This is a genomic window from Limnohabitans sp. Bal53, from assembly GCF_003063355.1.
Classification (GTDB): Bacteria; Pseudomonadota; Gammaproteobacteria; order Burkholderiales; family Burkholderiaceae_C; genus Limnohabitans_A.
In genome coordinates, this window is the sequence record NZ_NESH01000001.1 from 630,159 (window position 1) to 739,706 (window position 109,548).

At 60.5% G+C, this 109,548-nt stretch carries 115 protein-coding genes, 1 other RNA gene and 1 pseudogene (2 of these 117 running past the window's edge); 54 read left to right on the forward strand and 63 right to left on the reverse strand.

What is annotated here, in order from left to right:
- Positions 1–244, reverse strand: partial view of a diaminopimelate epimerase gene (gene dapF / locus B9Z50_RS02960; RefSeq protein ID WP_108362152.1) — the 5' portion only. It extends 626 nt beyond the left edge of the window; the window shows 244 of its 870 coding nt (coding positions 1–244); it begins with the start codon at positions 242–244; its stop codon lies off the left edge, out of view.
- Positions 245–295: 51 nt separating this feature from the next.
- On the opposite strand from dapF, the gene B9Z50_RS02965 reads away from it, so the two are divergent.
- The 3 genes from B9Z50_RS02965 (at position 296) to B9Z50_RS02975 (ending at position 3,372) form a co-directional block, all read left to right on the forward strand.
- Positions 296–1,942: an MBL fold metallo-hydrolase gene (locus B9Z50_RS02965; protein WP_108362153.1), complete on the forward strand. Its 1,647-nt coding sequence runs from the start codon at positions 296–298 to the stop codon at positions 1,940–1,942.
- Positions 1,943–1,970: 28 nt separating this feature from the next.
- Entirely contained in the window at positions 1,971–2,666 is a 696-nt protein-coding gene (locus B9Z50_RS02970) for a S4 domain-containing protein (RefSeq protein ID WP_108362154.1), read from the forward strand.
- Positions 2,667–2,850: 184 nt separating this feature from the next.
- Positions 2,851–3,372: an Rrf2 family transcriptional regulator gene (locus B9Z50_RS02975; protein ID WP_108362155.1), complete on the forward strand. Its 522-nt coding sequence runs from the start codon at positions 2,851–2,853 to the stop codon at positions 3,370–3,372.
- A 76-nt stretch (positions 3,373–3,448) separates the two neighbouring features.
- On the opposite strand, the gene rnpB is transcribed toward B9Z50_RS02975, so the two are convergent.
- Positions 3,449–3,801, reverse strand: an RNA gene (gene rnpB, locus B9Z50_RS02980) — RNase P RNA component class A.
- 155 nt (positions 3,802–3,956) lie between these two features.
- On the opposite strand from rnpB, the gene cysK reads away from it, so the two are divergent.
- Entirely contained in the window at positions 3,957–4,877 is a 921-nt protein-coding gene (cysK, locus tag B9Z50_RS02985) for a cysteine synthase A (RefSeq protein ID WP_108362156.1), read from the forward strand.
- A gap of 42 nt (positions 4,878–4,919) precedes the next feature.
- The gene (locus tag B9Z50_RS02990) at positions 4,920–6,737 is read left to right on the forward strand and encodes an NAD(P)/FAD-dependent oxidoreductase (RefSeq protein ID WP_108362157.1); all 1,818 of its coding nucleotides are present in this window, start codon (positions 4,920–4,922) and stop codon (positions 6,735–6,737) included.
- Between the two features lie 257 nt (positions 6,738–6,994).
- On the opposite strand, the gene B9Z50_RS02995 is transcribed toward B9Z50_RS02990, so the two are convergent.
- From B9Z50_RS02995 to B9Z50_RS18140, 3 genes are all read right to left on the reverse strand, one after another.
- Positions 6,995–7,288 (reverse strand): hypothetical protein, encoded by a 294-nt coding sequence (locus B9Z50_RS02995; RefSeq protein WP_108362158.1) that lies wholly within the window; start codon positions 7,286–7,288, stop codon positions 6,995–6,997.
- Between the two features lie 63 nt (positions 7,289–7,351).
- Positions 7,352–7,987, reverse strand: coding sequence for a LuxR C-terminal-related transcriptional regulator (locus B9Z50_RS03000; RefSeq protein ID WP_108362159.1), 636 nt, complete (start codon positions 7,985–7,987; stop codon positions 7,352–7,354).
- Positions 7,988–8,050: 63 nt separating this feature from the next.
- A complete protein-coding gene (locus tag B9Z50_RS18140; protein WP_199221653.1) occupies positions 8,051–8,383 on the reverse strand; it encodes a hypothetical protein in 333 nt (110 codons plus the stop codon).
- On the opposite strand from B9Z50_RS18140, the gene B9Z50_RS03010 reads away from it, so the two are divergent.
- Complete coding sequence (locus B9Z50_RS03010; RefSeq protein ID WP_108362540.1) at positions 8,378–8,680, forward strand: VF530 family DNA-binding protein; 303 nt, start codon at positions 8,378–8,380, stop codon at positions 8,678–8,680. The two genes, B9Z50_RS18140 and B9Z50_RS03010, sit on opposite strands and share 6 nt — an antisense overlap.
- Positions 8,681–8,698: 18 nt before the next feature.
- Here the strand turns inward: B9Z50_RS03010 and B9Z50_RS03015 are convergent, their stop codons facing one another.
- The 3 genes from B9Z50_RS03015 to glmS form a co-directional block, all read right to left on the reverse strand.
- Positions 8,699–9,163: an SET domain-containing protein gene (locus B9Z50_RS03015; protein WP_108362160.1), complete on the reverse strand. Its 465-nt coding sequence runs from the start codon at positions 9,161–9,163 to the stop codon at positions 8,699–8,701.
- A gap of 16 nt (positions 9,164–9,179) precedes the next feature.
- On the reverse strand, positions 9,180–10,280 hold the full coding sequence (locus tag B9Z50_RS03020) for a calcium/sodium antiporter (protein ID WP_108362541.1): 1,101 nt from the start codon (positions 10,278–10,280) through the stop codon (positions 9,180–9,182).
- A 95-nt stretch (positions 10,281–10,375) separates the two neighbouring features.
- Positions 10,376–12,238 (reverse strand): glutamine--fructose-6-phosphate transaminase (isomerizing), encoded by a 1,863-nt coding sequence (glmS, locus tag B9Z50_RS03025; RefSeq protein ID WP_108362161.1) that lies wholly within the window; start codon positions 12,236–12,238, stop codon positions 10,376–10,378.
- Between the two features lie 147 nt (positions 12,239–12,385).
- Between glmS and B9Z50_RS03030 the strand changes: the two genes are divergently transcribed.
- Positions 12,386–12,871 carry an Lrp/AsnC family transcriptional regulator gene (locus B9Z50_RS03030; RefSeq protein WP_108362162.1) on the forward strand — a complete coding sequence of 162 codons (486 nt, stop codon included), beginning with the start codon at positions 12,386–12,388 and terminating at the stop codon, positions 12,869–12,871.
- Positions 12,872–12,903: 32 nt separating this feature from the next.
- On the opposite strand, the gene glmU is transcribed toward B9Z50_RS03030, so the two are convergent.
- Positions 12,904–14,310 (reverse strand): bifunctional UDP-N-acetylglucosamine diphosphorylase/glucosamine-1-phosphate N-acetyltransferase GlmU, encoded by a 1,407-nt coding sequence (gene glmU, locus B9Z50_RS03035; protein ID WP_108362163.1) that lies wholly within the window; start codon positions 14,308–14,310, stop codon positions 12,904–12,906.
- Between the two features lie 223 nt (positions 14,311–14,533).
- On the opposite strand from glmU, the gene B9Z50_RS17390 reads away from it, so the two are divergent.
- Together B9Z50_RS17390 and B9Z50_RS03040 are read left to right on the forward strand one after the other, a co-directional pair.
- Positions 14,534–15,046, forward strand: a complete 513-nt coding sequence (locus B9Z50_RS17390; RefSeq protein WP_146183148.1) for a hypothetical protein — start codon at positions 14,534–14,536, stop codon at positions 15,044–15,046.
- The gene (locus B9Z50_RS03040) at positions 15,043–15,903 is read left to right on the forward strand and encodes a DUF6279 family lipoprotein (RefSeq protein WP_108362164.1); all 861 of its coding nucleotides are present in this window, start codon (positions 15,043–15,045) and stop codon (positions 15,901–15,903) included. The genes B9Z50_RS17390 and B9Z50_RS03040 overlap by 4 nt, the downstream gene beginning before the upstream one ends.
- A 119-nt stretch (positions 15,904–16,022) precedes the next feature.
- Here the strand turns inward: B9Z50_RS03040 and B9Z50_RS03045 are convergent, their stop codons facing one another.
- From B9Z50_RS03045 to B9Z50_RS03055, 3 genes are all read right to left on the reverse strand, one after another.
- A complete protein-coding gene (locus tag B9Z50_RS03045; protein WP_108362165.1) occupies positions 16,023–17,036 on the reverse strand; it encodes an MBL fold metallo-hydrolase in 1,014 nt (337 codons plus the stop codon).
- A 77-nt stretch (positions 17,037–17,113) separates the two neighbouring features.
- A complete protein-coding gene (locus B9Z50_RS03050) occupies positions 17,114–17,743 on the reverse strand; it encodes a TetR/AcrR family transcriptional regulator (protein WP_108362166.1) in 630 nt (209 codons plus the stop codon).
- A 12-nt stretch (positions 17,744–17,755) separates the two neighbouring features.
- A complete protein-coding gene (locus B9Z50_RS03055; protein WP_062402518.1) occupies positions 17,756–18,340 on the reverse strand; it encodes a 5-formyltetrahydrofolate cyclo-ligase in 585 nt (194 codons plus the stop codon).
- Positions 18,341–18,349: 9 nt separating this feature from the next.
- On the opposite strand from B9Z50_RS03055, the gene B9Z50_RS03060 reads away from it, so the two are divergent.
- Complete coding sequence (locus tag B9Z50_RS03060; protein WP_108362167.1) at positions 18,350–20,326, forward strand: lytic transglycosylase domain-containing protein; 1,977 nt, start codon at positions 18,350–18,352, stop codon at positions 20,324–20,326.
- A 19-nt stretch (positions 20,327–20,345) separates the two neighbouring features.
- Here the strand turns inward: B9Z50_RS03060 and B9Z50_RS03065 are convergent, their stop codons facing one another.
- Positions 20,346–20,642: a polyhydroxyalkanoic acid system family protein gene (locus B9Z50_RS03065; protein ID WP_108362168.1), complete on the reverse strand. Its 297-nt coding sequence runs from the start codon at positions 20,640–20,642 to the stop codon at positions 20,346–20,348.
- The gene (locus B9Z50_RS03070; protein ID WP_108362542.1) at positions 20,635–22,725 is read right to left on the reverse strand and encodes a molybdopterin-dependent oxidoreductase; all 2,091 of its coding nucleotides are present in this window, start codon (positions 22,723–22,725) and stop codon (positions 20,635–20,637) included. The genes B9Z50_RS03065 and B9Z50_RS03070 overlap by 8 nt, the downstream gene beginning before the upstream one ends.
- A gap of 145 nt (positions 22,726–22,870) precedes the next feature.
- On the opposite strand from B9Z50_RS03070, the gene B9Z50_RS03075 reads away from it, so the two are divergent.
- From B9Z50_RS03075 to B9Z50_RS03100, 6 genes are all read left to right on the forward strand, one after another.
- On the forward strand, positions 22,871–24,082 hold the full coding sequence (locus tag B9Z50_RS03075) for a M20 aminoacylase family protein (protein WP_108362169.1): 1,212 nt from the start codon (positions 22,871–22,873) through the stop codon (positions 24,080–24,082).
- A 12-nt stretch (positions 24,083–24,094) separates the two neighbouring features.
- The gene (locus tag B9Z50_RS03080) at positions 24,095–25,183 is read left to right on the forward strand and encodes a M14 family metallopeptidase (protein WP_108362170.1); all 1,089 of its coding nucleotides are present in this window, start codon (positions 24,095–24,097) and stop codon (positions 25,181–25,183) included.
- Entirely contained in the window at positions 25,180–26,139 is a 960-nt protein-coding gene (locus B9Z50_RS03085; protein WP_108362171.1) for a complex I NDUFA9 subunit family protein, read from the forward strand. The genes B9Z50_RS03080 and B9Z50_RS03085 overlap by 4 nt, the downstream gene beginning before the upstream one ends.
- A 333-nt stretch (positions 26,140–26,472) precedes the next feature.
- Complete coding sequence (locus B9Z50_RS03090; protein ID WP_108362172.1) at positions 26,473–27,156, forward strand: glutathione S-transferase family protein; 684 nt, start codon at positions 26,473–26,475, stop codon at positions 27,154–27,156.
- Positions 27,157–27,170: 14 nt separating this feature from the next.
- Positions 27,171–28,433 carry a multifunctional CCA addition/repair protein gene (locus tag B9Z50_RS03095; protein ID WP_108362173.1) on the forward strand — a complete coding sequence of 421 codons (1,263 nt, stop codon included), beginning with the start codon at positions 27,171–27,173 and terminating at the stop codon, positions 28,431–28,433.
- Positions 28,430–28,714: a hypothetical protein gene (locus B9Z50_RS03100; protein ID WP_108362174.1), complete on the forward strand. Its 285-nt coding sequence runs from the start codon at positions 28,430–28,432 to the stop codon at positions 28,712–28,714. The genes B9Z50_RS03095 and B9Z50_RS03100 overlap by 4 nt, the downstream gene beginning before the upstream one ends.
- Before the next feature lie 46 nt (positions 28,715–28,760).
- Here B9Z50_RS03100 and trxC read toward each other — a convergent pair whose 3' ends face one another.
- The 5 genes from trxC to B9Z50_RS03125 form a co-directional block, all read right to left on the reverse strand.
- Positions 28,761–29,207: a thioredoxin TrxC gene (gene trxC, locus B9Z50_RS03105; protein WP_108362175.1), complete on the reverse strand. Its 447-nt coding sequence runs from the start codon at positions 29,205–29,207 to the stop codon at positions 28,761–28,763.
- Positions 29,208–29,302: 95 nt separating this feature from the next.
- Complete coding sequence (gene infA / locus B9Z50_RS03110) at positions 29,303–29,563, reverse strand: translation initiation factor IF-1 (protein WP_019426546.1); 261 nt, start codon at positions 29,561–29,563, stop codon at positions 29,303–29,305.
- Positions 29,564–29,577: 14 nt separating this feature from the next.
- Positions 29,578–29,793, reverse strand: coding sequence for a hypothetical protein (locus tag B9Z50_RS03115; protein ID WP_228763367.1), 216 nt, complete (start codon positions 29,791–29,793; stop codon positions 29,578–29,580).
- Between the two features lie 375 nt (positions 29,794–30,168).
- On the reverse strand, positions 30,169–30,363 hold the full coding sequence (locus B9Z50_RS03120) for a DUF2905 domain-containing protein (protein WP_108362176.1): 195 nt from the start codon (positions 30,361–30,363) through the stop codon (positions 30,169–30,171).
- An 18-nt stretch (positions 30,364–30,381) separates the two neighbouring features.
- Positions 30,382–31,485: a class I SAM-dependent methyltransferase gene (locus tag B9Z50_RS03125; protein ID WP_108362177.1), complete on the reverse strand. Its 1,104-nt coding sequence runs from the start codon at positions 31,483–31,485 to the stop codon at positions 30,382–30,384.
- Positions 31,486–31,712: 227 nt separating this feature from the next.
- On the opposite strand from B9Z50_RS03125, the gene B9Z50_RS03130 reads away from it, so the two are divergent.
- Genes B9Z50_RS03130 through B9Z50_RS03155 form a run of 6 tightly spaced genes read left to right on the forward strand, consistent with a single transcriptional unit; the run spans position 31,713 to position 35,507 of the window.
- Positions 31,713–32,486 carry an SDR family oxidoreductase gene (locus B9Z50_RS03130; protein WP_108362178.1) on the forward strand — a complete coding sequence of 258 codons (774 nt, stop codon included), beginning with the start codon at positions 31,713–31,715 and terminating at the stop codon, positions 32,484–32,486.
- Positions 32,483–32,878 (forward strand): dihydroneopterin aldolase, encoded by a 396-nt coding sequence (locus tag B9Z50_RS03135; protein WP_108362179.1) that lies wholly within the window; start codon positions 32,483–32,485, stop codon positions 32,876–32,878. The genes B9Z50_RS03130 and B9Z50_RS03135 overlap by 4 nt, the downstream gene beginning before the upstream one ends.
- The gene (locus tag B9Z50_RS03140; protein WP_100173549.1) at positions 32,875–33,246 is read left to right on the forward strand and encodes a dihydroneopterin aldolase; all 372 of its coding nucleotides are present in this window, start codon (positions 32,875–32,877) and stop codon (positions 33,244–33,246) included. The genes B9Z50_RS03135 and B9Z50_RS03140 overlap by 4 nt, the downstream gene beginning before the upstream one ends.
- Before the next feature lie 5 nt (positions 33,247–33,251).
- Positions 33,252–34,190, forward strand: a complete 939-nt coding sequence (gene ttcA, locus B9Z50_RS03145) for a tRNA 2-thiocytidine(32) synthetase TtcA (protein ID WP_108362543.1) — start codon at positions 33,252–33,254, stop codon at positions 34,188–34,190.
- A gap of 18 nt (positions 34,191–34,208) precedes the next feature.
- Entirely contained in the window at positions 34,209–34,850 is a 642-nt protein-coding gene (locus tag B9Z50_RS03150; protein ID WP_108362180.1) for a DUF4136 domain-containing protein, read from the forward strand.
- Positions 34,851–34,862: 12 nt separating this feature from the next.
- Complete coding sequence (locus B9Z50_RS03155) at positions 34,863–35,507, forward strand: histidine phosphatase family protein (protein ID WP_108362181.1); 645 nt, start codon at positions 34,863–34,865, stop codon at positions 35,505–35,507.
- On the opposite strand, the gene htpX is transcribed toward B9Z50_RS03155, so the two are convergent.
- From htpX to ruvA, 10 genes are all read right to left on the reverse strand, one after another.
- Positions 35,502–36,377 carry a protease HtpX gene (htpX, locus tag B9Z50_RS03160; protein ID WP_108362544.1) on the reverse strand — a complete coding sequence of 292 codons (876 nt, stop codon included), beginning with the start codon at positions 36,375–36,377 and terminating at the stop codon, positions 35,502–35,504. The genes B9Z50_RS03155 and htpX overlap by 6 nt on opposite strands.
- 69 nt (positions 36,378–36,446) lie before the next feature.
- Positions 36,447–37,223, reverse strand: a complete 777-nt coding sequence (locus B9Z50_RS03165; RefSeq protein WP_108362545.1) for a DUF3025 domain-containing protein — start codon at positions 37,221–37,223, stop codon at positions 36,447–36,449.
- Positions 37,224–37,270: 47 nt separating this feature from the next.
- A complete protein-coding gene (pyrC, locus tag B9Z50_RS03170; protein ID WP_108362182.1) occupies positions 37,271–38,308 on the reverse strand; it encodes a dihydroorotase in 1,038 nt (345 codons plus the stop codon).
- A gap of 563 nt (positions 38,309–38,871) precedes the next feature.
- A complete protein-coding gene (locus B9Z50_RS03175; RefSeq protein ID WP_108362183.1) occupies positions 38,872–39,627 on the reverse strand; it encodes an amino acid ABC transporter ATP-binding protein in 756 nt (251 codons plus the stop codon).
- 14 nt (positions 39,628–39,641) lie between these two features.
- Positions 39,642–40,742 (reverse strand): amino acid ABC transporter permease, encoded by a 1,101-nt coding sequence (locus B9Z50_RS03180; protein ID WP_233249727.1) that lies wholly within the window; start codon positions 40,740–40,742, stop codon positions 39,642–39,644.
- A 1-nt stretch (position 40,743) separates the two neighbouring features.
- A complete protein-coding gene (locus tag B9Z50_RS03185; protein ID WP_233249728.1) occupies positions 40,744–41,943 on the reverse strand; it encodes an amino acid ABC transporter permease in 1,200 nt (399 codons plus the stop codon).
- Positions 41,944–42,026: 83 nt separating this feature from the next.
- Entirely contained in the window at positions 42,027–43,055 is a 1,029-nt protein-coding gene (locus tag B9Z50_RS03190) for an amino acid ABC transporter substrate-binding protein (RefSeq protein WP_108362184.1), read from the reverse strand.
- 291 nt (positions 43,056–43,346) lie between these two features.
- The gene (locus B9Z50_RS03195; protein WP_108362185.1) at positions 43,347–44,291 is read right to left on the reverse strand and encodes a LysR substrate-binding domain-containing protein; all 945 of its coding nucleotides are present in this window, start codon (positions 44,289–44,291) and stop codon (positions 43,347–43,349) included.
- Positions 44,292–44,363: 72 nt separating this feature from the next.
- Positions 44,364–45,416: a Holliday junction branch migration DNA helicase RuvB gene (gene ruvB, locus B9Z50_RS03200; protein ID WP_108362186.1), complete on the reverse strand. Its 1,053-nt coding sequence runs from the start codon at positions 45,414–45,416 to the stop codon at positions 44,364–44,366.
- 12 nt (positions 45,417–45,428) lie between these two features.
- Complete coding sequence (gene ruvA, locus B9Z50_RS03205; RefSeq protein WP_108362187.1) at positions 45,429–46,004, reverse strand: Holliday junction branch migration protein RuvA; 576 nt, start codon at positions 46,002–46,004, stop codon at positions 45,429–45,431.
- 93 nt (positions 46,005–46,097) lie between these two features.
- Between ruvA and B9Z50_RS03210 the strand changes: the two genes are divergently transcribed.
- Together B9Z50_RS03210 and ybeY are read left to right on the forward strand one after the other, a co-directional pair.
- On the forward strand, positions 46,098–47,078 hold the full coding sequence (locus B9Z50_RS03210) for a PhoH family protein (protein ID WP_108362188.1): 981 nt from the start codon (positions 46,098–46,100) through the stop codon (positions 47,076–47,078).
- A gap of 20 nt (positions 47,079–47,098) precedes the next feature.
- Complete coding sequence (gene ybeY / locus B9Z50_RS03215; protein ID WP_108362189.1) at positions 47,099–47,554, forward strand: rRNA maturation RNase YbeY; 456 nt, start codon at positions 47,099–47,101, stop codon at positions 47,552–47,554.
- A gap of 385 nt (positions 47,555–47,939) precedes the next feature.
- Here the strand turns inward: ybeY and dbpA are convergent, their stop codons facing one another.
- The 4 genes from dbpA to tyrS form a co-directional block, all read right to left on the reverse strand.
- Complete coding sequence (dbpA, locus tag B9Z50_RS03220; RefSeq protein ID WP_108362190.1) at positions 47,940–49,349, reverse strand: ATP-dependent RNA helicase DbpA; 1,410 nt, start codon at positions 49,347–49,349, stop codon at positions 47,940–47,942.
- Between the two features lie 88 nt (positions 49,350–49,437).
- Complete coding sequence (gene dtd, locus B9Z50_RS03225; protein ID WP_108362191.1) at positions 49,438–49,881, reverse strand: D-aminoacyl-tRNA deacylase; 444 nt, start codon at positions 49,879–49,881, stop codon at positions 49,438–49,440.
- Entirely contained in the window at positions 49,878–50,804 is a 927-nt protein-coding gene (locus B9Z50_RS03230) for a cation diffusion facilitator family transporter (protein ID WP_108362192.1), read from the reverse strand. The genes dtd and B9Z50_RS03230 overlap by 4 nt, the downstream gene beginning before the upstream one ends.
- A 49-nt stretch (positions 50,805–50,853) precedes the next feature.
- Entirely contained in the window at positions 50,854–52,086 is a 1,233-nt protein-coding gene (gene tyrS / locus B9Z50_RS03235) for a tyrosine--tRNA ligase (protein ID WP_108362193.1), read from the reverse strand.
- Between the two features lie 142 nt (positions 52,087–52,228).
- Here tyrS and B9Z50_RS03240 point away from each other — a divergent pair, with 142 nt between their 5' ends.
- Positions 52,229–53,695, forward strand: coding sequence for a M23 family metallopeptidase (locus B9Z50_RS03240; RefSeq protein WP_108362194.1), 1,467 nt, complete (start codon positions 52,229–52,231; stop codon positions 53,693–53,695).
- An 80-nt stretch (positions 53,696–53,775) separates the two neighbouring features.
- The gene (locus B9Z50_RS03245; protein ID WP_108362195.1) at positions 53,776–54,915 is read left to right on the forward strand and encodes an anhydro-N-acetylmuramic acid kinase; all 1,140 of its coding nucleotides are present in this window, start codon (positions 53,776–53,778) and stop codon (positions 54,913–54,915) included.
- Between the two features lie 33 nt (positions 54,916–54,948).
- Here the strand turns inward: B9Z50_RS03245 and erpA are convergent, their stop codons facing one another.
- The 3 genes from erpA to rplM all read right to left on the reverse strand — a co-directional run bounded on the left by erpA (position 54,949) and on the right by rplM (position 56,316).
- A complete protein-coding gene (gene erpA, locus B9Z50_RS03250; RefSeq protein ID WP_108362196.1) occupies positions 54,949–55,314 on the reverse strand; it encodes an iron-sulfur cluster insertion protein ErpA in 366 nt (121 codons plus the stop codon).
- Positions 55,315–55,480: 166 nt separating this feature from the next.
- Positions 55,481–55,873, reverse strand: coding sequence for a 30S ribosomal protein S9 (rpsI, locus tag B9Z50_RS03255; RefSeq protein ID WP_019426472.1), 393 nt, complete (start codon positions 55,871–55,873; stop codon positions 55,481–55,483).
- Positions 55,874–55,884: 11 nt separating this feature from the next.
- Entirely contained in the window at positions 55,885–56,316 is a 432-nt protein-coding gene (gene rplM / locus B9Z50_RS03260; RefSeq protein WP_053172306.1) for a 50S ribosomal protein L13, read from the reverse strand.
- A gap of 197 nt (positions 56,317–56,513) precedes the next feature.
- On the opposite strand from rplM, the gene B9Z50_RS03265 reads away from it, so the two are divergent.
- The 6 genes from B9Z50_RS03265 to B9Z50_RS03290 all read left to right on the forward strand — a co-directional run bounded on the left by B9Z50_RS03265 (position 56,514) and on the right by B9Z50_RS03290 (position 61,556).
- Positions 56,514–57,401, forward strand: coding sequence for a 23S rRNA (adenine(2030)-N(6))-methyltransferase RlmJ (locus B9Z50_RS03265; protein ID WP_108362197.1), 888 nt, complete (start codon positions 56,514–56,516; stop codon positions 57,399–57,401).
- A gap of 169 nt (positions 57,402–57,570) precedes the next feature.
- On the forward strand, positions 57,571–58,602 hold the full coding sequence (gene paaA, locus B9Z50_RS03270) for a 1,2-phenylacetyl-CoA epoxidase subunit PaaA (protein ID WP_108362198.1): 1,032 nt from the start codon (positions 57,571–57,573) through the stop codon (positions 58,600–58,602).
- Positions 58,599–58,895, forward strand: coding sequence for a 1,2-phenylacetyl-CoA epoxidase subunit PaaB (gene paaB, locus B9Z50_RS03275; RefSeq protein WP_108362199.1), 297 nt, complete (start codon positions 58,599–58,601; stop codon positions 58,893–58,895). The genes paaA and paaB overlap by 4 nt, the downstream gene beginning before the upstream one ends.
- A gap of 20 nt (positions 58,896–58,915) precedes the next feature.
- The gene (gene paaC / locus B9Z50_RS03280; RefSeq protein WP_108362200.1) at positions 58,916–59,698 is read left to right on the forward strand and encodes a 1,2-phenylacetyl-CoA epoxidase subunit PaaC; all 783 of its coding nucleotides are present in this window, start codon (positions 58,916–58,918) and stop codon (positions 59,696–59,698) included.
- Between the two features lie 175 nt (positions 59,699–59,873).
- The gene (gene paaD / locus B9Z50_RS03285; protein WP_108362201.1) at positions 59,874–60,428 is read left to right on the forward strand and encodes a 1,2-phenylacetyl-CoA epoxidase subunit PaaD; all 555 of its coding nucleotides are present in this window, start codon (positions 59,874–59,876) and stop codon (positions 60,426–60,428) included.
- 24 nt (positions 60,429–60,452) lie between these two features.
- Positions 60,453–61,556 (forward strand): 2Fe-2S iron-sulfur cluster-binding protein, encoded by a 1,104-nt coding sequence (locus B9Z50_RS03290; RefSeq protein ID WP_108362202.1) that lies wholly within the window; start codon positions 60,453–60,455, stop codon positions 61,554–61,556.
- A gap of 11 nt (positions 61,557–61,567) precedes the next feature.
- Here B9Z50_RS03290 and B9Z50_RS03295 read toward each other — a convergent pair whose 3' ends face one another.
- Complete coding sequence (locus B9Z50_RS03295) at positions 61,568–63,412, reverse strand: ABC transporter ATP-binding protein/permease (protein WP_108362203.1); 1,845 nt, start codon at positions 63,410–63,412, stop codon at positions 61,568–61,570.
- Between the two features lie 41 nt (positions 63,413–63,453).
- On the opposite strand from B9Z50_RS03295, the gene B9Z50_RS03300 reads away from it, so the two are divergent.
- The gene (locus B9Z50_RS03300) at positions 63,454–63,864 is read left to right on the forward strand and encodes an acyl-CoA thioesterase (protein WP_108362204.1); all 411 of its coding nucleotides are present in this window, start codon (positions 63,454–63,456) and stop codon (positions 63,862–63,864) included.
- 15 nt (positions 63,865–63,879) lie between these two features.
- Here B9Z50_RS03300 and B9Z50_RS03305 read toward each other — a convergent pair whose 3' ends face one another.
- The 10 genes from B9Z50_RS03305 to B9Z50_RS03350 all read right to left on the reverse strand — a co-directional run bounded on the left by B9Z50_RS03305 (position 63,880) and on the right by B9Z50_RS03350 (position 73,193).
- Positions 63,880–64,359, reverse strand: a complete 480-nt coding sequence (locus tag B9Z50_RS03305) for a thioesterase family protein (protein ID WP_108362205.1) — start codon at positions 64,357–64,359, stop codon at positions 63,880–63,882.
- Between the two features lie 199 nt (positions 64,360–64,558).
- A complete protein-coding gene (locus tag B9Z50_RS03310) occupies positions 64,559–65,323 on the reverse strand; it encodes an enoyl-CoA hydratase (protein WP_108362206.1) in 765 nt (254 codons plus the stop codon).
- Positions 65,324–65,359: 36 nt separating this feature from the next.
- A complete protein-coding gene (locus B9Z50_RS03315) occupies positions 65,360–65,803 on the reverse strand; it encodes a DUF2147 domain-containing protein (RefSeq protein WP_108362207.1) in 444 nt (147 codons plus the stop codon).
- Positions 65,804–65,830: 27 nt separating this feature from the next.
- On the reverse strand, positions 65,831–67,642 hold the full coding sequence (locus B9Z50_RS03320) for an acyl-CoA dehydrogenase C-terminal domain-containing protein (protein ID WP_108362208.1): 1,812 nt from the start codon (positions 67,640–67,642) through the stop codon (positions 65,831–65,833).
- 44 nt (positions 67,643–67,686) lie between these two features.
- Positions 67,687–68,445 carry a TetR/AcrR family transcriptional regulator gene (locus B9Z50_RS03325; protein WP_108362209.1) on the reverse strand — a complete coding sequence of 253 codons (759 nt, stop codon included), beginning with the start codon at positions 68,443–68,445 and terminating at the stop codon, positions 67,687–67,689.
- Between the two features lie 143 nt (positions 68,446–68,588).
- On the reverse strand, positions 68,589–69,128 hold the full coding sequence (locus B9Z50_RS03330) for a shikimate kinase (RefSeq protein WP_108362210.1): 540 nt from the start codon (positions 69,126–69,128) through the stop codon (positions 68,589–68,591).
- 153 nt (positions 69,129–69,281) lie between these two features.
- Positions 69,282–70,742: a type IV pilus secretin PilQ gene (locus tag B9Z50_RS03335; protein WP_233249729.1), complete on the reverse strand. Its 1,461-nt coding sequence runs from the start codon at positions 70,740–70,742 to the stop codon at positions 69,282–69,284.
- Complete coding sequence (locus B9Z50_RS03340) at positions 70,739–71,824, reverse strand: hypothetical protein (protein WP_146183149.1); 1,086 nt, start codon at positions 71,822–71,824, stop codon at positions 70,739–70,741. The genes B9Z50_RS03335 and B9Z50_RS03340 overlap by 4 nt, the downstream gene beginning before the upstream one ends.
- Positions 71,821–72,459, reverse strand: coding sequence for a hypothetical protein (locus B9Z50_RS03345; RefSeq protein ID WP_108362213.1), 639 nt, complete (start codon positions 72,457–72,459; stop codon positions 71,821–71,823). The genes B9Z50_RS03340 and B9Z50_RS03345 overlap by 4 nt, the downstream gene beginning before the upstream one ends.
- Complete coding sequence (locus B9Z50_RS03350; protein WP_108362214.1) at positions 72,459–73,193, reverse strand: hypothetical protein; 735 nt, start codon at positions 73,191–73,193, stop codon at positions 72,459–72,461. Before B9Z50_RS03350 ends, B9Z50_RS03345 begins: the two co-directional genes overlap by 1 nt.
- 185 nt (positions 73,194–73,378) lie before the next feature.
- Between B9Z50_RS03350 and B9Z50_RS03355 the strand changes: the two genes are divergently transcribed.
- The gene (locus B9Z50_RS03355) at positions 73,379–75,760 is read left to right on the forward strand and encodes a penicillin-binding protein 1A (protein ID WP_108362215.1); all 2,382 of its coding nucleotides are present in this window, start codon (positions 73,379–73,381) and stop codon (positions 75,758–75,760) included.
- 39 nt (positions 75,761–75,799) lie between these two features.
- On the opposite strand, the gene cyaY is transcribed toward B9Z50_RS03355, so the two are convergent.
- The gene (gene cyaY, locus B9Z50_RS03360) at positions 75,800–76,129 is read right to left on the reverse strand and encodes an iron donor protein CyaY (RefSeq protein WP_108362216.1); all 330 of its coding nucleotides are present in this window, start codon (positions 76,127–76,129) and stop codon (positions 75,800–75,802) included.
- Between the two features lie 39 nt (positions 76,130–76,168).
- Here cyaY and B9Z50_RS03365 point away from each other — a divergent pair, with 39 nt between their 5' ends.
- Together B9Z50_RS03365 and lysA are read left to right on the forward strand one after the other, a co-directional pair.
- Complete coding sequence (locus B9Z50_RS03365; protein WP_233249730.1) at positions 76,169–76,381, forward strand: lipoprotein; 213 nt, start codon at positions 76,169–76,171, stop codon at positions 76,379–76,381.
- 79 nt (positions 76,382–76,460) lie between these two features.
- Positions 76,461–77,738: a diaminopimelate decarboxylase gene (gene lysA, locus B9Z50_RS03370; RefSeq protein ID WP_108362218.1), complete on the forward strand. Its 1,278-nt coding sequence runs from the start codon at positions 76,461–76,463 to the stop codon at positions 77,736–77,738.
- A gap of 48 nt (positions 77,739–77,786) precedes the next feature.
- On the opposite strand, the gene B9Z50_RS03375 is transcribed toward lysA, so the two are convergent.
- Genes B9Z50_RS03375 through B9Z50_RS17540 form a run of 3 tightly spaced genes read right to left on the reverse strand, consistent with a single transcriptional unit; the run spans position 77,787 to position 79,619 of the window.
- On the reverse strand, positions 77,787–78,386 hold the full coding sequence (locus tag B9Z50_RS03375; protein WP_108362219.1) for a sulfite oxidase heme-binding subunit YedZ: 600 nt from the start codon (positions 78,384–78,386) through the stop codon (positions 77,787–77,789).
- A gap of 28 nt (positions 78,387–78,414) precedes the next feature.
- A complete protein-coding gene (gene msrP, locus B9Z50_RS03380) occupies positions 78,415–79,410 on the reverse strand; it encodes a protein-methionine-sulfoxide reductase catalytic subunit MsrP (RefSeq protein ID WP_108362220.1) in 996 nt (331 codons plus the stop codon).
- 50 nt (positions 79,411–79,460) lie between these two features.
- Positions 79,461–79,619: a hypothetical protein gene (locus B9Z50_RS17540; protein WP_158270618.1), complete on the reverse strand. Its 159-nt coding sequence runs from the start codon at positions 79,617–79,619 to the stop codon at positions 79,461–79,463.
- A gap of 18 nt (positions 79,620–79,637) precedes the next feature.
- Here B9Z50_RS17540 and B9Z50_RS03385 point away from each other — a divergent pair, with 18 nt between their 5' ends.
- A complete protein-coding gene (locus tag B9Z50_RS03385; RefSeq protein ID WP_158270619.1) occupies positions 79,638–80,024 on the forward strand; it encodes a response regulator transcription factor in 387 nt (128 codons plus the stop codon).
- 43 nt (positions 80,025–80,067) lie between these two features.
- Here the strand turns inward: B9Z50_RS03385 and ccsB are convergent, their stop codons facing one another.
- The 3 genes from ccsB to B9Z50_RS03400 form a co-directional block, all read right to left on the reverse strand.
- A complete protein-coding gene (gene ccsB, locus B9Z50_RS03390; RefSeq protein ID WP_108362222.1) occupies positions 80,068–81,378 on the reverse strand; it encodes a c-type cytochrome biogenesis protein CcsB in 1,311 nt (436 codons plus the stop codon).
- Complete coding sequence (locus B9Z50_RS03395; RefSeq protein ID WP_108362223.1) at positions 81,375–83,501, reverse strand: cytochrome c biogenesis protein ResB; 2,127 nt, start codon at positions 83,499–83,501, stop codon at positions 81,375–81,377. The genes ccsB and B9Z50_RS03395 overlap by 4 nt, the downstream gene beginning before the upstream one ends.
- Positions 83,502–83,698: 197 nt before the next feature.
- Complete coding sequence (locus tag B9Z50_RS03400) at positions 83,699–84,331, reverse strand: cytochrome c (RefSeq protein WP_108362224.1); 633 nt, start codon at positions 84,329–84,331, stop codon at positions 83,699–83,701.
- Positions 84,332–84,532: 201 nt separating this feature from the next.
- On the opposite strand from B9Z50_RS03400, the gene yihA reads away from it, so the two are divergent.
- Both yihA and B9Z50_RS03410 read left to right on the forward strand, forming a co-directional pair.
- The gene (yihA, locus tag B9Z50_RS03405) at positions 84,533–85,204 is read left to right on the forward strand and encodes a ribosome biogenesis GTP-binding protein YihA/YsxC (protein ID WP_108362548.1); all 672 of its coding nucleotides are present in this window, start codon (positions 84,533–84,535) and stop codon (positions 85,202–85,204) included.
- Positions 85,205–85,255: 51 nt separating this feature from the next.
- Positions 85,256–86,233: an alpha/beta fold hydrolase gene (locus B9Z50_RS03410; RefSeq protein WP_108362225.1), complete on the forward strand. Its 978-nt coding sequence runs from the start codon at positions 85,256–85,258 to the stop codon at positions 86,231–86,233.
- Here B9Z50_RS03410 and B9Z50_RS03415 read toward each other — a convergent pair.
- Entirely contained in the window at positions 86,227–87,087 is an 861-nt protein-coding gene (locus B9Z50_RS03415; RefSeq protein WP_233249731.1) for a lipid A biosynthesis acyltransferase, read from the reverse strand. The two genes, B9Z50_RS03410 and B9Z50_RS03415, sit on opposite strands and share 7 nt — an antisense overlap.
- Positions 87,087–87,917: a lysophospholipid acyltransferase family protein gene (locus B9Z50_RS03420; RefSeq protein WP_108362226.1), complete on the reverse strand. Its 831-nt coding sequence runs from the start codon at positions 87,915–87,917 to the stop codon at positions 87,087–87,089. Before B9Z50_RS03420 ends, B9Z50_RS03415 begins: the two co-directional genes overlap by 1 nt.
- Before the next feature lie 195 nt (positions 87,918–88,112).
- On the opposite strand from B9Z50_RS03420, the gene B9Z50_RS03425 reads away from it, so the two are divergent.
- The 3 genes from B9Z50_RS03425 to groL all read left to right on the forward strand — a co-directional run bounded on the left by B9Z50_RS03425 (position 88,113) and on the right by groL (position 90,871).
- Complete coding sequence (locus B9Z50_RS03425) at positions 88,113–88,694, forward strand: helix-turn-helix domain-containing protein (protein WP_108362227.1); 582 nt, start codon at positions 88,113–88,115, stop codon at positions 88,692–88,694.
- Between the two features lie 155 nt (positions 88,695–88,849).
- Positions 88,850–89,137 (forward strand): co-chaperone GroES, encoded by a 288-nt coding sequence (gene groES / locus B9Z50_RS03430; RefSeq protein ID WP_019426307.1) that lies wholly within the window; start codon positions 88,850–88,852, stop codon positions 89,135–89,137.
- Positions 89,138–89,218: 81 nt separating this feature from the next.
- Positions 89,219–90,871 (forward strand): chaperonin GroEL, encoded by a 1,653-nt coding sequence (gene groL, locus B9Z50_RS03435; protein WP_108362228.1) that lies wholly within the window; start codon positions 89,219–89,221, stop codon positions 90,869–90,871.
- An 89-nt stretch (positions 90,872–90,960) separates the two neighbouring features.
- Here the strand turns inward: groL and B9Z50_RS03440 are convergent, their stop codons facing one another.
- From B9Z50_RS03440 to tal, 4 genes are all read right to left on the reverse strand, one after another.
- The gene (locus tag B9Z50_RS03440; RefSeq protein WP_108362229.1) at positions 90,961–91,302 is read right to left on the reverse strand and encodes a J domain-containing protein; all 342 of its coding nucleotides are present in this window, start codon (positions 91,300–91,302) and stop codon (positions 90,961–90,963) included.
- A 109-nt stretch (positions 91,303–91,411) separates the two neighbouring features.
- Positions 91,412–92,953 carry a glucose-6-phosphate isomerase gene (pgi, locus tag B9Z50_RS03445; RefSeq protein ID WP_108362230.1) on the reverse strand — a complete coding sequence of 514 codons (1,542 nt, stop codon included), beginning with the start codon at positions 92,951–92,953 and terminating at the stop codon, positions 91,412–91,414.
- A complete protein-coding gene (locus B9Z50_RS17395) occupies positions 92,943–93,239 on the reverse strand; it encodes a hypothetical protein (protein ID WP_146183150.1) in 297 nt (98 codons plus the stop codon). Before B9Z50_RS17395 ends, pgi begins: the two co-directional genes overlap by 11 nt.
- Positions 93,236–94,183 (reverse strand): transaldolase, encoded by a 948-nt coding sequence (gene tal, locus B9Z50_RS03450; RefSeq protein ID WP_108362231.1) that lies wholly within the window; start codon positions 94,181–94,183, stop codon positions 93,236–93,238. Before tal ends, B9Z50_RS17395 begins: the two co-directional genes overlap by 4 nt.
- Positions 94,184–94,264: 81 nt before the next feature.
- On the opposite strand from tal, the gene zwf reads away from it, so the two are divergent.
- Both zwf and B9Z50_RS03460 read left to right on the forward strand, forming a co-directional pair.
- On the forward strand, positions 94,265–95,728 hold the full coding sequence (zwf, locus tag B9Z50_RS03455; RefSeq protein ID WP_108362232.1) for a glucose-6-phosphate dehydrogenase: 1,464 nt from the start codon (positions 94,265–94,267) through the stop codon (positions 95,726–95,728).
- A 236-nt stretch (positions 95,729–95,964) separates the two neighbouring features.
- Positions 95,965–96,810: a MurR/RpiR family transcriptional regulator gene (locus B9Z50_RS03460; RefSeq protein WP_108362233.1), complete on the forward strand. Its 846-nt coding sequence runs from the start codon at positions 95,965–95,967 to the stop codon at positions 96,808–96,810.
- Between the two features lie 24 nt (positions 96,811–96,834).
- On the opposite strand, the gene B9Z50_RS03465 is transcribed toward B9Z50_RS03460, so the two are convergent.
- Both B9Z50_RS03465 and B9Z50_RS03470 read right to left on the reverse strand, forming a co-directional pair.
- Positions 96,835–98,277: a sensor histidine kinase gene (locus B9Z50_RS03465; RefSeq protein ID WP_233249732.1), complete on the reverse strand. Its 1,443-nt coding sequence runs from the start codon at positions 98,275–98,277 to the stop codon at positions 96,835–96,837.
- Positions 98,278–98,284: 7 nt separating this feature from the next.
- Positions 98,285–99,004, reverse strand: coding sequence for a response regulator transcription factor (locus B9Z50_RS03470; RefSeq protein ID WP_233249733.1), 720 nt, complete (start codon positions 99,002–99,004; stop codon positions 98,285–98,287).
- 116 nt (positions 99,005–99,120) lie between these two features.
- Here B9Z50_RS03470 and B9Z50_RS03475 point away from each other — a divergent pair, with 116 nt between their 5' ends.
- The 9 genes and pseudogenes from B9Z50_RS03475 (at position 99,121) to B9Z50_RS03515 (ending at position 107,186) form a co-directional block, all read left to right on the forward strand.
- Positions 99,121–100,095: a tripartite tricarboxylate transporter substrate binding protein gene (locus tag B9Z50_RS03475; protein WP_108362551.1), complete on the forward strand. Its 975-nt coding sequence runs from the start codon at positions 99,121–99,123 to the stop codon at positions 100,093–100,095.
- Positions 100,092–100,556 (forward strand): tripartite tricarboxylate transporter TctB family protein, encoded by a 465-nt coding sequence (locus tag B9Z50_RS03480; RefSeq protein ID WP_108362234.1) that lies wholly within the window; start codon positions 100,092–100,094, stop codon positions 100,554–100,556. The genes B9Z50_RS03475 and B9Z50_RS03480 overlap by 4 nt, the downstream gene beginning before the upstream one ends.
- A gap of 49 nt (positions 100,557–100,605) precedes the next feature.
- Positions 100,606–102,102 carry a tripartite tricarboxylate transporter permease gene (locus B9Z50_RS03485; RefSeq protein ID WP_108362235.1) on the forward strand — a complete coding sequence of 499 codons (1,497 nt, stop codon included), beginning with the start codon at positions 100,606–100,608 and terminating at the stop codon, positions 102,100–102,102.
- Between the two features lie 461 nt (positions 102,103–102,563).
- A pseudogene (locus B9Z50_RS17880) lies at positions 102,564–103,047 on the forward strand (Bug family tripartite tricarboxylate transporter substrate binding protein).
- 370 nt (positions 103,048–103,417) lie between these two features.
- On the forward strand, positions 103,418–103,654 hold the full coding sequence (locus B9Z50_RS03495) for a hypothetical protein (protein ID WP_108362236.1): 237 nt from the start codon (positions 103,418–103,420) through the stop codon (positions 103,652–103,654).
- A gap of 48 nt (positions 103,655–103,702) precedes the next feature.
- Positions 103,703–105,025 (forward strand): phosphoethanolamine transferase, encoded by a 1,323-nt coding sequence (locus B9Z50_RS03500; RefSeq protein WP_108362237.1) that lies wholly within the window; start codon positions 103,703–103,705, stop codon positions 105,023–105,025.
- Between the two features lie 102 nt (positions 105,026–105,127).
- Positions 105,128–105,934, forward strand: coding sequence for a hypothetical protein (locus tag B9Z50_RS03505; protein WP_158270620.1), 807 nt, complete (start codon positions 105,128–105,130; stop codon positions 105,932–105,934).
- 20 nt (positions 105,935–105,954) lie between these two features.
- The gene (locus tag B9Z50_RS03510) at positions 105,955–106,626 is read left to right on the forward strand and encodes an acyloxyacyl hydrolase (protein WP_108362239.1); all 672 of its coding nucleotides are present in this window, start codon (positions 105,955–105,957) and stop codon (positions 106,624–106,626) included.
- Positions 106,627–106,757: 131 nt separating this feature from the next.
- Positions 106,758–107,186 (forward strand): hypothetical protein, encoded by a 429-nt coding sequence (locus tag B9Z50_RS03515; RefSeq protein ID WP_158270621.1) that lies wholly within the window; start codon positions 106,758–106,760, stop codon positions 107,184–107,186.
- A gap of 80 nt (positions 107,187–107,266) precedes the next feature.
- Here the strand turns inward: B9Z50_RS03515 and B9Z50_RS03520 are convergent, their stop codons facing one another.
- Positions 107,267–108,241 carry a tripartite tricarboxylate transporter substrate binding protein gene (locus B9Z50_RS03520; protein WP_108362241.1) on the reverse strand — a complete coding sequence of 325 codons (975 nt, stop codon included), beginning with the start codon at positions 108,239–108,241 and terminating at the stop codon, positions 107,267–107,269.
- A 222-nt stretch (positions 108,242–108,463) separates the two neighbouring features.
- Between B9Z50_RS03520 and B9Z50_RS03525 the strand changes: the two genes are divergently transcribed.
- Positions 108,464–109,548: the 5' portion of an ABC transporter substrate-binding protein gene (locus tag B9Z50_RS03525; protein ID WP_370463057.1), read on the forward strand. 514 nt of this gene lie beyond the right edge of the window; 1,085 of the gene's 1,599 nt are visible here — the first part of the coding sequence; its start codon is at positions 108,464–108,466; the stop codon falls past the right edge of the window.

Sequence of the window (109,548 nt, forward strand, 5' to 3'; positions counted from 1 at the left end):
AACAGCGGGCCCCGTTGCCGCAATGCTCCACCTCACCGCCATCGGCGTTGTGGATCACGTATTCGAAGTCCAGCCCGGGCGCGGGCGATGGCCGCACCGTCAGGATTTGGTCGGCGCCCACGCCAAAGTGGCGGTCGGCCAAAAAGCGGTATTGGGCCGTGGTCAGGCCCAATCGGCCTTGCGTCTCGTCGAGCACGACAAAATCGTTGCCGGCTCCTTGCATCTTGGTAAAGCGAATGTGCATGGCCGCGATTATGGCCCGGTCGGTAGGGCCTCAGCCGCCTGATAATGGGGCATGGCACGCACCTCCCAACTCCTCTACCCCCAACGTGAACCCGCGCCCCTGCGCCCAGCCGCCACCGTGCTGCTGCTGCGCGATGGTCCCAACGGCGTCGAAGTCTTGATGACCCGCCGCGCCATGACGGCCAGTTTCGCGCCCGGTGCTTATGTGTTTCCCGGCGGCATGATTGACGCCGCCGATGCCCAGGCGCACAGCTTGGCGCAGCGCCGCCCCAGCCAAAGCGACCTGCACCTGACGCAAGCGATTGCCGCCATCCGCGAGAGCTTTGAAGAGCTGGGCATTTTGTTCGCCCGCCATGCCGATGGGCGCTGGGCTGACGCGAGTGACATTGCAGCGATCGACCGAAAAGGCCCTTTTGCTGACCAATGCCAGACCAAAGGCTTGCGCCTCGCCGCCGAGCAAGTCTTTGTGCTGGCCCACTGGATCACCGACCGCGACCTGCCACGCCGCTTTGATGTGCCCTTTTTGGTGGCCCGCATGCCCGAAGGCCAAACCCCGGTGGCCGATGAGGCTGAGCAGTTTGAGCCCGTCTGGATGCGCCCATCTGACGCGCTGACCCGCCACGAAGCGGGTGATTTCTTCATGGTCTACCCGACCATCCGCACACTCGATCGCCTCAAAGCCTTTGCCCATGTGGATGCCATCTTGCAAGCCTGCGCCGTCAACGACGAGCCGCTGTGGACCAGCTGCCCCCGCGCAGGTTGGCTGGCGGGCAACGAAGCGCGATATATGGAGCACGAAGCGCCCTTTGGCGAATTGGCCTTGGTCACGCCCGACGGGCAAATCCACCACCACCTGGACTGGAAGACCGACCAAGCCGTGCCGCTACTGCAGAACGTGCAGCGCCTCACCGCCCCCAACCCCGGCGTGATGACAGGCCCCGGCACCAACAGTTATTTGGTGGGCGACCCGAACACGGGCTACATCGCCATCGACCCCGGCCCGGCCGACAACGACCACCTGCAACGCATCTGGCGTGCGGCGGGCGGGCAAATCAAAGCCATCGTCTGCACCCACTCCCACCCGGACCATTCACCCGGCGCGGCCCCGCTGCAGGCACTTTGCACGAACAAGCCCCCGATCCTGGGCCTGGCCTCCCAACCGACCGCCCGCGCCAACAGCCGCTTCACCCCGGAGCGCGAGCTGGCCGATGGCGAAAAACTGGTGCTGCAAGGCATCGGCGTGGATGGCGAGATCACCCACACCCTGCGCGTGGTGCACACCCCCGGTCACGCGGCCAACCACCTGTGCCTGGTGCTCGAAGAAGACGGCCTGCTGTTTTCAGGTGACCATGTGCTCAACGGCAGCACCACCGTGATCGACCCGCCCGACGGCCACATGGGCGACTATTTGGATTCACTGGACAAACTGGCTGCGGCGTGCGAAGCCGGAGGCATTGAATTCATCTTGCCCGCGCACGGCCATGTGCTGGGTTTTGCCCACCAAGCCATCACGCATCTGAAGGCCCACCGCTTGAAGCGCGAAGCCAAAATAGCCGCCACCATGCAGGCCCTGCCCCAGGGCAGCTTGCAAGAGTGGGTGGAAAAAGCCTACGACGACGTGCCGTCTCGCTTGTGGCCCGTGGCGGCACGTTCGCTGCAAGCGCATGTGGACCACATCCGCGAACAAGCGTTGTCTTGATTCGCTTTGAGCATTTTTGAAAGCATCGATGATTTCCTCTGAAGAAGGCATTCGCCTGGCCAAACGCGTGGCCGCCGAGCAAAACTGCTCTCGCCGCGAAGCCGAAGCCCTGATCGTGGCCGGTGGCGTGCAGGTGGCGGGCAAAGTGGTCACCGACCCGGCACGCCGTGTGCGGCCCGAGCAAACCGTTCAAGTCAACCGCCTGGTCTCCATGGCGGCGCTGGCCCCCATGACGCTGGTGCTGTTCAAACCCGCGCACCGGGTGGCCAATCTGGCCTGGCTGCAGGACACCGTGGGCCTCAAAGCCCCCCAGCCCGGCCTGTGGGGCCCCGAGCGCCTGGCCAAAATGCAAATGCCCCTGCCACTGGCCAAACCGGCCAGCGGGCTGTGCATCTTCACCGACGATGTGGGTGTGCTGCGCCACCTGGAAGACCGCCGCAGCCCTATGGAGCAAGAATGGATGGCCACCCTGAGCGGCGAAGTGCCCGAAGGCCTGATCAAGGCCCTGAACGGCCCGGGCATCCGCGCCAGCATCAACCGCCAGACCGACCAACTCACGGTGCTGCGCATCGCGGGCAAAGACATCGATGGACTGGACCTGGGCCGCTGGCTGGACGAACAATGCCCCCTTCAGGACCTGCGCCGCCAACGCGTGGGCCGCATCGGTTTGGCCCCCTTGGAGCCGGGGCAATGGCGGCAGACGGAAAGCCATGAACGGTTTTAATCTGTTTTTAATCTGCCAAAAGGGTTAAAAAAGGCGGATTTACCCTTGAATAAGCCCGGTTTATCACCACCTGACACTACAGTCTGAGAAAATGACCGTTCAGTCACCCCTGCACACAATGCAGTCTTGACCCCACAGGATGGCCTGCTTTTGCAGGTCACCAAAACGCAGAAAGGAGCCCACCATGCGTTTGAGCACCAAAAGCCGATTTGCCGTCACCGCCATGATCGATGTGGCGTTGCGCGAAGACCGTGGACCCGTTTCGCTGGCCGCCATCAGCACGCGCCACCAAATTTCCCTGTCCTACCTGGAACAGCTCTTCAGCAAACTCCGCCAGCATGGCCTGGTCGAGAGCACCCGTGGCCCCGGCGGCGGTTATTCGCTGTCGCGCAATGCTGAAAAAATCACCATGGCCGACATCGTGGGTGCGGTCGACGCCCCTACAGAAGAAGAAGCCGCGGCCGAAGGCGGCTGGATGAACAGCGAGCTGTGGGCCAGCCTGAACGAAAAAATGCTGACCCACCTGCAGTCGATCACCTTGCGCCAACTGGTGGCCGAGCAACGCACCAAAGGCGTGACCGTCGAGCCTGCACCGCAACCAGCCGTCAAGCGCGGCGTGTTTGCCAAGCCCAAAAGCACTTTGAAGATCACTGCGCCCAACTCGGTGTTTGCTCTGGCAGGCAGTCTCATGCCTTCTCGCGGCTGAGCTACTGACGGTTTAATGCCCCCATTAAAAAACCCGCTTCGGCGGGTTTTTTAATGGGCTGCGCCCTGAGAAAAAAGTGTGAAGCCCGCCGATAAGCCGGATTCTGTGCACAACGGTTGCCCGCTGTGTGACCGCCATTACTCTGGGCCGGGGGTCGCCCACCCGGCTCGGTGCTACCTACCCGCCAACTCACCCCGCGGAACCACAGGGAGAAAGAATGCGGCGAACCGCGCCCCTTCAGGAAGGCCTACTTGGTATTGCTGCGCGTAGAGATTGCCCGTTTCACCCGAACTCAATCGGCTCGTCTCTGTTGCTCTGATCCTCACCTCACGGTGGAGAGGTGTTACCTCCTACGCTGTCCTGTGCAGTCCGGACGTTCCTCCAGTGCCTCCTTTCGGAGATTGCACCAGCGACGGTCTGGCGTGCTTCACCGGGTGATTATCGCCTGAGCGCAGGGCGCGGGCCCCGGGGTGTTTTCAGCGGGCGCTTGGTGCCACGTTCATGCCCAGTTTGTGCCGCACAAGACATTCAAGCCAAGCCCCCTCGCGCACAATGCAAGCCTCCCGCCACCCCTTGGAAAACACATGAAAGTCCACTCCATTCTCGACACCATCGGCCACACGCCCCATGTGCGCATCCAGCGCCTGTTTGGCACGGGTGCCCATGTCTGGATCAAATCCGAACGCAGCAACCCCGGCGGCTCGATCAAGGACCGCATCGCACTGGCCATGGTCGAAGCGGCAGAACAATCAGGTGCTTTGCAGCCAGGAGGCACCATCGTGGAGCCCACTTCGGGCAACACCGGCATCGGTTTGGCCATGGTGGCCGCCGTCAAGGGCTACAAGCTGGTGCTGGTCATGCCCGACAGCATGAGCATCGAGCGACGCCGCCTGATGCTGGCCTATGGCGCGAGCTTTGACCTGACACCCCGCGCCGAAGGCATGAAAGGGGCGATTGCCCGGGCCCAAGCCTTGGTGGCCAGCACGCCCGGCGCGTGGATGCCCCAGCAGTTTGAAAACCCGGCCAATATCGATGTCCATGTGCGCACCACGGCGCAAGAAATCCTGGCCGACTTTCCGGATGGCATTGACGCCCTCATCACGGGGGTGGGCACGGGCGGCCACCTGACGGGCACAGCCCGCTTGCTCAAGGCCAAGTTCCCGAATCTCCAAGTATTTGCGGTCGAGCCTGCAGCCTCACCTGTGATTTCGGGCGGCGCGCCTGCACCCCACCCTATTCAAGGTATTGGCGCGGGCTTCATACCCAAAAACCTGGACACCCGCCTGCTCGACGGCGTGATCCAAGTCGACGCCGAAGCGGCCCGCGAATACGCCCGCCGCTCAGCCCGCGAAGAAGGCATGCTGGTTGGCATCTCATCGGGCGCCACGCTGGCGGCCATTGCCCAAAAACTGCCCGACTTGCCTGCCGGCGCCACGGTGCTGGGCTTCAACTACGACACGGGTGAGCGGTATTTGTCGGTCGATGGCTTCCTGCCTCAAGGATAATCACCGCTTCTTGCTTGATAACCACAAGCCACAGAGGTTGCCATGATCCGGATTTCAGAACTCAAACTCCCCTTGTCGGCCCTGCCGATTGAATCGCGCCGCGCTGCCGACGCGCCGTCCGAAACCGACGAAGACCGCCTGCCCACACCGCACCCCATCGCGGCCTTGCGCCAACTGGCGGCCCAAGCCTTGGGCATCAACGCCACCGACATCGCCACGTTGCACGTCTTCAAACGCAGCTTTGACGCCCGCAAGGCCGACTTGCTGGCGGTCTACATCGTGGACCTGTCGCTGGCCGATGAGCAGACCGAAGCTGCCTTGCTGCACCAGTTCGAGAAAAACCCACACATCCAGCCCACACCCGACATGGCGTGGCACGCGCCCTGCCAGGCCCCGGCCAGTTTCGGCGCGCAAGAAGGCGAGCGCCCGGTGGTGGTGGGCTTTGGCCCTTGCGGCATGTTCGCGGCCCTGGCGCTGGCGCAAATGGGTTTTAAGCCCATCGTGCTGGAGCGCGGCAAACCCGTGCGCGAACGCACCAAAGACACCTGGGGCCTGTGGCGCAAAAAGGTGCTCAACCCCGAAAGCAATGTGCAGTTTGGTGAAGGCGGCGCAGGCACCTTCAGTGACGGCAAGCTCTACAGCCAAATCAAGGACCCGCGCCACCTGGGCCGCAAGGTGATGGACGAATTCGTCAAAGCTGGCGCGCCTGCAGACATCCTGTACGCCGCACACCCGCACATCGGCACCTTCAAGTTGGTCAAGGTGGTGGAGCACATCCGCGAGCAAATCATTGCGCTGGGCGGTGAAATCCGTTTTGAGCAGCGCGTGAGCGATGTGCTGCTCGCCCCCACCGCAGACGGCCAACAACTCACCGGGCTGCAGGTGCAAGACCTGCGCACGGGCGAAAACCAAACCCTGCACACCCGCCATGCCGTTGTGGCCCTGGGCCACAGCTCGCGCGACACCTTCGTCATGCTGCACCGTCGGGGCGTGGCCATGCAGGCCAAAGCGTTTTCGATCGGCGTGCGCATCGAGCACCCGCAAAGCGTGATCGACCAAGCCCGCTGGGGCCGCCACGCGGGTCACCCGCTGCTGGGCGCGGCCGACTACAAACTGGTTCACCACGCGCAAAACGGCCGCGCGGTCTACAGCTTTTGCATGTGCCCCGGCGGCACCGTGGTGGCAGCCACCAGCGAGCCGGGCCGTGTGGTGACCAACGGCATGAGCCAGTACTCGCGCAATGAGCGCAACGCCAACGCGGGCATGGTGGTGGCGATTGACCCGCCCGACTACCCGCTGGACACAGCCGCCTGGCAAGCCGCCTTTGGCGAGCAAGATGGCGCCCAACTGGCTCAAGAAGCACACGCCTTAGCAGCGCAACAGCCCCCTGTGCCACACCCGCTGGCCGGCATCGTGTTGCAGCGGCAACTCGAAACACGCGCCTTTGAAGTGGGCGGCAGCAACTACGAAGCACCCGGTCAACTGGTGGGCGACTTTTTGGCGCAGCGCCCCTCGACCACCTGGGGCAGCGTGCTGCCGTCTTACAAACCCGGCGTGAAATTGGTTGACTTGGCCGAGGTGTTGCCGGACTACGCAGTGGCCGCCATGCGCGAAGCGCTGCCGGTGTTTGGCCGCAAGATCAAGGGCTACGACATGGCGGATGCAGTAATGACCGGGGTGGAGACGCGCACCTCTTCGCCCCTGCGAATTCCACGCGGCGACGACCACCAAAGCACCAACACCCGAGGCCTGTATCCGGCCGGTGAAGGCGCCAGTTACGCGGGCGGCATTTTGTCGGCGGGCGTGGACGGCATCAAGGTGGCCGAGTCGATGGCGCGGGCTCTGACGTCGCCCACTTGAGCCTGTGGGTGCCATCAAGCACCATAGACAGAAATGCCCAGCGCGTGCAGCAGCAGTGCATGGCGGACGACCACAGGCCTTCGTCCCTGCAGCGCTCAGATCTCATCAATTTCAAGCATCAGCGCCATGCCAGCCACGTGTCGCGCCATACAGAGCGCATCCACTGACAGCACCACTTGCCAAGCCAGTTTAAAAAGAATCGTGCGCCGTCACTGTTCGATTCAGCACACAGACGGTCACAAGGGCACGTGGCTCACTCATTGAACCCCTGAGGGCACAAAGGGGGTACGCAGTTGGCCATGCACGGGCCGCACCGCATCGATGCGCTCGGCAATGCCCAAGGCTTCTTTCAGGTGCTCGTGCGCATTGAAGCTGTGGTGCTTGGACAGTTTGGCGTGGTGCAAAGCAGCTTTGAAGGCACCGGATTGGTGATGACGCGCGGCTTCCTTGTTGCGCTGGTAGGCGTACAACAACTCCTCCGACGCACGCCGAAAATGGTCGCTCATGTGCTCCACATAGGCCGTTTCGATGAGTTGGTTTTCGTCGCTCATGGGTTCTCCTTCTTGCGTTGATGGCGATTTCTCAAAGGGGCTTTTTGCAGTCTTTGTGGGCGATCACGTCAAACCGTTTTCCTGCATGTAGCGCTGCAGCGACATGCGGCCCGGGCAGTTGAGATTTTGGTAGATGTGGTGCAGGTGCAGCTTGGCCGTGCCTTCGCTGATAAAGAGCTTGCTGGCAATCTTCTTGTTGGGCCAGCCTTCGGTGACCATGCGGGCCACCGTCATTTCGCGCGGAGTCAACAGGCTCGATGCCTTGGCGCTTTTCTTTTGCTGCTCCAGCAAAAAGGACATGGTTTTCATGGTCAGGTCGCGATCAAGCCACTTGTCACCCTGGTGCACCGTGTGAATGCAACGCGCCAGCACTTGCCTGGACTTGTCTTTGGACACGAGACCGGGCACGCCCATGTCGATGACGCGCATGACCTCGCCAATGGGCGCCCCCGTGAACACCACGGGCTTGGTGGGCAACTGGTGGTGCTGCATTTCTTCAATCAAAGACAGTCCGCTGCGTTGGGTGAGCGACAAGTCCATCACCAAGATATCGGGCTGGTATTTACGTACCGCCGCCAAAACATCGTTGCCATTGCTCACACAGGCTTTGACCGAAAAGTCGGGCGACTGTTGAAAGTCATGCGCAAGGCCGTCCAGCATCACTGGATGGGGGTCGGCCAAAACCATTTCAATGCTCATGGGGTGTGTTCTTTCTGCAGTGGAAACAACTGCCCCACCGCCCCAACTTGGGTGGCTCGGCAATCATGAAAAAAACCTTCTGCACCACGATAGGCCTGCGAGCGCAAGTCTGAAATCCCCGTAAACAGTGAAGTCCTTACTGCCAAACGAGTAAACGGCGTACGAGGCCGAATCACCTTCGACTTCGCCATGCTTCGTCTCAAACACCACCGCCGCGTTCATCGACAAGGGGGCGATGTGCGCAAACAAGGCGGCCAGGCAACTGTGCAGGATCACCCCCTTGTTAAGGATGGGGCCGCGCTTGATGTTGAGCAAGCACCCGTCAGCCGCGAACGAGCGCGCTGCTGCCCGATCCAGAGCTGCGGTCTGTTTTACATGGACAATCAGGCCATGCAAGACGACCGCCCCTCTGTGCCCACGCCCCCCAATCCTCCAACAGAGCCCGCCACCACCGCGCGTGCGGTCCAACCGCGCAACCCGCTGCACGGCCTCACGCTGGAGGCCATCGTCACGCAACTGGCCGACTTTTACGGTTGGGACGATCTGGGCCAGCGCATCCCGATTCGCTGCTTCACGCACGAACCCAGCGTGGGCTCCAGCCTGAAGTTCTTGCGTAAAACCCCTTGGGCACGTGAGAAAGTGGAAAGCCTGTACCTGTTCATGCTGCGCGATCAAAAGCGCCAAGGCTTTTAACCGCCTGCGCCAAGCTCTTCAAAGAGCCAGCATCGTGCCCCGGCACTTTTTGGCCCCGCATCGACAGGCATAACGGGCCTTCAAGGCAACACTCATGGGCTCGTCACTCACCAAGCCGTAATCGAAGGTCAGCTCCTCGCCCTTGAACACGGGCCTGCGCGTCAAGATGAAGATGCGGCCCCGGTCCTCGTCGGGCACACAATTGGGGCGGCATGAGTGGTTGATCCATTTGGAAGCGTTGCCACCGTGCAGCGCATCGATCACCCGCCCATCGTCCAGGTGAAAGTAGAAGGTATGGTCGGGGTTGGCCGCATCGTGCGGGTGGCGGGCAATGGCCTCGGCCATGCTGATGACCTCGCCCACATACTCAATGAGCCGCTCGCCTGCGGCCAGGTGCCGCGCAGCGAACACACCTTGGCCATGCACGCCAGACCGCTCCACACGGATCGGGCTGTCAACAGAGTCGGCCAAGAGTGGCTTCATGCCCAATCAAGCCCCATCATGCCCGCCTGCGTACCACCGACACCACGAGCGTGATGACGGTGAGCGGCACCACAAAACTCAGCATCACGCTGCTGAAAGCGCCCAAAGCATCGTGCTGCTGCGCCGCCAAAATCAAATAAGACACATAGGCCACGTAATAGCCGGCGAAGACGCTGCCTTCCCAGCGGGCGATCTCGCCCCCGGTGATAAACATGGGCAGGCAAGCCAGCGCCACGGCCAGCATCACCCAGATGTCGAAAGCCAGCAAAGATGGTGCCACCACCAGGCCCGCGCCGCCTGCCACCACGCCACTGATGCCCAAACAACCCAAAATGTTGAAGATGTTGCTGCCCACCACATTGCCCACGGCGATGTCGCGCTCCCCCTTGAGGGCCGCCGCAATCGAAGTGGCCACCTCCGGCATGGACGTGCCTGCCGCCACGATGGTCAACGCAATCACCACATCACTCACACCCAGGGCCTTGGCAAACACCACCGCCGCGTTCACCAGCCAGTCCGAGCCCAGCACCAGCAAAGCCAAACCCACTGCCATGAGTGCCAATTGCGCAGGCAGCTTGGCATCCCACGCGCCCGGGGGCGAGGCCTGCAGCTCGGCTTCGAACTCATCCGAACCCGATGCCGAAGCCTGGGCTGCGGCCCTGTCTGCTGCGGTTTCGCGGCGCGACTGCACCACCAAAAAACTGGTGTAAGCCACCAACAAGGCCACCAGCAAACCGCCCTCCCAAGGCGTCAGCTGGCCATCCATCGCCATCAAGACCATGAGCAAGGTCACGCCAAACATGATGGGCACTTCCTGCCGAATCAGCTGGCGGTGCACCACCAGCGGCACGATCAAAGCACTCAAACCCAAGATGAACAAAACGTTGAAGATGTTGCTGCCCACCACGTTGCCAATCGCCATGTCGGTCTTACCCTCCAGCACAGAAGCCACCGACACCGCGATCTCGGGCGCACTGGTGCCCAGCGCCACAATGGTCAGCCCCACCACCAAAGGCGAAATGCCAAAAGACAGCGCCAGCTTGCTCGCACCACGCACCAACACATTGGCTCCCAGCACCAAGCTCACCAGCCCAGCGACGAACAAGAACAAGTGGATCATGGGAACTTCACACTGAAAGAAATGAGGGTGTGAGCATAACCAGCTTGGGCATGACTCATGGATGAAGGGATGGAAGACGTGAGGTCAAAATTTCACTCCACGGTGACAGACTTCGCCAAATTTCTCGGCTTGTCCACATCCGTTCCCCTTGCACAAGCCGTGTGGTAACTGAGCAGCTGCAGCGGCACCACATGCAAGATGGGTGACAGCACGCCGTAGTGTTCGGGCATGCGGATCACGTTCACGCCTTCGCTGCTTTCGATTTTCGTGTCGCCATCAGCCAGCACATAGAGCACGCCGCCGCGGGCGCGCACTTCTTGCATATTGCTCTTGAGTTTTTCAAGCAGCTGGTCGTTGGGGGCCACGGTGACCACGGGCATGGCGCTGGTCACCAGGGCCAGCGGGCCGTGTTTGAGTTCGCCCGCTGCATAAGCTTCGGCGTGGATGTAGGTGATTTCTTTGAGCTTCAATGCGCCTTCCAGCGCGATGGGGTAGTGCGTGCCGCGGCCCAAGAACAGGGCATTTTCTTTGCTGGCGAATTCTTCGGCCCAGGCGATGATTTGCGGCTCCAGCGCCAGCACGGCTTGCAGCGCGGCGGGCAGGTGGCGCATGTCCTTGATGTGCATGGCTTCGTCGGCATCGCTCAAGCGGCCTTTGGTCTGCGCCAAGGCCAGCGTCAGCAAAAACAAACCGGCCAACTGCGTGGTGAAGGCCTTGGTGGACGCCACACCGATCTCAGCACCGGCGCGGGTCACGTAGGCGTGTTTGCACTCGCGCACCATGGCGCTGGTGGACACGTTGCAGATGGTCAGCGTGTGCAGTTGCCCCAAGCTCTGCGCGTGGCGCAGCGCGGCCAGGGTGTCGGCGGTCTCACCGCTTTGGGTGATGGTGACGATCAGCGTGTTGGGGTTGGGCACCGATTCGCGGTAGCGGTATTCGCTGGCGATCTCGACTTGGCAGGGCACTTTGGCGATCGCCTCGATCCAGTACTTGGCCACGCAACCGCTGTAGAAGCTGGTGCCGCAGGCCAAGATCAACACATTGTCGATGGCCTTGAAGGTGCTGTACGCGCCGTCGCCGAACAGCTCGGGCGTGATGCCCTCCACGCCTTCGAGCGTGTCGGCAATGGCTCGCGGTTGCTCGAAGATTTCCTTTTGCATGTAGTGGCGGTAGGGCCCGAGTTCGGCCGCGCCGCTGTGGGCGTGCACGGTTTTCACGGCTCGGGTCACGGCCTTGTGCTCGCGGTCCACCACCCAGTATTTGCCAAGCTGGATGTCGACCACGTCGCCCTCTTCCAGGTAAACGATTTGGTCGGTCACACCGGCCAGTGCCATCGCGTCGCTGGCGAGGAAGGTTTCGCCTGGGCCCACACCCAGAATGAGTGGTGAACCGGCGCGAGCGCCGATGACGCGCTGCGGCTCGTCTTTGTGGAACACGGCAATCGCGTAGGCACCGTGCAGTTGGCGGATGGCGGTTTTGACGGCTTCAAAAATATCGCCGTCGTACACGCTGTCCACCAGGTGCGAGATGACCTCGGTGTCGGTCTGGCTCAAAAACACATAGCCCTTGGCTTGCAGGGCGGCGCGCAGCTCGTCGTGGTTTTCGATGATGCCGTTGTGCACCAACGCAACCTTGCCAGGCTTGCCATCGGCCGCACCCGTGCCGTGGCTGAAGTGCGGGTGCGCGTTGTGCACGGCGGGGGCGCCGTGTGTGGCCCAGCGCGTGTGGGCGATGCCGGTGCCGCCTTCGATGTGGTCGGCGCTCACCTGGTCCATCAGCTCCGCCACACGGGCGGTGCTGCGCGCGCGCTGCAAGCCGCCCGTGCCGCCGCTCAGGCTGGCCGCGTGCACGGCCACGCCACAAGAGTCATAACCCCGGTATTCCAGCCGCTGTAGGCCTTGCACCAAGATGGGAACGATGTTGCGGGAAGAAACGGCGCCGACGATGCCACACATGTTGAAGCTCCTGAATGGGGTGTTTTCACAAATTGGTGCGATGTTAGGCCTGCCAATCTAAAATTTCAGATCAATATTTAAGGTTTTATGATTTAAAAATTTCATATAAATCGACTATTGAAATTAAATTTCATTAAAATAAAAATTATGGAATACAACGAACTTGATGCCATTGACCTGCAATTGCTGGACGCCCTGCAACGCGATGCGAGCATCAGCAATGTGGCGCTGGCCGAGCGGGTGAATGTTTCACCGCCCACCTGCCTGCGCCGTGTCAAACGGCTGACCGAGGGCGGCTGGATTGAGCGGCAGGTGGCCGTGCTCAGCACCGACCGCCTTGCCGCCACACTGGGCCATGGTCTAACGGCCTTGGTCGAAGTGTCTTTGGACAAGCAAGGCAGCGAGCACCTGGCCACCTTCGAAACCCGCGCCGTGGCGCACGATGCGGTGCAGCAGTGCTGGCGCGTGTCACCTGGCCCCGACTTCATGCTGGTCGTGCAGGCCCGCGACATGCCCCACTACTTGACCATCAGCCAAACCCTGTTCACACAAGACGCCAATGTGCGCAATGTGAAGGCTTTTTTTGCGACCAAACGGGCCAAGTTCACCACCACCTGGCCGGTTTTTTCATAGATTGACAGGTCAGGCCGACATGCCCGACTGGGTCAAACCTTCGGCTTTTTCTCTGGCCGCTTCCAGTTCGCGATGCTGACTTGCTTGCCCCGTGCCACGCTCAAGCTGCCCGGCTCGGTGCTCTTGGTGATGGTGGAGCCGCCGCCCACCGTACCGCCTGCACCAATGGTGACCGGAGCCACCAAGACGCAGTTGCTGCCGATGTGCACATCGGCTTCGATCACGGTGCGGTGCTTGTTGGCACCGTCGTAGTTGGCGGTGATGCTGCCCGCGCCATAGTTCACCCGCTCGCCGACCGTGGCGTCGCCTAAGTAAGCCAAGTGATTGGCTTTGGCGCCCTGGGCCAGGGTGGAATTTTTCACTTCCACAAAGTTGCCGATGTGCACTTCGGCGGCCAACTGCGCACCCGGGCGCAGTCGGGCAAAGGGGCCAATCAGTGCGCCCTCGCCGACCGACACGCCGAGTTTTTCGCCGTCGATGTGGGTAAAGGGGTGGATGACCGCGCCCGCTGCGATGGTGCAGTTGGCGATCACGCAGTTCGCGCCCACCTTCACGCCTTCGCCCAAAGACACCCGGCCTTCAAAAACGCAGTTCACGTCGATTTCAACGTCTTGCGCACAGTCGAGTTGGCCGCGCAGGTCGAAGCGGGCGGGGTCTTTCAGGCGCACGCCTTGTTCCATCAGGCGATGCGCTTGGCGCAGCTGGTGGGCACGTTCCAGCTCGGCCAGTTGAACCGGGCTGTTGACGCCAGCCACTTGCACCGGGTCTGTGATTTTGTGCGCCACCACAGCCACACCATCGGCCACGGCGAGCTTGACCACGTCGGTCAGGTAGTACTCGCCTTGCACGTTCTGGTTGTCGATGCGGCCCAGCCAGCCTTTGAACAACCGAGCAGGCACGGCCATGATGCCGCTGTAGACCTCTTGGATCTGTCGCTGCGCCTGGCTGGCGTCTTTGTGTTCAACGATGGCCTGCACCTGGGCGCCTTCTCGCACGATGCGGCCGTAACCAGTGGGGTCGGCCATGTCGAGGGTGAGCAGCGCCAGCTGATGGCCACCGCATTGGGCGATCAGCGCTTGCAGGGTGTCCGCCTGGGTCAAAGGCACATCACCCGACAAGACCACCACCACACCGTCGTCGGCCAGCACCGGCACAGCCTGCTGCACGGCGTGACCTGTCCCCAACTGCGGCTCCTGGCGCACACACTGCACCGCCAAGGCCTGGCCCGGGGCCAACAGCACCGGCTCCACCTGTTCGGCACCGTGCCCGGTGATGACAACAGCCGAACGGGCGTTCAGCTGCGCGGCCGTGTTCAGCACATGCTGCACCAGTGGCACGCCCGCCAGACGCTGCAGCACTTTGGGCAGGCGGCTTTTCATGCGGGTGCCTTTGCCGGCGGCCATGATGACAACGTCGATGGGATAGGGGGAAGAACTCATGCGGGGCTTTCTGTCGTGCGATGAATGTGCAAAAAATGGCCTTGTGTACAGGCCGCGTTCGCCAGTTGCCATTATCGCCAGACGTTTTGGCTGTTTTTCACGCGCGAACCTGCCCGCTTGGCCTTGGGCTGAGGGCCAATCGGACATTGGGAGACAATCGGTCCTCACGGGTCACCCAACCCGAACCACAACCGATGCGCGTCATGAACCTGCGGAGCTTTGGATGAGAACCCGTTTACGAACAGCAGCTTGCTTGTTGGTCGCCTTTTTGCTGACCGCTTGTGGCGGGGGAAGCCCCTACACAGCAAGCATCCATGAAAGCTGCAAAATCTCACTTTTATACGCCAACGGATTTGCAACGGGTACCGGCACCCCCATCAGAACCACCCTGACTGAATCAGCGCCACGTCACTTCAACCCCTGCCCACTTCAAAACATCACTTCCGCTTCCGTGGCTTTGTGTCTTGACCATCCTCAAATTTCAGATCTCACAGCCCAATTGCGCTTGCCCGACAACAGCACACTGAGCTTGACCTTGCCAACAACTGTTTCTGGACCGGCCTGCTTGACCGGTGGAACTCTTTTCAACGTGCCTTTGCCGGCAAATCGCTTGCCTCTCCCCCACAGCGGTAGCGGAAATTGGACGGTCGGCGTCACCGAAACGGACGAAACTTACGAGTCGAATCCGCGAGGTTTTTTGGTGGGCTGGTCCATGCAAGTAGAAGGTCTCAAATGATCCGAACTTTTCTCACACTGGTGACCTTGCTGGTATTACAAGGATGCAGCGCCATCAAGCTCGGTTACCAGCAATTGCCCACACTGTCTTATTGGTGGCTCGACAACACGGTCTCGTTCAGCGGCAACCAGACGCCTGCGGCCAAGGAAGCGATTGACCAGCTTTTCCAATGGCACCGCCGCGAAGAGCTGCCCGGTTATGCTGCGCTGCTGCAACGCACCGCCGATCTGAGTGCAGGGCCCGTGCAGCCGGAGCAACTGTGCCGCGTGGTCGAGGAAGTGCAAGCCCGGCTTGACACCCTGATGCGCCAAGCGGTGACACAGGCCGCACCCGTGGCCATGGCGCTGGGGCCGCGCCAGCTCAGCCACATGGCGCGCCACTGGGAGCAACAAAACGAAGAATGGGAAAAAGAGTGGCTGCAGGGCGACGCCGATGCCCGCATGGCACGCCGCCTGGACAAGGCCCTGGGCCGCTACAACTCGTTTTACGGTGATTTGAACGCAGCACAAACCGCCCTGATCAAGACGCAATTGGCGCAATCCCCCTGGACGGCCGAATGGGGCCGACGCGACCGCCAGCGCCGCCAGCGCCGCCAGCAGGATTTGCTCTCGACGCTGCAACGCATCACACAAGGCAACCTGACGCAGGCGCAGACCGAAGCGCAGTTGTGGGGTGTTTGGCAGCGTTGGCTTCAACCGCCCGATGCGGGGCAGCGCGCCGTGGCCCAAAGCCTGTCGCAACTCGCTTGCGAGAATCTGGCGCAGCTGCACAACACCGCCACGCCCGAGCAGCGCGTGCGCGTGGCGCGGCGCTTGCGTGCCTACGAACGGGATCTGCTGGACCTGAACCGACCCTGATGTCCTGTCGTGATCATCTGCCCTGAAAACCTCGCCTGAAAATCAGCGCGTTTGGACAGCGTCCACAAAAAACCCGCCATAACGAGGCGGGTTTTTTAGTGGGTGCCTCCCAACAGGGCTCAGCTTTGCAAGGCTTTCCACATCTCCATGTCGCGCTCGGCCGTCCAGATGCGGGGGTTCTTGATGCCGCTGGCTTCGTCATAAGCGCGTGTCACGTCAAAAGGCAGGCAGTGCTCATAAATGAACACATGGCCAAACACCGGGTCCATGCTCTTGCGGGCGTGAGCCATCGCAGCTTTGAGGTCCATCTTGGCGGCCACGGCTTCCTTGCCGGCCTGGAACAAGGTGGTCACCCAGCGCTGGGTGTAGTCCAACGCCTTGTTCACGTTGGCATTGCCCTTCATGGCTTCGCCACGACCGGGCACGATGAACTCGGCGTTCAGGGCACGCAGTGCTTCCAGCGTGGCGGGCCACTCCTCGAGTTGCGCGTCGCCCGTGTACACACCGGCTTCGTACTCGACCAGGTCGCCCGAGAACAGCACTTTCTCTTCTTCCACCCAGGCAATCGTGTCGCCACGGGTGTGGCCCGGGCCCGGGTGCCAGATTTGCACCACCACGCCGCCCAGGTTGATGCTCAGCTTGCCGGGGACCTCGCCTTTTGTCGGGTTACCGCCGCCGACCACAATGGTGGGCCAAGTCAGGCCCGGGATGCTGTCTGCGCCACGGAACAGGCGCGGAAAGCGCTCCATCTCGCTTTTCATGTCTTGTGCGCCGCGCTCTTTGATCAGGTCCAAAGTGCCTTCGCTGGCGATGATCTCGGTCGCGCCCTCAGCCGCGTAGGCATAGGCGCCCAGCACACGCACCGCGTGGTAGTGGGTCAACAGCACATATTTGATGGGCAGGTCGCTGACGGTGCGGATCTTCTTGATCAGGTCTTGCGCCATGGCCGGGGTGGCGGTGGCGTCGCTGACCATGATGAAACGGTCCCCGATGATCACGCCGGAATTGGGGTCGCCCTCGGCGGTGTAGGCCCAGCAGTGCTCGCTGAGTTGCTCGAAAGTGATCTTCTTTTCGGTCAGATCGGCCTGGCTGGCAAAGGCTTTGACTGGGGCCTGGGGGGCTGCTTTGGACATCGAAATTTCTCCGGTCTGTGAAGGGCGTGATTTTACCTAAACGAAATGCATTACGGATTGTTGAATTCCATGCACATTCAACCCAAACCCTTTTCCAGCATCCCGATCACCTCATCGGCGAAGGCCGCATAACTGATCGGACCACCCGGGCGCAGCCAGGTGAAGGTCCAGTTGATCATCCCCAAGAGCATCATGGTCAGGGCCGTCTGGTTGGTGGGGGTCAGGCGCTCGGGGTAGGCGCGCTTCATGAAGCGGGTCATGGCGGCCACGATGTCGCGCTGGCGGTTCAAGATCAGCTCACGCGGTGACACAGATGCCCCGCCCAGGACCGGGTCGGGTGCGTCACTCAAAAACTGGGTGTCATTGAGCAAGGCCGCGTGCCGGGTGGCTGAGCTTTCGTATTCCTGCAAAAACGCCCGCACCAGCTCGTGCAAGGTGGCCCGCTCGTTCAGGTCCTTGCGCTGGGCAGTGGCCTCGGTCTGCGCAATCACCCCCAGCAGCCGCTGGGTGTGGCGGTCCAGCAGGTCAAACAAAATGGCTTCTTTGCTGTCGTAATAGTGGTAGAGCCGCGCCTTGGAGGTGCCGCAAGCCGCAGCGATCTCGTTCATGCTGGCGGCCGGATAACTGCGCTGGGCAAAGCATTGCGCCGCAATGTCGAGGATCGCGTCGCGTTTGATGTCGTGGGTTGCGGATTTGGGTCTGGCCATGACGCATGGGCCTCAAACGGGCCACACCACCCCGTTGTCGTTCAAGATCGCGTCGAGTGGCTCATCGTGGTCTTCGGGCTCCAGATCGTCCAAAAAACCGTGGGTGTAGCCCAGGCCCACCGTGAAGGGCTTGGGCTGCAAAGTGGCCAGGGTGCGGTCGTAAAAGCCGCCGCCGTAGCCCAGGCGGTAGCCGCCAATGCCGTAGCCCACACAGGGCACAAACAACAAGGTGGGCACGATGACTTCGGTGTCCTTGGGCTTGGGAATGCCGTAGGCGTCTTCTTCCATCGGGCAGCCGGGGTACCAGGTGTGGAAGGTCAGGGTTTTGTGCTGCTTGTTGACCACGGGCAAGCCAATTTGGCGTCGCTGCGGCTCACCGTGCAGTTCGCCGTCTTCTTTCCAGCGGTGCAGCGCGGGCAGAGGGTCAAACTCGCCCTTGATGGGCCAGTAAGCGCCGATCACCGTGTCGGGGCGGTCAAACAACCAGATGCGCATGACGCGCTGCAAGGCTTCGGCCCGCGCCAGGCGATCCGGCAGGTTCAACCTTTCTTCCACCAAGGCTTTTCTCAAGGCGCGTTTTGCTTCGGCTTTGTCCATAATCAACCCATGAAATTCAGACGCATTTTGACACTGCTGAGCGCCATGGCCGTGACAGGCTTGTGGGGCTGGCCTGCCCAGGCCCAAAACCGGGGCGACGAGGTGCTGCTGGAGATGCAGCAAGCCTTTCGCAAAAATGATGCCAAAAGGCTCTCGACCCTGCTGCCCCAAGCCCGTGGCCATGTGCTGGAGCCCCTGGCCGCCTATTGGGACATGCGCACCCGGCTGGACACTGCGCCCACCTCAGAAATCCGCAGCTTTTTGAACACCTACGCGGGCAGCTACTACGAAGACCGTTTGCGCAACGATTGGCTGCAACAGCTGGGCAAACGCCGCGATTGGGCCACCTTCACCGCCGAATACCCCCGCTTTCGCATGCGTGATGACCGCGAAGTGCGCTGCTACGCCCTGGCCACCGAGGCCATGAACAGCAAGGCCGACGTGGCCGAAGAAGCCCTGCGCCTTTGGTATTCGCAGCGCGAAGCCGACGACGGCTGCGCCTATGTGGCCGAACACCTGCACTCGGTCCGCCAGATTCAGGCGCTGGACCTGTGGCGCAAGGCACGCATCGCCATGGACGCCAACCGCCCACGCGCTGCGCAAACAGCGGTGGACATCGAGGCACCCCGCCTGTCCGAACAGGTGGCCCTGATCCACGCCGACCCGGCCAAGTACCTGGACAAGCGCATCCTGGCCATCACCCGCAGCCGCAAAGAGCTGGCCGTGCTGGCCTTGATCCGACTGGCGGCCAAAGACCCAGACCAAGCAGCGGATTTGCTCACTCGCCGCTGGTCCATTCAACTGAGCCCAGAGGAGCGAAACTGGACCTGGGCCGTGATCGGCAAACAAGCCGCCCAAAAACTGCAAGACAACGCCGCCAGCCACTTTGCCAAGGTGCAAAAAGACAGTGACCTGAACGACGACTTGCTGGCCTGGAAAGTGCGTGCCGCCTTGCGTCAAGGCCAATGGCCTCAGGTGCTGAGCGCCACCCAGGCCATGAGCGCAGAAGCCCGCAAAGACTCGACCTGGGTCTATTGGCGTGCGCGCGCCCTGCTGAGCACGGCCCACAGCGACGCCCAACGCATCGAAGCCCAAAGTCTGCTGCGCCAGATCGCCAGCGTGCGGGGCTTTTATGAGCAACTGGCACTGGAAGACCTGGGCCAGGCCATCACCGTGCCAGAACGCCCAACAGCCCTGACGCCACAAGAAAAAGCTGCGGCCCTGAGCCACCCCGGCTTGCAACGCGCCTTGTACGCCATGGCCATCGGCCTGCGCTCCGAAGGCAACCGCGAATGGAACTACAGCACCCATTGGCATCAGCCCGGCGTCATGAACGACCGCGAACTGCTGGCGGCCGCTGACATGGCCTGCCAGCGCCAGGTCTGGGACCGCTGCATCAACACCAGTGAGCGCACAAAACACGTCATCGACTTTGAGCAGCGTTTTCCCACGCCGCTGCGCGAGACGGTGGTGCGCCGCGCTGGCGAAATCCGCCTCGACCCGGCTTATGTGTACGGTTTGATCAGGCAAGAAAGCCGCTTCGTCATGGACGCCCGCTCTCATGTGGGGGCATCCGGCCTGATGCAGGTCATGCCCGCCACCGCCAAATGGACCGCCAAAAAGATAGGCCTGGCCAACTTCACCCCAGACCAGATTACCGACCGCGAGGTGAACGTGGCCATTGGCACCGGCTACTTGAAACTGGTGCTGGATGATTTTGAAGGCTCCATGCCCATGGCCACCGCCGCCTACAACGCCGGCCCCAACCGCCCGCGCCAATGGCGCAACGGCCCGGTGCTCGAGGCGGCCATCTGGGCTGAGAACATCCCGTTTCACGAAACGCGCGATTACGTGAAAAAGGTGCTCGCCAACACCACCAACTACGCCGCCATCTTGACACGCCAGCCGCAGTCACTCAAAGCCCGATTGGGGACCGTGGGGCCACGCACTTCGCCTGTGGCGGGGGTGAACACAGACCTGCCTTGAATCAGGCCCGCCCCTGATTTCAGGCCACTGGGCCCAGCAACGCATCCAGGTTGGCATTGATTTTTTGTTCAATCTTGCCGCTGTAGGCACCCAGCAAAAAGCCCAGTTTCAGGTGCAGATCAAACCGGGTCTCGGTCACCGTCAGCTCGCCGCTCACACCACTGCGGGCAAAACGCATGTGGTCTTCGGACTCTCCGGGCTCGGACTCGCAGCTCATGCCCCAGTCTTGCTCGGCCTGCTCACGCCAGCGTTCGGCCACGGCGCGTGCACCCGCCAATCCCAGTGTGTGTTCACGTTCGATCTTGAGTTCAGGCATGGGACTCTTTCTGAGCTTGAGGGGCAGCGAATTCGGGATCCAAAGACACTTCCACCAGACAGTCGTAAAAAACGGGCGCACGGCCCAAATCGGTCAGGTGCTGGCTGGTCAGCTCGTTCACATTGGTGCCATTCAGGCCCAGCTTGCGCCACCAAATGCCCAAGCCGTTGACCACGCCGGGGCGCGCCCGCTGGTTCACACGCGCCTTGCAGTGGTAAGTGCCCCGGTCGTTGAAGACGCGCACCACCGCGCCGTCGGCAATGCCCCGCTGGGCCGCATCCTCGGGATGCATCTCCAGCACGGGCTCGGCCTCGATGTCGCGCAGGCTTTGCACGTTGACAAAGGTCGAATTGAGGAAGTTGCGCGCAGGCGGCGAAATCATGGCCAGCGGGTAGCGGCCACCCGGTGCTGCCAGCTCGTAATTGGGCAAGTGGTCAGGCAAGCCATCCAAGCCTTGGTCGGCCAGGCGCTGGCTGAAAAATTCGCAGCGACCCGAGGGTGTGGGAAAGCCGCCTTGCGCAAAGGGCGCATCGGGCACGGGCAAAGAAGCAAAGCCGTGCGCCAGCAGCTGCTCAAAGTCATTCTCGTCGCCAATGGCACTGCGGCACAGGCTTTCGTCGCTCTCGGCGAAACACGCATCGTCAAAACCCATGCGGGCAGCCAGTGCCCGGAAGATGTCGGTGTTGGTGCGCGCACCGCCCACGGGCGCAATCGCCGGGCGGTTGAGCAGCACGTCGGTGTGGCCGTAACTGGTGTGGATGTCCCAGTGCTCCAGCTGCGTGGTGGCAGGCAAGATGAAATCGGCGTAGTCGGCTGTGTCGGTCTGAAAATGCTCGAGCACCACGGTGAACAGGTCTTCGCGGCCAAAACCCTGCACCACCTTGCCCGACTCGGGGGCCACAGCCACCGGGTTGCTGTTGTAAACAATCAAGGCTTCAATTTGCGGGCCGAATGCGGGCGATGCCGGGCGCAGCAAATCGTCGCCAATGGTGCTCATGTTGATGGTGCGCGGCCGCCGCTCGCCCAACAAGTCGGGCCGCTGCAAGGCCGCCCGCCGCACCGGAAAATGTCCCGAGCTGCTGAGCAAGACCCCGCCCGCCCGGTGCCGCCAAGCGCCCGTGAGCGCGGGCAAGCAAGCGATGGCCCGCACTGCGTTACCCCCGCCGCGCACGCGCTGCATGCCGTAGTTCAAGCGTATGGCGGCGGGCTGGGTGGTGCCCCAGTCGCGGGCCAGCTGCCGGATTTGTTCGACCGGCACGCCGCAGACTTCGGCCGCACGTTCGGGCGGCCATTGCAAAGCGCGGGCCTTCAAGGCCTCCCAGCCCAGGGTGTAGCGGTCAATGTAGTCTTGGTCGAGCCAGCCATGCACGATCAACTCGTGCATGAGCGCCAGCGCCAGCGCGGCGTCGGTGCCGGGGCGCAGGGCGATGTGTTCGTGGCATTTTTCGGCCGTCTCGCTGCGCCGGGGGTCGATGCAGACCAGCTTGGCCCCGTTGCGCTTGGCTTCTTGGGCAATGCGCCAAAAGTGCAAGTTGCTGCCAATCGAGTTGCTGCCCCAAATCACGATCAGCTTGGATTCGGCAAAAAACTCATTCTTCATGCCCACCTTGTTGCCCAAGGTCTGCGTCAGGGCTTCGGCCCCGGCCGAGGCGCAAATCGTGCGATCTAAAAGCGATGCGCCCAATTGGTGAAAAAACCGCGCCGCGATCGACTCGCTTTGCACCAAGCCCATGGTGCCCGCGTAGCTGTAGGGCAAGATGGCCTGCGGGTCGCGTGCGGCGATGGTTTGCAGCCGGGCGGCGATCGCGTCCAGCGCCTCATGCCAGCTCACCGGTTCAAACTGGCCCGAACCCTTGGGGCCGACCCGGCGCAGGGGTTGCAGCAGGCGATCGGGGTGGTAGGTGCGCTCGGTGTAACGCGAGACTTTGGTGCACAGCACACCGTCGGTGGGGACGTGCGCCGGGTTCCCTTGCACTTTGGTGGCTCGGCCGTTTTCGACCGTGGTGAGCAGTGCGCAGGTATCGGGGCAGTCGTGCGGGCATGCGCCGCGCACGGTCTGGGAGGCCAAAAGGGTGTCGGTCATGAGGCGATGGGAAGGGGGAAAGTCAGGCTGCAGGCAAATGTTCAGTTGATTGTGGCTCAAACCTGTGCCTTGGCGTGGGCTCTGTTTGTCCCCCAGGTGCACAGGGGTGTTGGCAATCCCCTTCAAGTGTGGCTAGACTGTAACCATGAAAATCCTCGACTCCATCCTCACCGACGCGGCCAGCATTGCGGCCATTCGCAAAGACATTCACGCCCACCCCGAGCTGTGCTTTCAAGAAGTGCGTACGGCCGATGTGGTCGCCCAGCAGCTGACCGACTGGGGCATCCCCATCCACCGCGGCATGGGCACCACCGGGGTGGTGGGCATCGTGCACGGGCGTGACGGCGGCGCTTGCGGGCGCGGCATTGGTCTGCGCGCCGACATCGACGCCCTGCCCATGCAGGAGTTCAACACTTTCGCCCACGCCAGCAAGCACCAAGGCAAGATGCACGCCTGCGGCCATGACGGCCACACGGCCATGCTGCTGGCTGCCGCTAAGCATTTCTCGAAGCACCGCGACTTTGACGGCACGGTGTACCTGATCTTCCAACCGGCCGAAGAGGGCGGCGGCGGTGCCCGCGAGATGATGAAGGATGGCCTGTTCGACAAGTTCCCCATGCAGGCCGTGTTTGGCATGCACAACTGGCCCGGCGCGCCTGTCGGCACCTTTGCTGTCAGCCCCGGCCCGGTCATGGCGTCGAGCAACGAATTCAAGATCACCATCCGCGGCAAGGGCAGCCACGCCGCACTGCCCCACAACGGCATCGACCCGGTGCCAATTGCTTGCCAGATGGTGCAAGGTTTCCAGACCATCATCACCCGCAACAAAAAGCCGGTGGATGCGGGCGTGATCTCGGTCACCATGATCCACGCGGGCGAAGCCACCAATGTGGTGCCCGATTTTTGCGAACTGCAGGGCACGGTGCGCACTTTCAGCATCGAAGTGCTCGACCTGATCGAGGCCCGCATGAAACTGGTGGCCGAGTCAATCTGCACCGCTTTTGGTGCGCAATGCGAATTCGAGTTCGAGCGCAACTACCCCCCCACCATCAACAGCCCCTTGGAGGCGGATTTCGCCCGCCAGGTGATGAACGGCATCGTGGGTGCGGAGCAAGTTCTGCACCAAGAGCCCACCATGGGCGCAGAAGACTTCTCGTACATGCTGCAGGCCAAGCCGGGCGCTTATGTGTTCATCAGCAACGGCGATGGCGCGCACCGAGAAATGGGCCACGGCGGCGGCCCCTGCACCCTGCACAACCCGAGCTACGACTTCAACGACGACCTGATCCCGTTGGGCGGCACCTATTGGGTGGAATTGGCCACGCAGTGGCTGGCCAAGCCCACTCAAACCGCCTGACAGGACAAGTGCATGACCGATACCCCAAGTAGCTTCTCCCAAAGCTACGCGCAGGCCCGTGAAAAATTCTTGAACGCTGCCCACACCGCAGGCCTGCAGGTGGACTCCAACATCCACCCCCTGCCCGGTCGGGACAGTGAAACTTTGGCCATGGACGTGGTGCTGGACGGCGCACCCGATGCCAACGCTTTGCTGGTCATCAGCAGCGCTTGCCATGGTGTGGAAGGTTATTGCGGCTCCGGTGTGCAAGTCCATGCGCTGCACAACACCGGCTGGCGCGAAGCTGCCCGTGCAAGGGGTGTTGCGGTGCTTTACATCCACGCCCTCAACCCGCACGGGTTTTCTCACATGCGGCGCGTGACCCACGAAAACGTGGACATCAACCGCAACTTCCAAGACTTCTCTAAGCCCCTTCCCGACAACCCGGCCTACCGCGAAATCCACCCCCTGCTGCTGCCCGAAGTTTGGCCACCAGATGCCGCCAATGCAACGGCCACAGCACGGTACATCGCCGAACGCGGCATGAAAACTTACCAAGCGGCCGTGTCCAAGGGTCAGCATGAGTTTCCGGATGGCTTGTTTTTTGGGGGCCAAGCGCCCACTTGGAGCAACCTCACTTTGCGATCGGTGCTGAAAAAATACGGCCAGCGCTGCCAAAAAATGGCCTGGATCGACTTGCACACAGGTCTGGGACCCAGTGGCATGGGCGAGCGCATCTTTGCTTGCGCCGACGACGAAGCGGCCTTTGCCCGCGCCAAAGCCTGGTGGGGTCAAGGCATCACCTCGATTTATGACGGATCTTCCAGCTCCCCCATGCTCACGGGGCTCATGTGGATGGCGGCTTACCAGGAATGCCAGCAAGCGCAATACACCGGTATTGCCCTTGAATACGGCACGCAACCGCCTGAACAAGTCATCCACGCCCTGCGCGGTGACCATTGGCTGCACCTGCACCCCAAGGCCCCCGAACCACTGCGCCAACACATCAAGCAAGCGCTGATGGAGGCTTTCTATGTCGACACAGACGCGTGGCGCAGCCAGATCATTGAGCAAGCCATGGACGCCATGCACCAGGCCGTCAGTGGATTGAGCGCAGCATGAGTACCCCGCGTGTTCTGGTCTTGGGTGGCAGCGGCTTTGTCGGCCGCCACGTGTGCGAGCAACTGACCCGTTTGGGCTGGCACATCACCGTGCCCACGCGCCGCGCCGTGAATGCGGCCAGCGTGCAGAGCCTGCCCGGGCTGACGGTGATAGAGGCCTCTGTTCATCAACCTGCCGATCTCGCCCGGCTGATGCCGGGGCACGACGCGGTGGTGAACCTGGTGGCCGTGTTGCATGGCAACGAAGATCGCTTTGAAAACGTGCACGTGGATTTGCCCGGAAAGATTGCCAGCGCCATGAAAAAAGCGGGCGTGCAACGCTTGGTGCACGTCAGCGCTCTGGGCGCCGACCCACAAGGCCCCTCGATGTACCAGCGCAGCAAGGCGCGGGGCGAGACGGTTTTGCACAATGCTGGCCTGCAGTTGACGGTGTTGCGCCCCAGCGTGATTTTTGGTGCCGAAGACAAGTTCCTCAACCTGTTTGCCGACCTGCAGGCCGTGGCGCCCTTCATGCCACTGGCGGGCAGCGGCACCCGTTTTGCGCCCGTGTGGGTGGCCGATGTGGCCCGCGCTGTGGCGGTCTGCCTGCAAAAACCGGACACCATCGGCCAGACTTACGAGCTGTGCGGCCCGGATGTGTTGACACTGGGCGAGCTGGTCCAACGAGCCGGTCAGTGGGCGGGCGTGAACCACGGCAGAGGCCGCCCGGTGATCGGCTTGCCCATGTGGATGGGCTGGCTGCAAGCTGCAGCCATGGAGTTGGCCCCGGGCGAGCCACTCATGAGTCGGGACAACCTGGCATCGATGAAGGTGGACAACGTGGCCACGGGCCAGCTGCCCGGTCTGGCGGCGCTGGGCATCGCTGCAGCCTCTGCTGCGGGCGTGGCACCGACCTACCTGGGCCACCGCGGTCCACGCAGCAAGTTGAACCGCTGGCGTGCGGGGGCTGGGCGCTGAGTTCTGGCCTTGCCTTCGCGGTGCGTTCTTGAGAGGTTTTTGTGCTGGTCGTTTGAGCTTTGGTGGTCTCAGCTGAGGGTGTGTGAGGGGATGCGGCGGGTTCCTTATGACGGGGTACCGTGAATCGTCACCCGCCGCATCCCCTCACACACCTTGGGTGATCGACCCTTACAACTCCTTTCCCTGCCTTGCCCTGCCTTACCCGGTCTTGCCCAGCCTTGCCCGGCCTTGCCTCTTCCCTCCCCTTACTTGTTACCAACACTTTGCCGGTATCTGGTCGTGTTTCCTGACCTTGGCCGTTAACATGCAGGGTCTGATTTCCGGGAGAAAACAATGATCCAGCTCTACATCGCCAACAAAAACTATTCGTCCTGGTCTATGCGCCCTTGGGTGCTGCTGCGCCAAGCGGGCATCGACTTTGAAGAGATCTATGTGCGCTTTGACAGCTTCGCGCCCGATTCGCAGTTCAAGGCCGCGCTCAAAGACGTCAACCCGGTGGGCAAGGTGCCCGTGCTGGTGCACGATGGCCTGGCCGTGTGGGACACACTGGCGATTGCCGAATACGTGGCCGAGCAGTTTCCCGACAGACAAGTCTGGCCGCAAGACCGCGCCGCCCGGGCTCGCGCGCGAAGCGTCTGCGCCGAAATGCACAGCGGCTTTTCGGGTCTGCGCAGCGCCTGCCCGATGAACATCGAGGCGCACCTGCCTGAAATTGGCGCATTGGCCCTGCGCGACAAACCCGCCGTACGCGCAGACCTGGCACGCATCTGCAGCCTCTGGAGTGGTCTGCTGCAAGAACACGGCGGCCCCATGCTGTTTGGCCAATTCACAGTCGCCGACGCCTACTTTGCCCCAGTGGTCATGCGCCTGAAAACCTACGCCCTGCCGGTGCCGTCGGATGTGGCCGCTTACATGGACCGCGTGTGCGCCCTGCCCGGCGTCAAAGCCTGGATCGATGAGGCGCTGGCCGAGCAGGACTTCATCGACTTCGAAGAGCCTTTCCGGATGGCTCGCTGAAGGCAGACACGGACATGCAGGTTTTTGTCGTCGGCGGTGCGGTGCGTGATGCTTTGATGGGCCTGCCCGTCAACGACCGCGACTGGGTGGTGGTGGGCAGCACGCCCGAGGCCATGACCGCGCAGAGCTTTGTACCAGTAGGCAAGGACTTTCCGGTGTTTTTGCACCCGCAGACCCGCGAGGAATACGCACTGGCCCGCACTGAGCGCAAGACAGCGCGGGGCTACAAAGGTTTTGCGGTGCAGGCCGCGCCCGACGTCACGCTCGAAGAAGACCTGGCCCGGCGCGACCTCACGGTCAACGCCATGGCCGTGCCCGAGGCGCTGGCGCACAAAGCCCCCAGCGCCTGGACAGGCAAGATCGTTGACCCATACGGTGGCCAGCGTGACCTGCAAGCCAAGGTGCTGCGCCACGTGACCGAGGCCTTTGCCGAAGACCCGGTGCGCATCCTGCGGCTGGCACGCTTTGCTGCGCGTTTTTCCGACTTCTCTGTAGCCGATGAAACGATGGCCTTGATGCGCCAGATGGTCGAGGACGGCGAGGTGGACCACTTGGTGCCCGAACGCGTCTGGCAAGAGTTGGTCAAAGGCATGATGAGCGATCGGCCCTCTCGCATGTTCGAGGTACTGCGCACATGCGGCGCCCTGAAGGTGCTGCTGCCCGAAATGGACCGTTTGTGGGGCGTGCCCCAGCGCCCGGAATACCACCCCGAAATCGACACGGGCGTGCACATGATGCTGGTGATGGACATGGCTGCACGCTTGAACATGCCGCTGTCGGTGCGTATGGCCTGCCTGATGCACGACCTGGGCAAAGGCACCACACCTGCCGACGTGCTGCCACGCCACCTCGGCCACGAAGGGCGCAGCGTCAAATTGCTGCAAAAAGTGTGTGAGCGCCTGCGCGTGCCGACCGACTGCAAGGAACTGGCCGAGGTGGTGGCACGTGAACACGGCAACATCCACCGCAGCGCCGAGCTCGGGCCAGAGGCCTTGATGCGTTTGCTCGACCGTTGCGACGCCATTCGCCAGCCAGAGCGCTTTGCGCGGGTGTTGCAAGCGTGTGAGTGCGATGCACGGGGACGGCTGGGGTTTGAAGAAGCGGCTTACCCGCAGGCTGGGCGCTTGTTGAAAGTCCAGCACCTTGTTTTGGGCGTCAAAACAGCCGAAATTGCTGCGTTGGCTCAGCAAGAAGGTTTGAAAGGTCAGGACATAGGCCAACGAATTTTTAAAGCCAGAGCTCGCGCCTTGGCAGACATAGATTCGAGCCCCTTATGAAATGGCTCGTTCGTGCCTGGCTCAGCGTCAACGTATTGGTGCTGGCGCAAGCCATACTGGCTCGAGAAACGCCCTCCAGTGGCGGTGAGTTGGCCATGCTGATGTATTTGCTGAATATGCCCTCATCCGTTTTGACAGGCATAGGCCTGAATACTTTGGGCACGGTCAACAACCCATCTCACGCTATCCACATGTTGTTGATTTGGATGCCATTTTTCACTCTGGGCGCCATTCAATGGCTATTGCTGGGATGGCTGATCCGAAAAATCTCAAGGTCGTAGTAACTCTCTCAGATCTGAGACCTCGCCGTCGGTCCTGAACACACCTTCAAAGATGCGAACGCGTCCAGTCGGCAATGTCTTGCGCGGTGCGAAATGCACCCGCCTGTCGGGCGACTTCTTTGCCGCCGACAAACAAGGCAAGTGTGGGGATGCTGCGGATGTTGAAGCGGGCGGCGATGGCCTGCGCTTCTTCGGTGTTGAGTTTGGCCACCCGCACTTGGGGCGCCAACAGGCCAGCGGCCTGCTCATAAGCCGGGGCCATCATCCGGCAAGGACCGCACCAAGGGGCCCAAAAATCGACCAACACCGGCGCATGGCTGCGGCCGATGTGTTTGTCAAAGCTGGCAGCATCCAGCTCCAGTGGGCGGCCGTCAAAAAGAGGTTTGTGGCACTGTCCACAATCGGGTGCATTGTGCAAATCATCCACACGCACGCGGTTGGTGGTGTGGCAATGCGGACAAACAATGTGCAAAGCGCTGGCTGAATCGGTCATGTAATCCCCTGTGTTTCAAAATCACTTGGGGGTCATGCTGCACGATTCAAGGCCCAATCGCCCTGATTCAGGTCAAGGCGAAGGGCCGGACAAACTCAGCGTGCAGGTGGGCGGCGCGGCGCCATGGGGGCACGACCCGCCAGGTGACGGAAGCTGATGCGGCCTTTGCTCAGGTCGTAAGGCGAGAGCTCAAGGGTCACACGGTCACCCGCCAAAATGCGGATGTGGTTCTTGCGCATCTTGCCAGCCGAATAAGCAATCAGTTGGTGGCCGTTGTCCAGGGTCACGCGAAAACGGGTGTCGGGCAACACCTCGTTGACAACGCCCATCAGTTCAATCAGTTCTTCTTTAGCCATTTAAAACGTCTTTCTCAAAGCAGGATCGGTTTTGTCGTCTGGCGCTCTACCCACAACAAGCCTTCATCGAGGGCGTATTGGCTGGCGGCGGCCGGGGTGGCGAATTCGGGCACAAACCGCATCACACGGTCGGTGCTGGCGCTGCCACGGCCACTGGCCACGGACACTTGCGCGCCAAATGCGCCATTGGGCAAAGCCCTGGAGCACGGCTGAATTCGGAATTTTCCCATGGAGATGGGTTGGTGTGAACAATATGAAATGGTCATGTATTTTAACGGAGGGGGTCGAACCGCTTTTTTCGGCCCTCTTGGGGGCTGTGCAGCGGCACGGGTCTTGGCATGTCCTGCTGCCAAAAAAGCGCCCCCATAAGCAGCCCTGAAGGCCTGCCCAACAACAGCACCGTGCAGAGGTGCGTTAAAAAAGGAAGCAAAAAATCGTCTGGGCCCAGCTTAGGAAAGCATGGCGGGCGATGTGCACAGTGGAGGACAAGACTGGCATCCCTCTGCCGGGATGCGCTATCGGCTCGGCTAGAGCGAGATGGGCATAAGTCGCCAATGGCGTGCTGCACTGTAACACGTTCGGCTAACAAGCCCTTAAAGCACGCCTCAGACCCAACGCGCAATGCCTGCCGCCACCATGCTCAGCAGCAAGGTGCTGGTGATGGGGATGAAAAACTCGCGGCCGAACAGGCGAAAGCGAAAATCTCCGGGCAGGCGGCCGATGCCAATTTTTTCAAGCCACTTTTGTAGGCCACTGAAAATGATCAGAGCGAGAAACACCACGATGAGCCAACGCAACATAGCTTGCCTGGGTGCCGTCTACAGGCGGTGAGAGCGGTCGCCCCGGGCAAAGCCCTGGGCAGACCAGTCGGTGGTGGTGGAAAACCCAATGACTTTGAACAACTCGCCCATTTCGTGCTCGTTGATCAGGCGCTGGGCCTGGCTGCGCTCGGCCAAACTGGCAGCGGCCATGCGCTCGGCCAACCCGAGGTTCAGCAAAAACCAGGCTTGGCTGGTGTAACCCAGCACATTCAAACCTGCGTTTTGCCCAGCCAAGGCCACGCCTGTGAAGTTGACGTGCGCAGTGATGTCTTTTTGGCCCACCGCCACCAAGGGGTTGTCGTCCGCTTGGTGCAGCTGGTGGCACATGACAGTGCCCATGTGGCGCTGCGGGTGAAAGTACTCGCCCTCGGGAAAGCCGTAATCCAGGAAAAACGCTGCTCCACCCCGCCCGGCCAGCAGCCGCTCGGCCAAACTGGTGATGAAGGCCTCGCCTTGGGGGTGAATTTCGGTCAGGTAATCGTGCTCACCCTCGATCTCGACAGGCGGGCGCCAATCGGTGATCCGGTCTTGCCAAGCAAAATCCTCACCGGCACTGACCACGCCGCGCTCGTGCCAGACGCCTTGTGTACGCTGCAGCAGCTGCACCGGCATGGCGTCCAACACCTCGTTGCCAACCACCACGCCCTCAATGGCCTCGGGCCAGGTGTCCAGCCAACGCACTTTGCCCGCGTGTTGGAGCAAGGTGTCGGCTTGGCGGGCGCGCAAGGTACCCGACAAATCAATGATGTTGTAACGCGCCACCGCGTCGCCCAAGCTGTCCAGCAATTGCAAGGCCAGTGCACCGGTGCCCGCGCCAAATTCCCAGACTTCATCTGTGCCTGTGGCCGCCAGGGCCTCTTGCAGCTGCACGGCGAGGGTTTGGCCAAACAGGGGGGACATGCCCGGTGCGGTGACAAAGTCACTGCCCGAGGATGGCATGGCGCCGAACTTTTGAAGGGCGTTGGTGTAGTACCCCAGGCCCGGCTCGTACAAGGCCATGGCCATGAAACGGTCAAAACCGATCCAGCCCCCTGCCCGGGCGATGGCCTGGTGGATAAGTGGGTTCAGCTCGGATGAGGGCTTGAGGTTCGACGTGGTCACGCGGCAATTGTCGCCGAAGGCGAGCAGGGGTTTGCCGGGGCACCGGGATCGGCATTCATGGCTTGGCCGATAATTGATGGTTGGCTTGAACGGCTGTCATGCCGGACTTGATCCTGCATCCGGGGTTGCGCAAATATGGACCCCGGATCAAGTCCGGTGTGACAAGCTTCCTGAACCCAACTTTCCTGACAATCCATCATCGCTCTAACCACAAGCTGCTCACATTCATGAAACAAGTTCTGGTCACCGGAGGCGCTCACCGCCTGGGCGCAGAGATCGTTCGCCAATTTGCGGCGGCGGGCTGGCGCGTGTGGTGCCACTACCAACGCTCGGCTGCTGCGGCGCAGGCCCTGCAGGCCGAACTGCAGTCAAAGGGCGCCAAGATCGAACTGGTGCAAGCCGATCTGGCGCAAGGCTTGGAGGTCGAGCGCATGGTGAGCCACATCTCGCAAACCACCGGGCCGCTCGACTGCGTGGTGAACAACGCCTCGCTGTTCGAGCCGGACGAGGGCAGCGACATGGACTTGGCCGGTGCCCGCCTGCAACTCGAAGTGAATTTGATCGCCCCCATGACGTTGGCCTCCCTCATGGCCCAACAAGCCGCGCCCGAATCAAAGCCCGGCCAGCGCAGCGTGGTCCACATCCTGGACCAGAAGGTGTTCAACCTGAACCCGGATTATTTTTCCTACACCGTCTCCAAACTGGCGCTAGAGCGCGCTGTGGCTTTGCAAGCCCAAGCCCTGGCCCCATTGCGTGTGTGCGGCGTAGCCCCGGGCCTGATGTTTTTGAGCGGCCCGCAAACCCAAGAGAACTTTGACCGCAACAGCCGTGTGAACCTGCTGCGCGAGCCGATCGACCCGGCACAGGTGGCGGCCACCTGCCTGTTTTTGGCACAAAACCCCTGCATCACGGGCACCACGGTGTGTGTGGACAACGGCCAGCACCTGGTGCCTTTGGCACGCGACGTGATGTTTTTGGGTGAACCGAAAGACCCTGCATGAGCGAGCTGATGACCGACTTGGCGCTGAATTGCCGCCGCCTGTTTTTGCGCAACCACACGGTGGACGTGCGCATTGGTGCGCACGACTTTGAAAAGCTGGGCCCCCAGCGCATCGTCTTCAATGTGGAACTGTTCGTGCCCTACAGCGCGTCCACCCCCACACAAGACGATTTGGCCGAGGTGGTGGACTACGACTTCATCCGCGAGGTGATTGCGCGCCGGGTGGCCATTGGCCACATCGTGTTGCAAGAGACTTTGTGCGACGACCTGATGCGCGAGCTGATCGCGCACCCGCAGGTGCAGGCGGTGCGCCTGTCCAGCTGCAAACCCGATGTGTACCCGGACTGCGAAGCCGTCGGAGTCGAAATCTTCCAAATCAAACCCGCGCCATGAAAACCCCAGCCGGACACCAAACCCTGGAGCTGACCGGTTTGCGCTTTGACGCCAACCTCGGCATCCTGGAACACGAAAAAACCGACCCGCAACCGATTCAGGTGGATGCTGAATTGAACTTGGGCACGCAGCCCCTGCTGCCCAGCGACGACGACATCCACTCGGTGCTGGATTACCGCAAAGTGCGCAAGATCATCATCGATGAATGCACGGCTGAGCACATCAACCTGCTGGAAACATTGATCGGCAAACTCTCGAACCGCCTGATGCAGTTGCCCGGCGTGTTGGGCGTGCGCGTCAAGATTGCCAAACTTGAAATTTTTGAAGACTGCGAAGTGGCCATTCGCATGGAAACCGGACAGTGGTGAACATCATGAACACAGATACAGAAGCAGACAACGCCTGGGTACAAGCACAAGCCGAATCAGAGGCAGCCAAAGCCGTCAAGATCGAACGCGAAACCCACAAGCTCGAAAAACGCCTGTGCCGCCAGATGGGGCAAGCCATCAGTGACTTCAACCTGATCGAAGCGGGCGACCGCATCATGGTCTGCATGTCGGGCGGCAAAGACAGCTACGGCATGCTGGACATCTTGCTCAAGATGAAGGCCCGTGCCCCGGTGGACTTCGAGCTGGTCGCGGTCAACCTGGACCAAAAGCAACCTGGCTTTCCAGACCACATCCTGCCCGCTTACCTCAAAGAGCTGGGGGTGGAGTTCCACATCGAGACACAAGACACGTACTCGATCGTGAAAGACAAGATCCCCGAAGGCAAGACCATGTGCAGCCTGTGCTCGCGCCTGCGCCGGGGCATTTTGTACCGCGTAGCGCGTGAATTGAAGTGCAGCAAGTTGGCGCTCGGCCACCACCGCGACGACATGCTGCAGACCTTCTTTTTGAACATGTTTTTTGGCGGCAAGCTCAAAGGCATGCCCCCGAAGTTGGTGAGCGACAACGGCGAGTTCATGGTGATCCGCCCGCTGGCCTATGTGGCAGAGTCCGACCTGATCCGTTGGGCAGCGCACCGACAGTTCCCCATCATTCCGTGCACACTCTGTGGCAGCCAGGAAAACCTGCAGCGCCTGCAAGTGGGCAACATGCTGCGCGAGTGGCAAAAGAAGCACCCCGGCCGGATTGAAAACATGTTTGCCGCTTTGCAAAATGTGGTGCCCTCGCATTTGATGGACGCCAAGCTGCACGGCTTCAAGGATCTGAAAATCACGGGCGTCGAATCGGATGACGGCGACAAAGCCTTTGACGAGGAGGAGTTCAAGGAGCCCTCTTTGCCGGGCATTCAGGTCATCTCCATGTGAACCTCTTGGGAACAACGCATGCGCACAACAACTCAGCATCTCACGCGGTGGTTTTTGATGGCCTCGGCTGCACTGGCCTTGAGTTGGCTGTCGGGCTGCGCCTCGATGCGGCTGATCGACAGCGATGTGGTCTCGGTGGCGGCCGCGCCGCCCGGCATGAGTTTGCAAGGGGCCAAGTACCGTTTCGAGCGCCTGCCCTCGCAAGTGCACAACCCCGAAGCTGGTCTGGCCGAACAGCAAGCTCAGGCCGCCATGACGGCAGTGGGTTTGGTGCGAGACGATGCCGCAGCCAGCCTGAGCGTGATGGTGGGCTTTAGCGGCACGCAATACGAGGCCGACCCTTGGGGCCGCCCCCTCGGGCCGGGCTGGACACCTTACGGCAGCATCGCCATCGGTTCGGGTTTTGGTCGGAACTTGGGCTCGCACGTCGGACTGGGTGTGGGCATGCGCTTCCCGCCGCCCACACATTACCGGCGCGAAGTCAGCGTGGTCATGCGCGACTTGAAATCAGGCCAGGTGGTCTACGAAACCCGAGCCAGCCACGCCGGACCCTGGAGCGACAGCGTGCCGATCTTTGCCACCTTGTTCCAGGCTGCGTTGGCGAATTTCCCCAACCCACCCGCAGGCCCACGCCGGGTCAACATCGAATTGCCGCGCTGACTTCAGGAATTTATGGAACCGACACGAATTTTGGCGATACGCCACGGTGAGACCGCCTGGAATGTGGACACCCGACTGCAAGGCCACCTCGACATCCCACTCAACGAGGTGGGCCTGCGCCAAGCGCAGCACCTGGCCCAAGCACTGGCACATCGCGAAACCATCGATGCCATTTATGCGAGCGATCTGTCGCGTGCTCACACCACAGCACAAGCCATTGCGCAAGCCCTGGGTCTAACCGTAAAAATACATCCTGGTCTGAGAGAGCGGCACTTTGGCGCATTTCAGGGCCGCACGTATGCCGAAATCGAAGCTGAGCTGCCCGAACACGCCTGGCACTGGCGCAAACGTACGCCGGATTGGACGCCGCCGGAGGGTGGTGAGTCTTTGATCACCTTACGTGAACGGATTGTGGCCACCGTGGACGAGCTGGCCGCCCAACATCGTGGCCAACAAGTGGTGATGGTGGCCCACGGGGGCGTGCTGGACATTTTGTACCGAGCCGCCACCCACCTTGAGCTGCAAGCACCCCGCACCTGGCAGTTGACCAACACCTCTGTCAATCGCCTGCTGTGGACACCTCAAGGCCTGTCGCTGGTGGGTTGGGGTGACACCACCCACCTGGACACATTGGCCAAAGACGAGTCGTCTTTATAAGGCGCTGTTTTGCAGCGCGGCGATGCGCTGCTCGATGGGCGGGTGGGTGCTGAACAGCTGGCCGATGCCGCCAGCAATGCCCATGGCGGCCATGGTCTTGGGCAACTCGGCGGTGTGCACGCCGCCCAAGCGAGCCAAGGCGTTGATCATGGGCTGCTTGCGGCCCATCAGCTGCGCGGCGCTGGCATCGGCGCGGAACTCGCGCTGACGGCTGAACCAGGCCACGATGATGGCGGCAAGAAAGCCCAGCAAAATGTCCATCACGATGGTGGTCACGTAATAGCCAATGCCAGGGCCAGAGTTTTCGCTGTCGCCCTTGCGCAAGAAGCTGTCCACCGCATAACCCACCACGCGGGAGATGAAGACCACGAAGGTGTTCATGACACCCTGGATCAAGGTCATGGTGACCATGTCGCCGTTGGCGATGTGCGCCACTTCATGGGCCAACACGGCCTCGATTTCTTCGTGCGTCATGTTTTGCAGCAAACCGGTTGAGACGGCCACCAAGGCCGAGTCACGGAAAGCACCTGTGGCAAAGGCGTTGGGGTCGCCTTCAAAGATGCCCACTTCGGGCATGCCAATGCCCGCTTTGTCGGACAGTTTGCGCACTGTGTTCACAATCCAGGCTTCGTCGGCGTTGGCCGGTTGGTCAATGACTTTGACGCCCGAGGACATTTTGGCGATCCACTTGCTCATCAGCAAAGAAATGATGGCGCCGCCAAAGCCCATGATGAGCGCAAAACCGAGCAAAGCGCCCAGGTTCAGTCCGTTGGACGTCAAAAAGCGATTGACGCCCAGCAAGTTGGCGACGATGCCCAGCACGACCACAACGGCCAAGTTGGTCACCACAAAAAGAAAAATGCGTTTCATGTTGAGTTTCACTTTCACCCGAAAGACGCGGGCACGTTGGGACGGATATTAGGGCGTCAGAATCCAAAATCAAGCCGTGGGCATGATTTCCGGACTGGCGTACGGTTTTTCCGGCAGGCGTGGCGCTCTGCGGGGCCGGAACACGCTGGCATCGGCATAAAACGTCAAGTCTTCGTTGGCGTGCCACCAGCCCGGAACCCCCAGCAAGGGCAAGGGACTGAAGGGTTTGTGGGCCAATTTTTCGGGCGTGAGGTCCCGCGCCAGCCAAGCATCAAGGTCGGGCTGCGCCACATCTTGCGGCACACGCCACAGGTGCACCGTGATCGACTTGTAGGGCTGCACCGCTTTTTCGAGGGCCGCATGACCAAAAGCCCACAGCCGCGTGTGCGCCCACTCACTGCGCAACCCCCCAAAGGCATCCAACCAGCGGTGCTCGGTCAAGGCGGCCCACAACGCATCGGAGGGCTGGATCAGCAATGCGTTTTCATCGAAGACGGTGGCGGCGTCGCGCACCGGGCCCCGTACCTGGCCCACCCCAGCGCGGGCGATTTCGCGGGCCTGCAACTGGTTCAAGCGCTTTTTGGCCAACGGGAAATGCATCCAACACAGGGCGTTGAAGAAGTCGTGCAGGCCTTCGCGGGTGGGCACCTGGCCCATGGCAAAAATAAAGTCTTCGTAGGCCTGGCCTTCGGGCAAGTCGGCTTGCGGCACAAAGCGCACGGGGGCACGGCCCGCCGCATTCAAGGCCTCGGGCTGGGGCACGCCTGCCGCCACTTGCCGTGCGATGGACTCACCCACCCCTCGCCAGTCGGCCAACCAAGGCGCGGCCCAGTCGATGTCGGACACCCCCAAGCTGGAGGCGTGCGCGCAGCGGTGCCCGGCCCGGTTGGGGTTCAGCCCGCCACCAGACGCCACGGCAGGCTTTCTCCCGAACGCAGGGGCTTGAGTTCGGCTTCGCCGAAAGCAAAGCTTTCAGCAGGCGTCCAGCTTTCGCGGCGCAGGGTGACCCGGTCCGTGTTGCGCGGCAAGCCGTAAAAGTCGGCGCCAAAGAAGCTGGCAAAGCCTTCGAGCTTGTCCAGTGCACTGGCCTGCTCAAAAGCCTCGGCATACATCTCGATGGCGGCGTGTGCGGTGTAGCAACCGGCGCAACCGCTGGCGTGCTCTTTGAGGTGCGCCGGGTGGGGGGCACTGTCGGTGCCCAAGAAGAAACGGGCGTTGCCACTGGTGGCCGCTTGCACCAGCGCCAGGCGGTGGGTTTCGCGCTTGAGCACGGGCAGGCAGTAGTAATGCGGGCGAATACCGCCTGTGAAGATGGCGTTGCGGTTGTACAGCAGGTGGTGTGCCGTGATGGTGGCGCCCAGGTTGGCGTCACCAGCGGCCACATACTCGGCGGCTTCTTTCGTGGTGATGTGTTCCATCACAATTTTCAGGCCTGGAAAGTCACGGCGCAGTGGCTTGAGCTGTTGTTCGATGAACACCGCTTCGCGGTCGAACAGGTCGATGTCGGACGAGGTGACTTCGCCATGAACCAGCAGCAGCACACCTTCGCGTTGCATGGCTTCAAGTACGGGGTAGATTTTGCGCAGGTCGGTCACGCCCGCGTCGCTGTTGGTGGTGGCGCCTGCCGGGTAGAGCTTGCAGGCCACCACGCCTGCGGCCTTGGCGCGGGCAATTTCGGCCGGGGCCAAGTTGTCTGTCAGGTACAGCGTCATGAGTGGCTCAAAGGCCATGCCCGCTGGCACAGCGGCCAGGATGCGCTGCTTATAGGCCCGCGCCTGCTCGGCGGTGGTCACGGGCGGCTTGAGGTTGGGCATGATGATGGCACGGCCGAATTGGGCGGCGGTGTGAGGCACCACCACGTTCAGGGCGGCGCCGTCGCGCACATGCAGGTGCCAGTCGTCGGGGCGAATGAGGGTGAGTTCTTGGGTCATGGGGTGTATTGTCTCAAACCTGTGGGCCGGGGCGTTGAGTGAAGGTTGCTTGAACCTGCGGTGGGGGCATGCAGAAGCCGGGGCTCCTGGGAGAACGGCTCGTAGAACCAGAGGTGGGGCTGCGGGCCGGGGCTCATACTCGCAAGCTCGCCAAATCGCCCCAACCCGCAGCCCCACCTCTGGTGAGAGCGTTGGTGGTGAACGGGTAGAAAGAAGCCAAGCCTATTTACAAGACCAGCGAAACGTCGGGTCTTGAATTCCGGGGGCGAGCGAAGCAATGCCCCGCAAGGACTTCATGCCGTTCTGGCAGGGCTGAGCAGCGCAGCAGCGGGCGGATCAGGGCGGGTGCTTGTTTGAGCGAAGCGAGTTTGCACCCGACCCCGCCCGCTGCGAGCAGCGCAAGGAACCCGAAGGGCCCTGACTGCGGCTCGCCTTTCTTTGCTTACTTTCTTTGGCGAAGCAAAGAAAGTGAGTGCGCTGCCGGGCGCAATCCCGGCCAAGGACGCTCAAAAGCACCCAACATTTCATCGGGATCTGACCCCAATTAAATGACCCCAATGAAATCAATGCCCCAGGATCTTGGACAGGAAATCCTGCGCCCGGTCGGTCTGCGGCGCATCAAAGAACTGCTGGGGAGGCGCTTGTTCAACCACCTGGCCCTGGTCCATGAAGATCACGCGATCGGCCACCGCCTTGGCAAAACCCATCTCGTGCGTCACGCACAACATGGTCATGCCCTGGCTGGTCAGCTCGATCATCACGTCCAGCACTTCCTTGATCATCTCGGGGTCGAGCGCCGACGTGGGCTCATCGAACAACATGATCTTGGGGGTCAGGCACAGCGCTCGCGCGATCGCCACGCGCTGCTGCTGACCGCCGGACAACTGCAGCGGGTACTTGTTGGCGTGTTCGGCAATGCGCACACGCTCGAGCTGCACCATGGCTTTGTCAACGGCTTCCTTGCGCGGCATCTTGGCCACCCAGGTGGGTGACAAGATCAGGTTTTCCATCACCGTCAGGTGAGGGAACAGGTTGAACTGCTGGAACACCATGCCGACTTCGCGGCGCACTTTGTCGATGCCTTTGAGGTCATCGCCGAGCACGGTGCCGTCCACCGTGAGCGTGCCTTCCTGGTATTCCTCCAGGGCATTGATGCAGCGGATCAAGGTGGATTTGCCCGAGCCCGAAGGGCCGCAAATGACCACTTTTTCGCCTTTGGCGAACTGCAGGTTGACGTCACGCAACACGTGGTAGCCGTTGCTGGCGTACCACTTGTTGACGCCTTTGAACTCGATGAGGGGGGTAGCGTTGGAGGTCATAGGGGGTCTTTCGTTCAGCGGACTTTGCTCACGGCCGTGCGCTCTTCGATCCACAGGCTGTAGCGCGACATGGCAAAGCAGAACGCGAAATAAATGAAGGTGATGAACAGGTAGGCTTCGATCTTGAAGGGGCGCCAGTCGGCGTCCGAGTTGAGCGCCAAGCCCAATGCGCCCGTGAGCTCATAGAGCGACACGATGGTCACCAGAGAGGTGTCCTTGAACAGGCCAATGAAGGTGTTCATGATGGACGGCACCACGGTGGCCAAGGCTTGGGGCAAAACGATCATGCGCTGGGTCTGCCAGTAGCTCAGGCCCAAGGTGGCGGCCGCTTCGGTCTGGCCCTTGGGCAAAGCTTGCAAGCCACCGCGGATCACCTCGGCCATGTAGGCCCCAGAAAACAGCGTGATGCCCACCACCACGCGCACCAGCACATCGATCTTCACGCCCTCGGGCATGAACAGCGGCAGCATGAACGAGGCCATGAACAGCACCGTGATCAGCGGCACGCCGCGAACCAGCTCCACATAGAGCGTGCACAGGGTCTTGATGGCGGGCATGTTGGAGCGACGGCCCAGCGCCACGAAGATGGCCAGCGGAAAGGCCAGCGTCATGGAAATCACGGTGAGCATGACCGTGAGCGGCAAGCCACCCCACTGGTCGGTGTCGACCTCGGTCAGGCCGAAAAATCCGCCCTTCATCAGCACGAAATAAACCACCAGCATCACGGCCCAGATCAGCGGCAGTGTCTTGCTCCAAAAACGCGGCATGCAGCTGATGACCACCACGCCCAACATGAGGGCAGTGGCGATCACCGGACGCCAGTGCTCGGTCTCGGGGTAACGGCCCATCACGATCAAGCGGCCTTTTTCGGAGATCACGCCCCAGCAAGCCCCCACGCCACGCACGTCGTTGCAAGCTTGTAAGTTGCTGCCGAAGACAGCTTGCAACGCGGCCCAGTCGAGCGAGGAGACCAGCGCCCACAGGCACACGGCCAGCAGCGCCAGCGACATCAGGCTGTTGCCAGGAGTGGAGAAGAGGTTGCTGCGCAACCAGGCCACAGGGCCAGAGCTGCGCCCGGGCATGGGCCGGGCTTCGATGGATTTGAAAACGTTCATGTCAGCGCTCCTGGATGGCGGCACTGGCGTTGAACCAGTTCATGAGGGCCGAAGTGAGAAGGGACAGGGTAAGGTACACCAGCATGACAATCGACAAGGCTTCAATGGCGCGGCCAGTTTGGTTGAGCGTTGTATTGGCGATCGAGACCAATTCGGGGTAGCCAATGGCCACAGCCAAGGACGAGTTCTTGGTCAGGTTCAGGTACTGGCTGGTCAGCGGCGGGATGATCACACGCAAGGCCTGCGGCAGCACCACCAATCGCATCGATTGGCTTTTGCTCAGGCCCAAAGAGGCCGAGGCCTCATGCTGGCCCTGTGACACCGAAGCAATGCCCGAGCGCACGACTTCGGCAATGAATGAAGCGGTGTAAAACACCAGGCCACAGAGCAAGGCCATGAATTCAGGACTGAACGCACCACCGTCTTCGATCTGGAAGTCACCCTTTTTGGGCAAGTCCCATTCGTTGGGGGCACCACCGACCAGCCAACCAAGCACAGCCAGCACCAGCGTGACCGCCAGCGACACGACCCACACCGGTCGGGTGTGGCCTGTGCGCTCAAAATGCGCACGCGCCAAGCGGCGGTAAAACCAAGCAAACAACACACCCAAGCCCACCCCCACCAAAGCCAGGGTCTGACCCAATTGCCACACAGGCCAGGGGAAGGAAATGCCGTTTTTGCTCAGAAAGAAATATCCTGCATTCCAAGCGTTGTCGAGGTCAGGCAGCACCTCGGTGAAAACCAGATACCAGATGAGCAACTGCAGATAAACCGGCACATTGCGGAAAAATTCGACATAGGCGTAACAAATTTTTCGCACCAAAAAGTTGGCTGAAAAACGACCGACACCCACCAAGACGCCCAAAACGGTGGCCAACACAATGCCGATCACCGCCACCTTGAGCGTGTTGAGCATGCCAATGGCAAAAGCGACAAAGTAGGAGCTGTTGTGCGCGTACTCGATCACCGTTTCGCTGATGTCAAAGCCAAACGGTTGAAACAAAAAGTCGTAGCCGCTTTGAATGCCGCGCAGGCGCATGTTGGTGAGCGTGTTGCGCACCAGCAAGGCCACCAAGGCCAGCGCTGAGAGGATGGCGACGACCTGGTAGATGACCGAACGCCCTTCGCGGCTGCGCCACGAAATCGATCGGTTTTTCTTACCAGGCAAAGGCCTGGCCTCGATCATGGAAAAGTGGGACATGGGAACTGCCTGAAAAATGATGGAGGGGTAAAAAATACGCCCCATGAAGGGGCGTATTCAGAACCTTCAAAAAAGGCAGGTGATCAACGCAGCGGTGCGGCGTACATCAGGCCACCCTTGTTCCACTGGTTGTTCAGGCCACGTGGCAGGTTGATGGCGGTCTTGGGGCCGACGTTGCGCTCGAACATTTCGCCGTAGTTGCCGGTTGTCTTGATGGCGCGGGCCAACCACTCCTTGTCCAGGCCCAGGTGCTTACCCAAGTCTTCGGTGGCACCCAACAGGCGTCCAATTTGGGGGTTGTCGCTGGTTTTCATCTGGTCCACATTGGCTTGGGTGATGCCGTACTCTTCGGCTTCGACCAGACCGGCCAGCACCCATTTGTTGATGGCAAACCACTCGTCGTCACCACGGCGCACCATCGGGCCCAAGGGCTCTTTGGAGATCAGATCGGGCAAGATGACATGCTCAGCAGGATTTTTGGCTTCCTTGGCACGCACCGAGGCCAGGCCCGATGCGTCGGTGGTGTACGCCTGGCAGCGGCCAGCGAAGTATGCGCCGGTAGCGGCTTCGACTTTTTCAAACACCACAGGCTTCAAGTTGAGCTTGTTGGCGCGGGAGAAGTCGGTCAGGTTCTTTTCGGTGGTGGTGCCAGACTGCACGCACACGGTGGCACCCTTGAGCTGCTTGGCGCTGGTGATCTTGCCCTTTTTGACCATGAAGCCTTGGCCGTCATAGTAGTTGGCACCGATGAAGTGCAGGCCCAAGGAGCCGTCACGGTTCAAGGTGTTGGTGGTGTTGCGGGCCAGCACGTCGACTTCGCCAGACTGCAAGGCGGTGAAGCGCTGCTGTGCGGTCAGGGGCACGTATTTGACTTTGGTCGCGTCGCTCAGCACGGCAGCAGCTACGGCACGGCAGTGGTCCACATCCAGACCCGACCAGTTGCCACTGGAGTCAGCGGCGGAAAAACCGGCCAGACCGGTGTTGACACCGCAGACGATTTGGCCGCGCTGCTTGATCTGGTCCAGGGTTTTACCCGCCATGGCGGATGTGGCCGCCAACAAGCCGGCTGTGGCCAGCAAAGTGCCGATCAAGGTTTGTGTCATTTTCTTCATGGTATGAATCCTCTTGTGAAATGGTCAGTAGCAAAATGCCACAGGCTGATTAAATGCTAATTTTGTCAATGCACGGCCTAGGAGCTTCCCTAGGATTTACCCCCTCAGATGGACGGGTTTGCACCAACTTGACACCCTGTGATGGGGACCTTCATCACTTGCACAAAATGTGCCCACCCGTTCAGGCGCTCATCTTGCGCATACTTTGGTGGTCGTGAAAGCCGCCAGTGTATCCCCTGCGCCCCATCGGATGACCTTCAAAGTCCCGAGGCCCCAAAAGGCAAGGGCTCCTCAACGTGAAGAATGCACCGAAGAAGTGCTTTGCGTCAGGTGTTGCCACAAACCCTGTGCGGCATTTTGGCCTTGGGCCTGGGCGGAGCACTTTTCACGGTAAGCCCTCACCTCCATGCTCAGGGCCAAGCTGGGGCCATCGGGCAAGGACACTTCGATCAAGGCCCCCGAAAGAATCTCTTTTTTCACGGCGCTGCGGGGCAAAAATGCGATGCCATGGCCCTCCAGCGCCATGGCCTTGAGCCCCTCGGCCATGTCGGTCTCATAGACACGGTCCAGATGCACGGGCACACCTGCCTGCTTCAAAATCCAATCGGTCACACCCCCCAAATAAGCACCGTGTGCGTAGCCGAGATACGGAAGTGGGCGTGCAGCATGACCGGGCAAACTGAACAACGCCCGCCCATCGGGTGTGCTTTGCACATAGGGCGCAATGACCTCATGCCCCAACACCACCATGTCATAACGCTCGGGGTCAAGTTGCAGGGGCTGCGAGGGGTGGTGGTAAGCGATCAACAGATCGCACCCGCCCTCCACCAGACGCATCGCCGCGTCGTGCACGTTCAACGCCATGAGTCGGCTTTTCATGGGTCCAAAGGTCTCGCGCAAGCTGGCCACCCAGGTTGGAAAAAACGTGAACGCCAAGGTGTGCGGCACAGCAAACTGAATGATGTCCTGGCCCGCCGCATTGTGGCCGCGCAGCATGGCCCGGGTATTTTGCAGCGACTGCAGCATCTCCAGCGCCTGGGCGTACAAGGTCTCGCCCGCAGGGGTGAGCCGGGTCGGGTAGGAGCTGCGGTCGACCAAGTCTGCACCAGCCCAAGCCTCCAGCGATTGGATGCGCCGGGAAAACGCCGGTTGCGTGACGTGCCTCAGTTGCGCGGAGCGGCTGAAACTGCGCGTTTCAGCCAAGCTCACAAAATCTTCAAGCCATTTGGTTTCCATGCGCGCATTATCGGTTCAGCCCCAGGCCAAGCGCCCAGCGTTCACGCCGGCCAACGCACGAAGTCCTCCGCTTCAGAATTTCTCACCAAAGGATTTGGGCGGCGTGACACCCAGATGCCGAAACGCCGCCAAGGTGGCCATGCGCCCGCGTGGGGTGCGCTGCAAATAGCCTTGTTGGATCAAATACGGCTCGATCACGTCTTCGATCGTGTCGCGCTCCTCGCCAATGCTGGCGGCGATGTTGTCCAAACCGACCGGGCCACCATCAAACCGGTGGATCACCGCTTCGAGCAATTTGCGGTCCATCAGGTCAAAACCTTCCGGGTCCACGTCCAGCATGACCAAGGCTTTTTGCGCGATGCCTTTGTAGATGGTGCCGTCCCCCTTCACATCCGCATAGTCACGCACCCGGCGCAGCAAGCGGTTGGCGATGCGTGGCGTACCGCGTGAGCGGCGGGCAATCTCGAACGAGCCTTCCGGGTCAATCGGCGCCTTGAGCAAGCCAGCACTGCGCGTCACGATGCGGGTCAGCTCTTCGGGGGTGTAGAACTCCAGGCGCGACACGATGCCAAAGCGGTCGCGCAAGGGGTTGGTGAGCATGCCCGCCCGCGTGGTCGCACCCACCAGCGTGAAAGGCTGGAGATCGAGCTTGATGCTGCGCGCCGCCGGGCCTTCACCGATCATGATGTCGATTTGGTAGTCCTCGAGCGCCGGGTACAAGATCTCTTCGACCACGGGCGACAGGCGGTGGATCTCGTCAATGAAGAGCACATCGTTGCGCTCCAGGTTGGTCAAAAGCGCAGCCAAATCCTTGGGCTTTTCGAGCACCGGGCCGCTGGTCTGGCGCAGGTTCACACCCAACTCGGCGGCGATGATGTGGCTGAGCGTCGTCTTGCCCAGGCCCGGCGGGCCAAACAGCAGCACATGGTCCAGCGGCTCTTCGCGCATCTTGGCCGCGCTGATGAAAATCTCCAGCTGCTCGCGCACCTTGACTTGGCCGACGTATTCGTCGAGCAGTTTGGGGCGCAAGGCGCGTTCAATGGCCTCTTCCTGGTGCGACACAGGAGCGGCGGAAATCACCCGAGGTTCGGGCTGCGGAGCGAAGTCGTCGGTGCGGATGCTCATGGCTCAGTTCACTTATTTGTTCAAAGCCTTGAGCGCCAGCTTGATGCCCTCGCTCACGCCCACGTCCACGGGCAGGCTCTTGAGGGCTGCAGCAGCTTCTTTGTCGCTGTAGCCCAGCGCCAGCAAGGCTTGTTGGATGTCGCTTTGGGCGTCGCTTGTATTCACCGCAAACAAACCGCCCAGGTCACCGCCCAGCTTGCCTTTGAGTTCCAGCAACAGGCGCTCGGCGGTCTTTTTGCCAATGCCCGGCACTTTGACCAAACGGCCGACTTCTTGGGTGGTGATGGCCTGCGCCAAATCGGTCACGCTCATGCCCGACAACACGCTCAAAGCGGTGCGGGGCCCCACGCCAGAGATTTTGATGAGCTGACGAAAGGCCTCGCGTTCGGCCAGTGTGGCAAAGCCATACAGGATTTGCGCATCTTCACGCACCACAAAGTGTGTGACCAAACTGACCTTTTCGCCCGTGGCGGGCAAGTTGTAAAACGTGCTCATGGGCACATTCACCTCGTAGCCCACGCCATGGCAGTCCACGATCACCTCGGGGGGGTTCTTGTCGCTCAAGATGCCGGTGAGTTTGCCAATCATGGGGGGTGACGCCTTAAATGCCTGTGATGGGAGAAAATGCGCATTTGTCCTGGCCGTCCTGGCCACAAACTTCGCGCAGCTAGGATTATCAACTTGATCGTCAGACACACCTTCACGCCGCACAACAACACCCGCCTGTCGCACCTGTGCGGCCCCATGGACGCGCACCTGCGCACCATCGAAGCTGGCTTGCAGGTGAGCATTGCGCACCGACACGAGCAGTTCAAGGTGGACGGACCCAAGGCCGTGGCCATGCGGGCCATGGAAATCTTGCAAGCGATCTATGAGCGGGCTGACCGCCCAATTTCACCCGACATGGTTCAACTCATGCTGGTGGGCGACAGCGGGGGCGAAGAAGCCAACTTGCCCGCCTTGCAAACTCGCCGTGCCGACCTGAAGGCCCGCACCCCGGTCCAGGCCGCCTACCTGGAGAGCATCGCCTCACACGACATCACCTTTGGCATCGGGCCAGCCGGCACGGGCAAGACCTACCTGGCGGTGGCCTGTGCGGTGGACGCGCTGGAGCGCGCCAGTGTGCAACGCATCGTGCTCACGCGTCCGGCCGTCGAAGCCGGTGAACGACTGGGCTTTTTGCCGGGTGACCTGTCGCAAAAGGTCGACCCCTATTTGCGCCCGCTGTACGACGCGCTGTACGACCTGATGGGCTACGACAAGGTGCAAAAGGCTTTCGAGCGCAATGCGATCGAAATCGCGCCGCTGGCCTTCATGCGCGGGCGCACCCTGAACAACGCGTTTGTGATCCTGGACGAGGCGCAAAACACCTCCACCGAACAAATGAAAATGTTCCTCACCCGCATCGGCTTTGGCGCCAAAGCCGTGGTCACGGGCGATGTGAGCCAGATCGACTTGCCCAAGGGACAGCTGAGCGGGCTGATCGACGCCGAGCGCGTGCTCAAGCGCGTCAAGGGCATTGCCTTCACGCGCTTTTCGAGTGCCGACGTGGTGCGCCACCCGCTGGTGGCCCGCATTGTGGACGCCTACGACGCGCAAGGCAGCGCCGCCATGCGCTCTGGCATCACGACCCGCCGCAAACCTTTGCCGTCCGACGATTGAAATCCAAACCTCATACCCCCATGGCCCTGAAACAGCTTCAACTGTCCCTGCAATTTGGCGACATCCCCTATGCAGCCCGCCACCGCGCCGCCCTGCCCCGCCACACCGTGGCCCGTTGCATCCGCCACGCGCTGGCCGATGACGCCGAAATCACGGTGCGTATCGTGGGCGAAGAAGAAGGCCGGGCATTGAACCTCAGTTACCGCAAAAAAGACTACGCCACCAACGTCCTGACCTTCGATTACGAACAAGAACCCGTGGTGATGGCCGATTTGGTGCTGTGCGCCCCGGTGGTGGCGCGTGAGGCCAAGGAGCAAGGCAAGACGCTGGCGGCGCATTACGCCCATTTGCTGGTGCACGGCACTTTGCACGCCCAGGGCTGGGACCATGAGACCAGCACCGCCGATGCCGAGGAGATGGAGGCCTATGAGGTGGTGATTTTGGCGGGTTTGGGTCTCAAGAACCCCTACGTTTGAGTTCTCTAGCATCCTGTTTTTCGGGTAGGCCCCGAAAAGCTTGTGCTGGGAGGCCTCAAATAGAGTGGGGCCGGGTTCCTCATAACGGGGTACCGTAAATCGTCACCCGGCCCCACCCCATTCAAGGCCGTGGTGCGTTTTAACGCCCCTGATCTCTGAGTCGCGTCAAAACCCACGGGAAAACTTCAAAAAGAAGGCCACTCGTTCATTGGCATTTTTTTGCCAAACAGACCACCCAGGTGTGTGAGGGGATGCGGCGGGTGACGATTTTCGGTACCCCGTTATGAGGAACCCGCCGCATCCCCTCACACACCGCCCCAACAAAATGCACACACCGCCCAAGCAAAAGAGGCACACAGCCCAAGCACAGGCAAAAGCAAAGCCGTCAGAGCAACCGAACCTTCACGCTCTTGCCCTTGATCTTGCCGTGTGACAACTGTGCCTCCACCTTTTTGGCCAACTCCGCCTGCACCGCCACATAGGTCGAAAACTCGTTCACATTGATCTTGCCCACCTGCTCGCGGGTCAAACCACACTCGCCCGCCAGCGCCCCCATCACGTCACCCGCCCGAATCTTCTCTTTGCGACCGCCCACGATTTGCAGCGTGCGCATGGGCGGCTTCAAAAGGCCACCCGCAGCGGGCACCACATCGGCCAACGGGGCCCAAGTCGACTCTCGGCCTTGCATGACTTCAATCTTGCCGACCGCACCCATCTCGTCCATGCTGGCCAGCGTGAGCGCCAGGCCTTCGGCATCACCCCGGCCGGTGCGGCCAATGCGGTGGATGTGGATTTCGGGGTCGGGCGTCACGTCCACGTTGATCACGGCCTCCAGGCCCTCCACATCCAACCCGCGTGAGGCCACATCGGTGGCCACCAGCACCGAACAACTGCGGTTGGCAAACTGCACCAGCACCTGGTCGCGTTCGCGTTGCTCCAACTCGCCAAACAACGCCAGCGCGCTGTAGCCCTGGGCTTGCAGCACCGCCACCAGATCACGGCACTGCTGCTTGGTGTTGCAAAACGCGAGCGTGCGTTCGGGGCGGAAATGCGCCAAGAGTCTCGACACAGCGTCCAGTCGCTGACTTTCGCTGACTTCGTAAAACACCTGACGGATCTTGTGAGCACTGTGCTGCGCCTGCACTTTCACGGTCTGCGGTGAACGCATGAACTGCGCAGCCAACTTGGCGATGCCCTCGGGGTAGGTGGCCGAAAACAGCAGGGTCTGGCGGTCTTTGGCACACTGACGCACCACTTTGGCGATGTCGTCGAAAAAGCCCATGTCCAGCATGCGGTCGGCCTCGTCCAACACCAGCGTATTGACGCCCGCCAAACTCAGCGAACCGCGCTCCAAATGGTCCAAGATGCGACCGGGCGTTCCCACCACCACATCGGCACCGTGCTCCAGACTCAGCGTCTGGCCGCGCAGAGCCACACCGCCACACAGGGTGACGACTTTCACGTTTTGACGGGCACGGGCGAGGCGCCTGATTTCTTGCGTGACTTGGTCGGCCAACTCGCGGGTAGGGCACAAAACCACGGCCTGAATGGCGGTGCTGGGCGAGCCCGCGCTTTGCAAGCGCTCAATCAAAGGCAGGCCAAAGGCGGCCGTTTTGCCGCTGCCCGTGCTGGCTTGGGCGATCAGGTCTTGACCTGCCAACGTCACAGGTAAGCTGGCCGCCTGGATGGGCGTCATCTGGGTGTAGCCCAGTTGTTCGAGGTTTTGAAGGGTGGCGGGGGCCAGCGCAAGCTGGTCAAAGCGAACGGATGTCGCGTCTTGGTTTTTGGCAGTCATCCACCGATTATCGGTGGCAGCGCTTGGAAATCGCCGTTGCGCTGCAGGCTCGTGTCAAGTCTGCGGCACCCACATCGGTTTCAATGGCTCAAGCGCTCATGCGCATCGGAATGGTGATCGGCCCATCGTTCACCAGCGACACCTTCATGTCGGCCGCAAATTGCCCCGTCTGCACGACCGGATGCGCGGCTCGGGCCCGCGCCAGAAAATGCTCATACAAACGCCGACCGTCTTCGGGCGCCGCCGCCAGCGTGAAGCTCGGGCGGTTACCCCCGGCCAGATCGGCGGCCAGTGTGAACTGGCTGACCACCAGCAAGCCACCGCCCACGTCTTGCACGCTCAGGTTCATCTTGCCCGCCTCGTCGCTGAAGATGCGCAGCTTGAGCATCTTGGCCAGCAGTTTGTCGGCCACCGCTTCGGTGTCGCCTTTTTCGGCGCACAGCAGCACCAACAAGCCCGCATCAATCTGGCCGATCACCGCCCCATCCACCCGCACGCTGGCTTCACTCACTCTTTGCAACACCGCGATCATTTCAAGTCCCTCGCATCGTCAAAATGCGCCTCCACATCACTGGGCAAAAGCTGGATGGTGGCCCGCAAGCCAGGCACTTCGCTCATCAGCGCCTGCTCCACACTGGCGCGCAAGGCAGCGGCTCGGCCCAGCGTCCAACTGGCAGGCATGTGCATGTGCACGTCCACAAAACGGCGTTGTCCGGCCTTGCGGGTGTTCAAGTGGTCAAAGCGGATGATCTCGGTCTGGCCGCGCTGGTGGGCAAAGCCATCGAGCACTTGCTGCACATCGGCCAACACCTCAGGCTCCAGCGCCTCGTCCATCAAACCCTGCGAAGACCGCCAAACCAGACTCCAGCCTTCTTTCAGAATATTCAGGGCCACGCCAATGGCGACAACGGCATCCAGCCACAGCCAGCCGGTGGCACTGACCAGAGCAATGCCCACCACCACGCCTGCCGATGTCCAGACGTCGGTCACCAAGTGCCGGGCATCCGCTTCCAGCGCCAGCGAGCGGTGCTGCCGGGCGGCGCGAAACATCAACCAGGCCAGCAAACCGTTCAGGGACGAACTGACCACCGACAAGGCCAGGCCCCAGCCGACCTGCTCGATGGGCTGCGGATCGAACAAACGATGAACCGCCACCCACATGATGCCCAAGGCGGCGACCAAAATCAGGATGCCTTCAAAGCCGGAAGAAAAATACTCGGCCTTGTGGTGTCCGTAAGGGTGGTCATCGTCGGCGGGGCGTGCCGCAATCGTCACCATCATCAAACCGAACACCGCGCTGGCCAGGTTGACCAGCGACTCCATGGCGTCCGACAGCAAACCGACCGAACCCGTCAACCACCAAGCCCCGGTCTTGAGGGCGATGGTGAGCAAGGCCACCACCACCGATGCCGACAGCATGCGCGACGGCGTCATCCAAGCATCCACTTTTTTCATAGGCTCAGGATACCCTCAGTGGATGGCCTTACCGTGCGCCAGCCACCTGTCAAGACAGCGTGACTTTGGCAAATTTGCGCTTGCCCACCTGCACCACATAAGTGCCCGCTTCGAGTTTCAGGCCCTTGTCGCTGACCACGCTGGAGTCCACACGCACACCGCCGCCGTCGATCAGGCGTCCGGCCTCCGTGGACGACGGCGCCAAACCCGCTGACTTGAGCAAGGCCCCAATGCCCATGGGCGCACCCGACAGGGTCACCTCAGGAATGTTGTCCGGCACACCGCCCTTGCTGCGGTTGATGAAATCCTGCTCAGCCGCGTCGGCGGCACCTGCGCTGTGGAAACGGGCGGTGATTTCCTTGGCCAGCATGACCTTGGCGTCTTTGGGGTTGCGCCCCCCTTCGACTTCTTTTTTCAGCGCCTCGATCTCGGCCATCGACTTGAAGGACAGCAGGGTGTACCAGCGCCACATCAAGGTGTCTGAAATGCTCAGCACCTTGGCGAACATGGTGTTGGGCTCTTCAGCAATGCCGATGTAGTTGTTCTTGGACTTGGACATCTTGTCCACCCCGTCCAAGCCTTCGAGCAGCGGCATGGTCAAGATGCACTGAGGCTCCTGACCATACTCCGCCTGCAGGTGACGGCCCATCAGCAGGTTGAACTTCTGGTCGGTACCGCCCAGCTCCAGGTCGCTTTTGAGCGCGACCGAGTCGTAACCCTGCATCAACGGATACAGAAACTCGTGCACCGAAATCGGTGTGCCAGCCTTGAAGCGGTCATGGAAATCGTTGCGCTCCATCATGCGCGCCACGGTGTATTTGGCCGCCAGCTGGATCATGCCCATCGAGCCCAGTGGCAACGACCACTCACTGTTGTATCGGATCTCGGTTTTTGTGGGGTCCAGCACCATGCTGGCTTGTTTGTAATAGGTCTCAGCGTTGGCCTTGATCTGCTCAGGCGTGAGCGGCGGGCGGGTGCTGTTGCGGCCTGACGGATCCCCAATCAAGCTGGTGAAGTCACCAATCAAAAAGATCACCTGATGCCCCAAGTTCTGCAACTGGCGCATCTTGTTGAGCACCACGGTGTGGCCGATGTGGATGTCTGGCGCGGTCGGATCCAGACCCAGCTTGATGCGCAATGGCACACCCGTGGCCTCTGACTTGGCCAGCTTTTGTAACCAGTCTTCTTTCGGAATCAGCTCTTCACAGCCCCTCAAAGTTAATTCCAAAGAATTCAAAACACGGTCATTCACTGGATATTTTGTAACAAGCGCTTGATTCATAAGGGTTTTTTCTGTGTTGAACGAGGTATAGACCGATACAATTGGCCTTGCTGTTTGATACGCATTTTATGTGCGGCCTGAAGAACCTTGGCGTTGATCGCCCTGCTCTTTCACGGCGGACATCGCCCCCTATCCCCTTTTCATGCCGATCTTTTCCACCATTCAGTCAAAACTGATTTCTTTGCTGCTCAACGTTTTGTTCCTGTGCACGGCTGTGCTGGGCGCAATGTTGATTGCCGCGCAAAGATTTTTGGTTTGGCTGGATGCCTACCACCCACAGCTGAACCAGGCCCATCAGGTTTTGAATGGCTGGCTCAAGCGCCACCCCAAAACCATCGCTGCCACCTTGGCCAGCTTCTTGTTGGTGGGCGGCGGTGGCGCTTTTGCCGTGGCCAATCTGGGCCCAGACATTTCCGACCAACCTGTGGTCAACATCACAGTGCCTGTCGAGATCGCTCAGCTTGAATCTCAAGCCGAGTTGCTCGACCAGTTTGAAATCAACCTGACCCGAACAGAGCACACCCGCCCTTCCGATACGCCAGAATCTTTGCTGCGTCGATTGGGCCTTGTTGATGCTGAAGCTGCTGCTTTCTTGCGCAAAAATCCTTTGGCACGTCAGGCACTGCAGCAGGGTGGGCGTGCCGTGTCTGCTGAAGTCACCAGCCAACAATTGCTTCGCTCATTGAGCGTGCGCTGGCTCAAAAACGAAAGCGACACTTTTTTCCAGCGTCTTCGGGTCGAACGCTCCGTACAAGGTTTTCAAACGGCGCTTGAAACCTCCCCCATGAACACCAGCATCCGCATGACGGGTGGAACGGTGTCTCGCTCGCTCTACGATGCAGCCGATGAAGCCCGACTGCCTGACCCTGTCATTCATCAGCTGACACAGATTTTTTCGAACCAGATTGACTTTCACCGCACCTTGCGCAAAGGTGCTCGTTTTTCTGTTGTCTATGAAGTGCTTGAAGCTGACGGCGAGCCCTTGCGTACGGGCCGTGTGCTCAGCGCCGAATTCCACAATGACAACAAGCAATACGATGCCGTCTGGTTCCAGGAGCCGGGTCAAAAGGGCAATTATTACGACATGGACGGCAAAAGTTTGAGCCGCTCTTATTTGGCATCCCCACTGACCTTCTCTCGAAGGACCAGTGGTTTTGCTATGCGGCTGCACCCAATTTTCAAGACCCAACAAGCGCACCGAGGCGTTGACTATGCTGCCCCTACTGGAACATCCACCATGACCGTGGGTGATGGCGTGGTCACTTTTGCGGGTCGTCGAGGTGGCTACGGCAACGTGGTGGAAATTCGGCACGGTAACGGCCACTCCACCTTGTACGCGCACCTGAGCCGGATCCATGTTCGGAACGGTCAAACAGTCCAAAAAGGTCAAGTCATTGGTGCCGTGGGCTCCACAGGTTGGTCTACTGGACCCCATTTGCATTTTGAATTCCGCGTCAATGGCGTGCACGTTGACCCACAAAAAATCATTCAACAAGCCCAAAGCGGCCCCATTGCACCCACCTCCATGGGCCGTTTCGTGGCCTTGGTAGGTCAAGCCCAATCTCAGTTGCAAGCTGCATCTCAGATGAGGGATATCAGCAGTCAATAAGCGGGTGGAACCAAGGGCCATGTGAGGCCTGTTGATATCTGCCTCAGTCCTGCTTGAGGCCTACCGTTTTGCCGCTCTCCATGCCTGCCTCTTATTTCATCGGCCTCATGTCTGGCACCTCCTTGGATGGGGTAGATGGCGTTCTTGCACGTTTGGGCAGCGATGGACAACTTGAAGTGCTGGCCCATGACTTTGTGCCCTTCGCTGCGACTTTTCGCAGCGAATTGCTGGCGCTCAACCAAAGCGGCCCCGACGAACTGCACCGCAGCGCCCTGGTCGGCAACGCCATCGCTCGCCATTACGCCGACGTGGTGACCGCATTGCTGCAGCAAACTGGACTTCAGGCCGCCCAGGTCAGCGCCATCGGCGCTCATGGCCAGACCGTACGGCATCGGCCCCTGGAATTCGACGCAGATCCAGCGCGGCATTGGCCGGCTGTGGGCTATACCTTGCAACTGATCAACCCCGCCTTGCTGGCCGAACTGACGGGTATCGATGTGGTGGCGGACTTCAGAGGCAGGGACCTGGCAGCCGGAGGGCAAGGCGCACCTCTGGTGCCTGCTTTTCACCAAGGCGTGTTTGGCCAGCCCGGGCGCTGTGTGGCTGTCCTCAACATTGGAGGCATCGCTAACTTGAGCGTTCTCAAGGCCGATGGGACAGTGTTGGGCTGGGATTGCGGCCCGGGCAATGCCCTGATGGATTTCTGGTGCCATCGCCACACCGGACAAATCTTTGACCGCGACGGCGCTTGGGCGGCCAGTGGCCAGTTGCATCCTGAGCTGCTTTTCAACCTGGCCAGCGACCCTTTTCTGGGCAAGCCGCCACCCAAGAGCACCGGACGCGACCTGTTCAATCCCGCTTGGCTGCAACATCACTTGTCTTTGTTTGAAGACCTGAAACATGCCGATGTGCAGGCCACACTCTGCACCTTGACGGCTTACGCCAGCAGTCAGGATCTCTTGCGGTATGCCCCAGAGGCCAGCCAACTGGTCGTGTGTGGTGGTGGGGCCTTGAATGGTGAATTGATGCGCCAAATGTCAGCACACTTGCCAGGTGTGCCTGTTTTGAACAGTGAGGCCTTGGGCCTGCCACCGCTGCAAGTGGAGGCTGCCGCCTTTGCCTGGCTAGCTTTCAAAACTGTACGTCGTGAAACATCGAGCCTGCCAAGCGTCACGGGCGCCAGAGGCGCCCGTGTCTTGGGGGCCATTTACCCCCGGTGATGTCTGGCCAGCCCAGCTGGCCGCACCTTGCAATCAGGTCGAGAAAGAAGAGCCGCAGCCGCAAGTCGATGTGGCGTTCGGGTTCTTGATCACGAACTGAGCACCCTGCAGGTCTTCTTTGTAATCGATCTCGGCACCGATCAGGTACTGGTAGCTCATCGCGTCGATTAACAAAGACACGCCATTTTTGCTCATGGTCGTATCATCTTCATTGGTGATTTCATCGAAGGTGAAGCCATACTGGAAGCCTGAGCAGCCGCCACCTTGGACAAACACGCGCAGCTTCAAATCAGGGTTGCCCTCTTCGGCGATCAAATCGGCCACTTTGGCAGCGGCGCTGTCGGTGAAGACGATCGGTTCTGGCATTTCGGTCTGGATATTTTCAGCAACAGCGCTCATGGTGTTTCTCCGGTTTAATGCCAAATAGTATAGCGCGCTGGTCGGGAATTACCGCCCAGCCAATCCAGTAACGTTACTGGGCTCATGGGCTTTGCAACTGCCAAAGGACCAAAGAAAAAGCCGCTGCGGCGAACCGTAGCGGCTTTTGGCCAACAGGCAAAGCGGATTAACGCTTGGAGAACTGCTTGCGGCGGCGAGCGGAGTGCAAGCCAACCTTTTTACGTTCAACTTCACGGGCGTCGCGGGTGACAAAACCAGCTTGGCTCAGCACCGGCTTGAGCGAAGCGTCGTAGTCAATCAGGGCGCGGGTGATGCCGTGGCGCGATGCGCCGGCTTGACCAGATTCGCCGCCGCCGTGCACGTTGATCATGATGTCGAAAGTTTCGGCATGGTTGGTCAACATGAGGGGTTGCTTGGCGATCATGATCGAAGTCTCGCGGCCGAAGTAGGCTTGGATGTCCTTGCCATTGACCGTGATCTTGCCAGTGCCTTTTTTCAGAAACACGCGGGCGACGCTGGATTTGCGACGGCCTGTGCCATTGTTCCATTCACCAATCATCTCAAGGCTCCTTAGATGTCCAGCACTTTAGGCTGTTGGGCGGTGTGTGGATGCTCTGCGCCGCCATACACCTTGAGTTTCTTGATCATGGCGTAACCGAGTGGGCCCTTGGGCAGCATGCCCTTGACAGCCTTCTCGAGTGCGCGGCCAGGGTGCTTGGCTTGCATGTCGCGGAAGTTGGTTGCAGTGATACCGCCGGGATAGCCCGAGTGACGGTAATACACTTTGTCGAGTGTCTTGGTGCCAGTCACTTTGAGCTGGGCAGCATTGATGATGACGATGAAGTCACCGGTGTCGACGTGAGGCGTGTAAATGGCCTTGTGTTTGCCGCGCAAACGGAGAGCAACTTCGCTGGCTACTCGTCCGAGGACCTTGTCGGTCGCGTCAATCACAAACCACTCGTGCACGACCTCAGCGGGTTTTGCGCTGAAAGTTGTTGTCATGAGTTTTCTCTTTAAAGAAAGGTTTGTCGGGTCCTTTTCCACGGTCGGTGTTCCTCTTTTGGGAACCTCTTAGGTGGGAGATTGCTTGAACCTTTTCAGGCTTGGGCGTCTTCGCCGCGGGACCACTAAATCGCTGCGAAGCCTGCCATTATACGAAAAATCAAGGACTTGCAGAAGTTATTGGTTACCATCGACGCATGTTCAGTTACCGACACGCTTTCCACGCTGGCAACCATGCCGATGTACTCAAACACATCACCTTGCTCGCGACCATGCGCCACCTCATGCAAAAAGAGGCCGGCATCACACTCATTGACACCCACGCCGGGGCCGGTTTGTACCGCCTCGACGGCGATTATTCTCAAAAAGGGGCCGAGGCCGAAGACGGTCTCTTCAAGCTTTTGGAGGCGACAGAAAAGCTCAACGCGCTGCCTGAACCCCTGCAAGACTACCTAGAACAGATCGCCAGCTTCAACCCCAACGGACAAGCCAAAATTTACCCTGGCTCGCCGTTTTTGATGCAACGTCTGATGCGTCACGCATCCCGAGATCGCCTGCGCCTGTTCGAGTTGCACCCCACCGACAGCAAAGCCCTGATGTCCAACATCGCCCAACTTGAAGCTGGACGCACGGTCACGGTGAGTCGCGAAGACGGTTTTGAGGCCCTCAAAAAGCTGCTACCCCCGCCGCCATCGGCCACCGGCTCCAAGCGCGCCATGGTGCTGATCGACCCCAGCTACGAGATCAAATCCGATTACAGCAAAGTCGCCAGCGTCATCCAGGAATACATCAAGCGCTTTTCAACCGGCACTTACCTGGTTTGGTACCCCATCATTCCGCGCCCGGAGGCACACGACCTGCCCAAACGCTTGCGCACCTTGGCCAACCAATCCCAAAAACCCTGGCTCAACGCCACCTTGGCCATTGGCCGGGGACCCGGCGACGAAGGCGGCCTGGTGGCCAGTGGCATGTTTGTCATCAACCCACCCTTCACCCTCAAAGACCAAATCCGTCAGGCGCTGGATGTGGTCGGGCCCGCCTTGGCCAGGGGCTCTGGCAAAAATTGGGCCGTCGAGTCGTCTTGAACAGCCACTGGGCATTGCGGCGCTGAAACAGGCTTTTCCTTCGCCACATACGGCATCAGGGAAATACCTGAGCGCAAGCTGTTGAAATTAACCGACCGTACGGTCGGTTAATGGTTATACTGGCACCTGCGCCGCGATCATTCCATCCTGTTTGGCGCAGGAGAAGCCCATGTACACGCAATCTTTCAGCGTCCCTGACGGAACCGAGGACGTCAAATCTCCCGGCTTGAAGGCCGTTCCCAAAGCTCTGAACGCACAGGACGCCGCCCTGCAAGCGGCATTTGACGCCCGCATCGACGCCGACGGCCGCATCGAACCCCGCGAGTGGATGCCAGACGCCTACCGCAAAACCCTGGTGCGCCAGATCAGCCAGCACGCGCACAGCGAAATCGTCGGCATGCTGCCTGAAGGCAACTGGATCAGTCGCGCCCCGAGCCTCAAGCGCAAGGCCATTCTGATCGCCAAGGTGCAAGACGAAGGCGGCCATGGCCTGTACCTGTACAGCGCCGCCGAAACCTTGGGCACCAGCCGCGACCAAATGCTCGACGCACTGCATTCCGGAAAAGCCAAGTACAGCTCCATCTTCAACTACCCCACGCTCAACTGGGCCGATGTGGGCGTGGTGGGCTGGCTGGTCGATGGCGCGGCCATCATGAACCAGGTGCCCCTGTGCCGCTGCTCTTATGGCCCGTATGCCCGCGCCATGGTGCGTGTGTGCAAAGAAGAAAGTTTCCATCAGCGCCAGGGCTACGAAGCCCTGCTGGTCATGATGCAAGGTACGGCCGAGCAAAAAGCCATGGTGCAAGACGCGGTGAACCGCTGGTGGTGGAAGTGCCTGGCCATGTTCGGGCCGCCAGACGCCGACAGTCCCAACAGCGCGCAAGGCATGCGCTGGGGCATCAAGCGCATCAGCAACGACGACCTGCGCCAAAAGTTTGTGGACGCCACCGTGCCGCAAGCCAAAGTGCTGGGTGTGACCCTGCCCGACCCCGACCTGAAATGGAACGAAGCGCGCCAAGCCCACGACTACGGCCAGATCGACTGGGACGAATTCTGGGCCACCGTGAACGGCAACGGCCCCTGCAACAAAGAACGCTTGGGCGCCCGCGTCAAGGCCTGGAACGACGGCGCCTGGGTGCGCGAAGCGGCACTGGCCCACGCCAAGAAACAACAGCAACGTCAGATGAAGGAAGCAGCATGAGCAACGCCGCATTGAAAGAATGGCCTCTGTGGGAGGTCTTCGTCCGCTCCAAGCAAGGCTTGGAACACAAGCACTGCGGCAGTTTGCACGCGTCCGATTCTGAGCACGCCCTTCAAATGGCGCGTGATGTCTACACCCGCCGCCAAGAAGGCGTGAGCATCTGGGTCGTGCCCTCGGCCAATATTTCAGCCAGCGAGCCCAACGACAAGCCCGAATTTTTTGACCCGGCCAGCGACAAGGTGTACCGACACCCCACTTTCTACGTGATTCCAGATGAAGTGGGCCACATGTGAGCACGAACATGAGTGTCCCCATGAATGCCCCCATCGATTACCTGCTGCACCTGGCCGACAACGCGCTGATCCTCGGTCAGCGCAACGCCGAATGGTGTGGCCACGGCCCCATCCTCGAAGAAGACATCGCGCTGTCCAACAACAGCCTGGACTTGGTGGGCCAAGCCCGCATGCTTTACCAGCACGCGGCCGAGCTGCAAGGCGGTGGTGCCACCGAAGACACGCTGGCGTATTTCCGCGATGTGCCCGACTTCAAGAACTACACCTTGTGCGAATTGCCGCACATGCCGCTCATGTCGGCCACTGCCCAAGGCGACCGCGATTTCGCCATGACCATGGCGCGCAACTTTTTGTACAGCAGCCTGATGGTCCTGGTCTGGGACCAGCTGCAAAACTCCAAGGACGCCCAACTGGCCGCGATTGCCGCCAAGTCCCTCAAGGAAGTGCGCTACCACCTGCGCCACTCACGCGACTGGCTGGTGCGTCTGGGCGATGGCACCGACGAGTCCCATGCCAAAGTGCAAGCGGCGGTTGATCAGCTGTTGCCCTACACCCAGGAATTTTGGGCCAATAGCCCGCATGAAGCCGCCGCCCTGGCCAACGGCACGGGCATCGACATGGCCGCTTTGCAAAACGACTGGAACCAGATCGTGAATGAAGCGCTGCAAGAAGCCACCCTGCAGCGCCCAGCCGATGGCGGCTTTGTGCCCACAGGCAAACAAGGCATCCATTCAGAGCACCTGGGCTTTGTCTTGGCCGAAATGCAAAGCCTGGCCCGCGCCCACCCGCAAGCCACTTGGTAAGCTCAACATGAAGACCGTCCAAGCGACAGAGAGTCCCTCCTCCGTCACCGCGAGCCTATTTCCCGTCAGTGCGGTTCCCTCCCCCATCACTGCGGGCCTCCTCCCTGCCACTGCGGGCCACCTCCCTGTCACTTCGGTTCTCCCCCCCGTCACTGCGAGCGAAGCGAAGCAGTCCATGGACCCCACTGGATCGCCACTTCGCTTTGCTACCCACGATGACGAACAAGACATCTCTCGCGCTTGGGCACTGCTGGAGCAATTGACCGACCCGGAAATTCCAGTGGTTACTTTGCGCGAGCTGGGCATCTTGCGTGACGTGCGCGCAGGGGATGCAGGTCTGGAGGTGGTCATCACGCCCACTTACAGCGGCTGCCCAGCCATGGGCGCGATCGAAGACGATGTGAAAGCCCTTCTGCAAGCCCATGGACTGCAGGGCCGTGTGGTCACGCAACTGGCCCCCGCCTGGACCACCGACTGGATGACCGACGCCGCCAAGGACAAACTGCGCGCTTATGGCATCGCCCCGCCGCATGCCTGCGCGAGCAGCGCCAAAGGCGCGGCCAACGTGGTGCAGTTTGCAGCGCGCGGAGCCAAAGCCGAGGTGGTGAACTGCCCACAATGCGGCTCGGCCAACACCACCGAAACCTCCCACTTCGGCTCGACCGCCTGCAAGGCCCTTTACCGGTGCCTGGCCTGCATGGAGCCCTTCGATTACTTCAAACCTTACTGAGCGGCCTTGCCGCCGTGAAGCACCATGTCCGCATCCCGATTTCATGACCTCCCGATCGCACGCGTTAACCCCGAAGCCGCTGGTGCCGTGGCGATCACGCTGAACGTGCCCGCCGATCTGCGCAGCAGCTTCGACTTCCAGCCTGGTCAATTCTTGACCCTGCGTGCGGACATCAACGGCGCCGATGTGCGCCGCAGCTACTCCATCAGCTCGGCCCGCAGCCAGTTGCAAAAGAACGGTGTGCTCGAAGTGGGCATTCGCCCTGTGGAAGGTGGCGTGTTCTCTAACTGGGCTGCCTCCCAACTCAAAGCAGGCGATACGCTGCGCGTGATGCCGCCCGATGGTCGTTTTGTCGTGCAGCGCCCCCGAGCGATTCACCGCGTGGGTTTTGCGGCTGGCTCGGGCATCACGCCCATCTTGTCCATCCTGTCCAGCACCCTGGAAGACCAACCCGACAGCAAATTCACCCTGGTCTACGGCAACCGCCGCATGGACAGCGTGATGTTCAACGAAGCGCTGCAGGACCTGAAAGACCGCTACCCCTCACGCCTGACCTTGATCCATGTGCTCTCGCGCCAAGCGCAAGAAGTGCCATTGCTCGAGGGCCGCATCGACGGCGCCAAAGTGCAAGCCATCATCGACGCCTTTTTGCCTGTGGGCAGCATGGACGAGGTGTTCGTGTGCGGTCCAGAGGCCATGATCGAAGCCACCGAACAAGCCTTACTGACAGCTGGCGTGAAAGCCGAGCGCATCCGCACCGAGCGTTTCAGCTCGCCCACACTGGATGCACTGGCTCCCGAAGTCCGCGCCAAAGCCGTACTGGGCCACCCCGCCACGCGCGAGCAGGGTGAGGTTCAACTCACCGTGGTGCTGGACGGCAAGCCTTACGACATGCCAATGAACCGCAATGAGAAGATCCTGGACATCGCTTTGTCCCTGGGCCTGGACCTGCCCTACTCGTGCAAAGCCGGGGTGTGCTGCACCTGCCGCTGCAAGGTCATGGAAGGCACAACCGAGATGGAGAAGAACTTCACCCTCGAAAAGCCCGAAGTCGAGCAGGGCTTCATCTTGTCTTGCCAAGCCCGCCCCACCAGCGATCGCGTGGTGATCAGTTTCGACGAGCGCTGAAAAGCGCCCACTCACTCGCTCGACTGCTGCATCGCCCACATGCTGGCGTAACGGCCTTGTTGGGCCAGCAGCTCGGCATGGTTGCCGCGCTCGATGATCTGGCCCGCTTCCATCACCAAAATCTCGTGCGCGTCGACTACGGTGGACAAGCGGTGCGCGATCACCAGCGTGGTTTTGTTTTGCGCCACGCTGGCCAACTCAGACTGGATGGCGCGTTCGTTGGCCGAGTCGAGCGCTGAGGTGGCCTCGTCGAACACCAAAATCGGCGGGTCCTTGAGCAAGGTGCGGGCAATGGCCACGCGCTGTTTTTCACCGCCCGACAATTTCAGCCCACGCTCGCCCACCGAAGTTTGGTAACCCTTTGGCGTGGAAGCGATGAAGTCGTGGATGCGGGCCGAACGTGCAGCACCCTCGATCTCGGCTTGGCTGGCCCCAGGGCGGCCATAGGCGATGTTGTAGGCCACGCTGTCGTTGAACAGCACCGTATCTTGCGGCACGATGCCCAAGGCTTGGCGCACGCTGTTTTGGGTGACCTGACGAATGTCTTGCCCCGCGATGCGGATGAAGCCCTGCTGCACGTCGTAAAAACGGAACATCAAACGCGCCAGCGTGGACTTGCCCGAACCCGAAGGCCCAACCACCGCCACCGTTTTGCCCGCCGGGATGGTGAAGCTGATGTCTTTGAGGATCGGCCTGTCGCTTTCGTACGCAAACGACACGCGGTCAAACACCACATCGGGCGCACCTTTCAAAGCCAACGCAGGCGCACCAGGCGCATCGGCCACTTCGCGCTCGCGGTCCATCAGCACAAACATCTTGTCCAGGTCGGTCAGGCTTTGCTTGATCTCGCGGTACAGCACCCCCAAAAAGTTGAGCGGGATGTACAGCTGGATCATGAAGGCGTTGATCATGACCAAATCACCCAGCGTCATGCGCCCGGCCACCACACCTTCAGTGGCCCGCCAGAGCATGGCCACCAAGGCCGATGCGATGATGAGCTGCTGCCCCGTGTTGAGCACAGACAAGGAAGTTTGCGCCTTGAGCCGCGACAGGCGCAAACGCTCCAGGCTTTCGTCGTAACGACCCGCCTCGAAGCGTTCGTTGCCAAAATACTTGACGGTTTCATAGTTCAAGAGCGAGTCGATGGCGCGGGTGTGGGCGGCCGAATCGAACTCGTTGGCTTGTTTGCGAAACTGCGTACGCCACTCGGTGATGCGCACGGTGAAGAAAATATAAAACGCCAAGGCCGCCAACGTGATGCCTGCGAACCACGCATCGAACTTCACGGCCAAAATGGTCAGCACCAGGCCCACCTCGATCAGCGTGGGGATGATGCTGTAGAGCGAATACGAAATCAACGACTCGATGCCGCGCACGCCGCGCTCAATGTCGCGTGTCATGCCGCCGGTTTGTCGCGCCAAATGAAAGCGCAGGCTGAGTGCATGCAGGTGCTCAAAGGTTTGCAAGGCAATGCTGCGCGAGGCCCCCTGCGTGGCTTTGGCAAAAACCAGTTCGCGCAATTCGGTGAATGCGGACGTTAGCAAACGCAAGGCACCGTAACCCACCAACAAGGCCACTGGCACGACCAACACCGCTTGAGGATCGCCCGGCTTGAGGCTCATGGCGTCCACCAACTCCTTGAGCAGCAGGGGCACGCTCACGTTGGCCAGCTTGGCACACACCATGAGGCTGAGCGCAATGACCACACGCCATTTGTATTGCCACAAATAGGGCAAGAGGCGGGACAAGGTTTTCCAATCGCCACCCGCCGCAGGCTGTGAAGCAGCGCCTGAGGACGCGCCGGGCCGGGCGGAATGGGGTGAAGCAGGGGCAGCAGGCTCGCCGTGGTGGCGCATAAGGGACAATCCGATTTTGACGTTAACCTTCGATTGTGCACATGTCTGACGCCTCACACCTCAACACTGTCTCTTTGCCCACCGACCAGGAATTGGTGCTCAAGGTCATCCCGATGCCCGCCGACTGCAATGCCAGCGGCGACATTTTTGGCGGCTGGGTCATGGCCCAGGTCGACTTGGCCGGAGCCGTTTTACCCGCCAGGCGTGTGCGTGGGCGCATGGTCACCGTGGCGGTGAACGAATTCATCTTCAAACAAGCCGTCAAGGTGGGCGACATCTTGTCGTTTTTCTCGCGCATCGTGCGGGTGGGTCGCACCTCGGTCACCGTCAAGGTCGAAGTGTTTGCCGAGCGCTTTCAATTGCAGGGCCAGTACATCAAGGTCACCGAAGCGAACCTGACCTATGTGGCGGTGGACGACCAAGGCAAACCCAGACCCGTGCCCGCCGAGTGATTCGGCTTGTGGCGCTCAGGACACGATGTAAGCCGCAGCGCCTGTCGACATCAAGGTGCCGTCGGGCCCGCAAAACTCCATGCGCGACGAACCTACACGCGAGCCCACGCGCAAGGCGTTGGCGGTGATGGTGAAGTGCTCGCCAATGCCGGGGCGCAGATAGTCGACCCGCAAATCGATCGTGCCCAGCTTGGCAAAGCGCTCCAGGCGCTTGGCAGGCGCCTCGTCCATGTGCTTGGCGGCCAGCGCCGCCATGACGGCCGCGCTGCCGATGGCGTCGAGCACCGCGCTGATGACGCCGCCGTGGATGCGGTTGTAGGCAAAGTGCCCCACCAGCTCAGGCCGCATCTCGATGCGGGCCTCCACGCCCTCGGGTGTGACCTTGACCAACTTCAGGCCCAAGGTTTTGTTGAAGACGATTTTTTCTTCGTAGATCTGGCGAAAACCTTCGATGTACTCGGGCTCCAGAACGATGGGGGTTGGGCGATGGGGCATCTGGTGATTTTATCGATGGCCAGGCAACCGCAGACATCAGCTTTTGGACAGGTTGCCCATGGCCGTCTGCAACGCCGAAAATGCCCTGATCGTCCACTGTAGGAGCGGTCTCCGACCGCGATTGGTTTCATCGCGGTCACAGACCGCTCCTACTTGGCCGGGTGCTTCGCGGTCGGAGACCGCTCCTACGGGGCAAGCTTCAAATCTTGGAGAAATCAGGTTTGCGCTTTTCCATGAATGCACCAAAGGCTTCCTTGGCGGCGGGTTCGCGCAGCATGCGGCCAAAGCTTTGGCCTTCTTCGTCCATTTTTTGCAGCACTTCTTGCTGCTGGCCACCCTTCATGAGGCGCTTGGTGGCGATCAGTGAGGTCAAAGGTTTGGCAGCCAGTTTGCGGGCCTGTGCCTGGGTGTAGCCGTTGACCTCGGTGGGCGGCACCACGCGGTTGACCAGGCCGACTTCTTGCGCGGCTTCGGCAAAAAAGGGCTCACCCATGAGCAGTGCTTCGGCGGCGCGGTGGTAGCCGAACATGCGCGGCGCCAACAGACTGGAGGCCGCTTCAGGGCACAAGCCCAAGTTGACGAACGGCATGGAGAACGCTGCGTTGTCGCCGGCATAAACCAAGTCGCAATGGAACAACATGGTAGTGCCGATGCCCACAGCGGGCCCGGCCACAGCGGCCAGCACAGGCTTTTCAAAAGTGGCGATGCCGCGCAGGAAACGGAACACAGGCGACTCTTGCGTGCTGGGTGGTTGGTTCAAAAAGTCACCGATGTCGTTGCCCGCACTGAAAATGCTCTCGTGCCCCTGAAACACCACCACCCGAACGGCGGGATCGGCCCCAGCCTCGGCCACGGCGTCGGCCATCGCGGCATACATGGAAGAGGTGATCGAATTCTTTTTGTCCAAGCGGTTGAAGGTGATGGTCATCACCCCCGCGTCAAGGTGGGTCAGGATGTCAGACATGGTGGTCCTTTTGGTGTGTCGTAGGGACGAGAAGGCTTACTGCACCCGAATCCAGGTTTGGGTACGACCCAAAATGGGGGCGCCAATGAAACCACGGACTTCGAGTTTTTTGCCGCCATCGATGGGGGTCAGGCGCAGGCTGTAGTTTTTGCCGTTCTCAGGATCAAGGATTTTCCCACCCTCCCACACCGCTTTGCCGTCACTTTGTTGACCGCCTCGGATGATTTCCATGCCGATTTTGGGCTTGTCTTTGCGGTCGTCGGTGCACAAGTTGCAATTGGGCTCGGTGCTGGGGGTGGTGAGCAAAGAGCGCTCGACCACGCCCGACAGGGTGCCCGCTGCTGTCTGGCTGATCCGGATTTCTGCTTTGGGCTGCTTGCTCTCGTCGTCGATGCTGCGCCACAGTCCCACCGGGCTCATTTGGGCGTGGGCGGCCAGGCTTACCAAGCCCAGGCTGAGGGTCAGTGCGGCTTTGATCATGGGTGTCTTCCTTTTTGAATCTGGGGTTCAGGCCAGCGCGGCATCGGTGTCCATCAGCACATCGCTGCCCGCACGGATGCGGCGCATCAGGCTCGACGTCTCGGGCATCAGGCGGGTGAAGTAAAAACGCGCCGTTTGCAACTTGGCTTGGTAAAACGGATCGGGACGCTGGGCTTCTTCTTCGGCCTCGGCCAATTTGGCCAATGCAATTTGGGCCGAACGGGCCCAGAAGTAACCCAACACCAGGTGACCCACCACGCGCAAATAGTCCACCGCGGCCGCGCCCACTTCGTCGGCATTGCTCATGGCTTTCATGCCGACTTCACCCGTCAACTGGGTGAGCTTTTGGCCCAAATCGGCCAGCGGGTTGATGAACTCGCCCATGGCCTCGTTGGCCATTTCAGCCTTGACCAATTGCTCCACCAACTTGCCGAATTTTTTGAGCGTGGCGCCCTGGTTGCCCAGCACTTTGCGGCCCAGCAAGTCGAGCGACTGGATGGTGTTGGTGCCTTCGTAAATCATGTTGATGCGGGCATCGCGCACGTACTGCTCCATGCCCCACTCTTTGATGTAGCCGTGGCCGCCAAACACCTGCTGGCAGGCGGATGTGGCTTCCCAGGCGTTGTCGGTGGTGAAGGCTTTGACGATAGGCGTGAGCAGGGCCACGACTTCGGCGGCTTCGGCACGCACAGCTTCATCGGGGTGGTTGAGTTCTTTGTCGAGCAACAAGGCGCAGTAGCAGGCCAGTGCACGGCCACCTTCGGCATAGGCCTTGGCGGTCATCAGCATGCGGCGCACATCGGGGTGCACGATGATCGGGTCGGCGGGTTTGCCGGGCGCTTTGACGCCTGTGAGCGAGCGCATTTGCACGCGGTCTTTGGCGTAGGCCAAGGCATTTTGGTAAGCCACTTCGGTCAGGCCCAGCGACTGGTTGCCCACACCCAGACGGGCGGCGTTCATCATGACGAACATGGCGGCCAAGCCTTTGTTGGGCTGGCCCACCAAGGTGCCCACCGCGCCGTCGAGCACCATCTGGCAAGTCGCGTTGCCGTGGATGCCCATTTTGTGCTCCAAGCCGCCGCAATAGATGCCATTGCGCTCACCCATGCTGCCGTCGGCCGCCACGTTGAATTTGGGCACGATGAAGAGGCTGATGCCTTTGCTGCCGGGGGGCGCATCGGGCAAACGGGCCAGCACCAGGTGCACGATGTTCGGGGCCAGGTCGTGTTCGCCAGCGCTGATGAAAATCTTTTGGCCGCTCAACTTGAAAGTGCCATCGACCTGTGGCTCGGCCTTGGTGCGCAGCATGCCCAGATCTGTGCCGCAATGCGGCTCGGTCAGGCACATGGTGCCTGTCCACTCGCCGCTGGTGAGCTTGGGCAAATACAGGGCTTTTTGCTCGGGCGTGCCGTGGGCGTGCAAGCACTCGTAAGCACCATGGCTCAAGCCCGGGTACATGGTCCAGGCCTGGTTCGACGAGTTGAGCATCTCGTAAAAGCACTGGTTGACCACAAAAGGCAAACCCTGACCACCGAAGTCGGGGTCGCAGCTGAGCGCGGGCCAGCCACCGGCCACGTACTGCGCATAGGCTTCTTTGAAGCCGTCCGGTGCTTTAACTTCGTGCGTGTCGCGGTTGAGTTGGCAGCCTTGCGTGTCGCCCGAGATGTTGATCGGGAAGACCACCTCGGCCGCAAATTTGCCCCCCTCTTCGAGCACCGCATTGATGGTGTCGACGTCGGTGTCGGCATGCTTGGGCAAGGCCTTGAGTTCAGCGCTCACGTTGAGCAATTCGTGCAAGACAAACTGCATGTCTCTCAGGGGTGGGTTGTAGACGGGCATGAATGGCTCCTTGAGTCGGTGTGTGGGTCAAAAATTGAGGCAGATCAGTCGCTCGACGTCTTGCGACGGGTCTTGGGTACGGCCACGAGCTGTGGACGTTTGGCCGCACGTGAAGATGCGCCTGAGGTTTCTGGGTCCGGCGGTGCATCCGGCCCTGCGTAGCGGGCCAGAATGTGCTGAAAGCCTTGGCGAGCACGGTCGGTGGCGCTGGGGTTGCGCAAAAAGCGGGCTTCGTAATGAAGCGCCAAAATCAGGCCATGAATTTCAAAAGCAATTTGATGGGCGTCGGACGCACGGCTGAGATGGCCTTCGTCCTGGGCCAGCTCTACAGCCCGTCGCAAAGCGGTTTGCCAGGTGGACACCGAAGATGCCAGTGCATCGCGCACCGGACCCGTGCGGTCGTCAAACTCAACCGCGCCACTGATGTAAATACAGCCCGAGTCGATCTCGGCCGAGGTCTGCACCATCCAGTTGTCAAACAAAGCCTGGAGTCTTGGCAGACCTCTGGACTTTTGCATGGCCGCGTAAAACACCTCGGCCTCAAAACGGTCGTGGTACTCGCGGATGACGGAAATTTGCAGCTCTTCTCTTGAGCCAAAGTGGGCAAACACGCCCGACTTGCTCATGCCCGTGACCTCGGCCACTGCGCCAATGGAAAGACCCTCCAAACCGATTTGCGAGGCCAAACCCAGGGCGGCGTCGATGATCACAGTTTTGGTTTGCTGGCCTTTGATGAGCACGCGCCGACCCGGCTCTGGCGCATGCAAGCCATCAACTTTTGAAGGGTTTTTAGGATCGGTCATGGTGCATTAAAAAAGAACGACCGTTCTATTTTGCACCAATTTTGTGGCCTGCACCCATGCACCCGCTCAAATCAGGGTAAATCAGGGGTTGAGCATTCAGCCAGAAGTGACGTGGCCAGCTTTTTTGTGCACAACGCCGAACGTTAAGACCCAGCCTGATCTTTCAGCGGCAAATGCCCCGCCAACTCCAGCTGCATGCAGATCATGTTGACCAACATGGCCACCGACGGGCGGCCAGTTTCAATGACAAAGTGGGCCGCTTCGCGGTAGAGCGGGTCACGCGCCTCGAACAAGGCACGCAAACGGCCGAGCGGATCGTCAACTTGCAGCAAAGGGCGGGCGTTGTCGTGGCGCACACGTCTGAAAACATCCTCGGGCGTCGAACGCAAGTAAATCACCTGCCCGCGCTCATGCAAGTGGCGTCGATTGGCTTCGCGCAATACAGCCCCGCCTCCGGTGGCGATCACGCCTTGTTGCGTTTGGGTCAACTCGTCGAGCACTTGCTCTTCCAGATCCCTGAAACTGGTCTCACCCTCGCGTGCAAAAAACTCCCGGATGGAGCAGCCCAGGCGGTGCTCGATCACATGGTCAGAATCGACAAACGGCACACCCAGACGGCGAGCCAACTGGCGGCCAATGGTGGTTTTGCCCGAGCCAGGAAGGCCCACAAAGATGATGCTCAAGGAAAGTCTCTTGCAGAAAAAACGGCGTCAACCCCCAAGCCTGGTGCCTGGGGTTCAGGGTTTGCAAGTGTATTCGACAAGATTTGGGGGCTTTGCAACGGGGATGCCACATGGTCTGGGGCATCAAGCCCCCCGCAAAGAGCGGCGCTGAACTCAGGGCGTGACAGTGGCCGGGCCATCGGCCATGATGCGAGGCGTCAGAAAAATCAGCAACTCACTTTTGCGCTGGGCTTGGTCGCGGTTCTTGAACAACCAGCCCAAGCCCGGCACGTCCCCCAGGCCCGGCACCTTGGCTTCGTTGTTGCGGTTGGTCTCTTCAAAAATGCCGCCCAACACCACGGTACCGCCGTCCTCCACCCGCACCTGGGTCTTGACGTGCTTGGTGTTGATGGCAAACCCGGCTGGGGTGACTTGGCCCACGCTGTCGCGGTTGACATCCACTTCCAGCACCACCGAGCCATCGGGGGTGATCTGCGGCGTGACCTCCAATTTCAAGTTGGCCTTGCGAAAGGTGATCGAAGTCGCGCCACTGGCCGATGCGGTTTGGTAAGGCAATTCGGTACCTTGCTCGATCAAGGCCTTGGTCTGATCGGCCGTGACCACCCGGGGTCGCGAGACCACCTTGCCCCGGCCATCGGCTTCCAGCGCCGAAATTTCCACATTGATGAACCGGTCGGCTGCGGCATTGAACAAAGACACAGCAAAACTGGCAGGGATGTTCAGCGTCTGACCCGCCGAGCCCGCTGGCAGCGTGACCTGGTTACCTGTTGTCACCCCAGCGCCCGTTTCAGCATTGCCCGCGCCCACCGCGAGCGTGCTGGCACCTTGGTTCACACGCAAAGGCACTGCCAGTCCCGCCCCCAAACGCACACCCAGCGATTGCCCGAACTGGTCATCGGCCTCGACGATGCGGGCCTCGATCAGCACTTGACGCACCGGAATGTCCAGTTGGGCCAGGAGTTTTTGCACCGCCATCAGGCGTTGCGGCAAGTCGGAAATGAACAACTGGTTGGTGCGCGGCTCTGCCAGCACACTGCCCCGACCGCTGAGCCAGCGGCCACCACCACCCGATCCGGCCCCTTGCAAGCGCTGCGCCACATCGGTGGCCCGGGCATATTGCAGGCGCATGCTCATCGTTTGAAGCGGGCTGACCGCCTCCAGCGCGGCTTGGGCGTCAAGATGCATTTTTTCGCGCAGGGCCCATTCGCCTTGTGGGGCCACCCACAGCACGCGCCCGTCCTGACGTGAAGCCAATCCTTTGGACTGCAACACAATTTGCAAAGCCTGTGGCCAGGGCACATCGGTCAGTCGCACCGTCACCTGACCTTTCACACTGTCAGTGGCCACCAGGTTCAAGCCGGTGAACTCGGCAAACACCTGCAGCAAAGCGGTGACCTCGATATTTTGGAAATTCAAGCTGATGGGACGCAGATCGTCCAAAGGACTGGGTGGCGAATCGCTTTTCAAGGTGGGCACCTCCTCAGGCCCCTGAGGCTTGGCCAACGAGGGCGTCTGCGCCCCCAAACCGGGTGCCAAGCACAAGCACCAGCAGCACAGTAAGACACGCCACATCGGGTGTGAGGATGCAGGCAAGGAGAGTGGACTGGATCTCATGGTTGCGCCTTTTCCAAACCGATCACCCAAACCGGGCCTTGCGCAACGCGCAAATGCACCTCCTGGGCATGAATGCTGTCGACCACATGGCCTTGCGAGCCGATACGCTGCCCCACACGGGCGCTCACCCAGTGTGGCCCCGCCATCAAAATCAGCTGCACACCTTGGGCTTGCTGCCACACGCCAGCCACACGGACCTGTTCCAAAGGCCAGGTGGCAGGGTCGGGCGACAGCGTTGCCATAGGCAGGGCGGGTACGCGGCTTTGCAGCGTCAAAGCGCTGGACCTCAGCTCAGCATCGACAGGCACGGGCAACGGAATCTTGCTCTTCAATCCAGCAGCCTCACCGAGCGAAGCCGCTGGAGCCAAAGTGGATGACACAAAGACGCGTTCACCCGTTCCCGCTCGCAACGCTAGCCGAGCAGATCCCGGCAACAACTCTGCGGGATCGGTGGTTTCAGTAGGTTTTGGCGTTGCGCTTGCCACAGGTGATAACCACAGCCGAAGCACAGCGTCGATGGCCACACCCTCATCCTGGGGCGTGATGCGTAAACGCTCCAAGCTCCAGAGCGGGCCTCGCGTGTTCAGCGCTGTCCACACGGCCACCCAATCGTCAAAACGGCCTTGCAACCGCAGCGCCACGGCCTGGCTGGGCCAAGTGCCCACGGCGCGAGGAGGCTCAAGCCGCAAAGACAGCAAACGCAGTCCATGCTGCACCAGCAAACGCTCCAGTTGCGGCCAGACCGAGGCCTGGGTGCCTTGAACTGGCCACCAAGCCAGGACGGGAGGTGGGCCAATGGGGCTGTCCATGGCAGCAGGTTCGTGCTCTGACTTGACCTGTGCTGGCCGTTCTTGCGCATGGAGCTTCGCCTGCAGTTCTTCCATCTGCGCCTCGCTGTCCCACAGTGCCTCCCAGTCCTCGAACTGCCAGCCGACCACCCCCAGCAAGCCCGCCCCAAAGCCAGCCAAAGCAAATGCCCAGCGACGCGCCAGCCAACGCCATCGGTCACGCCACAGGCTGGGCCAACCCGGCCGCCAAGCGGCTGCCAAAGACGCCAAGGACCATGAGCGCCACGGCATCATGGCCGCGCCTTGCCGGCTTGGTACGACTGTGGGTCGGGTGCCTTGGACGCTGGCATGAGGTCCGAGCCCACCAGCGGCCAAGCGGTCTGCCAAACGAACTCCAGTGGCGCTGATGAGCCCACACCTTCAGCAGCAGACAGATGAACCAGACTGACCAAGGACCAGGCGGCGTCTGCCTCAGGTGTAGCCAATGGCAACGACCAACGCACTTGCGCTTGCGCCATGCGCTGCACATCCTTGGCCTGGCCATGCAACTCCAGCGTCTGCCCATCCAACAGCAAACTCAGCAACTGAACCGACTCAGGCCCGGCCTCCTGCAGCAGCACTTGGTGCAAAGCCTCCCAGTTGCGCTGCTTCACGCTGAGCGCCTGCACATGCGCGGCTTGCTGCAGCCATGTGTTTTGCTGCGCCTGTCTGGCCTTGTCGGCCGCCAGGCGGTTTTGAACCTGCTTCAAACGGGACGCCAGCGCGGCGGCCTCTTGCACCTGTTGCTGCCGCTTTTCCTCCACCAGCGCGCCCAGCCAAAGGGCCACCAGGCTGCCCACCAGCAAACCGCTCAAAGAGGTCCATCGGCTGTGGAATCTTCGCCGTTGGCTGGCTAAAGCCGGGTACTGCAACAAGTTGAAGGCGTTCATCACAGCCAGGCTTTGAGCGCGAGACCCGAGGCCACCAAACGTGGTCCTGCAGCCGATTGCAGGGCTTGCATGACCGCCCAATTCGCACCCGCATCGCCCCCAACCCATGGCAAACGCTGGCCGAGGACGGCAGGGGGCGTCAAATCGAATTGCCAGTCTTGCGGGGCTTGGGTGAGCAAACTGTCCACGCCTCCTTTGAGATGGCAGGCCGCCCGTTGGGCTGCGTGCACGGCGGGCTCCACGCTGTCGAGCCGCCAACCGGCCAGGCGCACCCCATCCCTGAGCGCCCTGATTCGGGCCTGATCACACCCCACCCAATGCACGCGGGACAGCAAGCCCTCGCAGACAGGGTCGGGTTGAAAATCAAAATTGACCTCATCGGGCGCCAAGCCCAGAAGCTGCGCCGCCTCCATCTGCACCTCTGCGGCCCAGTCATCGCGAGGCAATTGCGCAGGCAACTCCAGCACGCCCGCGATCACCTCGTCTTCGGCCAAGCCCACCGAAACCCGCTGACGCGAGCGCACGGCCACCTGCCTCAAACCTGAGCCAAAACCGGCCCCCTCCTGATCTGAATCATTGGGGGCGATTTTTTCCAAGGTGTGTACGCGCACACCTGCCGCTTTGTGCCACGACAAGCCCACCAAAGCCCAACCCGAGCCATCGCAGGCCAAGCCCCAAGCCTGCCGCACCGGACGATGGGCCACATGCTGCCAAAACCGAGACCAAGATGGCATGATCCCCCCTGTCCAAGCCAGAAATGGCTTGTATTGAAAAGTTTTGTAACATGATTTTTCAGAGTGAACAATCCATTTTTATACTTAAAGTATTCAAATTTAAGACGCAAAACTCCTGTGACAGGACAGAATTTTTATAATGCAAGGCGTCCGACCATTCTCTGGGCGCCGCCCAAATCAGCCCTATGCCCCAACAAGACACCACACCGGACACCCCCCGCAAACCACAAGCCAAGTCAAGCGCCTCTGGCCTTTGGACATGGTTGTTGAAGCTGGCCTTCTGGGCCATGGGCTTGCTTGCCGCTGGCCTGACTTGTTTGCTGATGGTTGTGGGTGTGGCCATGGTCACGGCCTACCCCAACTTGCCCGACATCACGGACCTGGCCGAATACAAGCCCAAACTGCCTCTGCGCGTGTTCACCGCCGATGGTCAGCTGATGGGCGAGTTTGGTGAGGAGCGGCGCAACCTCACGCCCATCCAGGAGATCCCGCAAATCATGAAAGACGCGGTGCTGTCCATTGAAGACAACCGCTTTTATGACCACGGCGGCGTGGACTACGTGGGCATTTTGCGTGCAGGTATCGCCAACATCGGGCGCTTGAAAAGCCAAGGTGCATCCACCATCACCATGCAGGTGGCACGCAATGTTTACCTGTCTTCCGAAAAAACATACACCCGCAAGATTTATGAAATCCTGTTGACCTACAAACTTGAACACCTGTTGACCAAAGACCAGATCCTGGAGATCTACATGAACCAGATCTTCTTGGGCAACCGGGCCTACGGCTTTGCTTCAGCCTCAGAGACCTACTTTGGCAAGCCGCTCAAGGACATCACCATTGCCGAAGCGGCCATGCTCGCCGGACTGCCCAAAGCGCCTTCGGCCTTCAACCCCATCGCCAACCCCAAGCGCGCCCGCTCACGCCAGCTCTACATCATCGAGCGCATGGAGGAAAACGGCTACATCACCGCCCAACAGGCTGTGAAAGCCAAAGCCGAACCTTTGGCTTTGAAGTCATCGGGCAACAAAAAGACCCTCCACGCCGAATTTGTTGCGGAAACCGTCCGACAAATGGTTTTTGCCCAATACGGGCAGGACACCTACACGCGTGGACTGAATGTTTACACCACCATTGAGTCCCAGGAGCAAATGGCGGCTTACCATGCTTTGCGCAAGGGCCTGATGGACTACGAGCGCCGACAGGTTTACCGTGGGCCTGAAAAATTCATCACCCTGCCCCTCGACCCCAAACAGGCCGAAGACCTCATCGACGAGACCCTGGAAGATCACCCCGACAATGGCGACGTGATGTCGGCGGTTGTGCTGGAGGCTTCCAGCAAAAAGGTGGTGGTGGTCCGACAAAACAGCGAACAAATTACCATCACCGGCGCAGGCCTTAGCCCTGTTAAATCGGGCCTATCGGACAAGGCACCCGCGGCCAAACGCATCCGCAAAGGCGCTGTGATTCGCATTGTCCAACTGCCAAATGGCCAGTGGGAGATCACCCAATTGCCCGAGGTCGAAGGCGCTTTTGTGGCCTTGACCCCACAAACCGGTGCCATTCGAGCCCTGGTCGGGGGCTTTGACTTTGCCAAAAACAAGTTCAACCACGTCACCCAGGCTTGGCGACAGCCTGGCTCCAGCTTCAAGCCTTTCATCTACTCAGCGGCCCTCGAAAAAGGCTTTTCACCAGCGACCATGGTCAACGATGCGCCTTTGTTTTTTGATGGTGGCGTGACCGGCGGCCAACCTTGGGAGCCCAAAAACTACGATGGCAAATTTGATGGCCCGATGAGTTTACGCACCAGCTTGGCCAAGTCCAAGAACATGGTCTCGATTCAAGTGCTCCAATCAGTGGGTACACGTCCAGCCCAAGAATGGGTCACCCGTTTTGGTTTTGACGCAGACAAGCACCCGCCCTACCTGACCATGGCCTTGGGTGCAGGCTCGGTCACCGTCATGCAAATGGCCACGGGTTATTCGGTGTTTGCCAATGGCGGCTACTTAGTCAACCCTCACTTGATCAACCGCATCACCGACTACAAAGACCGCCTGTTGGTCGACAGCCCGCCCATTGCCATCAACGAAACTTCACAACGCGTGATCCCTCAGCGCAACGCTTTCGTCATGACCAGCCTGATGCAGGAAGTCACACGCTCCGGAACAGCAGCTCGCGCTCAAGCGACGCTCATGCGGCCTGATATTTACGGCAAGACCGGCACCACCAACGATGCCATGGACGCGTGGTTTGCGGGCTATCACCCCCAACTGGCTGCTGTGGTCTGGATTGGCTACGACACCCCCCGCAAATTGGGCGACCGCGAAACTGGGGGCGGTTTGAGCTTACCTGTCTGGATCAAATACATGGAAACCGCCCTGCGCAATTTGCCGATCGCCGAGCCTGCGCGTCCCGACGATTTGGTGCAAACGGGTGGCGATTGGGTTTACCCGGAATTTGCTGGCAGCAACGGCATTTCCTCACTGGACAGCAACGTCAACGGAAATGCTGAAACCATGCCGCCGGAAGAAGAGCGCAACCGGATTTTGGAGCTGTTCAGGAACTGAGTGAGGCTGGCCCAAGTGGCAGGCTTGGGCCCTGTGCATTCAGGGGGCAAAGTTCAAGCTTTGACCCGATTGCTCCGAGGCATAGCGTGACAAGCTCTGCCAAAACTCACCCTGACCCTTGGTGTCTTGCCAGTGCGTGCCGTCGAACTTGTAATGAAAGCCGCCGCAGCGCGCAGCCAGCCACACTTCGTGCAGTGGCTTTTGCAAATTGATCACGATCTGGCTGCGATTGGGAAAGGTCAAAGTGATCATGCCCCCCACCCGTTGGTTGTCCACATCGGCGTCGGTGTCGTCGTTCAAGCGATCGCAGCTGATCTCTACGCCCGCCAGCAGGCGTTCAGCTTGGTCCAAAAATTCAAGGTCGGTCATTACAATCGCAGCATGTTGAAGGTGATGAAGATTCTAGTCATGCTGCATGCCCTTGTTGGCGGTGCGGCCGTATTGAGCGCTTGCGGTCAACGCGGTCCGCTGGTCCTGCCCACCACACCCGCTTCAGCCGAGCGCGCCACCTTGCCTCAAACACTGAACCCTTTTCGCTCGGCTGCGCCCGCCACCACCAGCGCGCCGGCACCCTCTGCCCCAAGGACCACGCCACAGCCGCCCACTGCGGCTGCGCCTTGAGATCGATCACAGGGCCCTCTCACAGCCACCTCATCAAGCACCACTTCGTGGTGCCATTTACCCCACGCCTTCATAACCCATGACCGCCATCACCACACTCCCCGGACAACCCCACATCGCCTATGCGGGCGACCAGCTGCATGTGGAGGGTCTGCGCCTGTCCGATCTGGCACGTGTTCACGGCACTCCTTTATTCGTGTACTCCAAAGCTGCCATGCTCTCGGCCCTGGCCGCCTACCAGCGCGGCTTTGCAGGCCGCCAGGCGCAAATTTGCTACGCCATGAAGGCCAACTCCAGCCTGGCCATCTTGCAAGTGTTTGCCGATGCCGGTTGCGGCTTCGACATCGTCTCGGGCGGCGAACTGGCCCGGGTGCTGGCTGCCGGTGGCGACCCGGCCAAGGTGATTTTTTCGGGCGTGGGCAAAACCCGCCATGAGATGAAGCAAGCCCTGCAGGTGGGCATCGGCTGCTTCAACGTCGAAAGCGAAGCCGAACTCGATGTGCTCAGCGCCGTGGCGGTGGACTTGGGGAAAGTGGCCCCGGTCAGCCTGCGTGTGAACCCCAATGTGGACCCCAAAACCCACCCCTACATTTCGACCGGCTTGAAAGGCAACAAGTTCGGCATCGCCCACGAAGACGCGCTGCGCGCCTACCGCCACGCGGCCAGCCTGCCGGGCTTGAAAGTCGTGGGCATCGACTGCCACATCGGCTCGCAAATCACCGACAGCACCCCCTATCTGGACGCCATGGACCGCGTACTCGACCTGGTGGCCGATGTCGAGTCTGCCGGCATCCCCATCCACCACATCGATTTTGGCGGTGGCCTGGGTATCAACTACAACGGCGATACCCCGCCTGAGGCCGATGCACTGTGGGCACAGCTGCTGGCCAAGCTCGATGCGCGCGGCTACGGCCAGCGCCAGCTCATGATTGAGCCTGGCCGCTCACTGGTGGGCAATGCCGGTGTGTGCCTGACCGAGGTGCTGTATCTGAAACCCGGCGAACAAAAGAACTTTTGCATCGTTGACGCCGCCATGAACGACCTGCCCCGCCCCGCCATGTACCAGGCCTTTCACCAGATCGTGCCGGTGACTCCGCGTTCAGGCGATGGCAAAGTCTATGACGTGGTGGGCCCCGTGTGCGAGAGCGGCGACTGGATCGGCCGTGACCGCCAGCTGCTGGTGCAAGCCGGTGACGTGCTCGCCGTGTTGTCAGCGGGTGCTTACTGCATGAGCATGGCCAGCAACTACAACACCCGCGGACGCGCGGCCGAAATTCTGGTCGATGGCACAAAAGCTCACCTGATCCGCCAGCGCGAATCGGCGTTTGACACCTTTGCGCTGGAGCAGCTGGTCTGATATGCCCTGTGCAGCCTGAACCGGCTGCACAGGGCCTGATGGCCCGTTTCAGGGTCGCCGTGCAAAACGCAGCACGCGCCAGCCCAGCAAACCCGCCAAGATGCCCGCGTACACCAGCACCTCGTCAAAGTCCTGTTTGCCCGCACGCATCCACCAAAAGTGCAACACGGCGAGCACGGCCACCGCATAAACGCCCCGGTGCAGCAGTTGCCAGCGCCTGCCGCCCAGCCAACGCACGGCCTGGTTAAAAGAGGTGGCGGCCAGCGCCAACAAGATCACAAAAGCACTGAAACCCAACCAGATGAAGGGGCGCTTGAAGAGGTCTTGCAGCGTATCGGCCAAGTCAAAGCCCATGTCAAACCAGATGTAACACAACATGTGCAAACTGGCATAGCCAAACACCAGCAAGCCCAGCATGCGCCGAAACCGCAGCAACTCGGGCCAGCCCAGCCAAGTGCGCAAAGGAGTCACGGCCAGCACCACACACAGGCTGCGCAGTGTCCAGTCTCCCGTGGCGCGGATCAGGGCTTCGGCGGGGTTGGGACCCAGCTGATCCAACAGGGTTTGCGCCAGCAACCAAGCCCAAGGCATACAGCCGAGCACCAACAAAGCCCACCAAGCGGCGGGATGACGCAGCGCCGCCCTCATCCTCTCAAGACCTTGGCCCGCAGCGGCATCAGAAGAACTTTTTCAGATCCATCCCGGCGTACATCTGGCCCACCTGAGCTTCATAACCGTTGAACATCAGTGTTTTGCGCTTTTTGGCCAGCAAACCGTCTTCGCCGATGCGCCGCTCGGTGGCCTGGCTCCAGCGCGGGTGGTCCACATTCGGGTTCACGTTGGAATAAAAACCGTATTCCTGTGGGGCAGATTTTTCCCAGGATGTGACCGGCTGCTTGTCCGTGAAACGGATTTTGACCAGGCTCTTGCCACTCTTGAAACCGTATTTCCACGGCACCACCAGACGCAGGGGAGCACCGTTTTGCTTGGGCATGACCTCGCCATACATGCCAAAGGCCAACAGGGTCAGCGGGTGCATGGCTTCGTCCATGCGCAGGGCTTCGACGTAGGGCCAGTCCAACACACTGGAGCGCAAACCCGGCATGGTCTTGGGGTCGGCCTGGGTCACGAACTCCACAAACTTGGCACCCGGCAAGGGCTCCACGCGCCGGATCAGATCGGCCATGGAATAGCCCACCCATGGGATCACCATCGACCAGCCTTCCACGCAACGCAGGCGGTAGATACGCTCTTCCATGGCCCCCCACTTCATCAGGTCTTCCAAATTCACGCGGGCGGGCTTCTTCACCAAACCCTCAATGTCCACACTCCAGGGATCGGTCTTGAGGGTGTTGGCCCGCTTAGCCGGATCGGACTTGTCGGTACCGAACTCGTAGAAGTTGTTGTAGGTGGTGGCGTCTTTGTAGGGTGTGGGCTTGTCCAGAACCATGGCCCCGGCCAGCTTGCTCGACACCGAGGCCAGCGGCGGCAGCTGCCCGGGCCGGGCCATTTGCGCTTGGGCGTCGCGCAAACCCCAGCCCGCCAAGACCAGACCGGCCGAGCCCGCTGCCAGCTGACGCATGAGGTCTCGACGGGATTGGTAAGCCGCCTGACTGGTAATTTCGCTGGACAGAGGATGCAAAAATCCTGATGAAGAAGTGCGGATGATCATGGGACGGACCTGACTGTGAAATGCCTTGAAGCCATTGTGAACGGTACCAATCACTTTTGCACACAAGGGCCAAACACCCTGAAGCACGATGCCATCCGGGTGATGCCCACGATGGGCATACCTGCACAATGGATGTTCGCTCGCACAGACGCATTCAAGGCCAGCGCCCGCGCCAAGGCCATGAAGCTGTCGTTAAAATGAAGGCCCATTTTGTCTTGACCAAGCCCATGTCCAACCCAGCACTGATCGAAGTCGTTGATGACGATGCAGACGTCCGGCGCATGCTCAAGCTGGTTTTGGAGGCGCGTGGCTTCAAGGTCCGCACCCATGATGGCGCTCATGCTTATCTGGCTGCAGAGCCCACGACCGAGCGGCGCGTGATGTTGCTCGATGTGCGCATGCCCAAAATGTCCGGCGTCGAACTGCAGGCCTTGATGGTCAAAACAGGGGACCGCATCCCGGTCATTTTTATGAGCGGCGAGAGCCTGCCCCATGAAAAGATGGCGGCGCAGCAATCGAACGCGGTCGCTTTCTTGTGGAAGCCCTTCAGAACCGAAGCCCTGCTTGATGCGGTCAGCCAAGGCCTGACGCTGTACGACCAGCAGTCAGGCTAAGGGGCCAAGGCCTTGACGGGCAGCAGGGGCATCGCCCCCGAAATTACAGCGTGCCGTAGCTGTGCAGACCGCTCAAGAACATGTTGACGCCCAAGAAGGCAAAGGTCGTGATACCCAAGCCCACCAGCGCCCACCAAGCGGCCACGGTGCCGCGCAGACCCTTCATGAGGCGCATGTGCAACCAGGCTGCGTAGTTCAGCCAAACGATCAGTGCCCAGGTCTCCTTAGGGTCCCAGCTCCAGTAGCCGCCCCAAGCCTCAGCTGCCCACAAGGCACCCAGTACCGTGGCGATGGTGAAGAAGGCAAAACCCACGGCAATGGACTTGTACATCACATCGTCTAGGATTTCAAAAGAAGGCAGTCGCTCGGCAATGCGGCGACGGCCCAGCAAAATGCCCGCCACAATGAATGCCGACACCCCAAAGTAAACCATCCAGTAACTGCTGGTCTGGTCGTTGGCCGATTGGCGAAACACCACCGGCTCAAAGCACAGCACAATGCCCAGCAGCCACAGAGGCGCCAGCTTGTACCAACGGGTCTCGGTGGCCTGCTGCTTGATCAGGTAGGCAAAGGCGACCATGGAGGCCAAGGCAAAGGTGCCATAACCAATGAAGTTGGCGGGGACATGGACCTTCATCCACCAGCTCTTGAGGGCGGGCACCAAGGGCTGGATTTCGTGGGCTTCACGCACCAACGTGTACCAAAGCAAAAAGCCCACCGCCGCGCTGACCACCAGCATCACAAATGCGCCGAGAGCACGGGTTTTGTACTGCTCTTCGTAGTACAGGTAAAACGCTGCCGTCATCCAGCAGAACATGACGAAGACTTCGTACAGGTTGCTCACCGGGATATGGCCGATGTCCGGGCCCAACTGGTGGCTTTCGTACCAACGCACCAAGGTGCCGATCAGGGCCAAACCTACCGCCACCCAGGCCATGCGCGAGCCCAAAGACTCCATCGCGTCTGCCTGACCACGGATGAACACCCCCGCCCAATAAAAGACGGTGCTGATGAAAAACAGCATGCTCATCCACAGGATGGCCGATTGGCTGGACAGGAAGTACTTCAATAAAAAGACCTGCTCAGCCCTTGCCAGGTCGCCTTGGTAGAGGTTGATGGCCAGCAAAGACAATCCCGCAACCACCAGCATCAAAGTACGCAGCGGGCGCCAGAACCAACCCAGCCAGATCACAGCCGGCAAGCTGCCGATCAGGATGGACTGCTCGTACACATCCATCGCGTGCTGGTAACGGGTGAAGGCAAACACCGTGCCGAGCAGCGCCAGCAGGGCAAAACCCCAGTCGATGGCCGAACGGCTGGAAAAATAGCCAGGATTCAAAGTGACAGTTGTCATGGTGTTTTCTCGGAGCGGCCCAGCAAGCGGGCACTCAGTTGGTCAAATTCACGGTCCACATCCATGGTCTTGCGATTGGACGACAAGGCCACGCTTGCCTGGGAGCCTTCGCCCTGAGGCGACAGCCAAACCCACAAGCGACGGTCCCGAACATACAGCATTGCAAAAATACCCAGGATCAAAAGGGCACAGCCCAGATACACGATGGACTGACCCGGGGCCCTGGCCACCTGGAACACGCTCGCTTGCACTTGCTTGAAGTCTTTCAGCAAAAAAGTCATCGGTGCGGGGTAAAACGGCGCATCGGACAGGGCCAGCACCGCTTGTGTCATGAAGCCCTGGACCTGCGCATCTGGCAGCGGCTTGACACCGGCTTGCTCGCGGGCCACGGCATCGAGCTCGTACAAAGCCCCGTTCAAAATGCGCACAAACATTTCACCAGCACGGGGACGTTCAGCCTCGGGCACATTGGCTTCCAAGAAGTCTGCCAAGGCCTGCAAACCAGACACCGGTTTGCCTTGCACTTGTTCAAGCCCGGCAAACAGACCCAGCGAACGCGCGGCTGAATCTGCCAGTTGTTGGGTCAGCTCGGGGCGCTTGGGATCAACGGCCTTGCGGGCATAGCGCTGAACCGCGCGATCACGCAACTCAGGCGTGTCCAGGGCGGCACGCAGGCGAATGAAACCCGTCAGTTCGCTGTTTTCATCGGCCGGGGGACGCAGGTATCGGAAAGGCTCGCTGGGCACCTCGCGCATGCCCAACAAAAACACCGGCACACCATCGCCCGCATCCACAGGCAGCATGTAGTTGTTGTACTCACGCGCTTGGCCAGCGGCGTCGCGTAGCTTGTAGCTCACGCTCGGACCCACGTTACGCAGTTCTTTGGTCTGGGTGGTTTTATGCCCCGCGCCCAAGCGCGCCTCCACAGAACTGCGCAAATCGACCTTGCGAACATCCACCGCCGTGCCATTGAGACCTTCGCCACTGGACATGTTTTCCACGTTGATCACGCGCAGCCCGGTGAACTCCAGGCTCATTTTTTCGTTGCCATTGGTCAGGTCGGTGCTGCCGCCAATGGTGCCTTCCACCTCAAAAGATTGGGTGGCAGCCGCTATGGGAACGGCTTGCAGCTTGACGCTGGAGCCACCGTCGTCAAAGCTGGACTGGTAAATGTTGATGCCCTTGAAGCTGGCCGGGTGGTTCACCTCAACCCGCGCTTCGCGCTTCTCGCCCGTGGCCTTGTCGTGGATGATGATGTCGCTGGCAAAGAGCTTGGGCATGCCCGTCGAGTAGTACTCGACGATGAACTTTTTAAGCTCAATGACAAAGGGCAGGTCTTGCAGCAAGATGCCATTGGATTGGTTCAAGATGGCCGTGCCCGAGGCTGTGTCTTCGGCCACCAGCAAGTTGGCGCGGAAGGCCGGGTTGCGTTCGGACAGGCGGTGCTGGGCGGGCACATCGGCGATCAGGCCGCCACCGTTGTAGATCTCCTTGCCACCAAACCACATCTGAGCGCGCACCGCCAGGTCGCCGTCCAGCAAGCCGCCCACACACACCAGCACGATGGCCGAGTGCGCCGCGATGTAACCGATCTTGTTGGCAGCTCCCGCCTTGGCCGCCAGCATCCAGCCTTTGCCCGAGGGGGTGTCGCGCTCTTGCAGCTTGACCTTCCAGCCGCCAGTGGCCAGCAGGGCCCCCAGGCGCTTGGCGGCAGCCTCAGGCGCTTCGTTCAAATGGCCTTCGGCCTTGTGGTGGAAGGCCTTGAGACTTTGCTCGCGAATATTTTCCTTGTAGTTCTTCAGATCCACCAGGATCTTGGGCGTGTTGCGGGCGATGCACAAGCTGGTGCTGACCACCAAGAACGCCAGAATCAACAAGAACCACCAGGCGCTGTAGACGGTGTTGAGCTTGAGGGTGGCAAACAACTCGGCCCAAAACGGCCCGAACTGGTTGATGTAGTTGTTGGTGGGCTCGTTTTGCTTGAGCACCGTGCCGATCACCGAGGCGATACAGATGATCGTCAACAAGGAAATGGCAAACCGCATGGACGACAGCAACTCGATCACAACCTGCCCTCGGGGCGAGCTGCGCTCGGATTCAGGGCTGGATGCAACAGTCGTCATGGGATGGAAAAAAATGATGCAGACAAGGAAATGGCGGGCAGTGCCCGCCACAAACGATCAAGACCGGAAAACCGGCCTTGGAACATGTCATATCAGCCGGTCCTTAATTGTGCCCCAGGGTTGCGACATTGGGCTGAAAACCCCTTGAAGTCCACAGGGCAAAACCGACACACGCAGGGTCAAGCCCGGCCAGACACTCAGCGAAGACCAGCGATGTAATCCGACACCGCCTTGATTTCGCGGTCGTTCATCTTGGCGGCAACTTGTGTCATTTGCAGGTTGTTCTTGCGCACACCCTCGCGGAACATGATCAACTGAGCGGCTGTGTATTCAGCGTGCTGACCGGACAAACGGGGGTACTGCGAGGGCATGCCTGCACCGTTGGGCGAATGGCAGCTCACGCAAGCGGCAATTTGACGGTCAGGGATGCCACCGCGGTAGATGCGCTCGCCCCATGCCACTGTGTCTTTTTCCTTGGCAAAACCAGGTTTGGCTTGCTTGGAAGCCAACCAAAAAGCGATGTTGCGCATGTCGTCATCGCTCAAGGCGGCGACCATGCCGCTCATCACGGCGTTGGCGCGCTTGCCCGATTTGAATTCCTGCAATTGCTTGAGCAGGTATTCGGGGTGCTGCTGGGCCAACTTGGGATTGGCTGGCGTGCTGGAGTTGCCGTCTGCCGCGTGGCAAGCCACACAAGCCTGACTGAAAATGGCTTCACCTTTTGCCAAATCGGGTTTAGCGGCCTTAGGGGCCGGGCCAGCAGCCAAGGCAGAACCGGCCACGAAAGCGGCCGACAGGACGGTGATCAAGAGAGAGGAAATCGACTTCATGGCGTGTTCCAAGAGTTGGCGCAAAACCCAAGGATTCTACAATGAGGTCCGCGTCAGTTTCCTGACGACCCAAGGTATCCCTGATTTATGAGCTCCCGCCCCCACGTTCGCGTGCCTGCCCGCCCCCCCAAAGCCCCGAGCGCCAGCTCGGCCGTGGCCAGCGCAGCGCCAACCATTGCCTCCCCTGCCGCCGTCACGCCCATGGGCTGGATGCACACTGCTCGCTTTTTGACCACCGCCGCGCAACTGCACCATTTGCCTGCGATGGACACCCCCGAAATTGCTTTTGTGGGCCGCTCCAACGCCGGCAAATCCACCTGCATCAACACCTTGACGCAGAAAAAACAGCTGGCCTTTGCCTCTAAAAAACCCGGCCGAACCCAGCACATCAACCTGTTTGCGCTGGGCAAGCAAGGCGTCACCGACGCGGTGCTGGCCGATCTGCCCGGCTACGGCTACGCTGCCGTGGCCAAGATGGACAAGCTGCGCTGGCAGCAGGTCATGGCCAACTATTTGGTCAGCCGCGACAACCTGACCGGCATCGTCATGATGTGCGACCCGCGCCACGGCCTGACCGAGCTCGATGACATCCTGCTGGAAGTGATCCGCCCCCGCGTCGAAGAGGGCCTGAAGTTCCTGATCATCTTGACCAAGGCCGACAAACTCACCCGCGCCGAGCAGGCCAAGGCCTTGTCGATTGCGCGACTGCAGGCCGGCGGTGGCGAAGTCAAACTCTTTTCAGCCCTGAAAAAACAAGGTGTGGACGAGGTGGCCCAACTGCTGTGGGACTGGACCCACCCTGCTGGCGGCGCTGCGGCAGCAGCCCCAGCCGCCGAGCCACCCGAAGACGAACCCGAAGCCCTGGACGAGTGAGCCTGCGCTGAACACAGCCACGGCCCACCGCCTCTCAAGGAGTGATCCGCCGTGAATCCCCACATCCAGACCTGGCAGCAAGCGCTGCCCCACGGCATCACGCTGAGCTGCCGTGCCTGCGGCAAGCCGGGCCGCCCGGTGCTGCTTTTTTTACACGGTTTTCCAGAAGGGGCCTGGGTCTGGGACCCTTTGCTGCTGCATTTCTCCCAACCCGAAAACGGCGGCTACCGCTGTGTGGCCCCCAACTTGCGCGGCTACGAACGCTCCAGCGCCCCCGATGACGTGAAGGCCTACCGCGCCAAACACCTGGTACAGGACATCGTGGCCCTGATCGAGAGCGAATGCGGCCCCCTCCCGGACGGCCAACCCCTGGCCGCCCTGATCGCCCACGACTGGGGCGGCGCAGTGGCCTGGAGCCTGGCCAACCAGCACCCGGATCGCCTGCGCCAACTGGTCATCATCAACTCGCCCCACCCCGGCCCCTTCCTGCAGGCCTTGCAACACGACACGGCGCAGCAAGCGGCCAGCGCCTACATGAATTTTCTGGTCCAACCCGAAGCGGCGGCGCAGTTGGCAGCCAATGATTTTGAGCGTCTGTTCGGCTTTTTAACGGGCCAAGACACGTCTTTGCCATCCCTCACCGCGCCAACGACAGACAGCTCTGCCCACTGGCTCACACCTGCCGTGAGAGCGCAATACCGCGATGTCTGGCAGCACGGGCTACAAGGCGGCCTGAACTACTACCGCGCATCACCCCTGCGCCCGGCGACCACCGATGACCCGGGTGCCAGCGCCGTGCAGATTCCGCCTGAGGCGCTGCGCATTGATGTGCCCACGCTGGTGCTCTGGGCCCAGGACGATGTGGCCTTGCTGCCCTGCCTGACCGAAGGCTTGGACGCGCACATCCCTGATCTGAAACGGGTACCGATCGAGCGGGCCACGCACTGGGTGGTGCACGAGCAACCCGAACGCGTCATCGCCGAAATCGCGGGCTTTCTTCAGCCACAAGCCCCTCGGCCAACTCAATAAAAACCCGGTTCGCCCTCGGGCCGGGTCTTGAAGCGCTTGTGCACCCAGTAGTACTGCTCGGGCATGGTGTCGATCAGGGTCTGCAGTTCTCGGTTCATGCGGGCGGTGTCGGCCTCAGCGTCATCGCTGGGAAAATCCGCCCACAGCGGCCCCAGCTCCAAACAGTAGCCCTGCGCGGTCATGCGCGTGGCCACCGTCATCACCCGGGCCCGCCCCAAGCGCGCAAAGCGCGACAGCGATGGCACCGTCGCCGCTTGCACGCCATAAAAGGGCACAAATACCGACTCCTTGCGTCCGAAATCCATGTCCGGTAACAAATACAGCTTGTCCCCTTGGCGCAAGCCCGACACGATCTGCTTGACCCCCTGGTGGCGGAAATACAGTTTGACCTGACCGGACCGGTTGCGCCCTTGGCGCACCCACTCGTCGAGGGCTGCATTGCGCTGGCGCACATAAATGCTGGCCATGTGCACGCCATGCAGCTGGGTCAGGGCGCTGCCGCCAGCGTCCAGCCCCACAAAGTGGGGTGCCAACATCACCACGGGCTCGGGCCCGAGCAAGGACGTCACATCGCCTTGCAGCTGCAAACGCCTGCGCAGCTGCGTCGGCGAGCCGTGCCAAAGCCATGACCGGTCAAGCAGCGACTGCGCCACACCCACAAAGTGTCTGCGGGCCAAGTGAGCGCGCTGGCGGGGCGTTTTTTGCGGAAAACACAAGGCCAGATTGACCTGCACAATGCGCCGCCGAGACAGGGCCAAGGCCCACAGCACATGACCCAATGCCCAGCCCAAAGCGCGCAAGGCGCCCAAGGGCCAAGGCGCCAACAAGCGCATGAGCAAAACCACTGGGTGCATCAGGCGTCCTTGCGCGGTGCTTTGTAGCGGGCATAACCCCACAAATACTGTTGCGGACAAGCCAGCACCATGGCCTCCATGGCCTGGTTGATCTGCACCACCGCCGTTTCCAGGTCGGCAGACAAATCGTGGCCCAGAGGCTGGGTGTGCAAGCGGTAGCCACGGCCCCAGGACAAACGTTCACCCCAAATGAGCACCACCTTGGCCCCGGTTTGCAAGGCCAGCCGGGCCGCCAGTGTCATGGTGTATGCCGGCTTTCCAAAGTAAGGGGCCCATTGGCCCATGCCCTCGGGCGGCACCTGGTCGGGCAACAAACCCACGGCCTCCCCCGCTCGCAAGGCCTTGATCATCTGGCGCACCCCTGCCAGCGTGGTCGGCACGGCCTGCAAACCCGGCCGGTTGCGCGCCAAGGCCATCACCTCATTCAAGGCCGCCAAGCGTGCCGGGCGGTACAAAACCGTCAACTGCCCATGTTGCGCCCCAAAGCGCAACGCCAGCGCCTGGGCTGTGATCTCAAAGCAGCCCATGTGCGGCGTGAGGAACAACACGCCTTGGCCTTGGGCATAGGCCTGCGCTGCAGCCCGGTCATCGGCCCAAACCAGCGGCGGCGTGCGGCCCAGCCACAAACGCGGCAACTCGGCCGACATGCACCCGGCCTGCCCCACCGCACCGAGCACAGCACGCCAGCCCAGCCCGGCTTGCCGGGCGTTGTCTAGAAAACGGCGGCGATAGCGCCCCGACAACAGCCACGCAGCCCACCCCCCCAACCATCCGAGGGCGTGCAATGCCCACAAGGGCCAACGTGAGAAAAAACGAAACCAGCGCAGCATAGGGGGGTGATTTTGCCTTGAAGCTGCGCACCTTGACGCCGCGGCCTGGACCTGCCGCTGCCGCTGATCGGCACTACCGGTTTATGACCCACCTTTTACCGGTTCACCCAGAGCCCCAATTTCGCCTGGGCCGCCTAGCATTGAAATGGCACAAACCCCCCATCCGATTGAATTGACCTCCAAGGCCCCTGCACCATGAAAACACCACAAAATAACCAAACCTATGTGAGCACCAGCCAGGCCGCCAAAATGCTGGGCTTGTCGGTGGGCACCGTGCAGCGCATGGTCCAAAACGGGGTGTTCAAAGCCTTCGTGACCCACGGCGGGCACCGCCGCATCCTGTCCACATCGCTGCAGGACTATTGCACCCAGCAAGGCCTGAGCCCAGCCAGCCCGCGCCCCGCCACCGAAGTGGGACGAATCTGCATCCTGCACGACAGCACGCACCTGGCACCGCCCCTGGACACGCTGGTGCATTGGCCCCAGATCACCGTGATGACACACCCACTGGACCTGATGGACCTGGATGCGGAAGTCAGCGCCCTTTTCATCGACGCGCGCATCCCATGGCTGCACACCACCCCCTTGCACCTGGACTCGGCCCGCCTGCACAACACCCACCTGGTGGTCTACAACAGCACCCACCTGCCCGCAGACAGCCCACTGACCTCTAGCCAACAACTGAGCCTGTTCGAGGGCGACATCAGCACCGACCTGGTCTACGGCTACTTGCTGTGCAACCGTCATGAGCACGAGGACCCGGCCGCGCGCCATTGAGGTGATTCAGGGATCAGGTCTTGAAACGGCCTGAATTGCCCTTATCATTAGCACTCGATGGAGTTGAGTGCTAACAGCATTCCTCTCCTCAGATTTCAGCAGCACCCTTTTGGTGCTTTTGTTTTTCAACCCTTGTTTCAAATCCAGGAGATTCCATGAAACTGCGTCCTTTGGGCGATCGCGTGATCGTCAAGCGTATCGAAAGCGAAACCAAAACAGCCTCGGGCATTGTGATCCCCGACTCGGCTGCAGAAAAGCCCGATCAAGGTGAAGTCCTGGCCGTCGGCCCTGGCAAAACCAACGACAAAGGCGAGACCAAAGCCCTGAGCGTCAAAGTCGGCGACCGCGTGTTGTTCGGCAAGTACAGCGGCCAGACCGTCAAGGTCGGCGGCGACGAGCTGTTGGTCATGAAAGAAGAAGACCTGTTCGCAGTGGTCGAGTGATTTGCGGGACAGACCGACTGACGCGCGAAGCGCCCAGTCGCTCTGTCCTCAACTGATTAATTTGAATTTAGGAGCTTAAAAATGGCAGCAAAAGACGTAATTTTCGGCGGCGAAGCCCGCGCACGCATGGTTGAAGGCGTGAACATTTTGGCCAACGCGGTCAAAGTGACTCTGGGCCCTAAGGGTCGCAACGTGGTTCTGGAGCGTTCGTTCGGCGCCCCCACCGTGACCAAAGACGGTGTGTCCGTGGCCAAGGAAATCGAACTCAAAGACAAGCTGCAAAACATGGGCGCCCAGATGGTCAAGGAAGTCGCTTCCAAGACGTCTGACAACGCTGGCGACGGCACAACGACTGCCACCGTGCTGGCTCAAGCCATCGTGCGCGAAGGCATGAAGTACGTGGCCGCTGGCATGAACCCGATGGACCTGAAGCGCGGCATCGACAAAGCAGTGACTGCTTTGATCGAAGAGCTGAAGAAGGCCACCAAGGCCACCACCACCAGCAAAGAAATCGCCCAAGTCGGCTCCATCTCTGCCAACTCTGACGCCAGCATCGGCGAAATCATCGCCAACGCCATGGACAAAGTGGGCAAAGAAGGCGTGATCACTGTGGAAGACGGCAAGTCTTTGAACAACGAACTCGACGTCGTTGAAGGCATGCAGTTCGACCGCGGCTACCTGTCGCCCTACTTCATCAACAACCCCGAAAAGCAAGCCGCTTTGTTGGACAACCCTTTCGTGTTGTTGTTCGACAAGAAGATCAGCAACATCCGCGATCTGCTGCCCACACTGGAAGCCGTTGCCAAAGCTGGCCGTCCTTTGTTGATCATTGCCGAAGAAGTCGAAGGCGAAGCCTTGGCAACTTTGGTGGTCAACACCATCCGTGGCATCTTGAAGGTTGTGGCGGTCAAGGCTCCTGGCTTTGGTGACCGTCGCAAAGCCATGTTGGAAGACATCGCCATCTTGACCGGCGGCAAAGTGATCGCTGAAGAAGTCGGCCTGACCCTCGAAAAAGTGACTTTGGCTGACCTCGGCCAAGCCAAGCGCATCGAAGTGGGCAAGGAAAACACCATCATCATCGACGGCGCTGGCGCTGCTGGTGACATCGAAGCCCGCGTCAAACAAGTGCGCGTGCAAATCGAAGAAGCCACTTCCGACTACGACCGCGAAAAGCTGCAAGAGCGCGTGGCCAAGTTGGCTGGCGGTGTGGCCGTGATCAAGGTTGGCGCTGCCACCGAAGTCGAGATGAAAGAAAAGAAAGCCCGCGTGGAAGACGCCCTGCACGCCACCCGCGCTGCTGTGGAAGAAGGCATCGTGGCTGGTGGTGGCGTGGCTCTGCTGCGCGCACGTCAGATGGCTGGTGTCATCCAAGGCGACAACGCTGACCAAGACGCCGGCATCAAGCTGGTGTTGAAAGCCATCGAAGCGCCTTTGCGCGAGATCGTGTACAACGCCGGCGGCGAGCCATCGGTGGTGGTGAATGCTGTGTTGGCCGGTTCGGGCAACTACGGCTTCAACGCCGCCAACGACACCTACGGCGACATGATCGAAATGGGTATTCTGGATCCTACAAAAGTGACCCGTACTGCTTTGCAGAACGCCGCTTCTGTGGCCTCTTTGATGCTCACAACAGAGTGCATGGTTTCCGAAGCCCCGAAGGACGAGTCCGGCGCTGGCGGCGGCGGCATGCCTGACATGGGCGGCATGGGTGGTATGGGCGGCATGGGCATGTAACTGCCCCGCTGTCTGGACTGAGGGCTCAGGCCCTCACCCGGCCAACAACAAAGCCCCGCAAGGTGAAAGCCTTGCGGGGCTTTTTTCATTCAGACATAAGCGTGCAAACGGCCGCGCTGATCGTAAGTGGTCAAAAATGGCAGGGCACTGGGCAAGCGGTCTTGGCAAGAACTGCGGTGAACCAAGGGCATCAATGGCTTGGCTGGTGCTTGCAAACGCTGCCGGTCATACCGGCGGCGGCTTTCTGGATGACCGAGCACCTCCCAAGCGCCATTGAGCCGGGCCATCTTGGCCGCTGCAGCCCAGCCCGCACCCTCTTGCCTGTCCGGGTGGTAGCGTTTGGCCAAAGCGCGGTAAGCCGCCCGAATGACATCCGGCTCGGCTTCGGGTGCAACCCCCAACTCGGCATAAAGGTCCATGGTCTTGTCCATGGCTTGAATTATGGAATTGGAATACCTTATTTGTATATAAATTGGTAATTTAATCGTATCAAAGTGTTAAATTTAATACCAACCAAGGACGCCATGGGGCTGTGACGCCTCAGCGCATCGAATTCATGGACGCCAGCAGGGCGGCCGTAGACGGGTCCAGCCCGGTCACATCACCCGAAGCCATGCGCGCATGGATGTCTTTGGCCAGCACCTTGCCCAGCTCCACGCCCCATTGGTCAAAGCTGTTGATGCCCCAGACCGCGCCGCTCACAAATACACGGTGCTCCTGCAAGGCAATCAACGCCCCGAAGCTGGTGGGTGTGAGTTCATCGAGCAGCAAAAAGGTGCTGGGTCGGTTGCCGGGAAAGTGCTTGTGGCCGCCCTCATCGGCTTGGCCCAACATCAGCGCCTGCGCCTGCGCGATCACATTGGCCAGCAGCAGTTCGTGGTGGTCTTTCAGGCTGTGCGTGGGCTTTTTCACGGCGATGAACTCCATCGGCACCACATCCGTGCCCTGGTGCAACATCTGGAAATAGGCGTGCTGTCCGTTCGTGCCCGGCTCGCCCCAGAGCACGGGCGAAGTGCCATAGGGCAGCGCATGGCCGTTGCGGTCCACCCGCTTGCCATTGCTCTCCATCTCGAGCTGCTGCAAATATGCTGGCACGCGGCGCAAAGCGCTGTGGTACGGCGCAATGCTTCGGCTGGTGTAGTTCAAAAAGTTTCGGTACCAAACATCCAGCAGACCCAGTCGGACCGGTAGATTGGCTTGCAGCGGCGCACTCTGAAAATGTTGGTCCATGGCATGCGCACCGGCCAACAGATCCCTGAAACCCTGCGCACCGATGGCGATGGCTACGGGCAAGCCAATGGCCGACCACATGGAGTACCGCCCACCCACCCAGTCCCAAAAACCGAACGTGGTGGTGATGCCCATCTCCGCTGCAGCGGCCACATGGGTGGTCAGCGCGGCAAAATGGCGCGACACATCGGTACCCCCCTGCGCCTGAAACCAGGCCAGTGCCGATCGGGCATTGGTCATGGTCTCGATGGTGGTGAAAGTTTTGGACGCAATGAGGAACAGCGTGCTCTCGGCCTTCAGGCCTCTGAGCACCGCGGCCAGTTCATGGCCGTCCACATTCGACACAAAGTGAAAGCGCTTGCCCGGGATCACAAAATCTTGCAGCGCCAGCACTGCCATTTGCGGGCCCAAGTCCGAGCCACCAATGCCAATATTGACCACGTCTGTGATCTGTGCATCGGCTCGCACCTGCTCGGCAAAGGCGAGCATGGGCTTCAAGGTGTCGTGCACTTGTTGCAAAGGCTCGGCCAGTGCGCCGGGCAGCGAGCCCTCTGGCTGACGCAGCAGCCAATGCATCACGGCACGACCCTCGGTGTTGTTGATGGGCTCACCCCGGAACATGGCGTCGCGGTGCTCGGCCAGGCCGGTTTGGCAGGCCAATTCCATCAACAAGGCTTCGGTGGCGGCGTCGGTGTGGTTTTTGGACAGGTCAGCGAACACACAGGGCGCCTGCTGACTCAATGCTTGAACACGCTGCACATCGGCTGCAAAAGCGGTGCGCAAATCAAAACTGGCAAATTCCTGGGCATGCTGTTGCAAATTCTTCCAGGCGGGGGTCAGGTCACAACGCATCGTCTACTTTCTTAACCTTTGTCATCGTGAGGAACGAATTGATCCATGGACTGCCGCGTCGCTTCGCTCCTCGCAGTGACGGGTGTTTGGGTGTCACCGCGACGCATATCTGTTTCGCCGTCATTGCGCAGCACAGCCGTTTCGCCGTCATGCGCAGCACAGCTGTTTCGCCGACATTGCGCAGCAGGCCTGTTTCGCCGTCATGGAGGGCCAAGCTTGTCCAACTGTCATGGCGAGCGAAGCGCGGCCATCCATGTCCCAAACGGTGCAGCTGCTCAGTCGTCATGCCGACTGCATCAACACTTCAAGCTTGACCGCATCGGCGCAAAAGGCGCGGATGCCTTCGGCCAGCTTTTCTGTGGCCATGGCGTCTTCATTCAGGGCCAAGCGGAAAGCGGCTTCGTCGTACCGCACAGCAGGCAAGTCCATGGCCTGCGCGGCAGAGGCGTTGAGCGCCTGGCCCAGCGGGGCCTCGGTCGCAGCCAGCTGGGCCAACAACTCGGGGCTAATGGTCAGCAAATCGCACCCCGTCAGCGCCGTGATCTGGCCGATGTTGCGAAATGAAGCGCCCATCACTTCGGTTTGGATGCCGTGTTTTTTGTAGTGGTTAAAGATCGCCCGCACCGACTGCACACCGGGGTCGTTCGCACCCGACATGGCCGCTTCGTCCCAAGCTGCGCCTGCGGACTTCTTGTACCAGTCGTAAATGCGGCCCACAAAGGGCGAGATCAATTGCACCTTGGCTTGACCACAGGCCACCGCCTGGCAAAACGCGAACAGCAGCGTCAGATTGCAGCGAATACCCTCGCGCTCCAGTTCGGCAGCGGCCTGGATGCCTTCCCAGGTCGAGGCGATCTTGATCAACACACGCCCGCGGGGAATGCCTTGTGCCTCGTAGAGTGCCATGATGCGACGTGCCCGCGCCACCGTGGCGGCGGTGTCAAAACTCAAACGGGCATCGACTTCGGTCGACACGCGCCCTGGAATGGTCTTCAAAATCTCGCAGCCAAACCGCACCAACAAATGGTCCATCACCACGTCCAGCGGCTGCCCCCGGTGCGCGGCCACAGCTTCGGCCAGCAGAGGGGCGTATTCGGGCTTTTGTACGGCCTTCAAGATCAAGGACGGGTTGGTCGTCGCGTCCTGTGGCTGGAACTGGGCGAGTTGCTTGAAGTCACCGGTATCGGCCACCACGGTGGTGAATTGTTTGAGGGCGTCGAGTTGGTTCATGGGGTTTTTCAAAAGAGGCTTGAATTATCAGTGAAACAAAGTTACATTACAAATCAATTTTTCATGTAACTCAAGAACAACATGGCTTTTGATCTGGTTTTCTTCGGCGGCACGGGCGATCTGGTCTGGCGCAAACTCATGCCTGCCCTGTTTCAGGCTTACAGACACGACACCTTACCCGAAGGCGGTCGCATCATCGGTGTGGGACGTGACGATCTGACAGACGTGCAATACCGCCAACAAATCCAGTCGCGGTTTGAACAGGTCGAAGGTGACAAGCGTCCCAATCCCGAAGAATTTGCCCACTTTGCGGCCATGCTGTGCTACGTGCGCATGGACCTGTCCAAACCCGAATCCTATGCCGCCCTGTCGGCCCGCCTTGCCGAGCGCGAAACCGACAGCGTGGTCATGTACTTGTCCACCGCGCCCAGCCTGTTCACCACCGTGTGCGAGCAGCTCGCAGCGAACGGTCTGAACACCCCCAGAACCCGCATCGTGCTCGAAAAACCGCTGGGCCACGACTTGGCCTCCAACCGCAGCATCAACGAAGCCGTGGGCAGGGTCTTCAAAGAGCAGCAGATTTTTCGCATTGACCACTACTTGGGCAAGCCTGCGGTTCAAAACCTGTTTGCCATGCGTTTTGGCAACGCCTTGTTTGAGCCCCTGTGGCGGCGCGAGCACATCGCCAACATCCAGATCACCATGTCCGAAGAGTTGGGCGTGGAAAAGCGCGGCGGCTTTTATGAAACCACCGGCGCCCTGCGCGACATGGTGCAAAACCACGCCCTGCAACTGCTGTGCGCCATCGCCATGGAGCCACCCATCAACGCCCACGCCGACGCGATCCGCGACGAAAAGCTCAAGGTGCTGCGAGCCCTCAAGCGCTGGACCCCGGAAACCCTGAGCCAACACGTCATTCGCGGCCAATACTGCGCAGGCAATGTGTTTGGCCAGGCGGTGCCCGGCTACCGCGAAGAACAAGGCGTGAGCCCCAGCAGCAGCACCGAAACCTTTGTGGCGCTGCGCACCGAGATCGCCAACTGGCGCTGGGCAGGTGTGCCCTTTTACATCCGCACCGGCAAACGCATGGCCGCACGCGAAGCGCACATTGAGATCAACTTCCGCCCCACGCCGCACGAAATTTTCAAAAGCCCCATGGGCCACGCCAACAAATTGGTGATCCACCTGCAGCCCAAAGACGGGCTGGAGTTGCACCTGTTCGCCCAAGGCCAAAGCAAACGCGGCGAGGGCAGCGGCGGCGCCACCCTGAGCCCGGTGCATCTTGATTTGGACTTTGACAAACGTTTTGGCAGTCAACGCGTGGGTGCTTACGAGCGCTTGCTGCTCGATGTGCTCGACGGCCGCCTGAACCTGTTCGTGCGCAGCGACGAACAAGAAGAAGCCTGGCGCTGGGTCGAGCCCATCTTGCAACACTGGAAAAACGACCCCACCGGCCCACGCCCTTACGCCGCAGGCACCTGGGGGCCCAGCGCCTCAAGCGCCATGATCGCCCGTGACAGCTTTTGCTGGTCCGAAGAAATATGACCCCTCCCCTCTGTAGGAACAGTCTGCGACCGCAAACCCACCACCGCACACCACCTTTGTAGGAACGGTCTCCGACCGCTAACCCACCAACGCACACCCCTTTGTAGGAACGGTCTCCGACCGCGAACCCACCAACGCACACCCCTTTGTAGGAGCGGTCTCTGACCGCGAACCCACCACTGCAAGCGCCATCGCGGTCAAAGACCGCTCCTACAAAAAACTTCAGGAGATACCCCATGCTCGACCGAATCAAAGCCTCTTTGCCGTCCCTGGCCCCGGCCGAGCAACGCGTGGGCAAGCTGGTGCTCGCAGACCCCCGCGCTTTTGCCAAGCTGCCCGTGACCGAATTGGCCGACCGCGCCCATGTGAGCAAACCCACCGTGGTGCGCTTTTGCCGCAGCGTGGGTTATGACGGCCTGTCTGACTTCAAGCTCAAGCTGGCCGGCAGCGTGAGCGAAGGCGTGCCCTTCATCCACCGCAGCGTGGATGTGGACGACAAAACCAGCGACATCGCGGTCAAAGTCATCGACAACACCGTGGCCGCTTTTTTAAAGTACCGCAACGACGCCAGCTCATTCGCTTTGGAACACGCCGCTCAATCCCTGGCCGCCACACAAAAAACCAACCGCCGCATCGAGTTTTATGGTGCGGGCAACTCCGGCATCGTGGCGCAAGACGCGCAGCACAAATTTTTCCGACTGGGTGTGAACGCCATTGCCTACAGCGACGGCCACATGCAGGTCATGAGCGCCTCCATGCTGCGCCCCGGTGACTGCGCGGTCATCATCTCCAACTCTGGCCGCACCCGCGACCTGATGGACGCCTGCGACATCGCCAAAAAGCAAGGCGCCACCACCATCGTCATCACCGCCAGCGGCTCTCCCTTGGCCAGCGCCGGGCACATTCATCTGACGGCCGACCATCCCGAGGGTTACGACAAATACAGCCCCATGGTCTCGCGCCTGCTGCACTTACTCATCATCGACATCTTGGCCACCACGGTGGCCCTGCGCATCGGCGAAGAACTCCAACCCGTGCTGCGCGACATGAAGAAAAACCTGAGCAGCAAGCGGTACACCTGAGCCAGCCGGCAACTTGACGCGACATCAGCTAGGACGCCAATCCATCCGAATCAGCGTCCCCCGCCCTTGGTTCACCGGGCTTGTCACCCCCACCACCGCCCCATGTTGGCTGGCGATTTCTTTCACGATGGCCAGGCCCAAACCGCTGCCACTCACACTCGAAGGTGCGGCGCGGTAAAAGCGCTCGAACACATGGGCCTGGTGGTCAGGGGCGATGCCCGGGCCGTCGTCTTCCACCTCCAGCCACGTATCGCCTACACGCACGGTGATGTGCGCACCCGGCTGGCAGTGGTGCATGGCGTTGTCAATCAAGTTGCTCAAGGCCTCATGCAGCAGCAAGTCCACGCCCTGCACTTGGGCCTGGTCCACCTGGGCCTCCAAGCCCAAGTCGTCGCCGCGTTGGTGGGCTCGCATCAGGTGCTCTTGCGTCACGTGCCGCGCCAGCGCCACCAGGTCTACCGTGTGCGGGCTGTGCATTTCGCGGGCATGCTCCACCCGTGTCATGGCCAGCATCTGCTCAGTCAGGCGCACCGCGTCCTCGGTGGTCTGGCGGGCCGCTTGCAGCAATGCCAAGGCTTGTGCGGGTTCGGTATTGCGCTGGGCCAAAGTGAGCTGGGTTTTCAGGGCCGTGAGGGGCGTGCGCAGCTGGTGCGCGGCGTTGTCCAAAAAGCGTTTGCGAATGTCGATCAAGCGGCCCAAACGGTCCAGGTAACTGTTGAGCGTCTCAATCAAGGGACGCAACTCGCGCGGCAAATCTGGCGGGTGGATGGGTGAAAAATCGTCGTCGGCTTTGTCCGCGAGTCTTTGGCGAAAGGCCTCCAGCGGCCGGATGCCGCGCTGCACGCCCCACACCACCAAGAGCGCAGCGGCCAAAAGCAGCAAGCCCTGGCTGCCCAAGGTGTCCCACAAAATTCGCTGAATCAATTGCTGACGTGCTTCCAGGGTTTCGGCCACTGTGATGCGCACGATCGGGTCCTGCAGCGCCGCGCCGTCCACCACATGCGTCAGCTGCGCCAGCCGCACCGGCAAATCCAAGTATTGACCATCGTCAAACTGCACCAAAGCAAAGTACCGCACCGCCGATTCGCTGCGCATGGGCGCATCGGGCAAGGCCGACACCCCGGCCAGCAGCTGCCCGTCGAGCGTGCTGACTTTGTAAAACAGACGCGAGCCTGTGTGGTTTTCAAACAGATAGCCAGCGGCCCGCATCAGGTCCAGCTCGATGCGGCCGTTTTGCCAGCGCATCTCCTCGGCCAGGGTGCGGGCCGCCAAATACAGCGATCGGTCATACGCCTCGTTGGTCGCTTGCACCGCGTTGCCGTAGGCCACCCAAGCATTCACACCAATCAAGGCTGCAAGGGGCAACAAGATCCAGCCCAGCAAACGCCTGCGCAATGACGCAGCAGCACGGCTGAAGGGCACGGGGTGATCGACGACAGCATGGTCAAGCATGGGCTCGGAAGACATGTTGCGCTCAGCCGCTTTGGCCACGCACCGCGGGGGCGGTCAACATGTAGCCCATGCCACGGAAGGTGGTGATCGCCACCTCGGGTGCCGCCCCGGGCAATGCGGCTTCAAATTTTTTGCGCAAACGGTAAATCAGCACCTCCACCGCGTCCAAGCCTGCGGCTTCATCGGCAAACACCTCGGCGTGCAGCTGCTCTTTGCTCACGGTGCGTCCTGGCGAGGCCAGCAGCACACGCAGCGCAGCGGCCTCGCGTTGCGTCAGTGCCAGCACCTGCCCCTGCAAAAAAACCGTGCCTGTGTCGGCCTGCATTTCCAGCGGCCCCCAACGCAGGGCTGTGGTTTTGGCGCGGCCGTGACGCCGCAGCAGCACCTGCAAACGCGCTTCGAGTTCACTCAGATCAAAGGGCTTGGGCAAATAGTCGTCAGCCCCCATGTTCAAACCCAGCACCCGATCGGGCACGCTAGCGCGTGCCGTCAAGATGATCACCGGCACCGCATCACCGCGCGCACGCAACGCTTGCAGCACACTCAAACCGTCTTGCCCCGGCAACTGCAGGTCGAGCAGAACTGCATCAAACGGGTGACCGGGCTGCAAACAGCGCTCGGCCTCGTGGCCGTCGGTGGCAAATTCAACCCCCATGCCGCCCTGGCGCAGGGCGGTGCCCAGCCACAAAGCGATGTCTGGCGTGTCTTCTACCAACAGGATGCGAGGCGCTAGGGTATTCACTGAAGAGCTTTGACAGGTGATTGACAGGTTGGCGCGTGTGCACGGCCCAAAATGAGCACAACTGCCTTGTGACTGCGCCCGGCAGTGTGTTTTTCATTTTCACACAGGAGACCTGCATGTCCATTTCCAAACGCGACTTCCTGGCCCTCGGCGCTGCCGCTGGTGCCTCCATGGCCTTGCCCACTTGGGCCCAAGGCAAACCCCTGTTCGACACGTTGAACATGTTTGTGCCCGCCGCCCCCGGTGGCGGCTGGGACGGCACGGCACGCGCCATCGAGCGTGCGGCCAAAGCCGCAGGCCTGGTGGGCAATATGCAGTTTGAAAACGTGGGCGGCGCTGGCGGCATGGTCGGCCTGCCCCGTTACGTGAACCAGCGCAAAGGCCAGGGCAACAGCCTGATGGTTGGTGGCTCGGTCATGGTGGGTGCTGGCATTGCCAACAAGAGCCCCATCACCATGCGCAACGTCACCCCCATCGCCCGACTGACGGAAGAAGCTGGCGTGATCGCCATCCCCACCAACGGCAAGATCAAGACTTGGAAAGATCTGGAAGCGGCCATCAAAGCCAACCCCAAAGCCGTCTCGGTGGCCGGTGGCAGCGCAGGCGGCACCGACCACATCTTGCTGGGCATGATCATCAAGGCCCTGGGCCGCAACCCACGCGAAGCCGCTTATGTCGCCTTTGCTGGCGGCGGCCCCGCCAACGCGGCCATTTTGGGTGGCCAGGTGACGGCCGGCATCTCGGGTTATTCCGAATTTGAAGAGCAGATCAAGGCCGGCCGCATGATCGCCTTGGCCGTGTCGGGCAACCGCCGCATCCCTGGCGTGAACGTGCCCACCTTGACCGAGTTGGGCGTCAACGTGACCGCCGCCAACTGGCGCGGTGTGTTCGCCGCTCCAGGCATCAGCCAAGCTCAGCGCGACAAATTGATCGACTTCATCACAAAAGTGAACGCTTCCGAAGCTTGGAAAAAAGAACTCGAGACACGCAAGTGGACCGATGTGTTCATGACAGAGCGCCCCTTTGAGCGCGAGATCGAAGCCAACATCAAGGCCACCGAAGTCATCATGAAAGACCTGGGTCTGGCATGAGTCCCCTGCGACTGGCTTTTTTGCTGATCGCGCTGTGCGGCGTGGCTGCCTGGCAAGTCACGGTCATTCCTGAATCACTGATGCAGATGACCGTGGGCCCAGTGCTCGCCCCCGCCGCCATCGTGGCGGCGCTGAGCCTGGTGGTGGTGCTGTACGGCATCAGCGCCTGGCGCGGCCGCCAGGTGGACATGAGCCAGGACGACGGACAGCAGGCGCTGCCCGGTGCCAACGCCCGCTTGTTGTTTTTGTTGGGCGGTGGCGTGGCCTTCATGACCTTGGTCATTCCCTTGGGCTTTGTGCTGCCCGCCACCCTCTGCGGCATGGGGATCGCTCGCGCTTTTGATGCGCCTTTGAATGCCAAATCAGCACTGGTTTGCGGCCTGATCGCCGCCGTGTTCTGGGTCGTCTTTGCCCGCCTGTTGGGCGTCGGACTTGGCCCCGCCCTGCCCTGGTGGATTTGAACCGTCCACGCACGTTCAACCCTGAACGCCCAACCCCAACGGATACCTCATGGAAGCTTTTGACGCCCTTCTGGGTGGCTTTGCCATTGCCTTGCAACCCACCACCTTGATGTGGGGTTTCATCGGCTGCTTTGTCGGCACACTGGTGGGCGTGCTGCCTGGCATCGGCCCAGCGCTCACCATCGCCTTGCTGCTGCCCCTGACCTACCATGTGCCCGCCACCAGCATGTTCGTGATGTTTGCGGGCATTTATTACGGCGCGGCCTATGGCGGCTCCACCACCTCCATCTTGCTCAACACCCCCGGAGAATCGGCGGCAGTGGTCACCGCTTTGGAGGGCAACAAAATGGCCCGTCGCGGCCGTGCAGGACAAGCCCTGGCCACCGCCGCCATTGGCAGCTTTGTGGCCGGCACCATCGGCACCTTGGCGCTGACTTTTTTCGCCCCATTGGTGGTCGATGCCGCCCTCGCCTTTGGTCCGGCTGAATACTTCAGCCTCATGGTGCTGTCGCTGGTGGCCGTTTCTGCCGTGCTGGGCAACTCCATGTTGCGCGGCCTGGTGGCGCTCGGCCTGGGTCTGCTGCTGGGCATGATCGGCATCGACCTGCAAACTGGCCAGCCACGTTTTACTTTTGGCCGCCCCGAATTGCTTGACGGCATCGAAGTGACCGTGGCCGCTGTGGGCTTGTTTGCGGTGGGCGAGGCCTTGTACCTGGCCTGGCAAGGCCGCGAGTCCAGAGGCGGCGAGGTCATGAAACTCTCTGGCAGCCTTTGGATGAGCAAAAAAGACTGGGGCCGCTCATGGAAAGCTTGGTTCCGAGGCGCGTTTTATGGTTTTCCCATTGGGGCCATGCCTGCAGGCGGTGCCGAGTTGCCCACGCTGCTGTCTTACTACACCGAGAAAAAACTCTCCAAACACCCTGAAGAATTTGGCCACGGCGCCATCGAAGGCGTGGCCGGCCCCGAGGCGGCCAACAATGCGGCAGCAGCTGGCGTGTTGATGCCCTTGCTCACCTTGGGCATTCCCACCTCGGCCACTGCCGCCATCATGCTGTCGGCCTTTGAGGGCTACGGCATTCAGACCGGTCCGCAACTTTTCAGCCAGCAAGGCGGCCTGGTCTGGACCCTGATTGCCAGTCTCTACATTGGCAACGTGATCTTGCTGATCCTGAACCTGCCTTTGGTCAGCCTCTGGGTCAAACTGCTCAAGATCCCACCACCCTGGCTGTACGCGGGCATCATCGTCATCTCGACCGCTGGCGTGTATGGCGCGGGCAACTCGGTGTTCAACGTGGGCATGCTGTTCCTGTTTGGCCTCTTGGGCTACCTGATGCGACGCTTTGACTTCCCGGCTGCACCACTGATCGTGGGCCTCATCCTGGCGCCCATGGCCGAGCAGTCCATGCGACAGGCGCTGACCATCAGCCAAGGCGAATGGTCCACCTTCTTCACACGGCCTTTGTCGGGCAGTTTGATGGCGGTATCGGTGTTGCTGCTGGTGGCACCGATACTATGGCGACAGTTTCGCCGCCATGCGAAAACTTGATATGAAATAACTCTTTTCAAAGCGTTTGTTTTATTTGCTTTGATACGAGTTCGATTTCCACCACAAAAGTTCGGAGACATTTAAGACGCACAATCCCTCCTCATTCCCCGCCGTGGCTACCTCAAGTGGATGGGCGCTGCAAGCTTAGCAGCCACTGGCTGTTTCGGGCCACGCCCAATCGGCTTGGCCCAACTAGCCGATCCGCTGGATCATCCCCTTTGCACCCGGCGACACCTCCAGCATTGTGGCGCGTGGCATTGCGGCTCAGCTGACCAAGCCGATGGGCATGTCCTTTGTCATCGACAACAAAAGCGGCGGCGGTGGTGTGCCCGCCATATAAGAGCTTCACCGCGCCCCTGCAGATGGCTACACCATCATCATGAGCCACATCGGTCTGATGGCGGTCAACCCCCCTGATCTACCCCGACAGCGGCTACGACCTGAACAAGGACTTTGTGCCCGTGACCCTGCTGTCGCGCGTGCCCAGCCTGTTTGTGGTGCACAAAGACGTGCCGGCCACCGACATGAAATCCTTGATCGCCTGCGTCAAATCCCGTCCTGGTCAACTCAACTACGCCTGCGCTGGCAACGCCTGCGCTGCTGCCCCACATCAAGAGCGGCGCATTGCGCTGCATTGCCGTGGACACCACCGAACGCATCCCGGTTTTGCCTGACGTCCCCACTGTGCAGGAGTTGGGCTTCAAGGACTTCGAAACCGTTCAGTGGTTTGGTATTCACGTCCGTGCAGGCACGCCACCAGAGATCATCACCAAGCTGCAGCAAGAATGCGCCAAAGTGGTCAAGTCACCCGAAGTGGTGGCCCAAAACGCCGCTGAAAGCGCCATCCCGGGTGGCGGAACGCCCAGCAAATACGGTGCCTTTGTAGCCCGCGAACAAGCACGCTGGAAAGAGGTCGTGATCAAGGCACAAATCAGACCCGGTTAAATTTAAAAGTTGCAGATTCAACCGACACACGCCTTCAGGCCCAACAAGGCTGGACAACAGAGGTCTAAAAGTTCAAAAACCCACCGTGGCAACACGGTGGGTTTTTTGTTGAACCAACGCCTAGAACACGCCGGTCGGGGTAGGCCGCTTCCTGCCAGCGGGTATATTCCAAGGCTCGATTCAAGGGCTGCGTGCACCCCATCACCGTCTGCCATCTGGGATTTTGTCTAATTGCGCCGCGCCAAACACTGCCATGACCTACCGCATTGCCCTCATTTGTCTGGCCACTTTGGCTCTGGGTCTGATCGACCTGCTGCTTGTGCGCGATGTGCAATGACTGCGGGACAACGTTGGCGGCATTCGTTTTCAGGTGAACTTTGGCTTGAGTCTGGCGGTGCTGGGCGTTTTGTTGCAGTGGTTGGCAGGTTTGTGGCTGCGCAGCCGCGCCGGTTCTGTGCTGGTGCTGGTGGGCACGGCGCTCGTTTACAACGTGCAAACGGCTTATTTCGGCATTTACCAAAAATACGTGGGCGTGTTTGATTTGCGATTTTTCGCGGCAGACCCGGTGATGTCTTTGTCCCTGTATGCCGAAAACGGTGCAGTCTGACGCCCCCTGCTGGCGGCGCTGGCGGCCTCGGCGGTGCTGGTTTGGGTGATGCGCTGGCAACAACGACCACCGCGCTGGTGGCGGTGGTTCGCCAGGCTGGTGGCGGTGCTGTTGTTTGTACTGCTGACGGTCAACTGGTACAGCGCCCCCGCATTTCAATTGGCACCCTTGGCCTATGCAGGCAATGTGGTGCGCGCCCTGGACCTGGGCAGCGGCAAAAACAGCGATGCCGTCATTGACCGCCCGGCTCTGCCCCAACGGGCCGCAGCGCCCGATGCGCCGAACATCATCTGGGTGATTGGGGAAAGCTTGAAGCCCAAGCACATGGGGATTTACGGCTACGCCCGTGACACCACGCCGCAGCTGTCGCGCATGCAAAGAGAAGGGAAGCTCATCGTTTTTGACAATGTGCTCTCCATTGGCACCCGCACCATGACGTCGGTGCCCTACATGCTGCATGGCCTGCAGGGCATTGACCCGCGGGGCCTTATTTACAAAACGCCCAGCATTTTCAATTACGCGCGCAGCGCGGGTTATCAAACAGCCCTGATCACGGCCCAGGACTTTCAATGGCGCAACATTGACCGCTTGTTTGTGGACAAGGATTTGGGACATTTCCAACAGGGCATTGATTTCTCATCCTCGGTCAACGTGTCGGTGGATGCAGACGATTTGCGTGTTCTGGACAGAGGTGTTTTGCCGTATTGGGAGCGCAGCGCCCGCGCATCGGCACAACCTGTGTTTCTGGTCACGCAGATGAGTGGCAGCCACCCGCCTTTTGATGCCCAGGTGCCCGCCGCCTTCAAGCAGTTTCTGCCCGAAACTGGGCCCAACAGTGTCAATGCCTTCGACAACACCGTCTGGTACACCGATCTTTATTTGTCCCGCTTGTTGGCCCAAGTGCGATCGCGCAGCCCCAACACCTGGGTGATTTACACATCAGACCACGGTCAATACGTGAGCGACCGCGAAACCCGGTTTCATGGCGACCTGGGCGAAGCCGTGACCCATGTGCCTTTGTTGGTGTTCCCGCCTGCCACGAAGGGCCAAGACATGGCCATCAATACCCGCTCTCCTGTGTCTCAGGCCGACATCATGGCCACAGTGCTGGACCTCATGGGCCAACAAAACGTCACGGACATCGATGGCATCAGCCTGCGCCGCCCCATTCCAGCTGATCGCATGCGCATTGTGTCGCCTTACATGATCACTTTGCACAACGACCCCAAAGCCGCCATTGTCTTGCCCGACGGTCAACGCCACGAAATTGATTTCACCCAGCAAAGCGTGAAATGGGCCGATGGCCGTGTCACGCCTTACTCGGAGTTGCCGCCGCAGTGGCGCGCGCGCATCGACGCTCGGCAACCCTGATCTGTGAAAAAATACTCCTTCTGGTCTGTCCCGCGCCGCTGTGCCCAGTTCTGAACCTTGCGACTTGCCCACTTCTACCGAAAGATGCCCACCATGAATTTCATGCGATTTCAATGTCTGCCCAAGCTGCGCCAGCGACACACCGCTGCGTGTCTGGGGTTGTGGGTGAGTGCGCTGTGCAGCACCTCAGTTTGGGCCCAGGGCTTTTCGAACGCGGTGAGCACCGCCCAAATTCGCAGTGACTACAGCCACTTTTATGCCAAAGACAACCTGTACAAACTCGGTTTGGCCATGGGGGCCGGCGCCGCAACGGCCCAGTTCGTTGATGAGGGCATTTCTCAGAAATACCAAGCGCACTGGCGCAGCAGCGCCACCGATGATTTGTCCAAAACCGCCAAGCTCTTTGGTGAATGGAAAATCATTTTGCCCTTATCGATGGCGGCCAGCTTCCTGAGCCAGCCAGGCGACCACGGCCTGGGTGAATGGGGCAACCGTACTTTGCGGGGGCTCGCGGTGGGCGGGCCGGCTGTGGTGGCGTCGCAAATGCTGACCGGGGCCTCACGCCCCAATGACAACGATCCCAAAGGGGCGAAGTGGAAGCCGTTTGATGACAACAATGGCGTCAGTGGACACGCCTTTGTCGGCGCGCTGCCATTTTTGACCTTGGCACAGATGAATCAGGACAATCCGGGCGTGCGCTACGCGGCCTTGGCCGCCTCGTTCGCAGCGCCGTTGTCCCGACTCAATGACAACCAGCATTACTTTTCTCAAATCATGCTGGGTTGGTACTTTGCGCACCAGTCGGCCTCTGCCGTGAACGACAGCCGCTCCCTACCTTCCAAATCAAGTTTTGCCCCCATGCTTGGCCGAGATGTGGTCGGCGTGGTTTACACCCGAACGATCAATTGAAAAAGACGGCGTCATTGAAGATGTTGAAACGAATCCCTGCGTCCAAGCGCCCAGCTTGGACGTCCATTTTGCTGGCCTCAGGGCTATTGTTGGGCGCCAACATGGCGCACGCTCAGCCCAAGAGGCACGTCCCCTACAAACAAGCCGCCATTTTTGGCTCGGTCTTTACTTGGACCTATGCCCTGGCAACGGGTGCACCGGTGACCCGCTGCGAGCCTGTGGGCTCCCATGCCCGAGTGGAGTACGGTGTCGACGAGGAGTTGACTGTCAAAACGGTGGGGCTGTACACCCACAATTGTCTGATCCGGCAATACGACACCTGGCGCCTGTCTCACACGCCCATGCTCAACGTCACGCACTGGGCGGGCGATTCGACTTCTCAAAATTCACGCTCGACTTTTGACATTGCGGCCATTCCCATGATCCGTTGGGAAAAAACATTTGGCTTCACGCCTTACCCCATGGATTTTGAGATGGGTGTGGGTTTCTCTTACCTCAACGACGTCAACATTGGTTCACGTGAGAAATCCACGCAATTTCAATTCACCGATCACTTTGGTTTTGGGGTTTCAAGCCCAGAGCGCGATTGGCGTGTGGGCTTCGCTTTCAGGCACCTGAGCAATCTGGGATTGAAGTTGCCCAACAACGCTGCCAACTTTTTTGGTGCGTCTTTTGAAATGAAATTCGATTGATGCCTGGACTCGCCACCCTTTTGAGCCGCTCACAAATGGCCAAGCACTGCTTGGCTTTTTTGTGTGCTCTTTCTGGCGTGGGTTTACCCTTTTGTAGTTTGGCGCAATCCACCGAGGCACCTGCTGTGGCCATGGCGCTGCCTGAAAAAAATCGTGAGCTGAGCTTCATGTGGGGCCCGTTGACGCACCACTTTTCTCAAAGCAGCGATCACCGATACGTCTGGCTGGTGGGCATTGAGGCGGCCTATCCAGACCAAAGCGTAGCCGGGGCAACTTTTTTCTCCAACTCCTTTGGCCAGCCCAGTACTTACATCTATCCCTTTGGACAAATCTACAAAGATATTTTCAATGTGCAGGATTTGTACTTCAAATGGTCTGCCGGTCTCATTTACGGTTATCTGAGCCCATATCAGGATAAGGTGCCTTACAACAAAAACGGGTTCTCCCCCGGCGTGATCCCCGCGATTGGTCTGCAAAAAAAGAACTACAGCGCTCAGTTGAATTTTTTATTACTGGAAGGTGTGATGCTGCAGTTCAATTTTCCAATAGGCACCCGGTAGCCGCTCTCCTTGACATGGCACCGGGTGGACAGACGACGCGTGGTGGGTCGTCTGCTGTGTGATGACACGGTGGGTTTTTGTTACTGCTGGGGAATGCCCGCTTTTTGAATCACTTCGGTCCAGCGCTTGATGTCCGAGTCGAGCAATTGCGCCAGTTGTGAGGATGTGCTGGACTGTGCTTGCACATTGAAGCCGGCCAGGCGCTGCACCATGGCGGGATCGGCCAGCACTTTGGCCACTTCAGCGCTCAGGCGCGCCACCACAGCTTGGGGCGTTTTGCCTGGGGCTGCAAGGGCGTTCCATGACGAGACATTGAAGTTGCTCAGGCCCGGCAACTCGCGCACCACCGGCACTTGCGGCAGGTCTTTGGGGCGGTTGGCACCCATCACGCCCAGCAGTCGCACGGCCTTGGCATTGATTTGGGGTTTGACCGGTCCCAGAATCTCCACCACCACATCGACTTGCCCGCCGCGCAACGCGTTGATGACGGCAGGCGTGCCGTTGTAGGGAATGATTTGCGCGATCAGGTTGGCCTGGGTGCGCAGCAACTCGGCTGCCAAGTGTTGGGTGCTGCCGATGTTGATCGTGCCAATGTTGAGCAGACCCGGGTTGGCGCGGCCAAAACTGACCAGCTCGGCCAAGGTTTTGTGGGGCGAGGATTCGGGCACCACGATGGCGATGTCGAACAGGCCCAGCAAAGACACGGGCGCGAAGTCAGTGCGTGGGTTGAAGGGCAAGTACTTGAACAGGCCCGCACTCACGGCTGTGCCGTTGGACATGAGCAGCAGGGTGTGGCCGTCGGGCTCGGCCTTGGCCACCAACTCGGCCGCCACAATGCCGCCTGCGCCGGGTCGGTTGTCGATGACCACCGGTTGGCCCAAGTTCATCGACAGCTGCTGCGCTACGGCGCGGGCGGTCAGGTCGGCCACGCCCCCGGCGCCAAACGGCACAACGATGCGCAAAGGCTTGGATGGAAATGCAGGCTGTGCCCATGCCATTCCCATGGGAATGCCCGACAGGGCGGCGGCTTGAATCAGGTGGCGACGGTTGAGCATAGAGCGTACTTTCAAAATAATCGAGCCGAATGGGTAAGCCAAAAACTGAGCCAACAACAGCGTAGTTACCACAGGTTGATGGGGGCCAATCGAAACCCTCACCATGCACCAGTCCGGTGCGCGACAGCGTGTTTGGGGGAATTCCCTGCCCTCTCAGCGGGTTCGAATATTGCATACTCATAATTACCCAACTTTTTTTACCGAGGTGTTTTGATGCAGAAGATGACCCCATCCCGCGTATTGCCCAGCGCCCTGAGCGCTGCTTTGCTGTTGGCCGGTGTAATGACCGCAGGTCTGGTGCAGGCCAAGCCCTTCAAATGGACCAGCGCCAGTGATATTCCCACGCTTGACATCCACTCGCAAAACAACGCTTTGGGCAACGGCGTGCACGCGGCCATCTTTGACTCGCTGGTCTACTACAACAGCAAGACCTTCAAATTGGAACCTCGCCTGGCCACCTCTTGGCGCGAGGTATCACCCACGCAATACCGCTTCAACTTGCGCAAGGGCGTCAAGTTCAGCGACGGTTCGGCCCTGACGGCCGACGATGTGGTGTTTTCGCTCGAGCGAGCACGCGCCAAAACCTCCAACTTCAACGTCTACACCCAAGGCATGAGCCGCATCGTCAAGGTCGACGCCAACACGGTGGACGTCATCTTGAGCGGGCCCAATCCTGTGGTCCTGAACCAGATGACCGAGTTGCGCATCATGAGCAAAGCCTGGGCCGAAAAGAACAAGTCCATGGAGCCCAAAGACGCCAAGACCAAAGAAGAAAACTTCGCCCACCGCAACGCCATGGGCAGCGGCCCTTACATGGTCAAAGAGTGGCAACCCGACCAGCGCTTGGTTCTGGTGAAGAACCCCGCTTGGTGGGGTTGGTCTGATGCCGCCACCAACGTGACCGAAATCATCTACACCCCCATCAAGAACGAAGCCACACGCGCTGCCGCTTTGCTCTCGGGCGAGATCGACTTTGTGCTCGACCCCAGCCCACAAGACTTGGGCCGCATGCGCAACAACGCCAACCTGAAGGTGATCGACGGCATTGAAAACCGCACCATTTTCTTGGGTATGGACCAGCACCGTGCCGAGTTGCCCGGCTCCAACATCAAGGGCAAGAACCCTCTCAAGGACGTGAAGGTTCGCAAGGCGCTCTACCAGGCCATCGACATAGACACCATCCACCGCGTGACCATGCGCGGCCTGTCGCAAAACACGGGCGCCTTGGTGGCTCCGCAGGTCAATGGCTGGACGAAAGCCGTGGACACCCGCTTCCCCTACTCACTGGATGCGTCCAAAAAGCTGCT

Excerpts from the sequence above, each read along its gene's own strand:
- B9Z50_RS02965 (WP_108362153.1), top strand. The coding sequence starts at position 296 with ATGGCACGCACCTCCCAACTCCTCTACCCCCAACGTGAACCCGCGCCC.
- B9Z50_RS02970 (WP_108362154.1), top strand. The coding sequence starts at position 1,971 with ATGATTTCCTCTGAAGAAGGCATTCGCCTGGCCAAACGCGTGGCCGCC.
- B9Z50_RS02975 (WP_108362155.1), top strand. The coding sequence starts at position 2,851 with ATGCGTTTGAGCACCAAAAGCCGATTTGCCGTCACCGCCATGATCGAT.
- cysK (WP_108362156.1), top strand. The coding sequence starts at position 3,957 with ATGAAAGTCCACTCCATTCTCGACACCATCGGCCACACGCCCCATGTG.
- B9Z50_RS02990 (WP_108362157.1), top strand. The coding sequence starts at position 4,920 with ATGATCCGGATTTCAGAACTCAAACTCCCCTTGTCGGCCCTGCCGATT.
- B9Z50_RS02995 (WP_108362158.1), bottom strand. The coding sequence starts at position 7,288 with ATGAGCGACGAAAACCAACTCATCGAAACGGCCTATGTGGAGCACATG.
- B9Z50_RS03000 (WP_108362159.1), bottom strand. The coding sequence starts at position 7,987 with ATGAGCATTGAAATGGTTTTGGCCGACCCCCATCCAGTGATGCTGGAC.
- B9Z50_RS03010 (WP_108362540.1), top strand. The coding sequence starts at position 8,378 with ATGCAAGACGACCGCCCCTCTGTGCCCACGCCCCCCAATCCTCCAACA.
- B9Z50_RS03015 (WP_108362160.1), bottom strand. The coding sequence starts at position 9,163 with ATGAAGCCACTCTTGGCCGACTCTGTTGACAGCCCGATCCGTGTGGAG.
- glmS (WP_108362161.1), bottom strand. The coding sequence starts at position 12,238 with ATGTGTGGCATCGTCGGCGCCGTTTCTTCCCGCAACATCGTTCCCATC.
- B9Z50_RS03030 (WP_108362162.1), top strand. The coding sequence starts at position 12,386 with ATGGAATACAACGAACTTGATGCCATTGACCTGCAATTGCTGGACGCC.
- glmU (WP_108362163.1), bottom strand. The coding sequence starts at position 14,310 with ATGAGTTCTTCCCCCTATCCCATCGACGTTGTCATCATGGCCGCCGGC.
- B9Z50_RS17390 (WP_146183148.1), top strand. The coding sequence starts at position 14,534 with ATGAGAACCCGTTTACGAACAGCAGCTTGCTTGTTGGTCGCCTTTTTG.
- B9Z50_RS03040 (WP_108362164.1), top strand. The coding sequence starts at position 15,043 with ATGATCCGAACTTTTCTCACACTGGTGACCTTGCTGGTATTACAAGGA.
- B9Z50_RS03045 (WP_108362165.1), bottom strand. The coding sequence starts at position 17,036 with ATGTCCAAAGCAGCCCCCCAGGCCCCAGTCAAAGCCTTTGCCAGCCAG.
- B9Z50_RS03050 (WP_108362166.1), bottom strand. The coding sequence starts at position 17,743 with ATGGCCAGACCCAAATCCGCAACCCACGACATCAAACGCGACGCGATC.
- B9Z50_RS03055 (WP_062402518.1), bottom strand. The coding sequence starts at position 18,340 with ATGGACAAAGCCGAAGCAAAACGCGCCTTGAGAAAAGCCTTGGTGGAA.
- B9Z50_RS03060 (WP_108362167.1), top strand. The coding sequence starts at position 18,350 with ATGAAATTCAGACGCATTTTGACACTGCTGAGCGCCATGGCCGTGACA.
- B9Z50_RS03065 (WP_108362168.1), bottom strand. The coding sequence starts at position 20,642 with ATGCCTGAACTCAAGATCGAACGTGAACACACACTGGGATTGGCGGGT.
- B9Z50_RS03070 (WP_108362542.1), bottom strand. The coding sequence starts at position 22,725 with ATGACCGACACCCTTTTGGCCTCCCAGACCGTGCGCGGCGCATGCCCG.
- B9Z50_RS03075 (WP_108362169.1), top strand. The coding sequence starts at position 22,871 with ATGAAAATCCTCGACTCCATCCTCACCGACGCGGCCAGCATTGCGGCC.
- B9Z50_RS03080 (WP_108362170.1), top strand. The coding sequence starts at position 24,095 with ATGACCGATACCCCAAGTAGCTTCTCCCAAAGCTACGCGCAGGCCCGT.
- B9Z50_RS03085 (WP_108362171.1), top strand. The coding sequence starts at position 25,180 with ATGAGTACCCCGCGTGTTCTGGTCTTGGGTGGCAGCGGCTTTGTCGGC.
- B9Z50_RS03090 (WP_108362172.1), top strand. The coding sequence starts at position 26,473 with ATGATCCAGCTCTACATCGCCAACAAAAACTATTCGTCCTGGTCTATG.
- B9Z50_RS03095 (WP_108362173.1), top strand. The coding sequence starts at position 27,171 with ATGCAGGTTTTTGTCGTCGGCGGTGCGGTGCGTGATGCTTTGATGGGC.
- B9Z50_RS03100 (WP_108362174.1), top strand. The coding sequence starts at position 28,430 with ATGAAATGGCTCGTTCGTGCCTGGCTCAGCGTCAACGTATTGGTGCTG.
- trxC (WP_108362175.1), bottom strand. The coding sequence starts at position 29,207 with ATGACCGATTCAGCCAGCGCTTTGCACATTGTTTGTCCGCATTGCCAC.
- infA (WP_019426546.1), bottom strand. The coding sequence starts at position 29,563 with ATGGCTAAAGAAGAACTGATTGAACTGATGGGCGTTGTCAACGAGGTG.
- B9Z50_RS03115 (WP_228763367.1), bottom strand. The coding sequence starts at position 29,793 with ATGGGAAAATTCCGAATTCAGCCGTGCTCCAGGGCTTTGCCCAATGGC.
- B9Z50_RS03120 (WP_108362176.1), bottom strand. The coding sequence starts at position 30,363 with ATGTTGCGTTGGCTCATCGTGGTGTTTCTCGCTCTGATCATTTTCAGT.
- B9Z50_RS03130 (WP_108362178.1), top strand. The coding sequence starts at position 31,713 with ATGAAACAAGTTCTGGTCACCGGAGGCGCTCACCGCCTGGGCGCAGAG.
- B9Z50_RS03135 (WP_108362179.1), top strand. The coding sequence starts at position 32,483 with ATGAGCGAGCTGATGACCGACTTGGCGCTGAATTGCCGCCGCCTGTTT.
- B9Z50_RS03140 (WP_100173549.1), top strand. The coding sequence starts at position 32,875 with ATGAAAACCCCAGCCGGACACCAAACCCTGGAGCTGACCGGTTTGCGC.
- ttcA (WP_108362543.1), top strand. The coding sequence starts at position 33,252 with ATGAACACAGATACAGAAGCAGACAACGCCTGGGTACAAGCACAAGCC.
- B9Z50_RS03150 (WP_108362180.1), top strand. The coding sequence starts at position 34,209 with ATGCGCACAACAACTCAGCATCTCACGCGGTGGTTTTTGATGGCCTCG.
- B9Z50_RS03155 (WP_108362181.1), top strand. The coding sequence starts at position 34,863 with ATGGAACCGACACGAATTTTGGCGATACGCCACGGTGAGACCGCCTGG.
- htpX (WP_108362544.1), bottom strand. The coding sequence starts at position 36,377 with ATGAAACGCATTTTTCTTTTTGTGGTGACCAACTTGGCCGTTGTGGTC.
- pyrC (WP_108362182.1), bottom strand. The coding sequence starts at position 38,308 with ATGACCCAAGAACTCACCCTCATTCGCCCCGACGACTGGCACCTGCAT.
- B9Z50_RS03175 (WP_108362183.1), bottom strand. The coding sequence starts at position 39,627 with ATGACCTCCAACGCTACCCCCCTCATCGAGTTCAAAGGCGTCAACAAG.
- B9Z50_RS03180 (WP_233249727.1), bottom strand. The coding sequence starts at position 40,742 with ATGAACGTTTTCAAATCCATCGAAGCCCGGCCCATGCCCGGGCGCAGC.
- B9Z50_RS03185 (WP_233249728.1), bottom strand. The coding sequence starts at position 41,943 with ATGTCCCACTTTTCCATGATCGAGGCCAGGCCTTTGCCTGGTAAGAAA.
- B9Z50_RS03190 (WP_108362184.1), bottom strand. The coding sequence starts at position 43,055 with ATGAAGAAAATGACACAAACCTTGATCGGCACTTTGCTGGCCACAGCC.
- B9Z50_RS03195 (WP_108362185.1), bottom strand. The coding sequence starts at position 44,291 with ATGGAAACCAAATGGCTTGAAGATTTTGTGAGCTTGGCTGAAACGCGC.
- ruvB (WP_108362186.1), bottom strand. The coding sequence starts at position 45,416 with ATGAGCATCCGCACCGACGACTTCGCTCCGCAGCCCGAACCTCGGGTG.
- ruvA (WP_108362187.1), bottom strand. The coding sequence starts at position 46,004 with ATGATTGGCAAACTCACCGGCATCTTGAGCGACAAGAACCCCCCCGAG.
- ybeY (WP_108362189.1), top strand. The coding sequence starts at position 47,099 with ATGGCCCTGAAACAGCTTCAACTGTCCCTGCAATTTGGCGACATCCCC.
- dbpA (WP_108362190.1), bottom strand. The coding sequence starts at position 49,349 with ATGACTGCCAAAAACCAAGACGCGACATCCGTTCGCTTTGACCAGCTT.
- dtd (WP_108362191.1), bottom strand. The coding sequence starts at position 49,881 with ATGATCGCGGTGTTGCAAAGAGTGAGTGAAGCCAGCGTGCGGGTGGAT.
- B9Z50_RS03230 (WP_108362192.1), bottom strand. The coding sequence starts at position 50,804 with ATGAAAAAAGTGGATGCTTGGATGACGCCGTCGCGCATGCTGTCGGCA.
- tyrS (WP_108362193.1), bottom strand. The coding sequence starts at position 52,086 with ATGAATCAAGCGCTTGTTACAAAATATCCAGTGAATGACCGTGTTTTG.
- B9Z50_RS03240 (WP_108362194.1), top strand. The coding sequence starts at position 52,229 with ATGCCGATCTTTTCCACCATTCAGTCAAAACTGATTTCTTTGCTGCTC.
- B9Z50_RS03245 (WP_108362195.1), top strand. The coding sequence starts at position 53,776 with ATGCCTGCCTCTTATTTCATCGGCCTCATGTCTGGCACCTCCTTGGAT.
- erpA (WP_108362196.1), bottom strand. The coding sequence starts at position 55,314 with ATGAGCGCTGTTGCTGAAAATATCCAGACCGAAATGCCAGAACCGATC.
- rpsI (WP_019426472.1), bottom strand. The coding sequence starts at position 55,873 with ATGATTGGTGAATGGAACAATGGCACAGGCCGTCGCAAATCCAGCGTC.
- rplM (WP_053172306.1), bottom strand. The coding sequence starts at position 56,316 with ATGACAACAACTTTCAGCGCAAAACCCGCTGAGGTCGTGCACGAGTGG.
- B9Z50_RS03265 (WP_108362197.1), top strand. The coding sequence starts at position 56,514 with ATGTTCAGTTACCGACACGCTTTCCACGCTGGCAACCATGCCGATGTA.
- paaA (WP_108362198.1), top strand. The coding sequence starts at position 57,571 with ATGTACACGCAATCTTTCAGCGTCCCTGACGGAACCGAGGACGTCAAA.
- paaB (WP_108362199.1), top strand. The coding sequence starts at position 58,599 with ATGAGCAACGCCGCATTGAAAGAATGGCCTCTGTGGGAGGTCTTCGTC.
- paaC (WP_108362200.1), top strand. The coding sequence starts at position 58,916 with ATGAATGCCCCCATCGATTACCTGCTGCACCTGGCCGACAACGCGCTG.
- paaD (WP_108362201.1), top strand. The coding sequence starts at position 59,874 with ATGGACCCCACTGGATCGCCACTTCGCTTTGCTACCCACGATGACGAA.
- B9Z50_RS03290 (WP_108362202.1), top strand. The coding sequence starts at position 60,453 with ATGTCCGCATCCCGATTTCATGACCTCCCGATCGCACGCGTTAACCCC.
- B9Z50_RS03295 (WP_108362203.1), bottom strand. The coding sequence starts at position 63,412 with ATGCGCCACCACGGCGAGCCTGCTGCCCCTGCTTCACCCCATTCCGCC.
- B9Z50_RS03300 (WP_108362204.1), top strand. The coding sequence starts at position 63,454 with ATGTCTGACGCCTCACACCTCAACACTGTCTCTTTGCCCACCGACCAG.
- B9Z50_RS03305 (WP_108362205.1), bottom strand. The coding sequence starts at position 64,359 with ATGCCCCATCGCCCAACCCCCATCGTTCTGGAGCCCGAGTACATCGAA.
- B9Z50_RS03310 (WP_108362206.1), bottom strand. The coding sequence starts at position 65,323 with ATGTCTGACATCCTGACCCACCTTGACGCGGGGGTGATGACCATCACC.
- B9Z50_RS03315 (WP_108362207.1), bottom strand. The coding sequence starts at position 65,803 with ATGATCAAAGCCGCACTGACCCTCAGCCTGGGCTTGGTAAGCCTGGCC.
- B9Z50_RS03320 (WP_108362208.1), bottom strand. The coding sequence starts at position 67,642 with ATGCCCGTCTACAACCCACCCCTGAGAGACATGCAGTTTGTCTTGCAC.
- B9Z50_RS03325 (WP_108362209.1), bottom strand. The coding sequence starts at position 68,445 with ATGACCGATCCTAAAAACCCTTCAAAAGTTGATGGCTTGCATGCGCCA.
- B9Z50_RS03335 (WP_233249729.1), bottom strand. The coding sequence starts at position 70,742 with ATGAGATCCAGTCCACTCTCCTTGCCTGCATCCTCACACCCGATGTGG.
- B9Z50_RS03340 (WP_146183149.1), bottom strand. The coding sequence starts at position 71,824 with ATGATGCCGTGGCGCTCATGGTCCTTGGCGTCTTTGGCAGCCGCTTGG.
- B9Z50_RS03345 (WP_108362213.1), bottom strand. The coding sequence starts at position 72,459 with ATGAACGCCTTCAACTTGTTGCAGTACCCGGCTTTAGCCAGCCAACGG.
- B9Z50_RS03350 (WP_108362214.1), bottom strand. The coding sequence starts at position 73,193 with ATGCCATCTTGGTCTCGGTTTTGGCAGCATGTGGCCCATCGTCCGGTG.
- B9Z50_RS03355 (WP_108362215.1), top strand. The coding sequence starts at position 73,379 with ATGCCCCAACAAGACACCACACCGGACACCCCCCGCAAACCACAAGCC.
- cyaY (WP_108362216.1), bottom strand. The coding sequence starts at position 76,129 with ATGACCGACCTTGAATTTTTGGACCAAGCTGAACGCCTGCTGGCGGGC.
- B9Z50_RS03365 (WP_233249730.1), top strand. The coding sequence starts at position 76,169 with ATGCTGCATGCCCTTGTTGGCGGTGCGGCCGTATTGAGCGCTTGCGGT.
- lysA (WP_108362218.1), top strand. The coding sequence starts at position 76,461 with ATGACCGCCATCACCACACTCCCCGGACAACCCCACATCGCCTATGCG.
- B9Z50_RS03375 (WP_108362219.1), bottom strand. The coding sequence starts at position 78,386 with ATGAGGGCGGCGCTGCGTCATCCCGCCGCTTGGTGGGCTTTGTTGGTG.
- msrP (WP_108362220.1), bottom strand. The coding sequence starts at position 79,410 with ATGATCATCCGCACTTCTTCATCAGGATTTTTGCATCCTCTGTCCAGC.
- B9Z50_RS17540 (WP_158270618.1), bottom strand. The coding sequence starts at position 79,619 with ATGGGCCTTCATTTTAACGACAGCTTCATGGCCTTGGCGCGGGCGCTG.
- B9Z50_RS03385 (WP_158270619.1), top strand. The coding sequence starts at position 79,638 with ATGTCCAACCCAGCACTGATCGAAGTCGTTGATGACGATGCAGACGTC.
- ccsB (WP_108362222.1), bottom strand. The coding sequence starts at position 81,378 with ATGACAACTGTCACTTTGAATCCTGGCTATTTTTCCAGCCGTTCGGCC.
- B9Z50_RS03395 (WP_108362223.1), bottom strand. The coding sequence starts at position 83,501 with ATGACGACTGTTGCATCCAGCCCTGAATCCGAGCGCAGCTCGCCCCGA.
- B9Z50_RS03400 (WP_108362224.1), bottom strand. The coding sequence starts at position 84,331 with ATGAAGTCGATTTCCTCTCTCTTGATCACCGTCCTGTCGGCCGCTTTC.
- yihA (WP_108362548.1), top strand. The coding sequence starts at position 84,533 with ATGGGCTGGATGCACACTGCTCGCTTTTTGACCACCGCCGCGCAACTG.
- B9Z50_RS03415 (WP_233249731.1), bottom strand. The coding sequence starts at position 87,087 with ATGCACCCAGTGGTTTTGCTCATGCGCTTGTTGGCGCCTTGGCCCTTG.
- B9Z50_RS03420 (WP_108362226.1), bottom strand. The coding sequence starts at position 87,917 with ATGCTGCGCTGGTTTCGTTTTTTCTCACGTTGGCCCTTGTGGGCATTG.
- B9Z50_RS03425 (WP_108362227.1), top strand. The coding sequence starts at position 88,113 with ATGAAAACACCACAAAATAACCAAACCTATGTGAGCACCAGCCAGGCC.
- groES (WP_019426307.1), top strand. The coding sequence starts at position 88,850 with ATGAAACTGCGTCCTTTGGGCGATCGCGTGATCGTCAAGCGTATCGAA.
- groL (WP_108362228.1), top strand. The coding sequence starts at position 89,219 with ATGGCAGCAAAAGACGTAATTTTCGGCGGCGAAGCCCGCGCACGCATG.
- B9Z50_RS03440 (WP_108362229.1), bottom strand. The coding sequence starts at position 91,302 with ATGGACAAGACCATGGACCTTTATGCCGAGTTGGGGGTTGCACCCGAA.
- pgi (WP_108362230.1), bottom strand. The coding sequence starts at position 92,953 with ATGCGTTGTGACCTGACCCCCGCCTGGAAGAATTTGCAACAGCATGCC.
- B9Z50_RS17395 (WP_146183150.1), bottom strand. The coding sequence starts at position 93,239 with ATGACGACTGAGCAGCTGCACCGTTTGGGACATGGATGGCCGCGCTTC.
- tal (WP_108362231.1), bottom strand. The coding sequence starts at position 94,183 with ATGAACCAACTCGACGCCCTCAAACAATTCACCACCGTGGTGGCCGAT.
- zwf (WP_108362232.1), top strand. The coding sequence starts at position 94,265 with ATGGCTTTTGATCTGGTTTTCTTCGGCGGCACGGGCGATCTGGTCTGG.
- B9Z50_RS03460 (WP_108362233.1), top strand. The coding sequence starts at position 95,965 with ATGCTCGACCGAATCAAAGCCTCTTTGCCGTCCCTGGCCCCGGCCGAG.
- B9Z50_RS03465 (WP_233249732.1), bottom strand. The coding sequence starts at position 98,277 with ATGTCTTCCGAGCCCATGCTTGACCATGCTGTCGTCGATCACCCCGTG.
- B9Z50_RS03475 (WP_108362551.1), top strand. The coding sequence starts at position 99,121 with ATGTCCATTTCCAAACGCGACTTCCTGGCCCTCGGCGCTGCCGCTGGT.
- B9Z50_RS03480 (WP_108362234.1), top strand. The coding sequence starts at position 100,092 with ATGAGTCCCCTGCGACTGGCTTTTTTGCTGATCGCGCTGTGCGGCGTG.
- B9Z50_RS03485 (WP_108362235.1), top strand. The coding sequence starts at position 100,606 with ATGGAAGCTTTTGACGCCCTTCTGGGTGGCTTTGCCATTGCCTTGCAA.
- B9Z50_RS03500 (WP_108362237.1), top strand. The coding sequence starts at position 103,703 with ATGCGCTGGCAACAACGACCACCGCGCTGGTGGCGGTGGTTCGCCAGG.
- B9Z50_RS03505 (WP_158270620.1), top strand. The coding sequence starts at position 105,128 with ATGCGATTTCAATGTCTGCCCAAGCTGCGCCAGCGACACACCGCTGCG.
- B9Z50_RS03510 (WP_108362239.1), top strand. The coding sequence starts at position 105,955 with ATGTTGAAACGAATCCCTGCGTCCAAGCGCCCAGCTTGGACGTCCATT.
- B9Z50_RS03515 (WP_158270621.1), top strand. The coding sequence starts at position 106,758 with ATGGCGCTGCCTGAAAAAAATCGTGAGCTGAGCTTCATGTGGGGCCCG.
- B9Z50_RS03520 (WP_108362241.1), bottom strand. The coding sequence starts at position 108,241 with ATGCTCAACCGTCGCCACCTGATTCAAGCCGCCGCCCTGTCGGGCATT.